Origin of the sequence: Ottowia oryzae (assembly GCF_003008535.1) — a bacterium.
GTDB classification, from domain to species: Bacteria; Pseudomonadota; Gammaproteobacteria; order Burkholderiales; family Burkholderiaceae_C; genus Ottowia; species Ottowia oryzae.
The window spans coordinates 2069512-2183645 of sequence record NZ_CP027666.1 but is presented as its reverse complement, the minus strand read 5'-3'; the positions used below and the strand labels follow the sequence as shown (position 1 = coordinate 2183645).

At 66.7% G+C, this 114134-nt stretch carries 101 protein-coding genes and 1 riboswitch; of the genes, 40 read left to right on the top strand and 61 right to left on the bottom strand.

All coding sequences use genetic code 11. The features are described from left to right. Positions 1 to 153: 153 nt before the first annotated feature. Complete coding sequence (locus C6570_RS10130; protein WP_106703093.1) at positions 154 to 921, top strand: SDR family NAD(P)-dependent oxidoreductase; 768 nt, start codon at positions 154 to 156, stop codon at positions 919 to 921. Positions 922 to 1281: 360 nt separating this feature from the next. Here C6570_RS10130 and ppk2 read toward each other — a convergent pair whose 3' ends face one another. Further along, positions 1282 to 2187: a polyphosphate kinase 2 gene (gene ppk2 / locus C6570_RS10125; RefSeq protein ID WP_245896156.1), complete on the bottom strand. Its 906-nt coding sequence runs from the start codon at positions 2185 to 2187 to the stop codon at positions 1282 to 1284. 167 nt (positions 2188 to 2354) lie between these two features. Between ppk2 and bktB the strand changes: the two genes are divergently transcribed. From bktB to C6570_RS10075, 11 genes are all read left to right on the top strand, one after another. Next, on the top strand, positions 2355 to 3539 hold the full coding sequence (gene bktB, locus C6570_RS10120; RefSeq protein WP_106703092.1) for a beta-ketothiolase BktB: 1185 nt from the start codon (positions 2355 to 2357) through the stop codon (positions 3537 to 3539). 501 nt (positions 3540 to 4040) lie between these two features. Then, the gene (locus tag C6570_RS10110) at positions 4041 to 4229 is read left to right on the top strand and encodes a DUF1010 domain-containing protein (protein WP_106703090.1); all 189 of its coding nucleotides are present in this window, start codon (positions 4041 to 4043) and stop codon (positions 4227 to 4229) included. An 18-nt stretch (positions 4230 to 4247) separates the two neighbouring features. Then, positions 4248 to 4493 (top strand): DUF1010 domain-containing protein, encoded by a 246-nt coding sequence (locus C6570_RS10105; protein ID WP_106701887.1) that lies wholly within the window; start codon positions 4248 to 4250, stop codon positions 4491 to 4493. 16 nt (positions 4494 to 4509) lie between these two features. Next, complete coding sequence (locus C6570_RS10100) at positions 4510 to 4755, top strand: DUF1010 domain-containing protein (RefSeq protein WP_106703089.1); 246 nt, start codon at positions 4510 to 4512, stop codon at positions 4753 to 4755. Positions 4756 to 5442: 687 nt separating this feature from the next. Continuing rightward, entirely contained in the window at positions 5443 to 5730 is a 288-nt protein-coding gene (locus C6570_RS17990) for a hypothetical protein (protein ID WP_123812194.1), read from the top strand. A gap of 81 nt (positions 5731 to 5811) precedes the next feature. Beyond that, positions 5812 to 6045 (top strand): DUF1010 domain-containing protein, encoded by a 234-nt coding sequence (locus C6570_RS18585; protein WP_425437863.1) that lies wholly within the window; start codon positions 5812 to 5814, stop codon positions 6043 to 6045. A 553-nt stretch (positions 6046 to 6598) separates the two neighbouring features. After that, a complete protein-coding gene (locus C6570_RS10095) occupies positions 6599 to 6844 on the top strand; it encodes a DUF1010 domain-containing protein (RefSeq protein ID WP_106703088.1) in 246 nt (81 codons plus the stop codon). Positions 6845 to 7328: 484 nt separating this feature from the next. Further along, the gene (locus C6570_RS10090) at positions 7329 to 8120 is read left to right on the top strand and encodes a hypothetical protein (protein WP_106703087.1); all 792 of its coding nucleotides are present in this window, start codon (positions 7329 to 7331) and stop codon (positions 8118 to 8120) included. Positions 8121 to 8418: 298 nt separating this feature from the next. Next, entirely contained in the window at positions 8419 to 8652 is a 234-nt protein-coding gene (locus tag C6570_RS18580) for a DUF3224 domain-containing protein (RefSeq protein WP_106703086.1), read from the top strand. A gap of 199 nt (positions 8653 to 8851) precedes the next feature. Further along, the gene (locus tag C6570_RS10080) at positions 8852 to 9814 is read left to right on the top strand and encodes a Bug family tripartite tricarboxylate transporter substrate binding protein (protein WP_106703085.1); all 963 of its coding nucleotides are present in this window, start codon (positions 8852 to 8854) and stop codon (positions 9812 to 9814) included. A gap of 230 nt (positions 9815 to 10044) precedes the next feature. Next, positions 10045 to 11310, top strand: coding sequence for a phospholipase D-like domain-containing protein (locus C6570_RS10075; RefSeq protein ID WP_106703084.1), 1266 nt, complete (start codon positions 10045 to 10047; stop codon positions 11308 to 11310). 39 nt (positions 11311 to 11349) lie between these two features. Here C6570_RS10075 and C6570_RS10070 read toward each other — a convergent pair whose 3' ends face one another. The 5 genes from C6570_RS10070 to C6570_RS10050 all read right to left on the bottom strand — a co-directional run bounded on the left by C6570_RS10070 (position 11350) and on the right by C6570_RS10050 (position 17822). Continuing rightward, a complete protein-coding gene (locus tag C6570_RS10070) occupies positions 11350 to 12210 on the bottom strand; it encodes an isocitrate lyase/PEP mutase family protein (RefSeq protein ID WP_106703083.1) in 861 nt (286 codons plus the stop codon). 82 nt (positions 12211 to 12292) lie between these two features. Further along, positions 12293 to 13492 carry a 2-methylaconitate cis-trans isomerase PrpF gene (gene prpF, locus C6570_RS10065; RefSeq protein WP_106703082.1) on the bottom strand — a complete coding sequence of 400 codons (1200 nt, stop codon included), beginning with the start codon at positions 13490 to 13492 and terminating at the stop codon, positions 12293 to 12295. Positions 13493 to 13515: 23 nt separating this feature from the next. Further along, positions 13516 to 16167 (bottom strand): Fe/S-dependent 2-methylisocitrate dehydratase AcnD, encoded by a 2652-nt coding sequence (acnD, locus tag C6570_RS10060; RefSeq protein WP_106703081.1) that lies wholly within the window; start codon positions 16165 to 16167, stop codon positions 13516 to 13518. Positions 16168 to 16263: 96 nt separating this feature from the next. Next, positions 16264 to 17427 (bottom strand): bifunctional 2-methylcitrate synthase/citrate synthase, encoded by a 1164-nt coding sequence (gene prpC, locus C6570_RS10055; protein ID WP_106703080.1) that lies wholly within the window; start codon positions 17425 to 17427, stop codon positions 16264 to 16266. After that, the gene (locus C6570_RS10050) at positions 17424 to 17822 is read right to left on the bottom strand and encodes an acyl-CoA thioesterase (RefSeq protein WP_106703079.1); all 399 of its coding nucleotides are present in this window, start codon (positions 17820 to 17822) and stop codon (positions 17424 to 17426) included. The genes prpC and C6570_RS10050 overlap by 4 nt, the downstream gene beginning before the upstream one ends. Before the next feature lie 126 nt (positions 17823 to 17948). Between C6570_RS10050 and C6570_RS10045 the strand changes: the two genes are divergently transcribed. Further along, entirely contained in the window at positions 17949 to 19370 is a 1422-nt protein-coding gene (locus C6570_RS10045) for a short-chain fatty acyl-CoA regulator family protein (protein ID WP_106703078.1), read from the top strand. An 85-nt stretch (positions 19371 to 19455) separates the two neighbouring features. On the opposite strand, the gene C6570_RS10040 is transcribed toward C6570_RS10045, so the two are convergent. After that, positions 19456 to 20352 (bottom strand): LysR family transcriptional regulator, encoded by an 897-nt coding sequence (locus C6570_RS10040; protein ID WP_106703077.1) that lies wholly within the window; start codon positions 20350 to 20352, stop codon positions 19456 to 19458. Between the two features lie 99 nt (positions 20353 to 20451). Here C6570_RS10040 and metE point away from each other — a divergent pair, with 99 nt between their 5' ends. Continuing rightward, entirely contained in the window at positions 20452 to 22761 is a 2310-nt protein-coding gene (metE, locus tag C6570_RS10035) for a 5-methyltetrahydropteroyltriglutamate--homocysteine S-methyltransferase (RefSeq protein ID WP_106703076.1), read from the top strand. Between the two features lie 253 nt (positions 22762 to 23014). Here the strand turns inward: metE and mmsB are convergent, their stop codons facing one another. The 5 genes from mmsB to C6570_RS10010 all read right to left on the bottom strand — a co-directional run bounded on the left by mmsB (position 23015) and on the right by C6570_RS10010 (position 28327). Continuing rightward, positions 23015 to 23902, bottom strand: a complete 888-nt coding sequence (gene mmsB, locus C6570_RS10030) for a 3-hydroxyisobutyrate dehydrogenase (protein ID WP_106703075.1) — start codon at positions 23900 to 23902, stop codon at positions 23015 to 23017. A gap of 67 nt (positions 23903 to 23969) precedes the next feature. Continuing rightward, positions 23970 to 25088 carry an enoyl-CoA hydratase/isomerase family protein gene (locus tag C6570_RS10025; RefSeq protein ID WP_106703074.1) on the bottom strand — a complete coding sequence of 373 codons (1119 nt, stop codon included), beginning with the start codon at positions 25086 to 25088 and terminating at the stop codon, positions 23970 to 23972. A 120-nt stretch (positions 25089 to 25208) separates the two neighbouring features. Further along, positions 25209 to 26363, bottom strand: coding sequence for an acyl-CoA dehydrogenase family protein (locus C6570_RS10020; RefSeq protein ID WP_106703073.1), 1155 nt, complete (start codon positions 26361 to 26363; stop codon positions 25209 to 25211). Between the two features lie 48 nt (positions 26364 to 26411). Then, positions 26412 to 26807, bottom strand: coding sequence for a lysozyme inhibitor LprI family protein (locus C6570_RS10015; RefSeq protein ID WP_106703072.1), 396 nt, complete (start codon positions 26805 to 26807; stop codon positions 26412 to 26414). Further along, the gene (locus C6570_RS10010) at positions 26804 to 28327 is read right to left on the bottom strand and encodes a CoA-acylating methylmalonate-semialdehyde dehydrogenase (protein WP_106703071.1); all 1524 of its coding nucleotides are present in this window, start codon (positions 28325 to 28327) and stop codon (positions 26804 to 26806) included. The genes C6570_RS10015 and C6570_RS10010 overlap by 4 nt, the downstream gene beginning before the upstream one ends. A gap of 193 nt (positions 28328 to 28520) precedes the next feature. On the opposite strand from C6570_RS10010, the gene C6570_RS10005 reads away from it, so the two are divergent. Further along, a complete protein-coding gene (locus C6570_RS10005) occupies positions 28521 to 29435 on the top strand; it encodes a LysR family transcriptional regulator (RefSeq protein ID WP_106703070.1) in 915 nt (304 codons plus the stop codon). Between the two features lie 110 nt (positions 29436 to 29545). On the opposite strand, the gene C6570_RS10000 is transcribed toward C6570_RS10005, so the two are convergent. The 3 genes from C6570_RS10000 to C6570_RS09990 are packed head-to-tail and all read right to left on the bottom strand — an operon-like array spanning position 29546 to position 32503. Then, positions 29546 to 30184 carry an aspartate/glutamate racemase family protein gene (locus tag C6570_RS10000; protein WP_106703069.1) on the bottom strand — a complete coding sequence of 213 codons (639 nt, stop codon included), beginning with the start codon at positions 30182 to 30184 and terminating at the stop codon, positions 29546 to 29548. Between the two features lie 22 nt (positions 30185 to 30206). Beyond that, on the bottom strand, positions 30207 to 31121 hold the full coding sequence (locus C6570_RS09995; RefSeq protein WP_106703068.1) for a transporter substrate-binding domain-containing protein: 915 nt from the start codon (positions 31119 to 31121) through the stop codon (positions 30207 to 30209). Between the two features lie 47 nt (positions 31122 to 31168). Continuing rightward, positions 31169 to 32503 carry an aspartate aminotransferase family protein gene (locus C6570_RS09990; protein WP_106703067.1) on the bottom strand — a complete coding sequence of 445 codons (1335 nt, stop codon included), beginning with the start codon at positions 32501 to 32503 and terminating at the stop codon, positions 31169 to 31171. 144 nt (positions 32504 to 32647) lie between these two features. On the opposite strand from C6570_RS09990, the gene C6570_RS09985 reads away from it, so the two are divergent. Then, positions 32648 to 33514 carry a MurR/RpiR family transcriptional regulator gene (locus C6570_RS09985; RefSeq protein WP_106703066.1) on the top strand — a complete coding sequence of 289 codons (867 nt, stop codon included), beginning with the start codon at positions 32648 to 32650 and terminating at the stop codon, positions 33512 to 33514. Between the two features lie 366 nt (positions 33515 to 33880). Here C6570_RS09985 and C6570_RS09980 read toward each other — a convergent pair whose 3' ends face one another. The 14 genes from C6570_RS09980 to scpA form a co-directional block, all read right to left on the bottom strand. Then, the gene (locus tag C6570_RS09980) at positions 33881 to 34270 is read right to left on the bottom strand and encodes a hypothetical protein (RefSeq protein WP_123812243.1); all 390 of its coding nucleotides are present in this window, start codon (positions 34268 to 34270) and stop codon (positions 33881 to 33883) included. Between the two features lie 74 nt (positions 34271 to 34344). Continuing rightward, complete coding sequence (locus tag C6570_RS09975; protein ID WP_106703064.1) at positions 34345 to 35739, bottom strand: hypothetical protein; 1395 nt, start codon at positions 35737 to 35739, stop codon at positions 34345 to 34347. 623 nt (positions 35740 to 36362) lie between these two features. Further along, positions 36363 to 37217 carry a hypothetical protein gene (locus C6570_RS09965; protein WP_106703063.1) on the bottom strand — a complete coding sequence of 285 codons (855 nt, stop codon included), beginning with the start codon at positions 37215 to 37217 and terminating at the stop codon, positions 36363 to 36365. Positions 37218 to 37242: 25 nt separating this feature from the next. After that, positions 37243 to 37725 (bottom strand): VOC family protein, encoded by a 483-nt coding sequence (locus C6570_RS09960; protein WP_106703062.1) that lies wholly within the window; start codon positions 37723 to 37725, stop codon positions 37243 to 37245. Between the two features lie 86 nt (positions 37726 to 37811). Next, positions 37812 to 38441, bottom strand: a complete 630-nt coding sequence (gene pncA / locus C6570_RS09955; RefSeq protein ID WP_106704632.1) for a bifunctional nicotinamidase/pyrazinamidase — start codon at positions 38439 to 38441, stop codon at positions 37812 to 37814. A 90-nt stretch (positions 38442 to 38531) separates the two neighbouring features. Beyond that, positions 38532 to 39758: a serine hydrolase domain-containing protein gene (locus C6570_RS09950; protein WP_106703061.1), complete on the bottom strand. Its 1227-nt coding sequence runs from the start codon at positions 39756 to 39758 to the stop codon at positions 38532 to 38534. Between the two features lie 149 nt (positions 39759 to 39907). After that, positions 39908 to 40213 carry a DUF167 domain-containing protein gene (locus C6570_RS09945; protein ID WP_106703060.1) on the bottom strand — a complete coding sequence of 102 codons (306 nt, stop codon included), beginning with the start codon at positions 40211 to 40213 and terminating at the stop codon, positions 39908 to 39910. Then, positions 40210 to 40710, bottom strand: a complete 501-nt coding sequence (locus C6570_RS09940) for a rod shape-determining protein (protein ID WP_106703059.1) — start codon at positions 40708 to 40710, stop codon at positions 40210 to 40212. Before C6570_RS09940 ends, C6570_RS09945 begins: the two co-directional genes overlap by 4 nt. A 41-nt stretch (positions 40711 to 40751) precedes the next feature. Beyond that, positions 40752 to 42812, bottom strand: a complete 2061-nt coding sequence (gene accC, locus C6570_RS09935) for an acetyl-CoA carboxylase biotin carboxylase subunit (protein ID WP_106703058.1) — start codon at positions 42810 to 42812, stop codon at positions 40752 to 40754. Between the two features lie 19 nt (positions 42813 to 42831). Then, complete coding sequence (locus C6570_RS09930) at positions 42832 to 43224, bottom strand: VOC family protein (protein WP_106703057.1); 393 nt, start codon at positions 43222 to 43224, stop codon at positions 42832 to 42834. Positions 43225 to 43228: 4 nt separating this feature from the next. Continuing rightward, positions 43229 to 44761, bottom strand: coding sequence for an acyl-CoA carboxylase subunit beta (locus C6570_RS09925; RefSeq protein ID WP_106703056.1), 1533 nt, complete (start codon positions 44759 to 44761; stop codon positions 43229 to 43231). A 31-nt stretch (positions 44762 to 44792) separates the two neighbouring features. Next, positions 44793 to 45623: a BUD32 family EKC/KEOPS complex subunit gene (locus C6570_RS09920; RefSeq protein WP_106703055.1), complete on the bottom strand. Its 831-nt coding sequence runs from the start codon at positions 45621 to 45623 to the stop codon at positions 44793 to 44795. Next, positions 45620 to 46714, bottom strand: a complete 1095-nt coding sequence (gene meaB / locus C6570_RS09915) for a methylmalonyl Co-A mutase-associated GTPase MeaB (RefSeq protein WP_106703054.1) — start codon at positions 46712 to 46714, stop codon at positions 45620 to 45622. The genes C6570_RS09920 and meaB overlap by 4 nt, the downstream gene beginning before the upstream one ends. Positions 46715 to 46847: 133 nt before the next feature. Next, positions 46848 to 49019: a methylmalonyl-CoA mutase gene (gene scpA / locus C6570_RS09910; protein ID WP_106703053.1), complete on the bottom strand. Its 2172-nt coding sequence runs from the start codon at positions 49017 to 49019 to the stop codon at positions 46848 to 46850. A 323-nt stretch (positions 49020 to 49342) separates the two neighbouring features. Between scpA and C6570_RS09905 the strand changes: the two genes are divergently transcribed. Next, a complete protein-coding gene (locus C6570_RS09905; RefSeq protein WP_106703052.1) occupies positions 49343 to 49993 on the top strand; it encodes a GntR family transcriptional regulator in 651 nt (216 codons plus the stop codon). A 242-nt stretch (positions 49994 to 50235) separates the two neighbouring features. Here C6570_RS09905 and C6570_RS18410 read toward each other — a convergent pair whose 3' ends face one another. Next, positions 50236 to 50538 (bottom strand): hemerythrin domain-containing protein, encoded by a 303-nt coding sequence (locus tag C6570_RS18410; RefSeq protein WP_245896525.1) that lies wholly within the window; start codon positions 50536 to 50538, stop codon positions 50236 to 50238. Next, complete coding sequence (locus C6570_RS18405) at positions 50442 to 50744, bottom strand: hemerythrin domain-containing protein (protein ID WP_245896155.1); 303 nt, start codon at positions 50742 to 50744, stop codon at positions 50442 to 50444. Before C6570_RS18405 ends, C6570_RS18410 begins: the two co-directional genes overlap by 97 nt. Before the next feature lie 200 nt (positions 50745 to 50944). Here C6570_RS18405 and C6570_RS09895 point away from each other — a divergent pair, with 200 nt between their 5' ends. Both C6570_RS09895 and C6570_RS09890 read left to right on the top strand, forming a co-directional pair. Beyond that, positions 50945 to 51826: a M23 family metallopeptidase gene (locus C6570_RS09895; protein WP_106703051.1), complete on the top strand. Its 882-nt coding sequence runs from the start codon at positions 50945 to 50947 to the stop codon at positions 51824 to 51826. A 100-nt stretch (positions 51827 to 51926) separates the two neighbouring features. After that, positions 51927 to 53006, top strand: a complete 1080-nt coding sequence (locus C6570_RS09890; protein ID WP_106703050.1) for a formylglycine-generating enzyme family protein — start codon at positions 51927 to 51929, stop codon at positions 53004 to 53006. Positions 53007 to 53102: 96 nt separating this feature from the next. Here C6570_RS09890 and C6570_RS09885 read toward each other — a convergent pair whose 3' ends face one another. The 4 genes from C6570_RS09885 to C6570_RS09870 all read right to left on the bottom strand — a co-directional run bounded on the left by C6570_RS09885 (position 53103) and on the right by C6570_RS09870 (position 58303). Next, positions 53103 to 53768 carry an alpha/beta hydrolase gene (locus tag C6570_RS09885; RefSeq protein WP_106703049.1) on the bottom strand — a complete coding sequence of 222 codons (666 nt, stop codon included), beginning with the start codon at positions 53766 to 53768 and terminating at the stop codon, positions 53103 to 53105. 221 nt (positions 53769 to 53989) lie between these two features. Then, positions 53990 to 56614, bottom strand: a complete 2625-nt coding sequence (locus tag C6570_RS09880; RefSeq protein WP_164675522.1) for a DUF1631 family protein — start codon at positions 56612 to 56614, stop codon at positions 53990 to 53992. A 180-nt stretch (positions 56615 to 56794) separates the two neighbouring features. Continuing rightward, positions 56795 to 57214 carry a carboxymuconolactone decarboxylase family protein gene (locus tag C6570_RS09875; RefSeq protein ID WP_106703047.1) on the bottom strand — a complete coding sequence of 140 codons (420 nt, stop codon included), beginning with the start codon at positions 57212 to 57214 and terminating at the stop codon, positions 56795 to 56797. 126 nt (positions 57215 to 57340) lie between these two features. Continuing rightward, positions 57341 to 58303, bottom strand: coding sequence for a M14 family metallopeptidase (locus C6570_RS09870; protein WP_106703046.1), 963 nt, complete (start codon positions 58301 to 58303; stop codon positions 57341 to 57343). A 148-nt stretch (positions 58304 to 58451) separates the two neighbouring features. Between C6570_RS09870 and C6570_RS09865 the strand changes: the two genes are divergently transcribed. The 6 genes from C6570_RS09865 to C6570_RS09840 all read left to right on the top strand — a co-directional run bounded on the left by C6570_RS09865 (position 58452) and on the right by C6570_RS09840 (position 64404). Further along, complete coding sequence (locus C6570_RS09865; RefSeq protein WP_106704631.1) at positions 58452 to 59069, top strand: flavin reductase family protein; 618 nt, start codon at positions 58452 to 58454, stop codon at positions 59067 to 59069. Between the two features lie 104 nt (positions 59070 to 59173). Continuing rightward, a complete protein-coding gene (locus C6570_RS09860) occupies positions 59174 to 60199 on the top strand; it encodes an LLM class flavin-dependent oxidoreductase (protein ID WP_106703045.1) in 1026 nt (341 codons plus the stop codon). 223 nt (positions 60200 to 60422) lie between these two features. Further along, entirely contained in the window at positions 60423 to 61043 is a 621-nt protein-coding gene (locus C6570_RS09855) for a DUF938 domain-containing protein (RefSeq protein WP_106703044.1), read from the top strand. 154 nt (positions 61044 to 61197) lie between these two features. Beyond that, positions 61198 to 61818, top strand: a complete 621-nt coding sequence (gene gmk, locus C6570_RS09850; RefSeq protein ID WP_106703043.1) for a guanylate kinase — start codon at positions 61198 to 61200, stop codon at positions 61816 to 61818. 25 nt (positions 61819 to 61843) lie between these two features. Then, positions 61844 to 62044 carry a DNA-directed RNA polymerase subunit omega gene (rpoZ, locus tag C6570_RS09845; RefSeq protein ID WP_106703042.1) on the top strand — a complete coding sequence of 67 codons (201 nt, stop codon included), beginning with the start codon at positions 61844 to 61846 and terminating at the stop codon, positions 62042 to 62044. 128 nt (positions 62045 to 62172) lie between these two features. After that, positions 62173 to 64404: a RelA/SpoT family protein gene (locus tag C6570_RS09840; protein WP_106703041.1), complete on the top strand. Its 2232-nt coding sequence runs from the start codon at positions 62173 to 62175 to the stop codon at positions 64402 to 64404. A 130-nt stretch (positions 64405 to 64534) separates the two neighbouring features. On the opposite strand, the gene greB is transcribed toward C6570_RS09840, so the two are convergent. Next, positions 64535 to 65101, bottom strand: coding sequence for a transcription elongation factor GreB (gene greB, locus C6570_RS09835; protein WP_106703040.1), 567 nt, complete (start codon positions 65099 to 65101; stop codon positions 64535 to 64537). Between the two features lie 179 nt (positions 65102 to 65280). Here greB and C6570_RS09830 point away from each other — a divergent pair, with 179 nt between their 5' ends. The 9 genes from C6570_RS09830 (at position 65281) to C6570_RS09790 (ending at position 81764) form a co-directional block, all read left to right on the top strand. Further along, a complete protein-coding gene (locus C6570_RS09830; protein WP_106703039.1) occupies positions 65281 to 67548 on the top strand; it encodes an FUSC family protein in 2268 nt (755 codons plus the stop codon). Between the two features lie 98 nt (positions 67549 to 67646). Next, positions 67647 to 67886: a hypothetical protein gene (locus C6570_RS09825; protein ID WP_106703038.1), complete on the top strand. Its 240-nt coding sequence runs from the start codon at positions 67647 to 67649 to the stop codon at positions 67884 to 67886. Positions 67887 to 68102: 216 nt separating this feature from the next. Beyond that, positions 68103 to 70688 carry a DNA mismatch repair protein MutS gene (gene mutS, locus C6570_RS09820; protein WP_106704630.1) on the top strand — a complete coding sequence of 862 codons (2586 nt, stop codon included), beginning with the start codon at positions 68103 to 68105 and terminating at the stop codon, positions 70686 to 70688. Between the two features lie 17 nt (positions 70689 to 70705). Continuing rightward, positions 70706 to 71533 (top strand): proteasome-type protease, encoded by an 828-nt coding sequence (locus C6570_RS09815; protein WP_106703037.1) that lies wholly within the window; start codon positions 70706 to 70708, stop codon positions 71531 to 71533. 598 nt (positions 71534 to 72131) lie between these two features. Continuing rightward, positions 72132 to 73307, top strand: a complete 1176-nt coding sequence (locus tag C6570_RS09810; protein ID WP_245896154.1) for an efflux RND transporter periplasmic adaptor subunit — start codon at positions 72132 to 72134, stop codon at positions 73305 to 73307. Positions 73308 to 73326: 19 nt separating this feature from the next. After that, positions 73327 to 76485 carry an efflux RND transporter permease subunit gene (locus C6570_RS09805; protein ID WP_106703036.1) on the top strand — a complete coding sequence of 1053 codons (3159 nt, stop codon included), beginning with the start codon at positions 73327 to 73329 and terminating at the stop codon, positions 76483 to 76485. Continuing rightward, a complete protein-coding gene (locus C6570_RS09800) occupies positions 76482 to 77948 on the top strand; it encodes an efflux transporter outer membrane subunit (protein WP_106703035.1) in 1467 nt (488 codons plus the stop codon). Before C6570_RS09805 ends, C6570_RS09800 begins: the two co-directional genes overlap by 4 nt. 270 nt (positions 77949 to 78218) lie before the next feature. Next, positions 78219 to 79040 (top strand): alpha/beta fold hydrolase, encoded by an 822-nt coding sequence (locus C6570_RS09795; protein WP_106704628.1) that lies wholly within the window; start codon positions 78219 to 78221, stop codon positions 79038 to 79040. Between the two features lie 165 nt (positions 79041 to 79205). After that, complete coding sequence (locus C6570_RS09790; RefSeq protein WP_106703034.1) at positions 79206 to 81764, top strand: hypothetical protein; 2559 nt, start codon at positions 79206 to 79208, stop codon at positions 81762 to 81764. On the opposite strand, the gene C6570_RS09785 is transcribed toward C6570_RS09790, so the two are convergent. The 5 genes from C6570_RS09785 to cobT all read right to left on the bottom strand — a co-directional run bounded on the left by C6570_RS09785 (position 81761) and on the right by cobT (position 85877). Then, positions 81761 to 82381, bottom strand: a complete 621-nt coding sequence (locus C6570_RS09785) for an alpha-ketoglutarate-dependent dioxygenase AlkB (protein WP_106703033.1) — start codon at positions 82379 to 82381, stop codon at positions 81761 to 81763. The genes C6570_RS09790 and C6570_RS09785 overlap by 4 nt on opposite strands. Before the next feature lie 219 nt (positions 82382 to 82600). Then, positions 82601 to 83317: an ABC transporter ATP-binding protein gene (locus C6570_RS09780; protein ID WP_106703032.1), complete on the bottom strand. Its 717-nt coding sequence runs from the start codon at positions 83315 to 83317 to the stop codon at positions 82601 to 82603. A gap of 50 nt (positions 83318 to 83367) precedes the next feature. Beyond that, on the bottom strand, positions 83368 to 83922 hold the full coding sequence (locus tag C6570_RS09775; RefSeq protein WP_106703031.1) for a histidine phosphatase family protein: 555 nt from the start codon (positions 83920 to 83922) through the stop codon (positions 83368 to 83370). Beyond that, positions 83919 to 84725: an adenosylcobinamide-GDP ribazoletransferase gene (locus C6570_RS09770; protein ID WP_106704627.1), complete on the bottom strand. Its 807-nt coding sequence runs from the start codon at positions 84723 to 84725 to the stop codon at positions 83919 to 83921. The genes C6570_RS09775 and C6570_RS09770 overlap by 4 nt, the downstream gene beginning before the upstream one ends. 93 nt (positions 84726 to 84818) lie before the next feature. Beyond that, positions 84819 to 85877, bottom strand: a complete 1059-nt coding sequence (cobT, locus tag C6570_RS09765; protein ID WP_106703030.1) for a nicotinate-nucleotide--dimethylbenzimidazole phosphoribosyltransferase — start codon at positions 85875 to 85877, stop codon at positions 84819 to 84821. 350 nt (positions 85878 to 86227) lie between these two features. Between cobT and C6570_RS09760 the strand changes: the two genes are divergently transcribed. After that, on the top strand, positions 86228 to 86986 hold the full coding sequence (locus tag C6570_RS09760) for a class I SAM-dependent methyltransferase (RefSeq protein ID WP_106703029.1): 759 nt from the start codon (positions 86228 to 86230) through the stop codon (positions 86984 to 86986). Positions 86987 to 87034: 48 nt separating this feature from the next. Here C6570_RS09760 and C6570_RS09755 read toward each other — a convergent pair whose 3' ends face one another. Both C6570_RS09755 and C6570_RS09750 read right to left on the bottom strand, forming a co-directional pair. Next, positions 87035 to 88867, bottom strand: coding sequence for a cobyric acid synthase (locus C6570_RS09755; protein WP_123812242.1), 1833 nt, complete (start codon positions 88865 to 88867; stop codon positions 87035 to 87037). A 130-nt stretch (positions 88868 to 88997) separates the two neighbouring features. Continuing rightward, positions 88998 to 89246 (bottom strand): hypothetical protein, encoded by a 249-nt coding sequence (locus tag C6570_RS09750; protein WP_106703028.1) that lies wholly within the window; start codon positions 89244 to 89246, stop codon positions 88998 to 89000. 152 nt (positions 89247 to 89398) lie between these two features. Between C6570_RS09750 and C6570_RS09745 the strand changes: the two genes are divergently transcribed. Beyond that, positions 89399 to 90421 (top strand): IPTL-CTERM sorting domain-containing protein, encoded by a 1023-nt coding sequence (locus C6570_RS09745; protein ID WP_106703027.1) that lies wholly within the window; start codon positions 89399 to 89401, stop codon positions 90419 to 90421. A 251-nt stretch (positions 90422 to 90672) separates the two neighbouring features. Here the strand turns inward: C6570_RS09745 and C6570_RS09740 are convergent, their stop codons facing one another. From C6570_RS09740 to C6570_RS09665, 16 genes are all read right to left on the bottom strand, one after another. Continuing rightward, positions 90673 to 91092 carry a DUF3037 domain-containing protein gene (locus tag C6570_RS09740; RefSeq protein ID WP_106703026.1) on the bottom strand — a complete coding sequence of 140 codons (420 nt, stop codon included), beginning with the start codon at positions 91090 to 91092 and terminating at the stop codon, positions 90673 to 90675. Beyond that, on the bottom strand, positions 91079 to 91864 hold the full coding sequence (locus C6570_RS09735) for a HipA family kinase (protein WP_106704625.1): 786 nt from the start codon (positions 91862 to 91864) through the stop codon (positions 91079 to 91081). The genes C6570_RS09740 and C6570_RS09735 overlap by 14 nt, the downstream gene beginning before the upstream one ends. 29 nt (positions 91865 to 91893) lie before the next feature. Next, a complete protein-coding gene (locus C6570_RS09730; RefSeq protein ID WP_245896152.1) occupies positions 91894 to 92976 on the bottom strand; it encodes an aminotransferase class I/II-fold pyridoxal phosphate-dependent enzyme in 1083 nt (360 codons plus the stop codon). A gap of 118 nt (positions 92977 to 93094) precedes the next feature. After that, on the bottom strand, positions 93095 to 95533 hold the full coding sequence (locus C6570_RS09725) for a tetratricopeptide repeat protein (RefSeq protein WP_106703025.1): 2439 nt from the start codon (positions 95531 to 95533) through the stop codon (positions 93095 to 93097). Positions 95534 to 95679: 146 nt separating this feature from the next. Continuing rightward, positions 95680 to 96666, bottom strand: coding sequence for an adenosylcobinamide-phosphate synthase CbiB (gene cbiB, locus C6570_RS09720; RefSeq protein WP_425437860.1), 987 nt, complete (start codon positions 96664 to 96666; stop codon positions 95680 to 95682). Positions 96667 to 96841: 175 nt separating this feature from the next. Next, positions 96842 to 97243 carry a hypothetical protein gene (locus C6570_RS09715; protein ID WP_106703024.1) on the bottom strand — a complete coding sequence of 134 codons (402 nt, stop codon included), beginning with the start codon at positions 97241 to 97243 and terminating at the stop codon, positions 96842 to 96844. Positions 97244 to 97301: 58 nt separating this feature from the next. Beyond that, entirely contained in the window at positions 97302 to 100421 is a 3120-nt protein-coding gene (locus C6570_RS09710; RefSeq protein ID WP_106703023.1) for a LysM peptidoglycan-binding domain-containing protein, read from the bottom strand. Positions 100422 to 100819: 398 nt separating this feature from the next. After that, a complete protein-coding gene (bioB, locus tag C6570_RS09705) occupies positions 100820 to 101845 on the bottom strand; it encodes a biotin synthase BioB (RefSeq protein WP_425437925.1) in 1026 nt (341 codons plus the stop codon). A gap of 47 nt (positions 101846 to 101892) precedes the next feature. Then, positions 101893 to 102411, bottom strand: a complete 519-nt coding sequence (locus C6570_RS09700; protein ID WP_106703021.1) for a methylated-DNA--[protein]-cysteine S-methyltransferase — start codon at positions 102409 to 102411, stop codon at positions 101893 to 101895. Positions 102412 to 102458: 47 nt separating this feature from the next. Continuing rightward, entirely contained in the window at positions 102459 to 103028 is a 570-nt protein-coding gene (gene cobO / locus C6570_RS09695; RefSeq protein WP_106703020.1) for a cob(I)yrinic acid a,c-diamide adenosyltransferase, read from the bottom strand. 11 nt (positions 103029 to 103039) lie between these two features. Continuing rightward, complete coding sequence (locus C6570_RS09690) at positions 103040 to 103219, bottom strand: hypothetical protein (RefSeq protein ID WP_106703019.1); 180 nt, start codon at positions 103217 to 103219, stop codon at positions 103040 to 103042. A 45-nt stretch (positions 103220 to 103264) separates the two neighbouring features. Then, a complete protein-coding gene (locus tag C6570_RS09685; protein WP_106703018.1) occupies positions 103265 to 104074 on the bottom strand; it encodes an ABC transporter ATP-binding protein in 810 nt (269 codons plus the stop codon). After that, a complete protein-coding gene (locus C6570_RS09680; protein WP_211297583.1) occupies positions 104071 to 105117 on the bottom strand; it encodes a FecCD family ABC transporter permease in 1047 nt (348 codons plus the stop codon). Before C6570_RS09680 ends, C6570_RS09685 begins: the two co-directional genes overlap by 4 nt. Positions 105118 to 105198: 81 nt before the next feature. Further along, the gene (locus C6570_RS09675) at positions 105199 to 106080 is read right to left on the bottom strand and encodes an ABC transporter substrate-binding protein (protein ID WP_106703016.1); all 882 of its coding nucleotides are present in this window, start codon (positions 106078 to 106080) and stop codon (positions 105199 to 105201) included. Continuing rightward, the gene (locus tag C6570_RS09670; RefSeq protein WP_106703015.1) at positions 106077 to 106736 is read right to left on the bottom strand and encodes a bifunctional adenosylcobinamide kinase/adenosylcobinamide-phosphate guanylyltransferase; all 660 of its coding nucleotides are present in this window, start codon (positions 106734 to 106736) and stop codon (positions 106077 to 106079) included. Before C6570_RS09670 ends, C6570_RS09675 begins: the two co-directional genes overlap by 4 nt. 53 nt (positions 106737 to 106789) lie before the next feature. Next, complete coding sequence (locus tag C6570_RS09665) at positions 106790 to 108643, bottom strand: TonB-dependent receptor domain-containing protein (protein WP_106703014.1); 1854 nt, start codon at positions 108641 to 108643, stop codon at positions 106790 to 106792. Between the two features lie 88 nt (positions 108644 to 108731). Next, a riboswitch (cobalamin riboswitch) is annotated at positions 108732 to 109007 on the bottom strand. Positions 109008 to 109079: 72 nt separating this feature from the next. Here C6570_RS09665 and C6570_RS09660 point away from each other — a divergent pair. The 3 genes from C6570_RS09660 to C6570_RS09650 all read left to right on the top strand — a co-directional run bounded on the left by C6570_RS09660 (position 109080) and on the right by C6570_RS09650 (position 110940). After that, positions 109080 to 109352, top strand: coding sequence for a restriction endonuclease subunit S domain-containing protein (locus C6570_RS09660; protein WP_245896151.1), 273 nt, complete (start codon positions 109080 to 109082; stop codon positions 109350 to 109352). Further along, entirely contained in the window at positions 109349 to 109693 is a 345-nt protein-coding gene (locus tag C6570_RS09655; protein WP_106703013.1) for a cell division protein ZapA, read from the top strand. Before C6570_RS09660 ends, C6570_RS09655 begins: the two co-directional genes overlap by 4 nt. 425 nt (positions 109694 to 110118) lie before the next feature. Further along, entirely contained in the window at positions 110119 to 110940 is an 822-nt protein-coding gene (locus tag C6570_RS09650) for a sulfite exporter TauE/SafE family protein (RefSeq protein WP_106703012.1), read from the top strand. Positions 110941 to 111007: 67 nt separating this feature from the next. Here the strand turns inward: C6570_RS09650 and C6570_RS09645 are convergent, their stop codons facing one another. Both C6570_RS09645 and hemN read right to left on the bottom strand, forming a co-directional pair. Next, positions 111008 to 111709 (bottom strand): sulfite exporter TauE/SafE family protein, encoded by a 702-nt coding sequence (locus C6570_RS09645; protein ID WP_106703011.1) that lies wholly within the window; start codon positions 111707 to 111709, stop codon positions 111008 to 111010. Then, entirely contained in the window at positions 111709 to 113091 is a 1383-nt protein-coding gene (gene hemN / locus C6570_RS09640; RefSeq protein ID WP_106703010.1) for an oxygen-independent coproporphyrinogen III oxidase, read from the bottom strand. The genes C6570_RS09645 and hemN overlap by 1 nt, the downstream gene beginning before the upstream one ends. Positions 113092 to 113305: 214 nt before the next feature. Here hemN and fnr point away from each other — a divergent pair, with 214 nt between their 5' ends. Next, the gene (gene fnr, locus C6570_RS09635; protein WP_106703009.1) at positions 113306 to 114025 is read left to right on the top strand and encodes a fumarate/nitrate reduction transcriptional regulator Fnr; all 720 of its coding nucleotides are present in this window, start codon (positions 113306 to 113308) and stop codon (positions 114023 to 114025) included. The last annotated feature ends 109 nt before the right edge of the window (positions 114026 to 114134 follow it).

The following is a 114134-nucleotide window of genomic DNA, read 5'->3' as shown; positions in this document are numbered from 1 at the left end:
TGCGCGCCAGGTGCATCCGAGGCAAGAAAGAGGCTGGTGACGGCCTGAGCACCCTCAAAACGACCCAAGCCGCCGCGTGCGGCTTGGGTCGTTTTGAAGCTTCGGACTCTGTTGGACATGCTGCATCACGCGAATTTGGTAGATTGCCCGACCATGACGAGCGCAAAAGAGCACATCTACATCCTGACCGGCGCATCGCGCGGCATGGGCCTGGCCATGGCGCGCCAATTGCTTGCCCCCGGCAACGTCGTTCTGACGCTGTCGCGCCGCGTGAACGGCGATCTGGCACCACTCGCGGCCAGCGCGGGCGCCGCACTCACGCAGTGGTCCACCGACCTGACCGACGGCACTGCCGCCGCCACGCACCTGCGCGGCTGGCTGGGCGACATCTCGCCAAACCGGTTCGCAACGGCCACGCTGATCAACAACGCGGGCGCCATTCCGCCCATCGTGCCGCTGCGCGACAGCCGCCTGGCGGATCTGGGCAACGCCCTGCGCGTGGGACTGGAAGCGCCCATATTGCTGGCCTCCGCATTCCTGAACGCCACGCGGTACTGGCCTGCGCAGCGCAAGGTGCTCAACATTTCTTCCGGCCTGGGCCGCAAGGCGATGGCCTCGCAGTCCGCCTATTGCGCGGCCAAGGCAGGGATGGACCATTTCACACGCTGTCTGGCACTGGACGAGGCGCAGCTGCCGAACGGCGCGAAGGTGTGCTCTCTGGCGCCCGGCGTGATCGACACCGACATGCAGGTGCACCTGCGCGGCGCCGACGCGGCGGCTTTCCCCGACAGGGCGAGCTTCGAGCAGCTCAAGCAAAGCGGGCAACTCACCTCGCCCGAAGAGGCCGCCCGCCGCGTGCTGGCCTATCTGGCGCGCGCCGACTTCGCCAGCGAGCCTGTGGCGGACGTGCGGCAGGCGTAAGCATCGGCGTCCGCGGCCCTTTCTCAGCCCGCGCGCCTCGGTTCAGGGCACGCGTGCAGACTTGGCATCTGCTATTGAATAAATAGCTACCCGCGCTCTATCCATGGGCGCTGAAGGCACTTTTAATTCAAAAACTGCGCCGCTCGACTGCGGCCGAAGGATCCAGGCCGCCGGGCACCTGACGCGCCCTGCGGTCAACGCTCATCCGCTCTCATACCCCATTGCGTTCAATCCGTCAGAAACCGTTCGCACTGAGCTTGTCGAAGTGCATGCACCGCGCAGGGCTTCGACCCTTCGACAAGCTCAGGACAGGCCAGGCTCAGCCCGAACGGTTCTTATATTTTTGAGGGCGGATTCTTATCAGTACAGCTGCGGCACGATCATGCTTTGCGGCACCGGGTGGCGCACGTAATCTTCGTGCCGCTCGCGCGCGGGCAGTACCACTTCGGGCCGCGGTGTCTCGTGGTAGGGCAACTGCGACAGCAGGTGGCTGATGCAGTTCAGGCGCGCGGCTTTCTTGTCGTCGGCCGGCACCACCCACCAAGGCGCTTCCGCGATGTTGGTGCGGTGCAGCATGTCTTCCTTGGCGCCGGTGTAATCCTCCCAGCGCCGGCGGCTTTCCAGGTCCATGGGGCTGAGCTTCCACTGCTTGAGCGGGTCGTGAATGCGGCCCAGAAAGCGCAGGTGCTGCTCTTCGTCCGAGATCGAGAACCAGTACTTGATCAGCACGATGCCCGACCGCACCAGCATCTTCTCAAACTCGGGCACGCTGCGGAAGAACTCTTCCAGCTCATCGTCGGTGCAAAAGCCCATGACGCGCTCAACGCCCGCGCGGTTGTACCAGCTGCGGTCGAACAGCACCATCTCGCCGCCCGCAGGCAGGTGCGGCACGTAGCGCTGAAAGTACCACTGCGTTTTTTCGCGGTCGTTGGGCGCGGGCAGCGCCACCACGCGAGCCACGCGCGGGTTAAGCCGCTGGGTGATGCGCTTGATCACGCCGCCCTTGCCGGCCGCGTCGCGCCCTTCAAACAGGATGACCACCTTGCGTTTGGTGGTGGCCACCCAGTCCTGCAGCTTGACCAGCTCGCCCTGCAGGCGAAACAGTTCGCGAAAGTAGTGCTGGCGGGCGTTCTTGTAATCGTCGCCATCCGTCAGCACCCCGGCCAGCTGGTCGATGTTGCGGTCTTCCAGCTCCATCTCCAGCTCTTCATCGAAGCCATCCAGCAGATCGCCCCGCAGGCGGCGGATCAGTTCATCGTCACTCACTTGAGGCCTTTCAGCGCATCTTGTCCAGCGCGCGAGCGTAAGACGGATTTATGACCACATCGTGACAGTCACATGGGCGGCTGATCCCAGGCGCCACCCGGCCGAGTCGGTGCATACTGGTTGCGTTGAATTTTCACCTTTACCCACCCCAACGAGGAGATAGCAAAATGGCCCGTGAAGTCGTCGTCGTCAGCGGAGTGCGCACCGCCATCGGAACCTATGGCGGCAGCCTGAAAGACATTGCCCCCGTCGATCTGGGCGCCATCGTCGTCAAGGAAGCCCTGGCTCGCGCGCAGGTGGAAGGCAATGAAGTCGGCCAGGTCGTCTTCGGCCACGTCGTCAACACCGAGCCGCGCGACATGTACCTGTCGCGCGTGGCCGCCATCAACGGTGGTTGCGCCAAGGAAACGCCCGCGTTCAACGTCAACCGCCTGTGCGGCTCGGGCCTGCAGGCCATCGTCAGCGCCAGCCAGGGCATTCTGCTGGGCGACTACGACGTGGCCATCGGCGGCGGGTGCGAGGTCATGAGCCGCGCGCCCTACGCCAACCTCACCAACCGCTGGGGCGCCCGCATGGGCGACACCAAGCTGGTCGACATGATGGTCGGCGCCCTGCACGACCCCTTCCACACCATCCACATGGGTGTGACAGCCGAAAACGTGGCCAAGGAATACACCATCACCCGCGAAGACCAGGACGCGCTGGCGCTGGAAAGCCACCGCCGCGCCGAACAGGCCTGGGCCGAAGACCGCTTCAAGGGCCAGATCGTGCCCGTCATGCTGAAAAGCAGGAAAGGCGAAGTCGCGTTCGAGAAAGACGAGCACTTCCGCCCCGGCGCCAAGCTGGAAGACTTCCAGAAGATGAAGCCCGTCTTCGTGAAGGAAAACGGCACCGTCACCGCCGCCAACGCCTCGGGCATCAACGACGCCGCCGCCGCCGTGGTGCTGATGGAAGCCGCCGCCGCCCAGGCGCGCGGCGCCAAGCCCATGGCCCGCCTGGTCGGCTACGCGCTGGCGGGCGTCGAGCCCAAGATCATGGGCATCGGCCCCATCCCGGCATCGAAAGCCGTGCTGGCCAAGACCGGCCTGAAGCTGGACCAGATGGACGTGATCGAAGCCAACGAAGCCTTCGCCGCCCAAGCCTGCGCCGTCACCAAAGGCCTGGGCGCCGACCCGGCCAAGGTCAACCCCAACGGCTCGGGCATTTCGCTCGGCCACCCCATCGGCGCCACGGGCGGCGTTATTACTGTCAAGGCGATCTACGAATTGCACCGCACCGGCGGCAAATATGCACTGGTCACCATGTGCATTGGGGGTGGCCAGGGCATTGCGGCAATTTTTGAGCGGATGTAAGTCGCCGTAGGACCCCATCACCCCCGCCGTCCATCCGTCGTTTTTAGGTTTGCCTAAATGACTGATCGACTGGGTTGTGTGGGGGTTTTGGCGGCCAAACGTGCTTATCCGACCGACGGCCCCACTCTGGCCGTCGTCTAATTCTAGTTAGCCCGCTCCAAAATCCATTTATGCAGGCCCGCATTTATTCCAGCGTTTTGCCCATCGCAAAGGTTCGGCCTTTGGGGTTTGGCCGTTGCGCCGGGCTTCGCCTGCAATCACTGCGCGGGTTTCAAGCCCTTTTTGGCCTCTAGCGCCCGTCCCGCGTGCGCTAGCAGCTCTTTCTTTGGTAGCGTTTCGCGGGTGCGCAGCGCTTTTTCAAACCCCGTCGGGTCTAACCCGGCGGTCAAGCCGATCCGCCTTCGGCGGCCGGCTTACCTCGTTCGTTAGTCCCCTCATTTACTTCATGCAGGCCGCTATTTATCCCAGCGCTTCGCATTCCTCAAAGGCTTTTGAAGCCTTTTGGCCTCCAGCGCTTGTGCAGCGAGCGCCACCAGCTATCATTCTTGCAGCGCTGCGCCGCTTCCGTGGCACAGCGCTTTTTCGCGGGCTGCGCCCTTCTCCAAGTCCAAGCGCTCCCTTCTGGCCTTCGGGTCTAACTCTGCGCTCAAGCCGACCCGCCTGCGGCGGTCGGCTTATCTGGGCCGTTAGTCCCATCACCCCCTCTTTATGCGCGCAGCCACTTGTTCCAGCGCTTGGCCCTGCTCCAAAGGCTTTCAAGCCCCTTTGGCCTCCAGCGCCTTTGTAGCAAGCGCCACCAGCTATCATTCTTGCAGCGCTGCGCCGCTTCCCTGGCCCAGCGCTTTCTCGTGGGCTGCGCCCTTGTCCAAGTCCGGGCGCTTCCTTTTGGCCTTCGGGTCTAACTCTGCGCTCAAGCGGACCCGCATTCTGCGGGCCGCTTACCTTGGCCGTTAGTCCCATCACCCGCTCTATGCGCGAAGCCACTTATTTCAGCGCTCGGCCCTGTTCCAAAGGCTTCCAAGCCTTTTTGGCCTCCAGCGCTTGTGCAGCAAGCGCCACCAGCTATCATTCTTGCAGTACTGCGCCGCTTTCGTGGCCCAGCGCTTTTTCGTGGGCTGCGCCCTTGTCCAAGTCCGGGCGCTTCCTTTTGGCCTTCGGGTCTAACTTTGCGGTCAAGCGGACCCGCATTCTGCGGGCCGCTTACCTTGGCCGTTAGGCAGCAAGAATGCAGCGTCTCACGAAGATCGAGGACACATTCCTGGTCACAGGCCGAGGGTTGGTCGTAGTGCCCGGGCCGTTAAGGTCCGAAGTAGCGGGTGGTGCAGACATTCCGGTTGAACTGCGGCTTCCCGATGGAGCAGTGCTTAACGCACGAGCTTCCCTTCAGCACTTCCACCAGTCACCGCCGCCGCCACCCCATATCGCAAGGCAATGGGGCTGCATCCTCTCCGGTGTCACGAAGGAGCAAGTCCCTATTGGCACCGAAGTATGGAGGCACGATGCTGCCTAACCAGTCCCTCGAGCCGACTCGCGTCGGCAAGCCGCCGCTCGCGGCTCAGCTTCAACGTTAGGCGCCTATGGACCAACGGCTCGTTACCCATCTCGAAGCGTCTTTCGCCTTGCGCGAACTACCGGAAGCGGAGGTTCGTGATACGGTGCTCATGGGGCTTACTTGGCCCACTGAATATTGGGCAGGTCTGGCCATTGGCTGGCTAGAGCAAGGCGCACCGCTCGACGCAGAGCTGGCTGCGGCGCTAGAAGCCATTACTTCGAAGCCGTTCTCGCAAGGTGTGAGGCATCGAGCGCGTGCCCTTGCACGTCAATGGCAACGCACGCAGTCGGTGCCTACCCCCTCCTTCAAGCGGACGCCTGACAGCGCCGCTTAAGTCAAACGTTAGAACTCATGACTCGTCCTGGCCTTGATCGAAACGGAGTGGTTGTTGAAATTGGCGATAAGGTTCGTCTGTTTGACATTCGTCCTTCGATCCTCAAACGCCTCACAGGATCCGAGCATGTAGATGTTTCATCAATGCTTGAAACAGAAGTGACAGTTTTCGATGTGTATGAAGACGGCCAAGTTTGGGTTTGCTTATATTTTCCGCGTGGAAGTGGCGAGACTGAAGTGCACGCCATCGCAGTGGATAGTCATGCTATCGAACGTGTTGGTGGTGAACACGTCGGTTTCGTCTAACCCTGCGCTCAAGCGGACTGGTCTTCGGCCAGCCGCTTAGCTTTATCGTTAGTCCGCTCAGTTCTGGCATATTTAAACCCTATGCCTATTCCAGCCACATTCAGCCTCTCCAGCGTTGTGCCGCTCGGTGTGGCACGGCTCGCGGGGCTTCGCCATTTCGGGGCAGTTTTGGCCGCCAGCGCAGGTACCACCTGCGCACGCAGCTCTCTTCTTGGTAGCATTGTGCGCTTGCAAAGCCTGCTTGTTTCAGCTGCTGGGTCTAACCCGGCGGTCAAGCGGACTTGCCTACGGCAAGCCGCTTACCTCGTCCGTTAGGTGCCACAAGATCTATGCGCTACTTTCTTTCTGCTATCTGGGCTTGTCTGGCGGTTGGTTGGCTGTCCGGCATTTCACTCATCGCGCGGTTGATTGGCGGGTACAAATACATTGAGCACATGGGCCAAACTCGCACCGTCCTCATGCTCTCGCTCATGGCTGCTGGTTGCCTCGTAGCTGCAGTTGTTCTTGCAGTTTGGCGTCGGCTGCCTGCGCTATTGTCTTGGTGCGTGGGCGCTGTTGCGGGCGTGCATTTATTCAACGCGTTAGGCATGCTCATTCTCTTTAACACGAATGGGCATGCTCCTCCCCTTGTCATGCTGCCCTTTCGGCTTGTGTCGCTTGCAGTTCCTACTACCACCCTGTTTGCCGGCGTGCCCCCGGGAAATGCGTCTCTTCTGATTCTTCCCGTCGTCACGTTGCTTGTCTTGCGCATTTCGGTAGCGACAGGGAGAGTTAGTCCAACGGCAGCGAGTGCCACCTAACCTGCCGCTCAAGCGGACTTGCCTACGGCAAGCCGCTTAGCTTGGCCGTTAGTCCCCTCATTTACTTTATGCAGGCCGCTATTTATTCCAGCGCTTCGCATTTCTCTAAGGTTTTCCAAGCCTTTTTGGCCTCTAGCGCTTGCCAGCCCAGCGCTACCAGCTATCATCCTTGCAGCGCTGCGCCGCTTCCGTGGCGCAGCGCTTTTTTGTGGGCCGCGCCCTTCTTCATGGTTGGGCGCTCCCTTCTGGCCTTCGGGTCTAACTCTGCGGTCAAGCGGACCCGCATTCTGCGGGCCGCTTACCTTGGCCATTAGGCAAGAGGTCACGCAATGGGCACGACCGGACATGCGACAGGAATGGCAGGCGAGTTCCATGCAATAGAAATATTGCATCGTTTGGGACATCAGCCTGCCCTCACGCCAGGAAACGCTAAGACAATCGATATTTTGTCCAAGGCTCCGCCAGGAAAAATATAAGAAATATCAGTGAAGGCCATTCGTGCCGGCGGCAAGTGGAGCATGGGGAATGAAAACCATGCTACGCACAACAATCTGGTGTTCATGTTATTTTGGCACAGGACTTTCAATGACATAAGCACGAACCCAGAAACATGGATTATTCCTGCAACGGAAGCAGAAAATCAAGCACCCTTGGCATGGGCAATTTTGTTTATATCGCTACAAAGAGCATATACACTTACTGGATCCATATAGAAATGCGCGGAAGTATGTTGCCTAACATTTCGTCGCAGCCGACCGTCTACGGCGGCGGCTGAACTCAAGCCTTAGCCTTCACACTATGCACATCGATTGGAAAAAGCGGCTTTACAACTACGTTCCGGACATTGCGCCTGAAGTTCCGTCGCTTGGTGCCATTGCAATCCGGGTGCTGGTGAGCATTACCACTGGAATGTGGCTAACCTTCCTCCCGACATACTTTTTCATTATCTACATGCTGCATGAGAAGTTCTTTTCGTATGACTTCTTCTCTGATGGTGTTTTTGGCTTAAAGACTTTCCTAGTTGTGCTTCTTGTGCTGCTGTTGGTTACAGCGTTCTATCTATGGGGTTTTCTCCTCCTAGGCAAGAAGGCTTGCATTGCGTACACGAAGCCCGACCGGAAGGACTACAACATGTACAGATGGCTGACTTACCTTATGCTGGCCCTTTCTGTTTTTATGCATGCGATTTTCTATGCATTTGGCAGCGAGACTAATCACGAGATACGTGTACTTTCGTTTAGTCTTATCGGTTTTATTCTCGTATGGGCTATCACTTCATTTCTTGGTGCCAATCTCATCAAGAAAGTTATCAACTGGGTGCCTTCTGTCGCATTTATTGTGCTTAGCGCCACAATTCCCGCACTTAATGCGGACATCACGGCCGACCTAGTACGAATTGGCCTTATCAACTTCAATGTGGGCGGTGGAGTTCATGCAAAAGTCTTCAGCACCGACAACCCCGACAAGATAATTTATGAAGGAAAGCTACTATTGCTTACACCTAATAATGCATATTTCCGCGAAGGAAAAAAAAGTTACAAAATCATCAAGCAGAGTGAAAACATTACCGTTTCAATCGGCAAAGGCTAACCCTGCGGTGCACGGGACGCTGTGAGATAAAGCGTCGCGCAGCGTCCCTGACCTTGAACGTTGGGCCGCAAAGGAACCGTGTTGGAATGGCTAGCGCCGTGGAATCCCGCCGAAGCAGTTGGCGAGCGCCTGACCCATCAACCCGGAGAACTACAAGCAAGATCAACGGCTTGCGGGTTGTCCAGAGCGGACTACAAACGGTCATTGCGCTGCCTATTCTGCTGACAGCAAACCCTGATGAAAGACGCGCGCCGGGGGCTCTGAACCGCCCCGGCTTTCGCGGAGGCCGGGGCGGTTCATGTCGCTCGACAAGCGGTTCGAGGGTGATCTTGTCGCCTTCGGCAAAGGTGAAATGCTCACGGCCCTCACACCCATCAAGGGCTCAGCGGGCTATGTGGCTATCGAGTGGGTCACCGAGACCCTCCAGGCCACAAAAGGAGCGTCGTCTTTCTGTCCTGCTCCCTGGTGGGGTAGACCGTGCGCCGGCAGCCCTCTTTCTGGTAGCAGCGTGCGCTGCCTGCCATCGCATTGAACGCGAGTGACACGCGGCCTTAGCATGTGCGCTGAGCGGCAGGTCTACTTCTATATTTTTGATAGCTGCCAGCGCTGGTGGCGCCTGCGCCAACTGCCCATTGAATGCTCAGTTCACCTACAGGGTTAGCCCCCGCAGGGCAGTGCCACCTGGGCGCTACCATTGGCGTTTTGCATTCCATTCCCGGAGATCGTTTCGCATGCTGCGCAAGTTCGCCTCTGTGCTGGCCATCGGCCTGCTCGCCACCGCCGCCCAGGCGCAAAGCTACCCTGACAAGCCCATCCGCATGGTCATCCCCTTCCCGCCCGGCGGGGGCACGGACATCCTGGGCCGCCTGGTGGCGCAGAAGCTGACCGAGGCGAACAAATGGACCGTGGTGCCCGACAACCGCGCCGGTGCGGGCGGCACGCTGGGCATCACCGAAGCCGCCCGCGCCAAACCCGATGGCTACGACATGGTGATGGGCCAGAAGGACAACCTGGTCGTCGGCCCCTGGCTGTACAAGAACCTGCCGTGGAACCCCACCAAAGACTTCGTGGCCGTGGCGCACGTGGCCTGGGCGCCGGTGATCATCGCCACCAGCGCCAACAGCAAGTACAAGACCCTGGCCGACGTGGTGGCCGCCGCAAAGGCCGCACCCGACACGATCACCTACGGCTCACCCGGCAACGGCACCACCATCCACCTGGCGGGCGACCAGTTCGAGAAGGCCGCGGGCATCAAGCTGCGGCACGTGCCGTACAAGGGCTCTAACCCGGCGCTGCTGGATGCGCTGGCCGGCAACGTGGATTTGCTGGTGTCTTCGGTGCCTTCGGCCATGGCGCAGGTCAAGTCGGGCAAGCTGCGGCCGCTGGCCGTGACGTCTGCCAAGCGCAGCAGCACGCTGCCCGATGTGCCCACGGTGGCCGAAAGCGGCTACAAAGGCTTTGACGTCAGCACCTGGTACGGCCTGCTGATGCCCGCGGGCACGCCCCAGGCGCAGGTGCGCACGATGAACGCCGCCGTCAACAAGCTGCTGGCCACGCCCGAGATGCAAAAAGCCATTCACGACCAGGGCGCCGAGCCGCAGGCCATGACGGCCGAAGCCTTCGGCAAGCAGGTCAACAGCGACTACCACCAATGGGGAAAAATCGTGCGCGACGCGGGCGTGAAGATCGAGTGATCGCCGCCAGCACTTAGCGGCAGCGGCGGGGGCACATTCACCCGCCGCCGCGGCCGCACCGCGATCAGCCCGGCCCTTGCCGGGCTTTTTTGTGGGGCCGCCGAAGGCGCGGGCGTCGGCCGTCGGGATCAGAACCGCGCGCCACCGCAATGGCGGCGAAACCGTCCTACGCCATCGGCAAAGCGGGCGCACTAACCTGCTCACACCTTGTCACACACAGCCCTTTCGCCATGGTTCTGACCATTGTCACCACCGCCGCCGTCACCCTGATCACGGTGGCTGTGGCGATGAATTTCGCCACGCCTGAGAAGAAGCTGGAACGCAAGATCGAGCATCGCTATGCCGTGGCCGACCCGCAGTTTCGCCGTGAGATGGGCGTGATGCTGGGCCCCGCCATCCTCGGCGGCAACCGCGTGCGCGACCTGCAAAACGGCAAAGAGATTTTCCCGGCCATGCTGGCCGCGATCCGGGCGGCGCAGAAAACCATCACGTTCGAGACCTACATCTACTGGTCGGGCGAGATTGGCGAAAAGATGAGCGAGGCGCTGGCCGAGCGCGCGCGGGCGGGCGTCAAGGTCTCGGTCATGCTGGACTGGATGGGCAGCCTGAAGATGGACGACCAACTGGTGCAGCGCATGAAGGATGCCGGCGTGCGCGTGCACCGCTACCGCCCGCTGCACTGGTACAACATCGCGCGCATGAACAACCGCACGCACCGCAAGCTGCTGATCGTGGACGGCGCCGTGGCCTTCACGGGCGGTGTGGGCATTGCCGACCAATGGGACGGCCACGCCGAAGACCCCGAGCACTGGCGCGACATGCACTTCGAGCTGACAGGCCCGGCGGTGGCGCAGTTTCAGGCGGCCTTCAATGACAACTGGATCAAGGCCACGGGCGAAGTGCTGCACGGGCCCGATTACTTCCCGCCGCTGCAGCGCGCCGGCGACGCCGACGCGCATCTGTTCATCGCCTCACCTGCGGGCGGCAGCGAAAGCATGCACCTGATGGTGTTGATGGCGGTGGCCGCCGCCGAGCACACGATCGACCTGGAGGCTGCCTACTTCGTGCCGGACGAGCTGGTCATCAAGGCGCTGCTGGCGGCGCGCCAGCGCGGTGTGCGCATCCGCATCATCGTGCCGGGCGAGCACATCGATTCCGAAGCGGTTCGTTTGGCCTCCAAGGCCGAATGGGGGCCGCTGCTGCAAGCGGGCGTGGCCATCCACGAATACACGCCGACGATGATGCACAACAAGCTGCTGATCGTCGACAGCGAGATGGTCTCGGTGGGTTCCACCAACTTCGACGTGCGATCCTTTCGGCTGAACGACGAAGCCAGCCTGAACGTGTACGACCGCGAACTCGCCGCCAGAATGACGCGCGAGTTTGAAAAAGACCTGGCCCAGACCCGCGCCTACACCTACGAAGCCTGGGCCGCGCGCCCGCTGCGCGAAAAGCTGCTGGAGCGCTTCGTGCTGCCCATCAAGTCGCAGCTTTGATGGCGGCGGCGGGCATTCAGCGCCCCGCCGTTGGCCGACTCAGGTGTAGCGCTTTTCCAGCGCGTCCCACTCGGGCTTGCCCACCAGGCGCTGGCGCTCGGCAAAGGGCGTGACCAGGCCGCTGGCCTCTTGCACTTCCTTCTCATCGCGCAGCACCGTCAAGGCCTTTTGCATGCCCATCACCGCGCCTTGCAGCGCGGCGTTGGCGTATAGCACGATGCCGTAGCCCAGCTCGCCCAGCTGCTGGGCGTTGAAGATCGGCGTGCGCCCGCCGATCACCATGTTCATCAGCTGCGGCTGCGGCAGCCGCTGGGGCAGCGCGCGCACTTCTTCGGCCTGCGTCACCGCTTCGACGAACAGGATGTCGGCGCCCGCCTCGGCGAACTTCTGGGCGCGCTCCACCGCCGCCTCGAAGCCCAGCGTGGCGGCCGCGTCGGTGCGGGCCATGATCATCAGGTCTGCGTCGCGGCGTGCATCCACGGCGGCCTTGATCTTGTTGACCGCCTCTTCGGTGCTGATCACTTCCTTGCCGCTGAAGTGGCCGCAGCGCTTGGGCGCCACCTGGTCTTCCAGCTGGATGCAGTCGGCGCCCGCGCGTTCCAGCGTGCGCACGGTGTGGATCACGTTCAGCGCGTTGCCAAAGCCCGTGTCGGCATCCACCAGCAACGGCACGTTCACCGCGTCGCGGATGCGGGCGGTGTGGTCGGCGATTTCGGCCAGGCCCATGAAGCCTTGGTCGGGCATGCCGAACCACATGTTGGTGACGCCCGCGCCGGTGACGTAGATGGCCTCAAACCCCAGGTCTTCGATGACCTTGGCGGACAGCGCGTTGAACGCGCCGGGCACGATCACGCCGCGGCGCGCTTGCACCAGTTCTTTCAGCTTCTTGCGAGGGGACATGGCTTTGCAACCTATCTTTATCAAGTCAATCAGTCTCTGGCGCTGGTGAAACAAGCGCCAGCAGCTATCAAATACGCAGCAATCAGGCAGACGCCGTATCCAGCGGCACATGCACCCAGCCGCTCATCAGCACGCGGGCGCTGCGACTCATCAGCGCCTTGGTCACGGCCCATTGGCCGTTGACCTGCGAGGCTTCGGCGCCTACGCGCAAGGTGCCGCTGGGGTGGCCAAAGCGCACCGCGCTGCGTTGCCCGCCGCCGGCCGCCAGGTTGACCAGCGTGCCGGGAATGGCCGCCGCCGTGCCGATGGCCACCGCGGCCGTGCCCATCATGGCGTGGTGCAGCTGGCCCATGGACAACGCACGCACCAGCAGGTCGATGTCGGCCGCCTGCACGGGCTTGCCGCTGGACGCCATGTAGTTGGCCGGTGGCGCGACGAAGGCGATCTTGGGCGTGTGCTGGCGCTTGGCGGCCTCGGCCACGTCGTGGATCAAGCCCATCTTCACGGCGCCCCAGGCGCGGATGGTTTCAAAGCGCGCCAGCGCAGCCGGGTCGCCGTTGATGGCGGGCTGCAATTCGGTGCCGGCGTAGCCGAGGTCGGCGGCGTTCAAGAAGATGGTGGGAATGCCCGCGTTGATCAGCGTGGCCTGGAAGCTGCCCACGCCGGGCACTTCAAGCTGATCGACCAAGTGACCGGTGGGGAACATCGCGACACCGCCCTCGCCTTCGCCTTCATCGGCGGGGTCGATGAATTCCAGCGCCACCTCGGCGGCCGGGAAGGTGACGCCGTCCAGCTCGAAATCGCCCGTTTCCTGCACCTGCCCGTTGGTGATGGGCACGTGCGCGACGATGGTCTTGCCAATATTGGCCTGCCAGATGCGCACGGTGCAGGTGCCGTTGGCGGGCACCTTGGCCGCGTCGATCAGGCCGTTGGCGATGGCGAACGGCCCCACGGCCGCCGACAGGTTGCCGCAGTTGCCCGACCAGTCCACAAAGTCGCGGTCGATGGCGACCTGGCCAAACAGGTAGTCCACGTCGTGGTCGGCCCGCGTGCTGGGGCTAACGATCACCGCCTTGCTGGTGGACGAGGTGGCCGCGCCCATGCCGTCGATCTGCTTGCCGTACGGGTCCGGGCTGCCGATCACGCGCTGCAGCAGCCTGTCGCGCGCCGCACCGGGCTGTTGCGCGGCGGCGGGCAAATCCGCCAGGCGGAAGAAAACGCCCTTGCTGGTGCCGCCACGCATGTAGGTGGCGGGTATCTTGGTCTGCGGTGCTTTGCTCATATTGTGATAGCTGCCAGCGCTGGTCAGACGCGCGCCAGCGCCGGATTTTGATCAGAACTCTGCGCAAGGAAATCCTGCGCGAAGCGTTGCAACACGCCCCCGGCCTCGTACACCTGCACTTCTTCGGCGGTGTCCAGCCGGCAGAGCACGGGCACGCGCTCGGTCTGGCCGCTGCGGCGGTGGATAAGCAGTTGCAGCGTGGCGCGCGGCGTGCGTTCGCCTTCCACATCGTAGGTTTCGGTGCCGTCCAGGCCGAGCGTCAGGCGCGTGGTGCCGGGCAAGAACTCCAGCGGCAGCACGCCCATGCCGATCAGGTTGGTGCGGTGAATGCGCTCAAAGCCCTCGGCCACCACGGTCTCCACGCCCGCCAGGCGCACGCCCTTGGCGGCCCAGTCGCGGCTCGACCCCTGGCCGTAGTCGGCCCCGGCGATGATGATCAGCGGCTGGCGGCGATTCAGGTACGCCTCAATGGCCTCCCACATGCGCACCACCTTGCCCTCGGGCTCGATGCGCGCGAGCGATCCCTTCTTCACCTGCCCATCGACCACGGCCATTTCATTGACCAGTTGCGGGTTGGCGAAGGTGGCGCGCATCGCGGTCAGGTGGTCGCCGCGGTGCGTGGCGTAGGAGTTGAAGTCCTCCTCCGGCAATCCCATCTTGTGCAGGTACTCGCCCGCGGCGCTGTCCAGCAGGATGGCGTTGGACGGCGACAGGTGGTCGGTGGTGATGTTGTCGGGCAGCAGGGCCAGCGGGCGCATGCCCTTGAGCGTGCGCGGAAAGGCCGCCAGCGCGCCCACGCCTTCCGTGTCCCAGTACGGCGGGCGGCGGATGTAGGTGGATTGCGGGCGCCAGTCGTACTGCGGGGCGGCGCGCTCGCCATCGTCCACGCGCAGCGCGAACATCGGCTCGTAGACCTTGCGGAACTGCTCAGGCTTGACCGCCTGGGCGACGATGGCGTCGATCTCCTCGTCGCTGGGCCAGATGTCTTTGAGGCGAACGGGCTTGCCATCCACCACCGCCAGCACGTCGTTCTCTATATCGAAGCGCACCGTGCCCGCAATGGCGTACGCCACTACGAGCGGCGGGCTGGCCAAAAATGCCTGCTTGGCATACGGGTGGATGCGCCCGTCGAAGTTGCGGTTGCCCGACAGCACGGCCGTTGCGTACAGGTCGCGGTCGATGATCTCTTGCTGGATCTTGGGGTCGAGCGCGCCGCTCATGCCGTTGCAGGTGGTGCAGGCAAAGGCGACGATGCCGAAGCCCAGCTTTTCCAGGTCGGCCAGCAGGTTCGCTTCTTTCAAATACAGCTCCACGGCTTTCGAGCCGGGCGCCAGTGAGCTTTTCACCCACGGCTTGCGCACCAGGCCCAGGCGATTGGCGTTGCGCGCCAGCAGCGCGGCGGCGATCACGTTGCGCGGGTTGCTGGTGTTGGTGCAGCTGGTGATGGCGGCAATGATCACCGCGCCATCGGGCATCAGCCCCTCGGCCTCTTCGGCGCGCGCCGCCTGCAGCTTGGCTGCGTCGGCAATGCCGCGTTCCGCCAGCGCCGTGGTGGGCAGGCGCCGGTGCGGGTTGCTGGGCCCCGCCATGTTACGCACCACGCTGGACAAATCGAAGCTCAGCACGCGTTCGTATTCCGCGGTCTTCAGCGTGTCGGCCCACAGGCCCGCGGCCTTGGCGTAGGTCTCGACCAGCTTGACCTGCTCGGGGCTGCGGTCGGTCAGGCGCAGGTAGTCCAGCGTCTGCTGGTCGATGTAGAACAGCGCGGCGGTGGCGCCGTACTCGGGGCACATGTTCGAGATGGTGGCGCGGTCGCCAATCGACAGGCTGTCGGCGCCCTCGCCGAAGAATTCGACGTACGCGCCCACCACTTTTTCCTTGCGCAGGAACTCGGTCAGCGCCAGCGCCATGTCGGTGGCAGTGATGCCGCTTTGGCGCTTGCCGGTGAGCTTCACGCCGACGATGTCCGGCAGGCGCATCCACGAGGCGCGGCCCAGCATCACGTTCTCGGCCTCCAGCCCGCCCACGCCCACGGCGATCACGCCCAGCGCATCGACGTGCGGCGTGTGGCTGTCGGTGCCCACGCAGGTGTCGGGGAAGGCCACGCCGTCCTTGACGTAGACCACGGGCGACATTTTCTCCAGGTTGATCTGGTGCATGATGCCGTTGCCCGCCGGGATCACGTCCACGTTGGCGAAGGCCTTCTTCGTCCACTCGATGAAGTGAAAGCGGTCTTCGTTGCGGCGGTCCTCGATGGCGCGGTTCTTGGCGAAGGCATCGGGGTCGAAGCCGCCGCACTCCACCGCCAGAGAATGGTCCACGATGAGCTGCACCGGCACCACCGGGTTCACAGCGGCCGGATCGCCCCCCTCTTTCGCAATCGCGTCGCGCAAGCCCGCCAGATCGACCAGCGCCGTCTGGCCCAGGATGTCGTGGCACACCACGCGCACCGGGAACCACGGGAAGTCCTGGTCGCGCCGCCGCTCGATCAGCTGCGTCAGGTAGCCGGTCAGCTGCGCGGGATCGGCGCGGCGCACCAGGTTTTCGGCGTGCACGCGGGCGGTGTACGGCAGCGTGTCCCAGGCACCGGGGCGCAGGGCGTTGACCGCCGCCCGGGCGTCAAAATAATCCAGCTGCGTGCCGGGCAGTGCTTGGCGGTAAGCCGCGTTGGTCATCGTGATACTCTTTTTTTGATAGCTGGTGGCGCAGGTGCAACGGGCGCCAGCGGCCGATTTCTCTTGAAACCGGCTCTGGCGCCGCAGGCAGCGGGTTCAGCGCTGGGCGATGGGCACGAAGGCCTGGTCCTCGGGGCCGGTGTAGTTGGCACTGGGGCGAATGATCTTGTTGTCGATGCGCTGCTCGATCACGTGCGCCGCCCAGCCGCTGGTGCGGGCGATGACGAACAGCGGCGTGAACATGGCCGTGGGCACGCCCATCATGTGGTAGCTGACGGCGCTGAACCAGTCCAGGTTGGGGAACATCTTCTTGGCCTCCCACATCACGCTCTCCAGCCGCTCGGCGATGTCGTACATCTTGGTGCTACCGGCGTCGTCGGACAGGCGCTTGGCCACGCCCTTGATGACCACGTTGCGCGGGTCGCTGATGGTGTAGACGGGGTGGCCAAAGCCGATCACCACTTCCTTGCGCTCCACGCGGGCGCGGATGTCGGCCTCGGCCTCGTCCGGGTTGTCGTAGCGCTTCTGGATTTCAAACGCCACCTCGTTCGCGCCACCGTGCTTGGGCCCGCGCAGCGCGCCAATGGCGCCGGCGATACTGGAATACATGTCGCTGCCCGTGCCGGCGATCACGCGGGCGGTGAAGGTGCTGGCGTTGAATTCATGCTCGGCGTACAGGTTGAGCGAGGTGTGCATGGCGCGCACCCACTCGGCCGGCGGCTTTTCGCCGTGCAGCAGGTGCAGGAAGTGCCCGCCGATGGAATCGTCGTCGGTTTCCACCTCGACGCGGCGGCCCGAATTGCTGAAGTGGTACCAGTACAGCAGCATGCTGCCCAGGCTGGCCATCAGGCGGTCGGCAATGTCGCGCGCGCCGGGCAGGTTGTGGTCGTCTTTTTCGGGCAGCGCGCAGCCCAGGGCCGACACGCCGGTGCGCATCACGTCCATCGGGTGGCTGGCGGCGGGCAGTTGCTCCAGCGCGGCTTTCACGCTGCCGGGCAGGCCGCGCAGGGCTTTCAGCTTGGTTTTGTAGGCTTTCAGTTCGGACTGCGTGGGCAGCTTGCCGTGCACCAGCAGGTGGGCGATTTCTTCAAATTCGCAGACCTCGGCCATGTCGAGGATGTCGTAGCCACGGTAGTGCAAATCGTTGCCGGTGCGGCCCACGGTGCACAGGGCGGTGTTGCCGGCGGTGACGCCCGACAGCGCCACGGATTTCTTGGCTTTGGGGGCGGCGGCCTGGGTTTCTGCGGTGGCGGTGGTCATGGGCGGGTCTCCTGGTTCTGAACGGTGGGGCTGATGGGAACGGGGCGCCCGTGGCGGCCAACGGCCACCATGTCGAACACCCCTTTGAACACTTCGTCGCTGGGCACGCCGGGCGCGTCGGCCAGTCCGTTGACGCACACCGTCATGGAGCTGCGCCCCACGCGGCTGACCCACGCGCGCAGCGTGAGCCGGTGCCCCACGGGGATCGGCGCGATGAAATCGATGCGGCTGACGCCCGCCATCACCACCTCGCACTGCGCGCGGCTGCGCGCGGCCAGAAAGGCGGCCTTGGCCATCAGCTGCAGGCCTTCGCCGGCGAACAGCGTGCCGTGGTGGTTGGCCATCGCGGGCAGCACGAGTTCGTGCGTTTCGGCGGTTCCGATAGGGCTTGTCATGCTTCGCAATTTACGCAAAATAGGCGTTGCACAGAAGGACTGAAAGGGCGAATCCTTGCGAACGTCGAGCATCGAATTTGCAAATTTTGCGAATTTCACAAACCCCGGCCGCCGCGCCGCACGCGCATGAAAAAGGTCTTCATGGGCGTCAAGCTGCGGCGCCTGCGCGCCGAGCGCGGCCTGTCGCAGATCGCGCTGGCGCAGGCGCTGGGCCTGTCGCCCAGCTACCTGAACCAGCTGGAGCAGAACCAGCGGCCGCTGACGGTGTCGGTGCTGCTGAAGATCAGCCGCGCGCTGGGCGTGGACGTGCAGCACTTTTCCGAGGACGAAGAAGCGCGCCTGGTGGCGGCCATGCAGGAAGCGCTGGCCGACGCGCCCGAGCCCGTCACCCTGCCCGAGCTGAAGGAAACCGCCACGCAGATGCCGGCGCTGGCGCGCGCCCTGGTGCAGCTGCACCGCCGCCACGCCGACACGCTGGCGCGGCTGGAAGCCATGGCGCTGAAGCTGGGCGACGACCGCGCCGATCTGCCCGCCCCCACGCTGATGCCGTTCGAGGCGGTGCGCGACTTCTTCTTTTCGCACCAGAACTATTTCGACGCGCTGGACCGCGCCGCCGAAGGCTGGGCCGCCCAGGCGCGCGCGGGCGCCGGCCTGCTGCCGTGGCTGACCGAGCGGCTGCGCAGCGCCCACGGCGTGGGCGTGCGCCACAGCGCGGGCAGCCACGACGGCAAGCGCAGCTTTGACACCGCCACGCGCACGCTGACGCTGTCGGGCGAGCTGGACGAAGGCCAGCAGGCCTTTCAGCTGGCCACGCAACTGGCGCTGCTGGAGATGGGGCAAGCCATCGACGCGCTGATCAACGTGCCGCCCTTTGACACCGACGCGCCTTCGCGCCACCTGGCGCGCATCGGCCTGGCCAACTACGTGGCGGGCGCGCTGGTGCTGCCCTACGGCGAATTCCTGCAGGCGGCCGAGCAGTGGCGCTACGACATCGAGCTGCTGGCCCAGCGCTTTGGCGTGGGCTATGAGACCGTGTGCCACCGCCTGTCCACGCTGCAGCGCCCGGGCGCGCCCGGCGTGCCCTTCTTCTTTGTGCGGGTGGACCGCGCGGGCAACATCAGCAAGCGGCAGTCGGCCACGCACTTTCACTTCTCGCGCGTGGGCGGCACCTGCCCGCTGTGGAACGTGTACGAGGCGTTTTCGCAGCCCGGCCGCATCGTGCCGCAGATGGCGCGCATGCCCGATGGGCGCACCTACCTGTGGGTGGCGCGCACCGTATCGCAGCGGCGCCCGGGCTACGGCGCGCCGGGCAAGACTTTTTCAGTGGGCCTGGGGTGCGATCTGCGGCACGCGCCGCGCCTGGTGTATTCCAAGGGGCTGGACCTGCGCGACACCGAGGCGGCCACGCCCATCGGCATGGGCTGCAAGGTGTGTGAACGCACCGACTGCCGCCAGCGTGCCTTTCCCTTCATCGGCCGCGCGCTGGCGGTGGATGAGAACCAGAGCCGCTTCGTGCCCTATGCGTTTGCCGACCCGGCCAAGGTGTGATGTGCGCCAGCGCACCCACACGCCACGGTTCATAACCAAATCGGCCGCCAGCGCAGGTGGCACCTGCGCTGGCAGCTATGCTTTTTCAAGCAACCGCGTGGCTGGATGCGCGCGCCAGTTCGATGAAAGCGCGCAGGTAATCCACCTCAAGCTCGCCCTCGCGCGCGCCCAGGTGAATCTGCTTGGCAATGCCGTGCGCGCCCAGGCGCACGGGCACCACGTCGATGCGCGCCGCGTATTCCTGCACCAGCCAGCGCGGCAGCGCCGCGACGCCCCGGCCGCTGGCCACCATCTGCAGCATGATGTCGGTGGTCTCAATCGTCTTGTGGCGCCGCGGCGAGATGCCCGCGGGGGTTAGGAACTGGTTGAACACATCCAGCCGGTCTACCTCCACCGGGTAGGTGATCAGCACTTCGTTCAGCAGGTCGCGCGGCTTCACGTAAGCGCGCGTGGCCAGCGGGTGGCGCGCGTTCACGACCAGCACCTGCTCGTAGTCGAACACCGGCTCAAAGTGCAGGCCCGGGCGGCGCAGCGGGTCGGGCGTGACCAGCAGGTCGATCTCGTAGCCGATCAGCGCGCCAATGCCGCCAAACTGGAACTTCTGCTTCACGTCCACGTCCACGTCGGGCCACGCGCTCAGGTACGGCGCCACCACCTTCAGCAGCCACTGGTAGCAGGGGTGGCATTCCATGCCGATACGCAGCGTGCCGCGCGCACCTTGGGCGAACTGGGCAATGCGCTCTTCGGCCAGCGCGAACTGCGGCAGCACCCGGTTGGCCACCGACAGCAGGTACTGCCCCGCCTGCGTCAGCCGCAGGCTTCGCCCCTCGCGCAGCCAGATCGGCGTGCCCAGCTGATCCTCGAGCTTGCGCATGGAATGGCTGAGCGCCGACTGCGTCAGGCACAGCACATCGGCGGCGGCAGTCAATGAGCCGCGGCGGTCTACTTCCTGCACGATGGCCAAGTGGCTGCGCTCGATCATGAATGAACCATTTTCATGAATTGCTGAGAATTGACCATTTTACTTCACGCATTGAGCTACCTACGATGACCGTTTTCGCCAACCAATGGATCTGCTGTCATGGTCACCACCCACAACCTAGGCTACCCGCGCATCGGCGCGCGCCGTGAACTGAAATTCGCCCTCGAGTCGTACTGGAAGGACCAGAGCACCCGCGACGAGCTGCTGCGCACCGGCGAGACCCTGCGCGCGCGCCACTGGGCCGACCAGTCCGCGCTGGACTGGGTGCCGGTGGGCGACTTTTCGTTCTATGACCAGGTGCTGGACACCAGCTTTGCCCTGGGCAACCTGCCCGAGCGCGTGCAGGGCTTTCACGGCGACGCGCTGGACAACTACTTCCGCGTGGCGCGCGGGCGCACCGCCCCCTCCGGCGAAGCGGCCTGCGGCTGCGGCGCGCACGGTGTGGCCGCGGGCGAGATGACCAAGTGGTTCGACACCAACTACCACTACATCGTCCCCGAATTCACGGCCGACACCCAGTTCAAGCTGGACGCATCGCGCCTGCTGGCGCAGCTGGCCCAGGCCAAGTCGCTCGGCGTGAAGGCCAAGCCGGTGGTGATCGGCCCGGTGACCTACCTGGCACTGGGCAAGGCCAAGGACGATTCCGACAAGCTGGCCCTGCTCGATCGCCTGTTGCCCGTGTACGCCCAGCTGCTGGACGCGCTGGCCGATGCGGGCGCCGAATGGGTGCAGATCGACGAGCCGATTCTGGTGACCGAGCTGGATGAGCACTGGCGCCACGCCTTCAACCTGGCTTACCACCAGCTCAAGGCCTGCCGCGTGAAGCTGCTGCTGGCCACCTACTTCGGCCAGTTGCAGGACAACGCCTACCTGGCGGCCAACCTGCCCGTGGCCGGCGTGCATGTGGACGCCATCAACGGCCGCGACGACGTGCTGCCGCTGATCAACCTGCTGCCTGAGCACAAGGTGCTGTCGCTGGGCGTCATCAACGGCCGCAACATCTGGAAGACCGACCTGAACGCCGTGCTGGACTGGGTGGAGCCGCTGGCCGCGCGACTGGGCAAGCGCCTGTGGCTGGCGCCGTCGTGCTCGCTGCTGCATGTGCCGGTCGATCTGGCCAGCGAGGAGCGCCTGGACGCGCAAGTGCGGTCCTGGCTGGCCTTTGCCCGTCAGAAGCTCGATGAGCTGCACCTGCTGGCGCGCGCCATCAACGAAGGCCGCGCCGCCGTGACCGCCGAGCTGGCCGCCAACCAGGCCGCGCTGACGGCGCGCGCCCAATCGCCCCGCGTGAACAACCCCGTGGTGAAGGCCGCCGTTGCCAAGATCAGCAGCCACCTGGGCCAGCGCGAAAGTGCCTACGGCCAGCGCGCGCCCAAGCAGGCGGCGCAGCTGCGCCTGCCGCGTTATCCCACCACCACCATCGGCTCTTTCCCGCAGACCATGGAAATCCGCCACGCCCGCAGCGAATACAAGGCCGGCCGGCTGGACGACGCGGGCTACCAGAGCGCGATGCGCGCCGAGATCGAGCGCAGCGTGCGCGAGCAAGAGCAGCTGGGCCTGGACGTGCTGGTGCACGGCGAGGCCGAGCGCAACGACATGGTCGAGTACTTTGGCGAACAGCTTCAGGGCTACGCTTTCAGCCAGTTCGGCTGGGTGCAGTCGTACGGGTCGCGCTGCGTAAAGCCGCCGATCCTGTTTGGCGACATCAGCCGCCCGAAGGCGATGACGGTGGAGTGGATTCGCTACGCCCAGTCGCTGACCGACAAGCCCATGAAAGGCATGTTGACCGGGCCGGTGACCATCCTGAACTGGTCTTTCGTGCGCGACGACCAGCCGCGGCGCGTGTCTTGCCTGCAGCTGGCGCTGGCCATCCGCGAGGAAGTGCTGGATCTGGAAAAAGCCGGCGTGCGCGTCATCCAGATCGACGAGGCCGCGCTGCGCGAAGGCCTGCCGCTGCGCCGCTCGCAATGGCAGGACTACCTGGACTGGGCGGTGGAGAGCTTTCGCATCACCGCCAACGGTGTGCGCGATGAGACGCAGATCCACACGCACATGTGCTACTCGGAGTTCAACGACATCATCGCGTCCATCGCGGCGATGGACGCGGACGTGATCACCATCGAAACCAGCCGCTCGGACATGGAGCTGCTCGACGCGTTCGACCACTTCAAGTACCCGAACGAGATCGGCCCCGGCGTGTACGACATCCATTCGCCCAACATCCCCACGCAGGAGCACATCGTGCAGCTGATGCAGAAAGCCGCCGAGCGCATCCCGGCCGAGCGGCTGTGGGTGAACCCGGATTGCGGCCTGAAAACCCGCCAGTGGTCGGAAGTGATTCCGGCGCTGGAGCACATGGTGGCGGCGGCCAAGGCGCTGCGCGAGCAGGAGGAGGCGGTCAGCGCCTGATCGGCGGGTCGCCCGATTGCCGCACCCGGCGGCGGGCAGCGGCAGCGTGCACCTGACGCCGCCCTGCCTCGGCTTGTCCGGATGCCCCGGCGATCAGCCGGTGGCGTGCGCAGAAGCGGCGGCATGGCGATCCGGTGGGCAACCGGATTTCAAGTCAAACAAGGCTCTGGCGCCCGCTGCACCAGCGCCAGCAGCTATGAATAAAGAAGCGTCAGCACTTCCGAAGTGCTGGCGCTTTGCGCGTTTCAGGGGCTCAGGCGGGCTTGGTCATCAACTGCACCACGCTGGAGAAATCCTGCCCGCCGCGCCCCGCCTGCTTGTTCATCGCGTACAGGTTGCGGGCCAGCTCGCCCAGCGGCACCGTGGCGCCCACGCCAATGGCGGCTTCTACCGCCAGGCCCATGTCTTTGAGCATCAGGTCGTTGCCAAAGCCGCCGCTGTAGCCGCGCGACGCGGGCGCGTTCTCCAGCACGCCCGGCCAGGGGTTGCACACCTCGGTGGCCCAGCTGCGGCCGGTGCTCACGGCCATCATCTGCGACAGGGTTTTTGCATCCAGCCCGTGTGCGGCGCCCAGCGCCAGGGCCTCGCCCGTCACGGCCATGATCACGCCCAGCGCCATGTTGTTGCACAGCTTGGCCACTTGCCCGGCGCCCGCGTCGCCCATGTGGAAGATGTTCTTGCCCATGGCCTGCAACACCGGGCGCGCACGCTCCAGCGCCTCGGCGGGGCCGCCCACGATGAACGTCAGCGTGCCCGCGGTGGCGCCGGCCACGCCGCCCGAGACGGGCGCGTCGATCATCTGCAGGCCTTGGCTGGTGGCGGCCGCCGCTACCTTTTGCGCCGATGCCGGGGCGATGGTGCTGCAGTCGATCAGCAACGCGCCGGGCTGGATGAGCTTGATCAGCCCCTCGTCGCCCAGGTAGAGCGACTCAACGTGCTTGCTGGCGGGCAGCATCGAAATGACCACTTCGGCGCCCTGCACCGCCTCACGCGCGGAAGCCGCCACGTCCACGCCTTCCGCGCGCACCTTGGCGATGGCGTCGGCGCTGAGGTCAAACGCCTGCACGGTATAGCCGGCGCGCTTCAGGTTGATGGCCATCGGGCCGCCCATGTTGCCCAGGCCAATGAATGCAACTTTCATGTCTGTCTCCTTTGGAATGCGTGAAGTGTTCTGGCGTGCGGTGCGGCGATGCGCTGTTCAGCGCAAGTCAGCGCAGCGGCACCAGCTCGGGCGCCATTTCGCCGCGCGGGCGCAGGTGGTCGGCCACGAAGGCCGGGGTGATGTCTTCCAGCGTGGCGGGTTGCCACTGCGGGTTGCGGTCTTTGTCGACCAGCACGGCGCGAATGCCTTCGGCGAAGTCGTGGTGCGCGCAAAAACCCAGCGAAGCCCAGTACTCCAGGCGAAACACCTCGGCCAGCGACATGCGCGGCACGCGCTGCCACAGCGCCCAGGTCAGCGCGATGGAGCTGGGCGCGCCCTTGTTGAAGGCCTTGGCCGCGCCTTGCAGCCACGCGTCTTCGGTTTTCAGCGTGCGCAAGCGCTGGGCGATGTCCAGCAGGTCGTCGCCGGCCATCAGCGCTTCGATGGTGTCGTAGTGTTCGCGCAGCTTCGACGCGGGGCGCTCGGCACCCTCGCCCGCTTGCGCCAGGATGCGCGACAGCGCGGCGCGGTCGGCGTCGGCATCGCCCGTCCACCCGTGCGCGGCGATGGCGTCCAGCACCTGCGCCTTGCGCGCATGCGGCACCAGCACGTCGGCCCAGCCGGCAAAGATGGCGTCGCTGCCGTTCACCTGCGCCGCCGTCAGCGCCAGAAACAGCCCGGTGCGGCCAGGCGCGCGGCGCACGAACCAGCTGCCGCCCACGTCGGGGTACAGGCCGATGTTGATCTCGGGCATGGCCACGCGGCTGCCTTCGGTCACCACGCGGTGCGAGGCGCCCACCATCAGGCCCACGCCGCCGCCCATCACGATGCCGTGGCCCCAGCACAGGAAGGGCTTGGGGAAGTTGTGGATCAAATCGTCCAGCTCGTACTCTTCGCCAAAGAAGCGCTCGGCGTATTCGTTGCGCTGATCGCGGCGATCCAGCAGCGTCTGGTACAGCTGGCGCAGATCGCCACCGGCGCAAAAAGCCTTTTCGCCCGCGGCCTGCAGCAGCACGCCCGCCACGCTGGGGTCTTGCGCCCAGTCGCGCAACTGGGGCGTCAGCAAACGCACCATGTCCACCGACAGCGAATTCAGCGAAGCGGGTGAGTTGAGCGTAGCCACGCCAAAGCGTTTGCCGTTGGCGGCGGGCAGGTAGTCAAACAGGACGACGGCTGAATCGTTCATGGGTTCAAAGGCACCGGTAATAAAAGGAAGGAGCAATGAAATACTACGATATTGATAGCTGTTCGCGCACATTACACAAGCGCTAGAGCCCTATTTCATTCAAAGAAATGCTGCAGGCAACTATCGAATGTCGGCATCCCCTTCGAGCAGCTTGCGCGAGACGATCACGCGCATGATTTCGTTGGTGCCCTCCAGGATCTGGTGCACGCGCGCGTCGCGCAGCAGGCGCTCCAGCGGGAATTCGCCCAGGTAGCCGTAGCCGCCATGCAGCTGCAGCGCCTCGTTCACGACGTTGAAGCCCGCATCGGTGGCAAAGCGCTTGGCCATGGCGCAATAGGTGCTGGCGTCGGGGTGGGCGTTGTCCAGCTTGCTGGCCGCCAGGCGCACCATCTGGCGCGCGGCGACGAGGTCGGTGGCCATGTCAGCCAGCTTGAACTGCAGCGCCTGAAAGCTGGCCAGCGGCTTGCCGAACTGCTGGCGTTCGTGCAGGTAGCGGCGCGCCGCATCCAGCGCGCCCTGCGCGGCGCCGACCGAACAGGTGGCGATGTTGATGCGCCCGCCGTCCAGCCCCTTCATGGCGATGCGAAAGCCTTCGCCTTCCTGGCCCAGCAGGTGGTCGGCGGGCACGCGCACGTTGTCGAAGCTGATGGTGCGCGTGGGCTGGCTGTTCCAGCCCATCTTGTGTTCCTTCTTGCCGTAGCTGATGCCCGGCGCATTGGCCGGCACGGCGAAGGCAGACACCCCGCTGGCGCCCGCGCCGCCCGTGCGCGCCATCAGCACCAACACGTCGGTAGAGCCGGCGCCCGAGATGAAGGCCTTGCCGCCGTTGATGACGTACTCGGCACCTTGCAGCTCAGCCCGCGTCTTGAGCGAACCCGCGTCCGAACCGGCACCGGGCTCGGTCAGGCAGTACGAAGCCAGCTTGCGCCCGCTGGTCAGCGCTTCGCCCCAGGTCTGCGCCACGGCATCGGTGGCCCAGGTACCCAGCATCCAGGTCGCCATGTTGTGGATGGTGATGAAGGCAGTGGTGGATGGGTCCACCGCGGCCATTTCCTCGAACACCAGCGCCGAATCCAGCCGGGGCAGGCCCAGCCCGCCAACGCGCTCGGGTGCGTACAGGCCGCAAAAGCCCAGCTCGCCCGCCTTGGCGATTGCCTCGCGCGGAAAGGTGGCCTCGCGGTCCCACTCGGCCGCGTGCGGCGCCAGCTCGCTCACCGCAAAAGCGCGCGCTGTATCGGCAAAGGCACGCTGATCTTCACTCAGCTCGAAATCCATCGGTGTCTCCTCACTCACTGCATCGGCCCCGGATGCCAGGGCCCAGACTCAGCCGGGCGGCGGCGCGCCGTGCTGCAGCCAGTACATCAGCCCCGAGCGCCGCCCCCGCGTGGCGGCCAGCAGGCATTCGTGGTACAGGCGCGGCCACTCGGGCCGCCCTTCGGCAGCGCGCTGCGCGGCCTTGCATTGCGCCACGCGGTTGCGCTGCCAAGCGGATTGGTCCTGGCGCAGGTCTGGCCGCTCGTGCGCCGACAGCGCCCGCATCACGTCGCCGTACAGAACCTGCAAGTCTGCATCAGCCTGCTGGTAATCGCGCACGGCACACGCGTTGGTTTCGTCCACCGTCCCGCCCGCACGGCACGCAGCGCCGGCCTGGGCCCAGGCTGCGGATGCCGCCGCGCTGCAGACGAGAACGGCCAGCGCGGCCTTGCGCGCAGCCCTCACTTCAGGCTGATGGTGGTGTTCACGCCGTGGCTGGTGGTGCTGTCGTCAAACCAGCGCGCCGTGACGGTCTTGGTCTGCGTGTAGAACATCACCACCTGCTTGCCGTAAGGGCCCAGATCGCCCAGCTTGGACGCGCGGCTGCCGGTGAACGAGAACAGCGGCACCGGCACCGGGATCGGCACGTTGATGCCCACCTGGCCCACGTCGATTTCTTCCTGGAACTTGCGCGCCGCCGCGCCCGATTGGGTAAAGATGGCCGTGCCGTTGCCATTGGGGTTGGCGTTGATCAGCTCGATGGCCTGGTCGATGTCGTCGGCACCGGCAATGCACAGCACGGGGCCAAAGATTTCCTGGTCGTACACGCTCATGCCCGGCTTCACGCCGCTGAAGATCGTCGGGCCGACGAAGTTGCCTTTCTCGTAGCCCTTCACGTCAGGCTTGCGGCCGTCCAGCTCCAGCTTGGCGCCTTCGGCCACGCCGCGGTCGATCAGGCCGGTGACGCGCTCCAGCGCGGCGCAGCTGACCAGCGGGCCCACGTCGGTGCCGGCCTCGGTGCCGCCGCTGACTTTCAGCGTCTTGGCTTTTTCGACCAGCTCAGGAATCCACTGGCGCGCTTCGCCCACCAGCACCGCCACCGACAAGGCCATGCAACGCTGGCCTGCCGCGCCGAAGGCCGCGCCGGCCAGCGCGTTCAGCGTCTGCTCTTTGTTGGCGTCGGGCATGACGATAGCGTGGTTCTTCGCGCCCATCATGCATTGCACGCGCTTGCCCGCCAGGCTGGCGCGGTTGTACACATGTGTGCCCACCTTGGTGGAGCCCACGAAGCTGATCGCCTTGATGTCGGCGTGGTCGCAAATGGCGTTCACCGCCGCTTCGCCACCGTGCACCACGTTCAGCACGCCGGGGGGCACGCCGGCCTGCAGCGCCAGTTCGCAAAGGCGCATGGTGACCATCGGGTCTTGCTCGGAAGGCTTCAGCACGAAGGTGTTGCCGGTGGCAATCGCCATCGGGAACATCCACAGCGGGATCATTGCTGGGAAGTTGAAGGGCGTGATGCCCGCGCACACGCCCAGCGGCTGCAGCAGCGTGTAGGTATCGACCCCGTTGGCCACGTTGTTGGCCAGCTCGCCCAACTGCAGCGTGCCGATGTTGGCCGCGTGCTCGACCACCTCCAGGCCGCGAAACACATCGCCCTCGGCATCGGGCAGCGTCTTGCCCTGCTCTGCCGTCAGCAGCGCAGCCAGCTCTTTCATGTTGTCGCGGATCAGCTGCTGCAGCTTCAGGAAGATGCGCGCGCGGGTGCCGATGGGCGTTTTCTTCCAGGTCTTGAAGGCTTCCTTGGCCGAAGCCACCGCTGCGTCGATTTCCTCCGCCGTGGCAAAGGGCACTCGCGCCAGCACTTGCTGTGTGGCGGGGTTCACCACGTCGCGCCATTGCGTGGTTTTGGATTCCACAAACTGGCCGTTGATCAGCAGTTTGACGGTGGGGGCCAGGGCGGCCACTTTGTCGGGGGCGTTCATGCTTGTCTCCTTGGAATGGGTTGTGTTGGCGCTGCGGCAAGAAAGCGGTTGGCGCCCGTGTTGCCAAGGCAAATTGATCGGCGCGCCAATGCTGCCATGGTAGTTGTGCGAAATTGATCAAGCAAGACACAATCATGCACCTTGGCTTTGCGTATTTGCACAGCCTTCAGAGGCAAACCGCTACAGGGGCACGATGGACTGGGACAACCTGCGCTACTTTCTGGAACTGGCCCGCACCGGCACGCTGGCCGCCGCCGCGCGACGCACCGGGGTGGAACACACCACCGTGGCGCGCCGCATTCAAGCGCTGGAAAAGCAGATGGGCGCGCCGCTGTTCGCGCGCGAGGCCGCCGGCCACCGCCTGACCGAGGCCGGCCGCCAGCTGCTGCCCGCCGTCGAAGCCATGGAAACCGCCGTGCTGGGCGTGGAACGCCATTCCCCCGCCAACGCCGCCAGCAGCGGCCCCACCGGCCTGGTGCGCGTGGGCGCCACCGAAGGCTTTGGCACGCTGATACTGGCGCCGCACCTGGCGCGGCTGACGCTGGCGCACCCCGGCCTGTCCGTCGACCTGCTGGCCGTGCCCCGCATGCTGCACCTCAGCCGGCGCGAGGCCGACATCGTGATTTCGCTGGAGCGCCCCAAGCGCGGCGCCGTCATCGTCACCAAACTGGCCGACTACACCCTGCGCCTGTACGGCCAGCGCGAATACCTGGCGCGCCGCCCGCTCATCACCAAGGCCGAAGATTTACGCCACCACGCCTTCATCAGCTACGTGGACGATCTGCTGTTCAGCAAAGAGCTGCAGTTCTTGGACCAGCTGCATCAGCCCGAACGCTTTGCCCTGCGCAGCACCAGCGTCACCGCGCAGTACGAAGCCGTGCGCGCCGGCGCCGGCCTGGCCGTGCTGCCCCCCTTCATGGCCGACCGCGACCCCATCCTGGCCCGCGTGTTGCCGAGCCAAGCCGAGTTCACCCGCACCTTCTGGATGAGCATGCCCGCCGAGGCGAAACACCTGGCCCGCGTGCAGGCGGTGTGGGGCTTGTTGAAAGAGGTGGGGCAGCGCGAGGCAGGGGTGTTGGTACCAGGTGCCGCGCGAAGCGCACGCTGATCAGGCGCGATCATCGGCTCAACGAAATCCATGCGGCGTTCAGCACTCAGCCGGTGGAAACCAACGCAAGCCGCTGCTTCAGCGGCACTAGGCCCCTGACGCCCGCAGGATCAACTGCGCCGCCGCAGCGCCTTCACGGCGCTGTCCACCGTGGTCAGCACCGGCAGGCCGCTGGCTGCTTCGCACGCGGCCCGGGCTCTGGCCATGCTGAACTGGGCCAGTGCCAGCCGCGTACAACCCCGCTCGCGCAGTGCTGCGGCCTGCTCGGCAATCAGCGCATCATGGCGCTGCGTGTCACCCGCGTTCAGGGCGTCGAGTGCGCCTTCGGCCAGCGCCAGTTCCAACAACGTGCCCTGCGGAAACTCGGCTGGCATCGAGGCCAGCGTGGGGGCAAAAGTGGCGATCAGGCCAAGCCGGCCCTGCCCCTGCGCCACCTCTTCGATCATCCCCTCGTTCGGCTTGAGCACCGGCAGGCCGGCGTGCCGGCGCGCCACCGCCTCAATGCACGGCCCGAAGGCCGAGCATGTAAACAGAATGCCCCGCGCGCCCGTATCGACCGCGTACTGCGCCAGCCGCTGGAACCGCTCATGCATCACCTCATCCAGCCCCCGCCCGCCGCGTGCCAGGTCGGCGGAAAGGCTGTCGTCCAGCAGATTCATCCGCACCGCCTCGGGCCAGTCCCGCTCAAAGGCTTCGTTGATGGGGGCTACCGAATGCGAAAGCGCGTGAATCAGGGCGAGGCGTGTCATGAGGCAACAGGTCGGCGTTCCGTCAAATGCCTTTGGACGAGGGATTGGCGAAAGCGTCCTTCGTTTCGGCGTTGAGCGGGTAGTTGATGTTGATGCCCTTGGGCGGAATGGGCGACATGAACCAACGCGTATAGAGCTTTTCCATCTCGCCCGACTTCATCATGCCCGTCACCACGCGGTCGACCAGCGCCTTGAAGGCCGGGTCGTCCTTGCGGAACATCAGCGACTGGTTTTCGGTGCGCAGGCTTTCACCCGTGATGATGTAGTCCTTAGGGTTGCGCGAGTTCGCAATCTGGCCGGCCAGCAGGATGTCGTCCAGAACGAAGGCCTGCGCGCGGCCACTTTCCACCAGCAAGAACGAATCGCTGTGATCCTTGCCTGCCAGGTTGGTCACGTCCAGGCCACGGCCGCGATCGGCCTCGCGCAGCAGACGGAACGAAGTCGTCCCGGCCGTGGTGGCCACCGTCTTGCCCTGCAGGTCCGCAATGCTCTTGATGCCCGAATCTGCCTTCACCAGCATGCGCACGTTGTAGCGGAAGATGTCCGGCGAAAACGCCACTTGCTTTTGCCTTTCCACCAGGTTGGTGGTGGAGCCGCACTCCAGATCGACCGTGCCGTTTTGCACCAGCGGAATGCGGTTGGCTGAGGTCACCGCCTGGTACTTGATCTCGATGGTCGGCATCTTCAGCTCGGTCTTCACCGCGTCGACGATGCGCTTGCAGATGTCGATGCTGTAGCCCACGGGCTTGAGGTTGCCGTCAAGGTACGAAAAGCCGAAGGACGACTCCCGGTAACCGAACGTGATGGCACCGGTTGACTTGATCTTGGCGAGCGTTTCGCTCTCCTGGGCCTGGGCACTGACCACGGGCAGCAGGGCCGCGAAAGCCAGGCCGAATGCAGTGGCACGGCGGGAAAACTGCAGACATAGCTGGGGCATTGAACGCTCCTTGGGGCGGGTTGAAAAAACGCGGGGAAAAAGTGCGATCAGGCCGCTGCAGCGCGGGTAACGCTGTCAATCGAATCAGCCAGTCGCTCGACGATCAACTGCAGCTCTTGCCTGCTGGCGATGTAGGGGGGCGCCAACAGCACGTGGTCGCCTTGCCGGCCATCCACCGTGCCGCCAAACGGGTAGCAAAGCAGCCCGCGTGCCATCGCATCTTTCTTGATCGTCGCGTTGACCTTGCGTGCAGGGTCGAATGGGGTCTTGGTGGCTCGGTCCGCCACCAGCTCAAGGCCCCAGAAGAAACCGCGGCCGCGGATGTCACCCACATGCGGGTGCCCACCCAGCGCGTCGGCCAGCATGGCGCCGAAGGCGATGCCGTCATCGCGAACCTTGGCCACCAGCCCGTCGCGCCGAATCACGTGCTGCACCGCCAGCGCCGCTGCGCAAGCCACCGGGTGCCCCAGGTAGGTGTGCCCGTGCTGAAAGAATCCGCTGCCCTTGGACATCGCCTCGACGATGCGGCCCTGGGCCAGCACGGCGCCAATCGGCTGGTAGCCGCCGCCCAGCCCCTTCGCCACCGTCATCAGGTCGGGCACCACGCCTTCTTGCTCACAAGCGTGCAGCGATCCAGTGCGGCCCATCCCACACATCACCTCATCCAGGATGAGCAGTACGCCGTACTTGTCGCACACGGCGCGTACTGCTTTGAAATAGCCCGGCACGGGCGTCAGCACCCCGGCGGTGGCGCCGCCCACGGTCTCGGCCACGAACGCGATGACGCGGTCTGCGCCTTGGGCGACGATGGCCGCTTCAAGTTCAGCGGCCAGACGCAGGCCGTACTGTTCGGCGGTTTCATCCGGGCGTTGCTCACGGTACGGATAGCACGGCGCAACGTGCGTGGCGGGCACCAGGATGGGCGCGAAGGGCTCACGCCGCCAGGCGTTGCCACCCACCGCCAGCGCCCCCAGCGTATTGCCGTGGTAGCTCTGGCGCCGCGCAATGAACTGCGTGCGCTGGGGCTGACCGATTTCCACGAAGTACTGGCGCGCCATCTTGAGCGCCGCCTCGACCGCCTCTGAACCACCGCTGACCAGATAGAGGTGGCTCATGCCCTCGGGCGCAGAGCCGATCAGCTCATCGGCCAGTTGTTCGGCCGGCTCGCTGGAAAAGAAGCTGGTGTGCGCATACGCCAGCTTGTCGATCTGCGCATGCATGGCGGCCATCACTTCGGGGTGCGCATGGCCTAGCGAAGACACCGCTGCCCCGCCCGACGCATCCAGGTATTCCCGCCCCTGCTCGTCACGGATGTACATGCCTTGCGCGCCCACGGCAATGGGTGGAGTCTGGCGAAGATGGCGGTGAAAGACGTGGGTCATAGCGTGTGAGGCGGGCTGCGAATTGGAACTAACGTTTCGATTGCATTATTCATTGGTACATTTGTTCCGTCAACCGTTTCGACGCACTCTGTCCGGTACATTTGTTCCAGAGACAACGCAGGCCTTTCGCAGGCAGACACAGCCATGGGTGCACAAGACCGGATCCGCGAGCGCTTCAACGACCTCAGCCCCGCCTTGCAACAGGTGGCCCGCTACGTGCTGGACCACCCCAACGAGGTGGTCACCGGCTCCATGCGCAACGTGGGTACACGCTCGCAAAGCACGCCCGCGACGCTGGTGCGCTTTGCGCACACCGTGGGTTTCGACGGCTGGCCGCAGCTGAAAGCTGCTTTCGCCGCCGACATGGGCCTGGACGCCGACACCTACGGCGAGCGCGCCAAACAGTTGGTCGGCCGCGCCAAAGACCAAAGCCTGGCGGGCGAGATGTTCGAGGTGCAACGCCGCAACCTGGAAGCCACCCACCGGCACAGCGAGCAGGCGCTGCCAACCGCCTGCGCTTTGATCGAAAAAGCCCCTGCCGTGCACGCTGCAGGCTTTCGCGCGTGCTTTCCCATCGCGTTTTCGTTTGTTTACGTGTACCGGCTTTTCCGCGCGAGCGTCCACCTGGTCGATGGCCAAGGCGGCTCGCTGGAGATGCAGCAGCGCGCATTCGCCAAGGGCGACGCGCTGGTGGTGGTCAGCTTTGCGCCCTACTCGCGCGAAGCGCTGCAGGTGACCGATGCGGCCAAAAAGGCCGGGTGCCGCATCGTCGCCATCACCGACAGCGTGGCTTCACCCATCTCACTGGTGGCCGACGAGACGTTGCTGTTCACCACCCACAGTCCGTCGTTCTTTCCGTCCATCGCGGCGGGCGTGGCCGTCACAGAGGCCTTGGTCGAGCTGCTGGCCAGCCGCGCGGGCAAGCCCGTCGTGCGGCGCATCGGTCAGGCAGAGGCGCAATTGCTGGAATCGGGCGCCTACCTGGCGCCACCGTTGCCGCGTCATCCGTGACGGAGGTGTGCGCCCCAAGCATTGCCGCGAAGCAAATACACGGGAAACGCGAGCGCGGGCGCCGGCTGGCGAGCGGAAGGCGGCAAGGCAGCGGTCTGCACCGCTTGCGATAGAAACCAGTCAAATCGGCCGCCAGCGCAAGCGCATCAAGCGCTGGCAGCTATCAAATACGTAGTTTCTTCCAACTTGGGGATTGCTGGGGTGGATGGCGGATCGGCGCACTGCCCCATTCAGCCCCCCCTGCCACGCCGTCACCATGCCGCTGGCGTCGGAAAAGCAGCCATCGCCGCGCTCTCGGATCACGTTCAGCCCGGTTGCCGGGCACAACCGTGCCGCCCATTCACCCCCAACCGCGCAGAACCCGCGTTACCGCTCGCGCGTGAACACCGATTCCAGCGGCCGGTACTTGCGCCCATCGGTCGCCGTATGCACGGCGTTGAAGGCCGCTATGGCGTAAAAGCGCTTGGGTGCCGACTTGGTTTCCCACACCATCTGGCGGATGGCGGGGTTGGCGCTGGCGAAGCCCTTGCTGCGCTGCCAGTCGCTGCCCAGCAGCGCATCCACCGACTTGGCGATGGCCTCGTCGGTGGTGGTGGCGTCGGCGGCCAGCGTCTCGCCATCAACACCGCCTTGCGCCCCTCTGGCCTTGAAGGTGTCGGCCAGCGCCGTCGTCGCCTGGTTCAACGGCAGCGTGCTTTCGTCGCGGTAGGCAAAGGCTTCAACGCCCGGAATGCGCAAGAGTCTCAGGTCTGTCATGGTTCGCGAAAGTGCCGCCTTGGGAAGCACGATCATGGCAGCCACGCTGGCGGTGACATCACGGCGTGTAATTTTCATTGGGCGCGCACCTTCGCTGCTTTGCTGTCAAACGTGGCCGTGGCCGGGCCTTGGTAGCGGTCGCCGTTGCCGTCCACCGGTACCGCCAGTTGCTCCAGCACGCGGGCGGTTTCGGTGCGGCTGCCATTGGCCTGGTTCACCACCTCGTCCACCACAAGGTTGGTCAGGCCCGTGGCGGAGCCGCCCGCGCGGCCCAGGCTGGCCGCGCCAATGGCCGCGCCCAGCACCGCCTTGACCAGGATGCCGGTCTCGGTAGCGTCCTTGTTCAAGGCATCCACGCCCGCACGCAATGCGCCCGCGTAGTAGCCCAAGGTCTCAGCGTTCTTGTAGTACGGCGTGCCGTTGGTGCCCGGCGCCTGCGCCTCAAAGAACTGAGCGGGCGCCTGGCCCGTACCCGCGCCTTGCAGCTGTGCCAGCTGGTCGCCCAGGGTCTTGGCGCCGCCCTCGGGGTCTTTGCGCAGCACCTCGGCCACGTAGGTGCTCAGGCGCAGGCCGTAGGCGTCGGCCTTGTTCAGCTGGTCGGTGATGCCGCGCGGGTCGGAATTCATCACCTTCGTCATTCGGTCGACCACGCCGGCGATCTTGTCGTCGGTGCCAATCGATGTCATGCCCAGGTGCACGCCCGCGTTTTCGCGCATGCCCGACACGGCTTGCGCTGCCGCCCCAAACACCTTGGCCTTCGCCTGGGCGTCGGCGCTGCCCGCCACCTTGTCCAGCAAGGCGTTGAGCTGATCGGCCTTGTAGGTGACGGAGATATGGCTCCCGCCCATGCTGGCGCTGGTGAATGTGGTTTCGTCCACGCCCGCTTTGGCCACGCTGTCCAACGCGCCCTGGGGCAGCCCTTTAATGGCCTGATCCAACGCCGCGCGGCCGCTGCCCGTAGACGTGTCAAAGCTGTTCAGCACCGTGAGGATCGCCTTGGCGTCCTTGTCGCTGCGCTCGGTCGACGCGCCGCCCAGGTAGGCCGACATGCCGTAGTCGTTGTCGGCCGTGCGCGAAGCCATTTGCTGGATGTAAGCCTGCTTCGCTTCGTTGCTGCCTTTGCTGGCCACCGATTCGGCGAGCAGCTGCGTGTCTTCGCGGCTGTCGAAGGCCGTGGCCAAACGCGCCAGGTCTTCGCCTTTGGCTCCGTCTGCCAGGGTGTTGAACAAGTCGCGCTTTTCATCGTTGGACAAGCCGTCGGCGCCAAAAATGCCGCTGGCGTTCACGTCATTGGCGATCTCATGCAGATCGTCGTTGGTGAACTTGCCCAATGCCTCGCCACGCTCGGTCGGCGTCAGGCCCTTCAAGTCTTGCACCGTCTGTTTCAGGTGGCTGTTGCGCGAGGTGCTCAAGAACCCATCGTCGCGCGTGCGCGACTGGATGGTTGAGACGGTTTCGGTGACTGACATGCCTACTCCTGAGCAATTACGACAGGCTGATTACAACCGTGTGAACCTTTTTCAGAAAGCTGGGAAGGCTACCTATGCGGTGGGGCGGCGCAGTCAGGAACATAGGTAGTTCTCCTAGTTCGGCCCATGTCGCGGGGCTCGGCCCGGTGGTTGCCGCCAGGGCTGCACTTTGGCAGCCGCGTCTTTGCAGACGTTGGTGCCGCTTTCACGGCCGACCGCGCCCCCATCCTGGCCCGCGTGCTGCCGGGCGAGGCCGAGTTCACCCGCACCTTCTGGATGAGCATGCCCGCCGAGGCGAAGCACCTGGCGCGGGTGCAGGCGACGTGGGGGTTGTTGAAGGAGGTGGGGCAGCGGAAGGCGGGGGTGTTGGTGCCGGGTGGGGAGCGGAACGCGGGATGACGGACAGAGCCATTGCGGGTGGCAAACATGGCCAATTTGTCCTTTGGGGTAGGCGTATGAAGCACCGGGATGTATCAAATACGCAGCAATTTAGAGTGTGCGAGGCACCCTATGACCGCATGCAGCACCCGCCCACCAAGGCTGCGCTAGACCCTCTTGATCCGCTAGTTGTACTGTTGTCCCCCAACTCGGATGGGATCGCCTCCAAGACGCGATGACAAAAACTAGAGTCTGTCTCCAACCTCCCATCCTTGCAGAGAAAGTTCGTAGACTTGGCCCTTATTGCCTCGTTGGACGACAAGTCTCAGTGATTCAAGCTCATTCAATGCAGCTTCCCATTTAGCGCCTTCTCGCGCCCCTTCTCCGCCAAATATCCTATCCCCAACTTGCAACTCAAGGCCTCCCAGATACGATATCTTCAGTATCAAGCCATCTTCTTTTGATGCTGCGGCCTTAAGCAACTCCTTTGCGTCCACCGATAAGCGATCCTCAGCTCTCGGTTCCGACACTGTCACTCCGGGGATACCAAATCCCCCTTGAGTCTTCGTCTGACTGACAAGTCCCCTTAAATAGTTATTCTGAATGAGACACTGCTGTAATTGCTTGGAGATTTTTTGCTCAAACTCCTGAGTATTTGCATAGAACTCAATAAGACCTCGAGTCTTGAGTACCCCCTGAAATTCTTTAACTTTGGCATATTGGACGGGATCAATGCTATCTGGCGCCGCTGGCTTAGAAGAAAAATAAATCATCGCCGGCTTATTGGCTTCTAAATGCCGCTCAATTTCCTCCACCGTTCCACTAAGAGCATCGCCTGTCGGTGTTCCCAATCGAGTCCAAAAAACTCCGATAAGCAAATCGCAATTACGGAGAATTCTCGAGTTTATGAAGTCCTGGGCTCGCCCACCGAGTTCCGGTGAAGAATGTGAATCCCAACCGACAGCCGCTAACATTGCTTGGGAATACTCGGAATTTACATCATTCCAGTCATGAATGACTCGCCGAACTATTTCCCTCTCTTCAGTTACATCGCTTGGCGAGGCGATCATGACCGGAATGACTGTTGCTTGATAAGCCATAGATTGCCTATGAAATAAATTGGTTTTAGGCCTGAATGGCCAATTTCCCAAACGCCTCCACCACCTCCCTCGGCGCCTGCACCAACTCAATCAACACCCTCTCCCCCGCAATCGGAAACTCGTCATTCGCCTTGGGGTGCAGAAACGTAATGTCATAACCCGCCGCGCCCTTGCGGATGCCGCCGGGGGCGAAGCGCACGCCTTTTGACGTGAGCCACTCCACGGCCTTGGGCAGGTCGTCGATCCACAGGCCGATGTGGTTCAGCGGGGTGGTGTGCACGGCGGGTTTCTTGTCGGGGTCGATGGGTTGCATCAAGTCCACCTCTACCTTGAAGGGGCCGGTGCCGATGGCGCAGATGTCTTCGTCGACGTTTTCGCGCTCGCTTTGGAAGGTGCCGGTTTTCTGTAGGCCCAGCATGTCGACCCACAGGGTTTGCAGCTTGAGTTTGTCGGGGCCGCCGATGGCGATTTGCTGGATGCCGAGCACTTTGAAGGGGCGGGTGGTCATGGGTGTCTTCCTTGGTCGGGTTGGCTTGATACTATGTTTTTAGTAGCTGCTGGCGCTGGTGCAGCCTGCGCCAGAGGGTGATTTGGTTAGTGAACGTCTGCCGACTGGATGCGCTGCACACCGGCAGCTGCCATGTCGGCCCAGGCCTTGGCCAGGCTGCCGTTCAGGTCGATGGCGCGGCAGGCGTCTTCGACCACGGCCACTTCAAAGCCAGCGGCGCGGGCGTCCAGCGCGCTCCAGGCCACGCAGTAGTCGGTGGCCAGGCCGCACAGCACCAGCTGGGTGATGCCGCGCGCCTGCAGGTAGGCGGCCAGGCCGGTGGTGGTGGCGCGGTCGGCCTCCATGAAGGCGGAATAGCTGTCCACCTCGCGGTGAAAGCCTTTGCGCAGGATGAGCTGCGCCTGCGGCACGCGCAGCTCATCGTGCAGGGCGGCGTCGCGCGTGCCTTGCACGCAGTGCGTGGGCCACAGCACCTGCGGGCCATAGGGCAGCGGGATGGTTTCAAACGGCTGGCGCCCGGGGTGGTTGGAGGCGAACGAGATGTGGTCGGCCGGGTGCCAGTCCTGCGTGAGGACCGCGTTGGCAAAGCGCGGGGCGATGCGGTTGATGACGGGCACGATGGCGTCGCCGCCCGCCACCGGCAGGCCGCCGCCGGGCATGAAGCCGTATTGGGCGTCGATGACGATGAGGGCGCGTTGGGCTGCAGAGGTGGTCATCAGGCGATTTTGCGTTGCGTTGGGTTGCGTTCGGTTGAATTCGGTTGAATTCGGTTGCATTGGCTGGGCGGCGCGGCGGAGCCAGCGCGGTCAAGCCCCTGGCAGGCGGGCCAGCGCGGGCAGCACCTGCCGCCGGATCAGCGCCAGGGCCTGGCCGCGCGCGGCGCTTTCGGGCGTGCGGCGCGAAGTGGTGGCCACCACGCACTGGCGCGCGGGGTCTACATAAATCCACTGACCGCCGTAGCCGCTGGCCAGGGCGGCGGGGCGGCCGCTGCTGCGGCGTGGCTGATCGGCAGAAATCCACCACAGGTAGCCGTAGGGCGAAAACACGGGGCCGCCGCCTGCGTTTTGGCGCTGGGTGGCGCTGGCCACGTAGTCGGCGGGTACCAGCGCCCGGCCCTGCCACACGCCACCGGCCAGCACCAGTTGGCCCAGGCGCGCCATGGCGCGGGTGCTGATCGACAGGCCCAGCGCGCCCAGCGCATGCCCTTGCGCGCCCTGGCGCCAGTTGAAGTGGGTGATGCCCAGCGGTTGCAACAGCCGCGTGCGCGCGTAGCTGGCCAGCGGCTGACCCACGGCGCGGGCCAGGGCCAGCGCCAGCAGGTTGGCGGCGCCGTTGTCGTAGGCAAAGCGCGCGCCGGGGTCGGCAATAAAGGGGCGGCGTGCCAGCCAGCGCAGGTCGTCGTCGCGGTCGCGGCGGGTGGTTTCTTCGCCCGGCCAGCCGGCCGTCATGGTCAGCAGGTGGGCGAAGCGCAGATCCTGCAAGCGGGTGTTGTCGCCGCCCTGGCGCAGCAAGTCGGGCAGGCGCAGTGCGACCAGCTCATTCGGGCCGCGCACCAGGCCATCGGCCATGGCGCAGCCGAACAGCAAGGCCAGCACGCTTTTGGTGACCGACTGCACGTCTTGCAGGCTGTCTGCCGTGACGCCGGGGCGGTAAAACTCGAACGCCAGTGCGCCCCGGTGCAGCACGGCTACGCTTTGCACGTCGGGCGACTGCGCGCTGATTAGCGTGGGCAAGCTGGCGAAGGCGCGGTCGTACGCAGCGCGCTGCGCGGGGGCGATGGCGGGGCCTTCCAAGCTGAGAGGCTGCGTGGTGCGGCTGGCAGAGGTGGCTGGCGTGGTGCCACTGGCGGATTCGGCTGTCGTGGTGGCTGCGCCCTTGGGCGACCACTGCGCAACTTGATGCGCGGCGCGTTGCGGCAGGGCTGCCACTTCACCCTGCCCCGCTGTGCCCACCATGCCCGCCCAAAGCATGGATGGCGAAGCGGCTGCGCCCAGCGCGGCGGCGCCCAGCAGCCATTGGCGGCGTGCGGTCAAGCCGGTTAGGTGCGCCGCCTGCGCCGCCTGCGCCGCAGAATATTCAATACCAAAACTGCCTCTAGCGCCCGCTGCACCTGCGCTGGCAGCTATCAAATTGGTAGTCTCCGGCATGGCTTTGGGCGAGAGGGTGCGTGCGGCAAGCCAGCTCAATGCCCGCCGTCGCCCGCCGCCATCCACTGCGCCACCAGCGCCTGCGCGGCGGCCAGCGCGGCCTCGTCACTGAACTGCACGCCCAGCAGTTTCTGCCGCCCGCTGGCGCCGTGCAGCAGTTCGACCTGCGCCTTGGGCACGCCAAACGCCTTGGCCGCCCAGGCGATCAGCGCGGCGTTGGCCTTGCCGTCGACCGGCGGCGCGCCCAGGCGCACGCGCAGCGCGCCGCCGTGCTCGCCCGCCGCCTCGGTGCGCTTGGCGCCGGGGGTGGCGTGGATGGGCAGTTTGAGCAAAGCGGTCATGCCAACACCTGGCCTGCGGCGGGGTATTGGCGCGCCAGCACCTGCTCGTCGGTCAACAGCGGGCCTTGCCATACCGTGACACGGTGGGCGCCCGCGCCACGGGCCATTTCGTGCAGTGCGCGGATTTCGACCTGCGTCAGGCCGCCCACCGGCTCGCCCACGGGGTGCATGAGCACGCGAGGTGACAGCGCCAGCCAGCGCCCGCGCAACACGGTCTGGATGGCGGCCTTGAGCAGTTGCTCACCCGCGGTGTAGTCGGCCACGAGCGTGCGCGGGTGCGCGAAAGGCCGCACCAAATCCACCGGTTGCTGCGCGCCCGCCGCTGCCAGCACCGCCTGGTCACCCACCGCGACGATGCGGCGGGGCGCCGCGCGTGTCACTGCCAGCGCCGCGGCTTGATCGAACATGCGGCCCGCGCGCGCATCGCGCACCACCAGCCGTTCGGGCGACAGCCGCACGTACAGGCGGGTGCCACCCAGCAGCGAGAACCAGTCCATGGGCGTTCGTGGGGTGGGTGAGCACCAGGTGGGCGGCGGCCTTACTCGAACTCCACAATCGCCTGATCCACCGCCAGGCTGTCGCCCTTGGCAGCGCGCACTTCCTTGACCACGCCGTCGGCGCTGGCGAACAGCACGTTTTCCATCTTCATGGCTTCGATCACGGCCACGCGCTCTCCGGCCTTGACCTCTTGCCCCGGCTCAACGGCCACCTGCACCAGCAGGCCGGGCATGGGCGAGAGCACGAACTTGCTCATGTCGGGCGGCGCCTTGTAGGGCATCAGCTTGTACAGCTCGGCCGTACGCGGGTGCATCACCATCACGTCGATGCGGGTGCCGTTGTGGGTCACGCGGATGGCCAGCGGGTTCTTGCCCGCGCCGCGCACCATCTGCGCGGTGAAGGGCTGGCCGTTGACGGTGCCGGTCACGCGCGCATCGCCCAGGGCGTGCGACATCAGCAGCTCATACGTGCGCGCGCCCTTCGCTGTTTCTATGGTGATGCGGGTGGGTTCGCCCGGTGCGGTTTCGCCCACGTGGGCGGCCGCGTAGCTGTGTGCGCCCTCTTCGCCCAGCACGCAGGCCACGTAGTCGCGCCGGGGCAGGCGCTTGTAGCCTTCCCAAAACTGGCCTTGCAGGCCGCTGGCGCGGTTGCGGTAGAACATGTGCAGGTTGACGGCCAGCGCCTGCAAGAAGGCCGGGTCGTCGTGGGGCACGTCTTCGGCGCGGAAGCCGTGGGCGTAGTGCTCGGCGATGAAGCCGGTGTTGAAATCACCACTGACGAACTTGGGGTGCGCGAGCAGCGCCGCCTGGAACGGGATGTTGCTTTGCACGCCCTGGATGACGAAGCCGTTCAGCGCCTCGCGCATGCGGGCAATGGCGTCGTTACGGTCTTTGCCGTGCACGATGAGCTTGGCGATCATCGAGTCGTAGAACATCGGGATTTCGCCGCCGTCCACAACGCCCGTATCCACGCGCACGCCCACGTCGGTGGTGGCCTGGCCCTGGAACAGGTTTTGCGCGGGCGGCTCGAACCGCACCAGGCGCCCGGTGCTGGGCAGGAAGTTGCGGAACGGGTCTTCGGCGTTGATGCGGCATTCGATGGCCCAGCCTTCGCGCTTCACATCCTTTTGCTCGAATGACAGCTTTTCACCAGCGGCCACGCGGATCATCTGCTCCACCAGGTCCAGCCCGGTGATCAGCTCGGTCACCGGGTGTTCCACCTGCAGGCGGGTGTTCATCTCCAGGAAGTAGAAATCCTGGTCTTTGCCGACCACGAACTCCACCGTGCCCGCGCTTTGGTACTTCACCGCCTTGGCCAGCGCCACGGCCTGTTCGCCCATGGCCTTGCGCGTGGCGTCGCTGATGAAGGGCGACGGCGCCTCTTCAATCACCTTCTGGTGGCGGCGCTGGATGGAGCATTCGCGCTCGTTCAGGTAGATCACGTTGCCGTGGCTGTCGCCCAGCACCTGGATCTCGATGTGGCGCGGCTGCTCGACGAATTTCTCGATGAAGATGCGGTCGTCGCCGAAGCTGTTGCGCGCCTCGTTCTGGCAGGCGGTAAAGCCTTCCAGCGCCTCTTTGTCGTTGAAGGCCACGCGCAGGCCCTTGCCGCCGCCGCCCGCGCTGGCCTTGATCATCACCGGGTAGCCAATGCCCTTGGCGATATCCACGGCGGCCTCGGCAGAGGCGATCGGGTCGTTGTAGCCCGGAATGGTGTTGACCTTGGCTTCATTCGCCAGCTTTTTGGAGGCGATCTTGTCGCCCATGGCGGCAATCGAATGCGCCTTCGGGCCGATGAAGGCAATGCCTTCGTCCTCGCAGCGCTTGGCAAAGGCCTCGTTCTCGCTCAGAAAACCATAGCCGGGGTGAATCGCCTGGGCGCCAGTCTGCTTGGCGGCTTCGATGATCTTGTCGGCCAGCAGGTACGACTCGCGCGAAGGCGGCGGGCCCAGGCGCACGGCCTCGTCGGCCAGCTGCACGTGGCGCGCGTCCTTGTCGGCGTCGGAATACACCGCCACGGTGGCAATGCCCATTTTCTTGGCGGTGGCGATCACGCGGCAGGCGATTTCGCCGCGGTTGGCAATCAGAATCTTTGTAAACATGATCTTTCTTTCTCTGTACTCAGGCCGCCATGGGGCTGCAGAGTTCAATCAGGTTGCCATCGGGGGTGAGCAAATAGGCCACGGTCTGTCCCCAAGGCGTTTGGGCAGCGGGCTTGAGCAAGGTGGCGCCAGCAGCTACGGCGCGGTCTGCGGCGGCGGCCACATCGTCAGCGACGAGCGCCATCTCCTGGCCCTGGGGCAAGGCTGACGCATCGGCCGGGGCATAGCCTGCGGGCAGGTTCTCGCGCCCCAACGCATGGGACGCAAACGCGATGGTGGTTTCGCCGGTCGCCAGCTCGGCGTAGTCGCCCGTGGGCACCTGCAAGCGCACGTCGAACCCGAACGCTTTCTGCCAAAAGGCCACCGTCTTGGCCACGTCGGCCACGTAGGTGATGAAGTAACCGAACTTCATGGCCTTACAGCGGAATGTTGCCGTGCTTGCGCCACGGGTTTTCCAGCTTCTTGTCTTTCAACATGGCCAGGCTGCGGCAGATGCGCTTGCGCGTTTCGTGGGGCAGGATCACGTCGTCGATGAAGCCGCGCGCGCCAGCCACGAACGGGTTGGCGAAGCGGGCCTTGTATTCGGCTTCGCGCGCGGCCAGCTTTTCGGGGTCTTTCTTTTCTTCGCGGAAGATGATTTCCACCGCGCCCTTGGCGCCCATCACCGCGATTTCAGCGTTGGGCCAGGCCAGGTTGACGTCGCCGCGCAGGTGCTTGGAGGCCATCACGTCGTAGGCGCCGCCGTAGGCCTTGCGGGTGATGACGGTGATCTTGGGCACGGTGCATTCAGCGTAGGCGTACAGCAGTTTGGCGCCGTGCTTGATGATGCCGCCGTACTCTTGGCTGGTGCCGGGCATGAAGCCGGGCACGTCGACGAAGGTGACCACGGGGATGTTGAAGGCGTCGCAAAAGCGCACGAAGCGCGCCGCCTTGATGCTGCTCTTGATGTCCAGGCAACCGGCCAGCACCAGCGGCTGGTTGGCAACGATGCCGACCACGTTGCCGTCCATGCGGGCCATGCCGATGACGATGTTGGCGGCGTAGTCGGGCTGCAGCTCAAAGAACTCGCCGTCGTCCACCACCTTGGTGATGGCTTCCTTGATGTCGTAGGGCTGGTTGGGGTTGTCGGGCACCAGCGTGTCCAGGCTCATGTCGGCGCGGCTGGCTGGGTCCAGCGTGGGGCGCGTGGGGGCCTTTTCGCGGTTGCTGGCCGGGATGTAGTTGAAAAACCGCCGCAGCATCAGCAGCGCTTCGACGTCATTGTCAAAGGCCAGGTCGGCCACGCCGCTCTTGGTGTTGTGGGTCAGCGCGCCACCCAGCTCTTCGGCCGTGACGGTTTCGTGCGTCACGGTCTTCACCACTTCGGGGCCGGTGACGAACATGTAGCTGGTGTCCTTCACCATGAAGATGAAGTCGGTCATGGCAGGCGAATACACGGCGCCGCCCGCGCACGGGCCCATGATCATGCTGATCTGCGGGATAACGCCGCTGGCCATCACGTTGCGCTGGAACACCTCGGCGTAGCCGCCCAGGCTGGCCACGCCCTCCTGGATGCGCGCGCCGCCTGAGTCGTTCAGGCCGATCACCGGCGCACACACTTTCATGGCCTGGTCCATCAGCTTGCAGATTTTCTCGGCATGCGCTTCGGACAGGGCGCCACCGAACACGGTGAAATCCTGGCTGAACACGAACACCAGACGCCCGTTGATGGTGCCGTAGCCAATCACCACGCCATCGCCCGGGATGTGCGTCTGGTCCATGCCAAAGTCAGCACAGCGGTGCTCGACGAACATGTCCCACTCTTCAAAGCTGCCCGCGTCCAGCAACACTTCGATGCGTTCGCGCGCGGTCAGCTTGCCCTTGCCGTGCTGCGCGTCGATGCGCTTTTGCCCACCGCCCAGGCGGGCTGCGGCGCGCTTGCCTTCCAATTGCTCAAGAATCTGTTTCATGGCCTTGTGCTTCGCTTTCTCAAAAATCTGTTCAGGAAATGGGGTGTGAGGCGCCCGCCGCGCCCTGGCGCAACGTGAACCGGTGGGCGGCCGCCGCAGCGGCCTGCAGCGCGACGGTGTCGCGGCCATAGCGCCGCTGGCGCGGCAGGTGGCGCAGCCAGCCCAGGCGCCGGGCTGCATCGGCAAACTGCTGGCGCACGGGCGCGGCCTCGTGCAGCAGCCATTCGTCCAGCTGCGCGTCGATCTGCGCGGTGGACAGCGGCAGCGTCCACACGGTGCTTTGCAGGTAGGCCAGCCAGTCGCGCACCTGCGCTTCGGGCAGGCTCATCACGTCCAGCGGGTCGTCTTCGAAGTCGATGGCACCGGCCAGGGCGGGCGGGTTGGCCGAGGTGTCCACGATCAGGTTGCGCGCAAAGCCCTGGCTGAGGTACTGGCCACGGCCATGCAGGCGCACCAGCGCATCCCCGGCTTCGCGCCACAGGCGCACGGCGTGCGGGTGGCCGCCTTGCAGCAGCGTGCCCAGGTGCTCGGCGCCCAGCCACTGCATCACGAAATGATCGGGCGCGACATGCAGCACGCGCGGTACCGGGGCGCCCGCGCCGTGCAAGGCTTGCAGCCGCGCCACCTCGGTCTGTTGCGCCTTGGCGCCACCGTGCATGGGCACGGCCTGCAGCAGCGGCGCACCGATGAGGCGTGCGGCGGCGTTGAGCGCGCGGTACAGCGTGCTGGCACGCGCTGGGCGCTGGCCTTTCACCAGCACCTTGCCGGCGGCGGTGTCCATCACCTCGACGCGGTGGGCGCGCCAGCCTGGCGACTGCGCAATGCGGGCCAGATCGGCGGGTGACAGCGCGGCAACGCTCATGCGCCTTGCCCCAGATCGGCCAGGCCCGCCAGCGTGAGCAGGCGGCGCGCGGCCGTCGACGGCGGCAGTTGGCCGCGCTCTACCGCGGCCGTGGTTTCGGCCAAGGCCTGGCGCACGCCGCTGTGCTGGCGAAACGCCTGTTTCAGCCCCGCGTCGATGCGATCCCACATCCACGCCAGCGACTGTTGCTGGCGCCGCGCGGCCAGGCGCCCGTTGGCCGTTTGCAGATCGCGAAAGCGCGTGACGGCGGACCAGAAAGTGTCCAGCCCCTGGCCCTTGAGCCCGCTGATCTGGATCACCTCGGGCTGCCAGAACGTGGGTGCCTGCTGGCCCGCAGCGTTCGGTTCCTGCGAGCCGGCGCCGTGCCCGTGGCTGGCACCGAGGGCGTGCGCGCTGCGCTGCGGGTTGCCGTGCATGCCCAGCAGGCGCAGGGCCGATTGAATTTGAGCGCGCGCGCGCGTGGCGGCGGCAGGGTCGATGTCGGCCTTGTTGATGACCACCAGGTCGGCCAGCTCCATCACGCCCTTCTTGATCGCCTGCAGGTCGTCGCCCGCGTGGGGCAGTTGCAGCAGCACGAACATGTCGGTCATGCCGGCCACGGCGGTTTCGCTCTGGCCCACGCCCACGGTTTCAACCAGCACCACGTCGTAACCGGCGGCCTCGCACACCACCATGGCTTCGCGCGTTTTTTCGGCCACGCCGCCCAGGGTGCCGCTGCTGGGGCTGGGGCGGATGTAGGCGCTGTAGTGCAGTGACAGGCGTTCCATGCGCGTCTTGTCGCCCAGGATCGAGCCGCCCGAGACGGTGGACGATGGGTCGACCGCCAGCACCGCCACGCGCAGGCCCTGCTCGATCAGGTACAGGCCCAGTGCCTCGATGAAGGTGCTTTTGCCCACGCCCGGCACGCCGCTTATCCCTAAGCGCAGCGCCTGGCCGGTGTGCGGCAGCAGCGCGGTCAGCAGCTCGTCGCCCTGGGCGCGATGGTCGGGCCGGGTCGACTCCAGCAGCGTGATGGCCTTGGCCATGGCGCGCCGTTGCTGCGCCAGGGAAACCGGCGCGGTGATCTGCGCCACGCGTTCAGTCAGGCCCATGCTTGCCCATTCCGCTGGCAGCCACGGGGCTTTAGAGCCGCGCGCGCGCAGCCACGCCTGGCGGGCGATGGGCCTAGGCCGCATCCGCCCAGCGCGCAAAACCGAACCGTGGCGCCCAAGTTGCTCACCGCGATCAGGCCGATGCCTCGATGCCCTGGGCCTTCTTGATCTGCTCCAGCACATCCTTCGCGCTGGCCGGAATCGGCGTGCCCGGGCCATAGATACCCTTCACGCCCGCCTCGTACAAAAAGTCGTAGTCCTGGCGCGGAATGACGCCGCCGACGAAGACGATGATGTCGTCGCCGCCCTGCTCGCGCAGCGCCTGGATGATGGCCGGCACCAGCGTCTTGTGGCCGGCGGCCAGGGTGCTGACGCCCACGGCGTGCACGTCGTTCTCGATCGCCTGGCGCGCGCATTCCTCGGGCGTCTGGAACAGGCTGCCGATGTCCACGTCGAAGCCCAGGTCGGCAAACGCGGTGGCCACCACCTTGGCGCCGCGGTCGTGCCCGTCCTGGCCCAGCTTGGCGATCATCACGCGCGGGCGGCGCCCCTCGTCCTCGGCAAACTGGGCGATTTCGCCCTTCAGCTTGTCCCAGCCTTCGGCGCTGTCGTAGGCGGCGGCGTAAACGCCAGTCACCTTCTGCGTATCGGCGCGGTGGCGCCCAAAGGCTTTTTCCATGGCATCGCTCACTTCGCCCACCGTGGCGCGGGCGCGGATGGCGTCGACAGCGGCGGCCAACAGGTTGCCCGGCGCCCCTTCTGCTATTTTTGTGATAGCTGTCAACGCTTGCTGCACCTGCGCTGAGTCGCGTTTTTGCTTGATATCGTTCAGGCGCGCGATCTGGGCGTCGCGCACCTTCACGTTGTCTACCTCCAGGATCTCCACCGGGTCTTCGTTCTTCAACTTGTACTTGTTGACGCCGACGATCACGTCCTTGCCCGAATCGATGCGCGCCTGCTTCTCGGCCGCCGCGGCTTCGATCTTGAGCTTGGCCCAGCCGCTGTCCACGGCCTGGGTCATGCCGCCCATGGCTTCGACTTCTTCGATGATCGTCCAGGCGGCGTCGGCCATGTCCTGCGTCAGCTTTTCCATCATGTAGCTGCCGGCCCACGGGTCCACCACGTTGGTGATGTGCGTCTCTTCCTGAATGATCAGCTGCGTGTTGCGCGCAATGCGGGCGCTGAATTCGGTGGGCAGTGCGATGGCTTCGTCCAGCGCGTTGGTGTGCAGGCTTTGCGTGCCGCCAAAGACGGCCGCCATGGCCTCGATGGTGGTGCGCACCACGTTGTTGTACGGGTCTTGCTCGGTCAGGCTCCAGCCGCTGGTCTGGCTGTGCGTGCGCAGCATCAGGCTCTTGGGGTTCTTGGGCTCGAACTCTTTCATGATGCGGCACCACAGCAGGCGCGCGGCGCGCATCTTGGCGATTTCCAGATAGAAGTTCATGCCGATCGCCCAGAAGAACGACAGGCGGCCGGCGAAGGCGTCCACGTCCATGCCCTTGGCCAGCGCGGTCTTCACGTATTCCTTGCCGTCGGCCAGGGTGAAGGCCATCTCCAGCGCCTGGTTGGCACCCGCTTCCTGCATGTGATAGCCGCTGATGCTGATCGAGTTGAACTTGGGCATGTGCTGCGCCGTGTACTCGATGATGTCGCCGATGATGCGCATCGACGGCTCGGGCGGGTAGATGTAGGTGTTGCGGACCATGAACTCCTTGAGGATGTCGTTCTGGATGGTCCCGGCCAGCTGCGCCTGCGGCACGCCCTGCTCTTCGGCCGCCACGATGTAGCCCGCCAGAATGGGCAGCACGGCGCCGTTCATGGTCATCGACACGCTGACCTTGTCCAGCGGAATGCCGTCGAACAGGATCTTCATGTCCTCCACGCTGTCGATGGCCACGCCGGCCTTGCCCACGTCGCCCGTCACGCGCGGGTGGTCGCTGTCGTAGCCGCGGTGCGTGGCCAGGTCGAACGCCACGCTGACGCCCTGCCCGCCTGCCGCCAGCGCCTTGCGGTAGAAGGCGTTGGATTCCTCGGCGGTGGAAAAGCCCGCGTATTGGCGAATCGTCCACGGACGCACGGCGTACATGGTGGCCTGCGGGCCGCGGATGTAGGGCTCAAAGCCTGGCAGCGTGTTGGCGTAAGGCAGGTCTTGCGTGTCGGCCGCGGTGTACAGCGGCTTGACCGTGATGCCGTCGGGCGTCACCCAGTTGAGCGCGTTCACATCGCCGCCGGGCGCCGACTTCTGCGCGGCTTTGTCCCAATCGGCCAGGGTGGCGGGCCGGAAAGAAGGGTGCTCTTGGCTCATGGTGTTCGGTCTTTCTGACAATGCTGCGGAACAAGGCCCATCGGCGCCGCCAGCCTGCGGTGCACCCATTGTGCGCCGCCTGCTTCTTACGGGGCGTGACAGCGGCGCCATGCCCCGATGCCTGCGCGGCCACCGCATTCACCGCCCGCACCGTATCGGGTGGGCGCATGGAGGACGTAGCAGCCCTGCGCACGACACCGCTCGGCGTGGCACCTCGGACAACGGGTCGGCCGGAATCGACAAAGCCTTGAAATCTCTGCCGTAATTATTAATTCAAAATCACGCTTGAGACTTACAATCGCGCAAATATTTCAGCCGAACGCATGGATACCGCCGCCCCGCTTGCGCCCCGCCCCCTCTATGAAGAGGTGGCCGAGCGCCTGCGCCAGCGCATCTACAGCCGCGAGCTGGCGCCCGGCGATTGGGTGGACGAACTCAAGATCGCCGAGCAGCTGGGCATCAGCCGCACGCCGCTGCGCGAGGCGCTCAAGGTGCTGGCCGCCGAAGGCCTGGTCACGATGAAGCTGCGCCGCGGCGCCTACGTGACCGAGGTTTCAGAGCGCGACCTGGCCGACGTCTACCACCTGCTGGCCTTGCTGGAAAGCGATGCCGTGGCGGTGGTGGCAGAGCGTGCGTCGCCCGATCAAGTCGCCGCGCTGCAGGCGCTGCACACCGAGCTGGAGGCGGCCGCCCGCCCTGGCCAGGTGAACCGCGAGCGGTTCTTTGCCATCAACGAACGGTTTCACATGCAGGTGCTGGCGATCGCCGACAACCGTTGGCGCGACCAGGTGGTGGCGGATTTGCGCAAGGTGATGAAGCTGCACCGCCACAACTCGCTGCTCAAGCAGGGGCGCATCGACGAATCTCTGGCGGAACACCGCGCCGTGATGGCCGCCATCGCCGCGCGCGACCCGCAGGCCGCCAGGGCGCAGATGCAGGCGCATTTCGACAACGGGCTGGAAGCGGCGGCCTGAGCGGCGCTGCCCGGCGTTGTGACAACGCCGATACTCCTGAATAGATAGCTGCTGGCGCTGGCTGCGCGGGCGCTAGCGGTCTATTTCTCTGATATGGATGGCCCCGCGAACCCAGTGCTGTAACCCACTGCTGGAACGTGCGGCGCGATGGCGCGTCATCCCACGGCGCCTTAAAAGAAAGCTGGCCCGCACGGCACTGCGCTGGCCGGCGGGGTGCTGAACAAGCGCGATCGACGGCGCGGTTACAGCCCCAGCAAACGCGCCAGCCAGCCCTTGCGGCGCCCGCGCTCTTCACGCAGCTGCGCGATCACTTCGGCCTTGAGCTTGTCGCGCTCGGCGATGCCGTTGTTGGCCGACATGCGCTGGTAGGCCTTCACCGAATCGATGTAGCCATCGTCTTCGTTGCGGATGTGGTTGAACAGCCAGCGCGACAGCATGCCGTGCAGCTCTACGGCCACGTCCTCGCCCGCCTCAAAGCGGGTTTGCATCTCGGCCACCTTGCGGGTGAACAGCTCGTGCACCTTCTTGTGCGGGCCCGAGAACATGTAGCGTTCTCGATCAGCGCCTCTTCGAAGGCAAAGTGCGACATGGTGTAGTCCACCATTTCGGCGATCACGTCGGACAGGCCCTGGCGGTCGTGGGATTCGCGCAGGTCGCGCAGCTTGTTGATGTAATCCACGATGCGACGGTGCTGCGTGTCGATCTCTGCGATGCCGGTGTCCAGTTCGGGCACCCAGTGCAGATACTCCATTGGAAACCTCTGTAGTCAAAAGTTATCAGCGTCGTGCGAGTATCGTGGGCCATGGCCAAGCCGGTCTTGAGCGAAGTCAAAGATGTAAGTAAAGCGCACATTGCGTGTTCATGCGCTTCCACTACCATCTCACGGCGCTGAAGTTACTACACTATTGGTAGCTGCCAGCGCTTGTCTGACCAGCGCCAACCTCGATTTTCATGCCCCATCTTTCTGACCCCAACACGCAAGCCATGCGCCGGCTGCTGACCCTGGGCCCTGCCCTGGCCGCCGCGCTTTCTGCCGCCCTGCCGCGCCAGGCGTGGGCGCAATCGGGCGTGGCGTGGCCGCGCGATTCGGCCGTGCCGGGCGGTGTGGCGCACGTGCCGCTGGGCCCCGCTGGCCAGCGCCCGCAGGCCTTCGCCGACGCGGCGCCGCTGCTGGTGCTGGGCGACCCATCGGGCTGGACGGCGCTGGTGGGCATTCCGCTGTCGGCCGAGCCCGGCACGGCGCGCATCCGCGTGCGCAGCGAAGGCAGTGAGGGCGGCGAGCGCGAAATGGCCTACACCGTGCGCGCCAAGCGCTATACCGAGCAACACCTGAAAGTGTCGCCGCGCACGGTGGATCTGTCGCCCGAAGACCTGGCGCGCCATGAGCGCGAACGCGCCCACCAACAGGCTGTCATCGCCACCTTCAGCGCGCCCCCGTCGGTGCCGCTGCAAATGCGCCAGCCGACGCCGGGGCGCCGGTCCAGCTCGTTCGGGCTGCGGCGCTTCTTCAACGGCCAGCCGCGCAGCCCCCACAGCGGCATGGACATCGCCGCCGCCACAGGCACGCCGGTGATCGCGCCCATGCCCTCCACGGTGCTGGACACCGGCAACTACTTTTTCAACGGCAACACGGTCTGGCTGGACCACGGCGGCGGCCTGCTGTCGATGATGTGCCACCTGAGCCGCATCGACGTGAAGGTGGGCGACCGCCTGGCGCCGGGCGAGCGCGTAGGCGCCGTGGGCGCCACCGGCCGCGTGACCGGCCCGCACCTGCACTGGACGGTGAGCCTGAACCGCGCCTCGGTAGACCCAGCCTTGTTCCTCGACGCATAAAGCCCCAGCGTGGCGCCGCCGCCGCACCGGCGCGGCCCGCCCCATCGCCCAACGCGCGAACGCGTTGACACCCCGCCCCACCCCTGACAGCATCGCCGCCATGCACACCGCCCACCGCCGCCCCACCGCCCGATCTTCGCGCCACGCTGCCTGGGCAGCCGGGGTCGCGCTGGCATGCGCCGCCGTGCTGGGCGGCTGCACCACTGCGCCGCCACCCACCAAGCCAGCGGCCCATGCCGCCCCCGCCAGCGCGGCGGACAGCCTGGGCATCGCCTTCGTGCGCGTGCCCGCGGGCGAATTTCTGATGGGCAGCGACGAATCGCCCGCCACCCTGGCCAAAGCCTTCCCGCACGCCGACGCCAAGCGCCTGGTCGACTTCAAGGACGAAGCGCCCGTGCACCGCGTGCGGTTGACGCACGACATCTGGATGGGCGCCACCGAGGTGACCGTGGGCCAGTTTCGCGAATTTCTGCGCCTGTCGGGCTACGTACCCGAATCGGTGCGCGACGGCACCGGCGCCTACGGCTTCAACCCCGACTACAGCCCGCCCAACAACCAGCGCGCCGACCTGTTCGACGGGCGCGACCCGCGCTATTCGTGGGACAACCCCGGCTTTCCGCAAACCGACCGTCACCCGGTGGTCAACGTCACCTGGAACGACGCCGTGGCCATGGCGCGCTGGCTGAGCGAGCGCGAAGGTGTGGTCTACCGCCTGCCGACCGAGGCCGAGTGGGAATACGCCGCCCGCGCGGGCAGCCGCACGCGCTTTCCCGCCGGCGACGACCCATCGGTGCTTTTGACCACCGCCAATACGTTCGACAGCGAAACCGCCCTGCGCTGGCCGCGCTGGCGCGAGCAGGCGGGCGCGGGCAGCGACGGCTTTGCCTTCACGGCGCCGGTCGGCAGCTTCAAGCCCAACGCCTTCGGCCTGTACGACATGATCGGCAATGCCTGGGAATGGTGCTCGGACTGGTACGACGAGAACTACTACGCGCAGTCGCCCGCCGAAGACCCGAAGGGCCCGGCCGAAGGCACCGTGCGGGTGCGGCGCGGCGGGTCTTGGCACAGCTGGCCGCTGTACGCGCGCAGCGCCTTCCGCAACTGGAACACGCCCTCCACCCGCTATGTGCTGGTGGGCTTTCGCCTGGTGCGTGAAGCGGCGGTGGCGCCGCGCCCCTGACCCAGCGCCCATGGGCGCGGGCGCGCGGCCTCAAGCAAGACGAGCAGCGCGCGCCGCGCGGCCCGCATCAACCAAGCAGGCCCGCGTGGCCTGCCCTCAGCCCGCCAGCACTTGCAGCAGCCAGCGCTGCAGATCGGCCACCTCTTCCATGCAGACCGAGTGGCCCATGGGGTAGCTGTGCCATTGCACCGCGTAGCCCAGAGATTGCAGCGCATCGCGCGTTGCCTCGGCCCGTGGCAGCACCACCACTTCATCCTGCGTGCCGTGCCCCAACCAGATCGGCACATCGGCATTGGCCGCGCTGCGCTCGTCGGCCAAGGTTTTGGCCAGCGGCAAATAACCTGACATGCCGGCGATGCCCGCCAGCCGCTGGGGGTAACGCAGCCCCGTCAACAAGGCCATCGCACAGCCTTGCGAGAAACCCGCAAGCACCGTGCGGGCAGCAGGCACGCCGCGCGCCTGCTCGCGCGCCAGCAAACGGTCGACCAGCGCCTGCGACCGGCGCAGGCCCGCTTCATCCTCGTTGCTGCGGTCTACCCGGATGTCGTACCACGCGGGCATGCTGTAGCCCCCGTTGATCGTGATCGGCATGGCCGGAGCGTGGGGAAACACCCAGCGCACGGGGCCGACGGAGCGCAGGTCGATCTCCTGCGCAAACGGCTCGAAGTCGTGCCCGCTGGCGCCCAGGCCATGCAGCACGATGACGCTGGCGCGCGCATCGGGCCCGGTTTCAATCTCGATGGTTTCAGGCAACTCGTTCATGGCGGCATGTTAGCGCTTGGCACGCCGGCGAACACACCATGGGTGTTTTGGCCTTCCAGCGCTTGCAGGATCAGCGCTGGCAGCTCGCATTTTAATAGCGATCGGCATCATGCCACGCAGCGTGCCACCCGCTGGCCGCGCCCACATGGCAAGCCGCCAATTCAGCGGGAGCCGAGCGAGGCAGCTCCGAAGCCAGCCGCTGCCACCGCAGCGGGCCGCATTCAATCGGTGGTGAGGGGCTCGTCCTGCTGCGACGGCTTGGCGTCGGACAGGTTGCGCAGCGCTTTGTCGACCACGGCCGCGGCGTCGACCGGGCGCAGATGGCGTGCGCGAATGAGCTTTTCGCAGGTGCGCCGCGTCATGCTGTGCGGGCGGCCGCCCCGGCTGACGAACATGAAGAGCGAGCCGTTCTCGCTGCTCCAGACCAGCTGGGCGCGGCGCCATTGGTCGCGCACGCGCAGATCCACCCAGTCGCCCGTGCGCAGCCGCTCCAGCATCGAGCGCTGGTGGGCCAGCTCGGCTTCTTCGTCGTAGTGCGCGGCTGGTGCGTGCCCGCCTTTCAGCGCACGCAGGGCCTCGTCGAGCGAAGGCACGCCGGCCGCCGTGGCCTCGCTGTCGTTCATTCCCGGCATCAGCGTGGCGCCAGGGTCCACCCCGTCCAGCGCCATGATGGTCGTCATGCCGAAGCCCTCGGCCGGCGTCAGCGGCGCGGGGGCCGTGCGGTGCGCGGCGTCTGCCTCGTCCTCGAAGCCCGCGGCCACCAGTTCGTGGCGGCCCAGCCAAGGCTGGTCGGCCGCGCGAGGCGTGGGCCGCTCCAGCGGCGCCTGTTCGCTATCGGCCTCCAGCGGCAGCATGAACGAATCGGTTTCGAGGCGTGCCAAGCCGGTGGCCTCGGCGTCTTGCGCGCTGCGCATTCGGCGCAGGCGCAACACCGGGTCGTGGTAGCGCATCAGGGCGGCAAAGAAGGCCTCGGTTTCCTGCGGCTCCTTGCCCAGCATGGCCAGGCCGCGGCGCAGCGTCTGCAGCACACCCGGAATCACCTCGAACAGGCGCCGTGGCTCCTTGAGCACCGCATTGCGCTTGACGCTCCACAGCAGATCGGTGACCACGGCCAGGTACCCGCCCGGATCCAGCTGGCCGCGCTTGTCGGTCAGCTGCGCGTGGGCGATGACGAGTGACCAATCCTTGAAGAGGAAGTCGGACACCACCGCAGGCACGCGATCCAGGTCCGAGCGCAGGCTGAAATCCCAGGCGATCTTGTCGGCCAGGGCCTGCCGCTCTTCCGCAAAGTGCATGGAGCGCAGACCAGCGTCCTTGCCCTCTTTTTCGCCCTGATCTTCTTCCTGCCAGCGCGCCTCGAGCTGCTGCAGGCGCTGGGCGAAGGCGGCCGGCTCGGCGTCTTCCTGGTCGTTGAGCTCGCGCACCGCCTCGCGCACCGGCGCCATGAACTGCTCGAACTCGTCGGCGTATTCGTCGTTGTACTTGAAGCTGCGCTGCGCCACGCCTTCCATCAGGCGGCGCGCGGGATGGTGGTCGTCCCCGAAAAAGCGCGGGTCCTTCATGGCCAGGCGCAGCAGGGCCGGCTCCATGGCGACGAAGGCTTCTCGCACGGGCGCCATCACGCGCTCATCGCCCGCCACCTGGCTGACCAGGGTGCGCACCGCGTCCAGGCCCAGGGCCTGACTGATCTTGGTCGCCTGGGCCTTCAGCTCCATCAATGTGCGCGTGCGCGCTTCCGCTGTCGCGGCTTCGCCCCATTGCTGCGGCTGCAGAGGGGTGCTGACATCCACCGCCCGCGCTGGGCGATCCACGACGGCCAGCGCCTGGTCGCGCAGGCGGCGGCGCGCCAGTTCGCCGCTGTCAAAGACGGGGGCCTGAGTGCTGGCGCGAATCGCTACCGCCAGCTGGGCCGTGGCTTCTTCGTAATAGGCAGGCGGCAGCGGCTCGTCGTTTTCGGCAATCCATTGCGCGCGGTACAGAAAATCGCGGATCAGCCCCTGCGGCACCATCGGCTTGGCCTGGGCCAGGTCCGACATGCTGGGAAACAGCCCCCGGCGCTCACGCACCAGGTCGGCGTCGTCGGGCATGCTGTCGTCGGTCGGACCTTGGCCGCCAGCACCACCGGGGCCGCCGCCCGTGCCGTTGCCACCGCCACCGCCGTCAGCGGCCTTGGGTGGCGCGATGAGGACTTCGGTGAGCTTGAGCCGGTAGCGGGCTTCCTCCACGCCCTGCGCTTCGAGCAGCGAGACGATGGATTCATACAGCCGGCGCATTTCCTCGGCGAATGGCCGGGCCAATGCGCGCAGCCAATGGCCGCGCACTTGCGCCGTTTCGTTGAAGGATTCGAGCAGGTCGATCAGTGCACCGCAAAGAATGTCCGGGCGCAGCGGGTTCAAATCTGCCCTGACCACGGGCAGCCCCATGGCCGAACTCATCAGCGAATCCAGGCGGGCGAGCACTTGGTCGACGATCGGCATGGCCGTCTGCTGAAGGCGCGACGCCTCCACGAACCGGGCAACCTCGGCGTCTTCCAGCAGCGAAAAGGAAGACTCGTCGCCAAACACCCGGGCGATCCGGTCGGCGCGCGCAGCGTCGGTATCCGACTCGGCCGTGCGGGCGTTGTGCAACGCTGTGCCGATGGCGTCATCCAGCTTGGCGGCGTAGCCCGTGCGGATCGCCGCGCGGTGCTTGTTCAACGCCATGGAGGCATCGCTCAACTCGAATCGCGTGGCAATCGACTTGGTTTTGCGCTCTGCTTCCTGCAGGTAGCCACCCGCCGCGACCATGCAGCGCTCGATCATGGAGGCGGACAGGAACACGGCCTCCTGGCGGCTTCGCTTGATCAATGGGCTATTGGTGCTGACGGCTTGCATGTTCTAAAAAATGTACCGCACGCCCGCTGGGCTGGCATGACGCCGGCGGCGGATGTCTCGATTCGTAACTCTAAACGCAGTTGTCGGGATGCCACGTCCCGACAAAGCCAAATATGAGGCCCATTTAATGCTGGATCGCGAAATAGTGCAGGATCAAGGACGAAGGGTATCCGGCGATATATCGAAGACCGGATCTACCGGCACCTGCAGCGCGGTGGCCAGGTGGTTGGTTTTGCCCGCCAGTCCGATCACGGCCAGCAGATCGGCGTGCTGCGCCTCGGTCATGCCCTTGGCGCGTGCGGCGGCGGTGTGCGAATGCACGCAGTAGCTGCAGCCGTTGGCTACCGAAACAGCGATATAGATCAGCTCCTTGGTGAGCGGGTCCAGCGCAGACGGCGCGACCATGGTGCGCTTGGCCTCGGCCCAGGTGGATTCGAGCAGCGCAGGGTCGAAAGCCAGATGGCGCCAGAAGGCGTTGATGAAGTCTGAACCGCGGGTGCGGCGGATGTCGTCGAACACCGCCTGCACGCGGCTGCTCTGGGTTTCGTCGGTGGTGGCGGGTGTGGTGGCCATGGGGAAATCCTTGGGTTGCTAGGGTCAGCGTGCGGGCGGGCGTGGCTGGCAGGTCGACGGAACTATATTTTTCATAGCGTCCAGCGCAAGCCGCATGAGCGCCAGAGCCCGATTTGATCTAAATCTTCAATCGCTGATCGGCCGCGTCAGGTACACCGCCTCGCGCCCGACAATGGGCACGCGCGCAGGCATCAGCACGGTGCAGCGGTCGCAGGGCGCGCGGATCTCGCCCGCGTCACCATCGGTGGCGATCAGCTCGCCTTCGTCAAAGGTCTCGAAACCGCGCAGCGGGCGCACGAACTGGAAGGCCGGCGTGTGCACCATGCAGGTCTGCAGCAGGGCAAACCGCCTTTGCGCTGCGGCTGGCTGGGCGGGCTCGGCGCGGTCGATCAGGCCAAAGTGCGCCAAAAAGTCCTGCGCCGTGGCGGTGGCCACCTCAGCCGAAGCGCGCAGGAAGTGCTGGCCGCATTCCACCACCAGCGCCACCCCGGCATGGCTGTCGGCCACGCCGTGGCGCCCATGCTGGATCAGCGGCGTGCCGCTGCCCAGCCCGCTGGGCATGACCAGGTGCGTGGTGACGCGCCCCTGCGCGCCCATCGCCAGCGCGGCCTGGCCGTTGCGGGCAAAGTCGGGGTACACCCAGAAGGGTACCACGTCCTGGCTGGTGGAATGGATGTCGAGGATGTGGTCGGCCACCGCCACCACCGGCCGCAGCGCACGGGCGCGGCGCAGCTCGGGGCTGTCTTGCGGGCCGTCTAGCCATTCGTCCGACCAGATGCGGTTCAGGTTGTGCACCAGCTGGCGGTTGGCGAAAGGGTCGTCCGCGCGAAACGCCTCGTACGCCTCGACATGGGCAAAGCTGATGGTCAGCGTGCCGATGAGCGGCCGCACGCCGCTGTCGAGCAAGTGCGTGGCGGCCACCATGCCGCAGATTTCGTTGCCGTGCGTCAGCGCATTGATGAGCACGTGCGGCCCGGGGCGGCCCGAATCGAAGCGGTGCACGTAGTCGATACCGGTGTTGCCCTTGCGGTAGGCCGACAGGTCGCGGGGCAGCACTTCCAAAAGCGGGGCGGGCGTGGGCTGGGTCATCTGGGGACGAATAAGTGCAGGTTAGAAGCCAATGCCGCATCTTATCGACGCAGTGGCTGGCCGCACGCCGGAAGTGAAAGACGCCCACAACGGCCAAAGCCCGCGCCCAGCGCGCCGATGGCGGTGCGGCTAAGCTGGCGCCATGCCCATGTCACGACCTGCCACTGTCCACCCTGTCGAGCTTGCCCAGGCGTACCGCCTGATCAACACGGGCGCATCGGTTTTCATCACCTCCGCCCACGGCGCCCAGCGCGACGTGATGGCCTGCGCCTGGAACATGGCGCTGGACTTTTCCCCAGCCAAACTCGCCGTGTGCATCGACAAGCACACCTTCACCCGCCAGTTGGTCGATTCCAGCGGCGAATTCGCCCTGTGCGTGCCCCGCGCGGCGCAGGCCGACTTGCTGACCACCGTCGGCTCGACCAGCGCGCGCGACACCGCGCGGCACGACAAGTTCAGCGCCTACGGCATCGACTATTTCGCCGGCACGCACGTGGCCGCGCCGCTGGTGGCCGACTGCATCGGCTGGCTGGAATGCAAGGTGATCGCCACGCCCGCCGTGCAAGAAGCGCACGACCTTTTCATCGCCGAAGCCGTGGCCGCGTGGGCCGATGAGCGCGCCTTCGCCCACGGCAAATACCTGCCGCTGGGCGACACGCCGCCCACTTGGCGCACGCTGCACCACTTGGGCGCGGGCAACTTCCTGGTGCCGGGCGAGCAGCTCAAGGCCAAGACGCTGGCCAGCCTGGTGCCGCAACCCGCCTGAGGCGCGGCGCCGGCTCTGCCAGAACCGCTCTGCGCCCTTCGCCTACCCGCCTGCGTGCCACCTGACGACACGCGCAGCCATCCCATTCGTTCCAGAATCAAGCCATGAGCAAACCCCTTCGCGACATCGCCTTCTCCATGCTGGATCTCGTGCCCGTGCGCGAGGGCCGCAGCGTGGCCGACGCCTTGGCCGTTTCGCTGCAGACCGCGCAGCACGCCGAGCGGCTGGGCTTCACCCGCTATTGGCTGGCCGAGCACCACAACATGGCCTCGATCGCCTCGTCGGCCACGGCGGTGCTGATCGGCCACGTGGCCGGTGGCACCCAGCGCATCCGCGTCGGCTCTGGCGGCGTGATGCTGCCCAACCACCCGCCTCTGGTGGTGGCCGAGGCCTTCGGCACGCTGGCCGAGCTGTACCCGGGCCGCATCGACTTGGGCCTGGGCCGTGCGCCAGGCACCGACCCGATGACCATGCGCGCCCTGCGCCGCGACCGCGTGGAAACCGTGGACGACTTCCCGCGTGAAGTCAGCGAGCTGCAGCACCTGCTGGGCGACGTGCAGCCCGGCCAGAAGCTGATCGCCAACCCCGGCGCGGGCACGCACGTGCCCATCTGGCTGCTGGGCTCCAGCCTGTTTTCGGCGCAACTGGCGGCCGAGCGCGGCCTGCCCTACGCGTTTGCGTCGCACTTTGCGCCCGCCATGCTGCTGCAGGCCATCGACATGTACCGGCGACACTTCAAGCCGTCGCCCACGCTGGCCAAGCCCTACGTGATGATTGGCGTGCCGCTGATCGCCGCACCCACCGACGACGAAGCGCAGTACCTGGCCAGCAGCATCTTCCAGCGCGTGCTGGGCATCCTGCGCGGCACGCGCGGCGTGCTGATGCCGCCGCAGCCCGACTTCCTGCAGCAGCTGAACGCGCAGGAAAAGGCCGCCATCGCCGACTTCCTCGCCTGCGCGGTGATCGGCTCGCCCGCCACCGTGCGCCGAGGCTTGCAGGCGCTGGCCCATCAGACTGGCTGCGACGAAATGATGTTCACCTGCGACGTGTACGACCCGGCGCTGCGGCTGCGCTCGCTGGACATCGCGGCGCAGGTGCGGCAAGACAGCGCTGCTGCAGGCGCGGGCTGATCGGCGGGCTCGCAAGCCGCACGAAGAATGGCGCAGCCGCTTCGCACCGCCATGGCATGGCGAGCCGCTCGCGTACGGTATTGAGCAGCGGCGGCTTGCACGGCGCAACGCACTTCGCTGACGCTTAGGCCACTGCCTTCGACAACAGAATTACTACACTATTGATAGCTGCCAGCGCTTGCCCCTAGTGCGCCAGCAGCCTATTTGATTGATATTCTTCCATATGGACCTGCCCTACAGCCCCGCCGCCGACCGCAATCGCGACCCCATCCTCGCGGCGCTGCGCCCGCTGCTGGCCGAGCACGGGCGCGCGCTGGAGATCGCCAGCGGCACGGGCCAGCACATCGCCCACTTTGCAGCCGAGCTGCCCGGCTGGCACTGGCAGCCCACCGACCTGGGCGATGCGCTGTTCGGCGCCATCGCAGAGCGCACCCAACACCTGCCCAACGTGGCCGCCCCGCGTCGGCTGGATGTGCTGAGCGATGCCTGGCCCAGCGACGGGCCGCCGTTTTCGCCAAGCGGCCAGGCGCTGTTCGACCTGGTGTTTTGCGCCAACATGCTGCACATCGCGCCCTGGGCCTGCACCCCCGCGCTGATGCGCGGCGCCGCCCGGCACCTGGCGCCCGGCGGCTGGCTGGTCACCTACGGGCCCTACCTTGAAGCGGACGTGCCCACGGCGCCGTCCAACCTCGCTTTTGACGCCGACCTGCGCGCGCGACAGCCCGATTGGGGACTGCGCCAGCGCGAAGACGTGAACCGTGAGGCGCGCGCGGCGGGCCTGGCACCCGTGCACCGCGTGGCGCTGCCCGCCAACAACCTGCTGCTGGCCTTTCGCCGCGACTGAAGCTTGGCCAGGCGCCCGCCCACGGCGCCAGCTTGACCGGTAGGCCGACGGCAACCGCCCCGGCGCACGCCGCCCTGGTTGGGGTCGGTGGTGCCCCGCTAAAATAGGCGTCGCTCTTTACTATCCTTCCTGTAGCAGCCAGCGCTTGTCAGACATGGACTATCCCGGAAATCTCTTTGTGGTGGCGGCGCCCAGCGGCACCGGCAAATCCAGCCTGGTCAAGGCGTTGATGGAAGTGGACGCGGGGGTCAAGCCCTCGGTGTCGCACACCACGCGCGCGCCGCGCGGGCAGGAAAAGGATGGGCGCGAATACTTCTTCATCGACAACGCGGCGTTTGACGGCATGATTGCGCGCGGCGATTTTCTGGAATGGGCGCTGGTGCACGGCAACCGCTACGGCACCTCGCGCCGCGCCATCGAAGAACGCATCGGCAGCGGCGGCGACGTGGTGCTGGAGATCGACTGGCAGGGCGCGCTGCAGATCAAGCGCCTTTTCCCCGATGCGATCCTCGTCTTCGTGCTGCCGCCCAGTCTGGACGAGTTGCGCGCGCGCCTGATTCGCCGCGGCGAAGACGCGCCGGATGTGATCGAGCTGCGTCTGCGCAACGCCAGCGACGAGCTGGAACAGGCCGAAAACTTCGACTTCGTTATAATCAACGAGATATTTGAACGCGCGCTTTTCGACCTGAAAGCCATCGTGCACGCCCAGCGCCTGAAATACATCGCCCAGCGCCGCGCACGGCCCGAAACGTTCCAAGCCCTCAACATTCACTGACAGCCTCGCCCGCTGCCCTATTGCCATGGCCCGCATCACCGTCGAAGACTGCCTCGAACAAATCCCCAACCGCTTTCAGCTGGTTCTGGCCGCAACGTACCGCGCCCGCATGCTGAGCCAGGGCCATACGCCCAAGATCGAAGCGCGCAACAAGCCGGCCGTGACCGCGCTGCGCGAAATCGCCGCAGGCAAGGTTGGCCTGGAAATGCTGAAAAAAGTCTCCTGAGCCGCTGTCGGCCACACGCAGCGATTCAGGCCGTCCAAGGTCTTAATCCTGCAACAAAGGGCGCCTATAAGGCGCCCTTTTTCGTGCGCGCGCGCAACATGTAAGCGATCAGGTTAAATTCGGGGGCTATGAGCACAGTGCTGCCCCCACTGGACCAACCTTTGGCCGCCGCGAATGCGGCCGCCGCCAGCTTTGCCGCGCTCGAAAGCAAGCTGGATTACCTGGCGCCAGACGATGTCGAGTTGGTGCGCCGCGCCTACCGTTTTGCCGACCAGGCCCATCTGGGCCAGATGCGCCACAGCGGCGAGCCCTACATCACCCACCCCATCGCCGTGGCGGCGCAGTGCGCCGAATGGAAGCTGGACGCCCACGCCCTGATGGCCGCCCTGCTGCACGACGCCATGGAAGACTGCGGCGTGACCAAGGCCGACCTGATCGAGCAGTTCGGCCCATCGGTGGCCGATCTGGTGGACGGGCTGACCAAGCTGGACAAGCTGCAGTTCAGCACGCGCGAAGAAGGCCAGGCCGAATCGTTTCGCAAGATGCTGCTGGCGATGGCGCGCGACGTGCGCGTCATCCTCATCAAGCTGGCCGACCGCACCCACAACATGCGCACCATGGGCGACATGCCGCGCAGCAAGTGGGGGCGCATCAGTGCCGAAACGCAAGAGATCTACGCGCCCATCGCCCACAGGCTGGGCTTGAACCAGACCTACCGCGAGTTGCAGGACCTGGCCTTCCGCCACATGAAACCGTGGCGCTACAGTGTGTTGTCGAAGGCGGTCACCAAGGCGCGCCAGCGCCGCCGCGACCTGATCCAGAAAGTGCAGCAGGAGGTGCAGGGCGCGCTGAGCCAGGCAGGCCTGAGCGCGCGCATCGTCGGGCGCGAGAAAACGCTGCATTCCATCTACACCAAGATGGACGACAAGCACCTTTCTTTCGCGCAGGTCAATGATTTGTACGGCGTGCGCGTCATCGTGCCGCACGTGGTGGATTGCTACACCGCCATGGGCCTGCTGCACCAGCTCTACAAGCCAGTGCCCGGCCGCTTCAAGGACTACATTGCCATGCCCAAGGTCAATGGCTACCAGTCCTTGCACACCACGCTGGTCGGCCCGGCCAGCGTGAACGTCGAATTCCAGATCCGCACCGAGGCGATGGACTTGGTGGCCGAGGCCGGTGTGGCCGCGCACTGGCTCTACAAAGTCAACCAGGAAGAGCCCAGCGACGAGCTGGGCACGCAGTGGTTGCAGTCGCTGCTGGACATCCAGAACGAAACGCGCGATGCGACCGAGTTCTGGGACCACATCAAGGTCGATCTGGTGCCCGATGCGGTCTATGTCTTCACGCCCAAGGGGCAGATCATGGCGCTGCCGCAAGGCGCCACCGTGGTCGATTTCGCCTACGCCATTCACAGCAATGTGGGTGACCACGCCGTGGGCGCCAAGGTCAATGGCGAGCAGGTGCCGCTGCGCAGCGAGCTGGCCAACGGCGACGTGATCGAGATCGTCACCGCGCCCGTCTCCACGCCCAACCCGGCCTGGCTGGGCTTCGTGCGTACCGGGCGCGCGCGTTCGCGCATCCGCAGCCACTTGAAAAGCCTGGCGCAGGACGAATCGCGCGACCTGGGCGAGAAGCTGTTGGCGCAAGCCCTGCGCGCCGAGGGCATGGGCCAGCTGCCGGGGCACGAAAAGACCGAAAAGCCCTTGTGGGACAAGCTGTTGCGCTTCACAGGCAACCGCTCGCACGACGAGATGATGACCGACATCGGCCTGGGCAAGCGCAGCGCCAACATGGTCGCCAAGCGCCTCGTCACCCTGTTGGCGGCTGAGGGCGTGAAGCCCGACGCGCTGATGCTGACGCGCGAACGCTTCACCGCGCACGAGAGCCTGTCGCAAGGCGCCGTGATTCTGGACGGTGCCGAGAACATGTCGGTGAAGTACGCCACCTGCTGCCGCCCCGTGCCGGGCGACGGCGTGCTGGGCTACCTGGGCCGCGGCGAAGGCCTGGTGGTACACACCGACGAATGCGCGGTGGCGCGCCGCCTGCAGCACAAGGACGCCGAGCGCTTCATCACCGTGGCATGGGCCGACGAGCCCGTGCGCCTGTTCGAGGCGGGCATCGTCGTCACCGTGGTCAACGGCAAGGGCGTGCTGGCGCGCGTGGCCGCCGCCTTGGTCAGCGCCGAGGCGGACATCGTGCACCTGGGCATGACGGACGAAAGCGCCCAAGAGGCGCTGGATCTGCGCTTCGTCATCACCGTGCGCGATGTGACGCACCTGGACACGGTGCTGCGGCACCTCAAGCGCACGCAGTCTGTGTTGCGCGCCGCGCGCATCATGCCGGCGGGCAGCGCCTGAAGCAGCCTCCGGGCGTGACCGTCGGTGCGCACCGCTTTGCCCCAAGTTTTGAATTAATTCGGCCGCCAGCGCAGGCGGCACCAGCGCCGGCAGCTACCCAATCTATAGCAAATTCACTGATTGAGCGGCGTCAGGCATCGGCCTGCGGCAGTGGGTATTCCACCGCCAGCACCTCGATCTCGCGCGTACCCGCCGGCGTGGGCAGCTGCAGCGTGTCGCCCAGTTTGGCGCGCAGCAAGGTGCGGGCAATGGGGCTGATCCAGCTCACCTCGCCTTGCGCACTCTCGGCCTCGTCGATACCTTTGATCGTCACCGTGCGCTCTTCGCCCTCGTCGCCGGCATAGGTCACCGTGGCGCCGAAGAAGACTTGATCGCCCCCATGGTGCACGCTGGGGTCGGTCACCTCGGCGATCTCCAGGCGCTTGGTCAGAAAGCGGATGCGCCGGTCGATTTCACGCAGGCGTTTCTTGCCGTACAGATAGTCGCCGTTTTCACTGCGGTCGCCGTTCTTGGCGGCCCAGTGCACCGCTTCGACCACCTTGGGCCGCTCGTCGTCGATCAGCGTCAGCAACTCGCCGCGCAGGCGCGCGTAACCCGCTGGCGTGATGTAGTTCTTGCCCCCGGCGGGCAGTGGCGGCAGCGCGACGTCGTCGTCCTCTTCCTCGCCGTCGCGCTCGCGGGTGAATGCCTTGTTCATGCGGTCGATGATAGTTGGCGCGTGGGACAATGCCCGGCCCCAGCGCGCCCACCGCAGGCCGCGCTGGCCCGCCCTTCCCTTCTCGCCGTTTTTCCCGTGCCGATCCTGTCTTTCGCCGCTTTTTGCCACGCGCGTCCTTCTTCGACACTTTGCAGCCGCTCTGCTCACAAGGTGGCCGGATGAGCGCGCCTACGTTGCTTGAGCGCCTGGCGGGCTGGTGGGGCCAGCGACGCAAGAGCACGCTTCGCGTTGTGCTGAGCGACTACGTGCTCAACGGCGCCTCCAGCGCGCTGGGCATGTTTCTGGTCGCCACCATCGTCTACGCCTTTCTGGGGCATGAGGCGGCCGCCGTGGCCAACGTGGGCGTGATCGCCACGCTGGCTCCCGATCTGGTGGCCCCGCGCCGGGGCAAGCTGGCGCAGATGGTCGTCTGCCCACTGATCGGCGTGCCGCTGTTTGCCGTCGTGCTGGCGCTGGATGGCCAGTCGCTGGCGCTGGGGCTCTTCCTCGTGCCGGCCACGTTCTTCGTCTTTCTGGCGATGGCCTGGGGCAAGCGCGGCGCGCCGATCGCCATTGGCGTGATGCTGGCGGTGGTGTTTGCCATGTCGCTGCCGCCGCCCGAGGGCTCGCACCAGGTGCTGCTGCGCACCTTCTACTGCGCCCTGGGTTCGGCCCTGTACGTGGTGTATTCGCTGATCGCCAACGCGGTGCTGAACGGCCGCTACCGCACCCAGATGACGGCCGACCTGCTGCTGGCCGTCGCCGCCTTGCTGCAGGCCCACGCGCGGCGCGTGGCGCCCAGCGAAGACGGCGCCTCGCAGGCGGCTGATCTGGACCCCGATTCCCCCACCGGCCTGGGCGAGCTGCTCAAGCGCCAATCCGCCCTGGCCGACCAGCTGCAAGCCACGCGCGATGTGGTTCTTGAAACGCCCAACACCCCGCGGCGCCAGCAACTGGCCGGCATGCTGGTGGTGGTGCTGGAGATGCGCGACCACCTCGTGGCCAGCGAGCTGGATCTCGGCCGGGTCCGTCAAGCCGCGGGTCACGGCCGTGCGTTGCAGGAAATTGCCGATATTTATCGGCAGATGGCAGACGATGTTACCAGTCTGGCCGACGACCTGCTGCTGCGCCGGCGCCCGCCCGTCGCTACCGACCACCGTGAGCAGTTGCTGAGCCTGCGCCTGCCGTCCGGCGACAGCGATCAAGACGTGGACCCCGCCGTGGCCGAGCGAGACGCCCTGCTGCGCGGCGTGAGCTTTCGCATGGAGCACCAGAACAACGCCGTGCGGCAGCTCAGCCTGCTGGCGCGCGGCGAGGCGCCGCCGGACCTATCGGTGGTGCGCAACAGCTGGCGGCTGTTCGTCAGCCCCACCGATTGGTCGCTGCAACCCTTTCTGGCCGTCTGGCATTGGCGCCAACCCGCCTTGCGCCACGCCGTGCGTGCCGGGCTGGCGGTGGGCACGGGCTACCTGGTGGCCGAGCTGCTGCCGTGGGGCTCTCACCCGTACTGGATATTGCTGACGATCGTCGTCGTGCTGCGCGGCAGCCTGGCGCAGACACTGGAACGCCGCAACCAGCGTGTGGCCGGCACGCTGATCGGCAGTCTGCTGGCCACTGGGCTGCTGGCCACGCACCCGCCCGCGCTGGTGCTGCTGGCGGCGGTCACCGTGTCCCAAGGCTTTGCGCACGCCTTTGCGCTGCGGCGCTACGTGATCACCGCCATCGCGGCTTCGGTGCTGGGCCTTGTACAGGCGCACATGCTGCACGTAGGCGGCAGCACCACGTTCGCCTTTTTCGAGCGCGTGGCCGATACGCTGCTCGGCTCGGGCATTGCGTGGGCGTTTGCGTACATCCTGCCCTCGTGGGAAAGGGGCCAGATCTCCGGGCTGGTGCGGCGCGTGCTGAAGGCGATGGACCGCCACGCCCGTGAATCGTTGACGGCCGTGCAGATGCAGTCGATCGACACCGAATCCGAGCTGACCTGGCGCCTGGCCCGGCGCGAGGTGTACGACGCGCTGTCGGCCCTCGTGCAGGCCAGCGCCCGTGCCCTGGCCGAACCCCGCGCCGTGCAACCGCCGGTCGCCCTGCTTGAGCAGCTGCAAGGCCACAGCTACCAATTGCTGGGGCAGCTGAGCGCCATCAAGTCGCTGCTGCTGCTGCGCCGCGACCGCATGCAGATGGACTTGATCGAGCAGCCTCTGGCCACCGCCGCCGCGCGCATCGAACACGCGTTGACGCTGCACGCAGTCAACCCTGCCGGCGCCGGGGGCACATCAGCGGTCGATCTGGATGCATCCCTGCCCGCCGTGCCCGAAACCCTGCCCGATCCGCACCAGCAAGACGCCACGCCCTGGCTGCTGCGCCGCCTTGCCCTGTCAGAAGCGCTGGCCCTGCGTGTGCAAACCGACTCGCAGCGCGTGCTGACCGAGCTGAACACCAAGACCTGAGGCGCCTGCGCCGCCTCGAAACCGCTTGGCGTGGTGTGGTGGCATTCAAGCACTTCTAGAATGTTGGGTTTGCCTTGACATCAAGAGGAGCAGCCATCATGTCAGACCAAGCCGTCCTACCCGTCGTCCGCTGGGGTACCAGCGTTGCCCCCGAGCACCACGTTGGCCTGCTGCGCCTGGCGATCCTTACGGTTCAGGGCCAGACCGAGGACGAAGCCAAGGAAACGCCCATCTTCAGTTTTTCGCCAGCACAGCTGCGTGAGCTGGCCGCCACCTTTGTCCAGCTTGCCGAACGCCTGGAGCCCACCGCGCCCTACACCTTCGAGGTCACCGGCTGACACTTGAGTGGGGAATAGGCCCCGGGCTCAGGGGCGTTGCCTGGCTGCTTCGACCTCGATGCAGCGGCAGCGCCCCCCACAGGCCCACGAAGGCGGGCCATCTCGCACGGCCATCCCGGCTCCACGCCCAAAATGCCCAGCAAAATCAAAGAGATAGCGGACAGCACCGCGGCTGACAAAGCCGTGACGAGCGGCGTCGAGGCAGCCCACACGCCGATGATGCAGCAGTACCTGCGTCTGAAGGCGGACTTCCCCGACACGCTGCTCTTCTACCGCATGGGCGATTTCTACGAGATGTTCTATGCCGACGCCGAGCGCGCCGCCGGCCTGCTGGACATCACGCTGACCACGCGCGGGCAATCGGCCGGCCAGCCCATACCGATGGCAGGGGTGCCCTTTCATTCGGTCGATGGCTACCTGGCCCGGCTGATCAAGCTGGGCGAATCCGTTGCCATTTGCGAGCAAGTGGGCGACGTGGCCACCAGCAAGGGGCCGGTGGAGCGCAAGGTGGTGCGCGTGGTGACCCCCGGCACGCTGACCGACAGCGAACTGCTGTCCGACAAAAGCGAATCGCTGCTGCTGGCCGTTTATCCGGGTGCCCGCCAGCGCATCGGCCTGGCGTGGCTGGCGGTCACGCAGGGGCAGGTGCACCTGGCCGAATGCGCCGCCGACGAACTGCCGAGCTGGCTGGAACGCATCGGCGCCAGCGAGGTGCTGGTGCCGGTGGAAGCGGGCGACGCCTTTGCGCGACGGGTGGGCGCGGTGCGCGGGGCCGGGCGTGCAAGCACTCTTACGCACCGGCCGGGCTTTCAGTTTGATGCGGCGCTGGGCCGCCGCAAGCTTTTGGAGCAGCTGCAAACCGCCAGCCTGGCCGCCTGGAACGCCGAAGACGCCCCCCTGGCCCACGCCGCGGCCGCCGCGCTGCTGGCGTACGCGGAACACACGCAGGGCCGCGCCCTGCCCCACGTGCGCGGCCTGCAGGTAGAGCGCGCAGGCGAGCTGATCGAGCTGCCCGTGGCCACCCGCCGCAATCTGGAGCTGACGCAAACCCTGCGCGGTGAAGAAGCGCCCACGCTGTTCTCGCTGCTGGACACCTGCATGACGGGCATGGGCAGCAGGCTGCTGAAGACCTGGCTGCTGGAGCCGCGCCGCGACCGCGCGCAAGCCACCGACCGCCTGGGCGCGATCGCGGCCCTGCGCGAAGGCGGCCTGGCCACGCGCGTGCGTGCACAGCTCAAGGGCACGAGCGATGTGGAGCGCATCACCGCGCGCCTGGCGCTGGCCCAGGTGCGCCCGCGCGAGCTGGTCGCGCTGCGCCAGACGCTACAAAAACAAGAGCTGCCGGCGCTCATCCAGAGAGCGCCAGACGCCTATTTGACTCAGATCTGCACCGAGCTGGCCCCGCCCGTTGACGCCGCCGCCCTTTTGCAGGCCGCGCTGCTGGAAGAGCCCGCCGCGATGGTGCGCGACGGCGGTGTGATCGCCCCGGGGCTGGACGCCGAACTGGACGAGCTGCGCGCCATTGCTGAGAACTGCGACGCTTTCCTGGTCGAGCTGGAGGCGCGCGAACGTGCCCGCACCGGCATCGCCAACCTGCGCGTGCAGTTCAACCGCGTGCACGGCTTCTACATCGAAGTCACGCAAGGTCAGGCCGCCAAGGTGCCGGACGACTACCGCCGCCGCCAGACGCTGAAGAACGCCGAGCGCTTCATCACGCCCGAGCTGAAGGCCTTTGAAGACAAGGCGCTGTCGGCGCAAGAGCGCGCGCTGGCCCGCGAAAAGTGGCTGTACGAGCAGCTGCTGGCCCAACTGCAGCCACACGTGCCGGCACTGACGCGCTTTGGCCGCGCGCTGGCCAGCCTGGACACGCTGGCGGCGCTGGCCGAACGGTCTCTGACGCTGGAATGGCACGCCCCCGAATTCGTGCGCGAACCGTGCATCGACATCCGCGGCGGGCGCCACCCGGTCGTGGAGGCGCGCCTGCAAGAGACCATGGGCGCGCCCTTCATCCCGAACGACACGGCGCTGGGCCCCAAGGCGCGCATGCAAATCATCACCGGCCCCAACATGGGCGGCAAAAGCACGTACATGCGGCAGGTGGCACTGATCGCGCTGCTGGCCAGCGTGGGCAGCTACGTGCCGGCCGCCAGTTGCCGCCTGGGCCCGCTTGACGCGATCCACACCCGCATCGGCGCAGCGGACGACCTGGCCAACGCGCAGTCCACCTTCATGCTGGAGATGACCGAGGCGGCGCAGATCCTGCACAGCGCCACCAGCCAGTCGCTGGTGCTGATGGACGAAATCGGCCGCGGCACCAGCACCTTCGACGGCCTGGCGCTGGCCAGCGGCATCGCCGCGTACCTGCACGACCGCACCCAGGCGTTCACCCTGTTCGCCACGCATTATTTCGAGCTGACCGAGTTTCCGGCCACGCACCACGCGGCTTTCAACGTCCATGTGAGCGCCGCCGACACCGCCGAGCGAGGCGGGCACGACATTGTTTTCCTGCACGAGTTGCAACCCGGCCCGGCCAGCCGCAGCTACGGCATTCAGGTGGCCAAGCTGGCCGGCGTGCCCGCGGCCGTGGTCAACCACGCGCGCCACGCCCTGGCCCGGCTGGAGGCGGGCGCCCAGCAAGCGCAGCGACAAGTCGATCTTTTCACGCCCCCGCCCGCCGAGGACACGGCGCGCGAGCCCAGCGCCGTAGAATCAGCCTTGACCGGGATCGACCCCGACGCCCTCACCCCGCGCGACGCGCTGGATACCCTGTACCGCTTGAAAAAGCTCGCCAGCGCGGGCTGAATCACCACTTTTTCCCCATGACCTATTGCTGCGCCATCAAGATCAACGCTGGCATGGTGTTTCTGTCCGATTCCCGCACCAATGCTGGGGTGGATTCGATCAGCACCTTCCGCAAGATGCTGGTGTACGAGCGCCCGGGCGACCGCTTCATGGTGATGCTGTCGGCCGGCAACCTCTCCATCACCCAATCGGTGCGCGAGATTCTGCAGGACGAATCGGTCGAGCACCTGGAGACAGGCGCACCCGTCACGATCTGGAACGCGCGCAGCATGTTCGACGCCGCGCGCGTGCTGGGCAGCGCCGTGCGGCGCGTGGAAGAGCGCGACGGCCCCGCGCTGCGCCAGGCCGGCCTGGATTTCAACGTGTCGCTTATCTTCGGCGGCCAGATCGCCGGCGAAGGCATGCGCCTGTTTCTGGTGTACTCGGCCGGCAATTTCATCGAAGCCACCGCTGAAACGCCGTATTTCCAGATCGGTGAATCCAAGTACGGCAAGCCGGTGCTGGACCGAGTCATCACCACCACCACCCCGCTGGACGAAGCGGCCAAGTGCGCGCTGGTGTCGATGGATTCGACCATCAAGTCCAACCTGTCCGTCGGCCTGCCGCTGGACCTGGTGGTCTACCAGGCCGGCGCGCTGCAGTCCGACCGCGTCATCTGTATCGACCACGACAACCCGTATTTCCAAATGCTGCACAACAGCTGGGGCGAACGGCTGCGACAGGTGTTCGACAGCATCGAAGACCCGCAATGGAATGGCGGCAAAACGGAAGTGCCGCTGCGAGTGGAATCGAAGCGCAACCCCGCATTGCGCAAGATCGGCTCGCCGGCCGAGCGCTTGATCTAACGACCAAGCATAAAAACGGGCGCCAGCGCCCGTCCCAGCAGCGCTGGCAGCTATTTATTCAATAGCACACCCCCCTGTCAAGCGCTGACAGTAGACGGCTCCTTGGCCATGCTAACCGCCCTGGGGTGATTGGGGCACTGCTGAACCTGAGGCAGGGACGAGCCCGAACCCGCGTCACGCCAAGGTAAACCTGAGGTAAACCTGGGTTTTGTCGCAACTTGGCACGGCACTTGCGCTACCCTTTCTGGTTGCGCCGAGGCCGTGCGCCGCGCCGCCGCACTGAGCGCGGACTGGGCCGCGCCGCTTGGCTCTTATCCGTCGGACCTTTGATTGACAGCGGGCAGCCAGCGCCGCCTGCGTGGCGGCTTCGCTGTTCGACAATACCGGTTACATCTGCATGCCTGTCACGCCCATGCCGCCCCGCTCTTTCTGCGCGAATCTTCACCGCTGCCCGACACACACCGCTCTTGCTGCTCTGCCATACCGCTCGCGCTGGTCGTCGCTGGCGGCGGGCGCCGTTCTGGCCGCGCTCGCCATCGGGGTTGCAGGCTGCGGCGATCGGAACAAGCCCGCCGCGGCGGCGCCACCGCCGCCTGAGGTGGGTGTCATCACGCTGTCCTTGCGCAGCCAGTCGCTCAGCTCCGAGCTGCCGGGCCGCACAGCTGCGTTCATGAGTGCCGAGGTGCGACCCCAAGTCAACGGCATCGTGCTCAAACGGCTGTTCACCGAGGGCAGCCAGGTGCGCGCCGGGCAGGTGCTCTACCAGATTGACCCGAGCACCTACCGCGCCGCGCTGGCTTCGGCGCGCGCCACGCTGAGCAAGGCGCAGGCGGCGGCGCGCACGGCCCGGGTCAACGCCGAACGCAATGCCGAACTGGTGAAGATCGACGCCGTCAGCCGCCAGGTGGCGCAGGAAAGCGAGGCGCAGGCACTGCAGGCCCAGTCGGACGTGGCGGCGGCGCAGGCGGCAGTGCAGGCCGCGCAGATCAACCTGAACTTCACCGACGTGAAGGCGCCCATTTCGGGCCGCGTGAACCTGTCGTCAGTAACGCCTGGCGCGCTGGTCACCGCCAACCAGGCCGGCGTGTTGACCACCATCGTTCAGCTGGACCCGATGTACGTGGACTTCACGCAGTCCACGGCCGAGCTGCTGGGCCTGCGCCGCGACATCGAGGCGGGCCGCTACCAGGGTGTATCTGAGCAGACGCTGCCCGTGAAGCTGGTGCTGGAAGACGGCACGCCCTACCCGCACCAGGGCAAACTGGCCTTCTCGGGCCTCATCGTCAACCCCGGCACCGGCGGCGTGACGCTGCGTGCCGCCGTGCCCAACCCGCAAGGCCTGTTGATGCCGGGCATGTACGTGCGCGCCGAGTTGCCGGTGGGCGTGCAGCCGCAGGCGCTGCTGATTCCGCAGAAATCGGTGGTGCGCGACCCTTCGGGGCGGGCCAACGTGTGGGTGGTGGGCGAAGGCGACAAGCTGGAGCGCCGCCCCGTTGCCTTGGGCCAGGCCATCGGCAACCAATGGCTGGTGGACAACGGCCTGAAGGCGGGCGAACGCATCGTGGTGGACGGCTTTCAGCGTGTGCGCCCCGGTATCCAGATCAAGCCGGTACCGGGCAGCGCGGGGAACGGGCCCACGCCCGCACCCACGGGCGCAGCCTCTGCGCCAGGTGCCGCTGCCGTTCCGGCCCAGGGCACATTGAACGCAGTGCCCGCGCCTGCTGCAGCGGCTTCGCAGGCCTTGGTGGCGCAAAGCCGCCCTTCCGCGAACTGAGCGCCGCGAGGTTTCAGCCATGGCGCAGTTCTTCATCAACCGGCCCATCTTTGCGTGGGTGCTGGCCATTGTCATCATGCTGGCCGGCGCGCTGGCGGTGCTCACCTTGCCGGTCGAGCAATTCCCCAACATCGCCCCACCCCGCGTGACCATTGGCGCCGACTACGTGGGCGCCTCGGCCGAAACGGTGGACAACTCGGTCACGCAGGTGATCGAGCAGCAGCTCAAGGGCATCGACAACCTGCTGTACATCAACGCCACCAGCAACCAGTCGGGCCAGTCGCGTACCACGCTGACGTTTGCGCCGGGCACCAACATCGACGTGGCGCAGGTTCAGGTGCAGAACAAGCTGCAGCAGGCCATGAGCCGCTTGCCCAACGAAGTAACCAGCCGTGGCGTGTTCGTCACCAAGGGCGGGCAGGACTTCCTCATGGTGGTGTCGTTCAGCTCGCCCGACCCCAGCGTCAGCCATGTGGATGTGGGCGACTACCTGCGCAGCAACCTGGTCGACGTGCTGGGCCGCATCGACGGCGTGGGCGACGTGCAGGTGTTCGGCACCGGTTACGCCATGCGCGTCTGGCTGGACCCGCGCCAGCTGGAGAAATACGCGCTGATGCCCGGTGACGTAGCCAACGCCATCCAGGCCCAAAACGCACAGGTGTCGGCCGGCCAGCTGGGTGCATTGCCCAGTGTGCAGGGCCAGCAGATCAACACCGCCATCACCGCGCGCACCAAGCTCAAAACGGTAGAGCAGTTTGAAAACGTGTTCCTCAAGGTGGCGCAGGATGGTGCGGCCATCACCATCAAGGATGTCGGGCGGGTCGAGCTGGGCCCGGAAGACCTCACAGTGCTGTCCCGGCTGGACGGCAAGCCCGGCGCGGGCATCGGCATCGTGCTGGCGGACAGCGCCAACGCCATGGACGTGGCCGAGCGCATCAACGCGCGGCTGACCGAGATGGAGCCGCTGTTCCCCTACGGCCTCAAGCCCGTGGTGGTGATGGACTCCACGCCCTTCGTCAAGACCTCCATCGAGGAGGTGGTGAAGGCCTTGATCGAGGCGATGGTGCTGGTCGTTCTGGTGATGTTCCTGTTCATGCAGAACCTGCGCGCCACGCTGATTCCGGCCATCGCGGTACCGGTTGTTCTGCTGGGCACCTTCGGCGTGCTGGCAATCGCCGGCTACTCCATCAACACGCTGACCATGTTCGGGCTGGTGCTGGCCATCGGCCTGTTGGTGGACGACGCCATCGTGGTGGTGGAAAACGTCGAACGGGTGATGCACACCGAGCATCTGTCGCCGAAAGAGGCCACGCGCAAGTCGATGCGCGAGATCACACCCGCGCTGGTGGGCATCACGATGACGCTGTCGGCGGTGTTCATTCCGATGGCGTTCTTCGGCGGCTCCACCGGCATCATCTACCGGCAGTTCTCGATCACCATCGTGACGGCCATGGTGCTGTCGGTGCTGGTGGCGCTGACGCTGACGCCGGCCCTGTGCGCGTCCTTGCTGCGCCCGCCCAGAGAACCGGGCGAGCAGCGCAAAGGCTTGCTGGGCCTGAGCGACCGCTTTTTCGACCGCTTCAACCGCGGCTTCGACCGCACCACCCACGGCACCGTGACGTGGGCGGGCCGCTTCATGCGGCGCGCGGGCCGAATGATGCTGGTGTACCTGCTGATTGGCGCCGGGATCGCCTGGATGTTCCACCGCTTGCCCACCAGCTTCGTGCCGGAAGAGGATCAGGGCTCGCTCTCCGTCATCATCAACCTGCCTGCCGGCGCCACGGCCGAGCGCACCAATGCTGTCGCCAACGAAGTCACCGAGTACTTCCGCGGCATGCCGGAAGTCGTAGGCATCAACACCGTGACCGGCCTGGGTGGCAGCCAGTCCACCGCCCGCGCCTTCGTGCGGCTGAGCGACTGGGGCCTGCGCACGCGGCCCGAACAAAGCGCCAGCGCGATGGCGCAGAAGGCGACGCGCGATCTGCGCAAGATCCGCGACGCCAGCGTCATCGTCACACTGCCGCCAGTGATCCGCAGCCTGGGCTCCAGCGCCGGGTTTCTGATGGAACTGAAAGACATGAACCAGTTGGGCCACGACGCGCTGATGGCCGCCAAGCAAACCTTGCTGACCCAGGCCGGCGCAGACCCGCGCCTGACACGGGTGCGCGCCGTCAACTCGGATGACACCGCTCAACTTTCTGTAGCAGTAGACGACCGCAAGGCGGGCGCCCAGGGCCTGACCACCGCCGACGTGAACCGCACCTTGTCGATCGCCATGGGCGGCAGCTACATCAACGACTTCGTGCACAACGGGCGCGTCAAGCGCGTCTACGTGCAGGGGGACACGCCCTACCGCATGCTGCCGCAAGACGTCCACGACTGGAGCGTGCGCAACAACGCGGGGCAGATGGTGCGTTTCGACACGTTTTCTGAAAGCAGCTGGGGCTATGGCTCGCCCCTGCTGCGCCGATACAACGCCAGCCCGGCGATCGAGGTAGAGGGCGAGGCCGTGCCCGGCGTGAGCACGGGCGAGGCAATGCGCGTGATGGAAGGCATCGCCGCCAAGCTGCCCACTGGCATCGGCTACGAATGGTCGGGCGCTTCGTTCCAGGAAAAGCAGGCCGGTGCGCAGGCGCCTGTGCTGTACGCCATCTCGGTGCTGTTCGTTTTTCTGTGTCTGGCCGCCTTGTATGAAAGCTGGACCGTGCCGCTGGCGGTGATTCTGGGGGTGCCGCTGGGTGTGCTGGGCGCGCTGGTGTTCACCAGCGTGCGGGGCCTGGACAACGACGTGTACTTCCAGGTCGGCCTGCTGACCACCGTCGGGTTGGCTTCGAAAAATGCCATCCTGATCGTCGAATTCGCCACGCAGCTGCAACAGCAGGGCAAGACCTTGTGGGACGCCACGCTGGAAGCGGTGCGCCTGCGGCTGCGGCCCATAGTGATGACATCGCTGGCATTCGGCGTCGGTGTGCTGCCGCTGGCGCTGGCCACCGGCGCTGGATCGGCGGGACGGCACTCCATCGGCACGGCCGTGCTCGGCGGCACGGTTTTCTCCACGGTCCTGGGGCTTTTCTTCGTGCCGGTGTTCTTCCTTCTGATTCGCAGTTGGTTCAAGGACCGCGTGCAGCGAGATGCAGCGAAACCCAACGCCACACCGGCAACGGAGGCCGGCGTATGAGCGCGCACCGACAATCCCTGAGCCCGCGGCTGCTGGGCGCGCTGAGCACCACCTGTGTATGGGTGCTTGCCGGCTGCAACCTGGCGCCGCAGTATTCCGCGCCGCCCTTGAGCGTGCCCACCGAGATCGTTCCGGCGAATGCGGCGTCTGCCCGCGACCACGCCGCCAATCCGGCCGCCCCCGCGGCCGTGCCCGCTCCGCCTCTTGCAGACTGGGTGACGGACGACCGCCTGCTGCGTTTGCTGCAGCAGGCGCTGGACCAAAACCGCAACCTGCAGCAGGCGGTGCTGAACGTGGAACGCGCCCGCGCGCTGTACGGCATCACGCAAGCCAATCAGCTGCCGACGATTGCGCTGTCTTCGCAGGCTTCGCGTACGCGCGTGGCGGCCGACCTCAGCAACTCGGGCCAGAGCGTCATTCAGAACCAGTTCAGCGTGCAACTGGGCTTGACCGCGTTCGAGCTCGATTTCTGGGGCCGTGTGCGCAACCTGAGCGAAGCAGCCTTGCAGCAGTACCTGGGGCAAACCAACGCGCAAGAGAGCGTTCGTTTAACGCTGGTGGGCGATGTGGCGCAGGCTTGGCTCAACCTGGCCGCCGACCAGCAGCGCTTGCGCCTGGCGCAGGACACGCTGGCCTCGCGCGAAAAGGCCTTCACACTGACCCAACGCATGCATGAGTTGGGCGCCACTTCAGGCCTGGTGCTCGCCCAGAATCAGACCACGGTTGACGCCGCGCGCCTGGACTTGGCCGCTTACCAAAGCCAGGTGGCGAAAGACCGCCACGCGCTGGAACTGCTGGCAGGCGGCCCCGTGGCCGACGTGCTTTTGCCCACCGCCGCCGATGGGCTGGACAAGCCGATCGCCGTGCTGATCGAAGCGCCCGGCGCCCTGCCCTCCACGGTGCTGCTGCGCCGCCCCGACGTCCGTGCGGCAGAGCACCAGTTGCAGGCGATGAACGCCAACATCGGTGTGGCACGCGCCAATTTCTTCCCGCGCATCAACCTCACTGCCGCCATCGGCACTGGCAGCCGGGCGCTGTCTGCCTTGTTCGAAGGCGGCAATGGCACTTGGAACGTCGGCCCCGCCATTGCCCTGCCCATCTTCGATGGCGGTGCCAACCGGGCCAACCTGCGCGTTGCTCAGGTCGACCGCGACCTGGCCGTCAACGGCTACGACCGCGCGGTGCAGGCCGCCTTTCGTGAAGTGGCGGACGCGCTGGCCGAGCGCCTGACCTGGCAACAGCGCCTCACCGCGGCCACGGCGCTGGTCGATGCGAATCAAAAGGCACTGGATTTGTCCAATGCGCGCTTCAAGGCGGGCACCGACAACTACCTCAGCGTGCTGGATGCGCAGCGCAGCCTGTACCTGGCGCAGCAGCAACTGATCAGCCTGCGCCTGGCCGAACAGGTCAACCGCGTGGCGCTGTACAAGGCACTGGGTGGCGACGCGCCGGCCACGCCATGAGCGTGGTCTGCCCGCCGCACCGGTGCGGCGAGCGGACGCATACCAAGCCGTGGACAGCTCGACGCTCGCACGGCCCGGCGCGCTCCGGCATTCGGCTGCCGTGCGTTGCTGTCTGTCGGCTCAGCCCCGGCGGGCTTTCCTTCCAGCACGACCTTGCCGCCCTCCACCGTCGCAGCCCTTGGCTGACGAATCGCCCGCGATAGGCTCAAGGTATCCTGAACCCCGCAGCGCGCGCCCTCTTGCCCGTGCGGCCATCTGCACCCCATGCCCATGAACCACATCGTCTTCTCGCACGGAAACAGCTTTCCGGCCAGCACCTACCGCGTCATGCTGGACAGCCTGCGCGCACGCGGCTGGGGAGTCAGCGCCATCGAGATGTACGGTCACGACCCGCGCCATCCGGTGACCGACGGCTGGCCGCACCTGGTTCAGCAACTGGCGGAATTCGCCGCGCAGCAAAAGGCCGCGCGGGGCGGGCAGGCGCCGTGCCTGGTAGGCCACTCGTTGGGAGGCATTCTGAGCCTGATGTGCGCCGCCCAGCACCCTGAGCTGGCTCAAGCCGTGGTGCTGCTGGATTCGCCCGTCGTCAGTGGCTGGCGTGCACGTGGCCTGGGACTGGCCAAGCGCGCCCCGCGCTTGATGCAGCGCTTTTCGCCCAGCCAGGTCAGCCGCCGGCGCCGCAACGAATGGGAAGACCGTGCGGCTGTGTTCGACTACTTTCGCGCCAAGAGGGTTTTTGCCGAATGGGACGAACAGGTGCTCCACGACTATGTGGACCACGGCACGCTGGACGCCGAAGGCACTTGGCGCCTGGCGTTCGACCCGCAGGTGGAATCGCGCATCTACGACACCTTGCCCCATCACATCGAAACCCTGCTGCGCCGCCATCCGCTGAAATGCCCGCTGACCTTCATTGGCGGGCTGCAGTCGGCCGAGTTGCGGCAGGTGGGTGGTGTGGAGGGCACGCGCCGCATTGCCAAGGGGCGCGTGATGATGATCGACGGCACGCATTTGTTTCCAATGGAAAAGCCGCTGGCCACGGCCGCAGCCATTGAAGCCAGCCTGCGCGCACTGCCGGGCACGCAAATCTGAGCGCACCGCACCCATCTGCGCTGCGCCTCCCCGTTTTCGGTGCACCCCACCGTGCGTGTTGCACCAACGGCGTGCGGCACCGGTGTGCGAGCGGCTTGGCCCCGCGCAGACATAGGTAACGCTACCAGCTTTCACCTCCGGGGGAGTTTGCCTAAGCTGGCGCACATGACCTCCGTTACCTCTCCTTCCCCACAGATCGCCCCAGCGGCGCCGGTCAACCACGAGCAGGAAGCCCCTCGCCAAGACGCGCCTGATAAGCCAAGCCCTGCGCAGACCGAGGCAGCCACCCGCAAGCCCGATGAGTGGCTTGAAGAGCTGCCGGAGGTGGAGCCCAAGATCGCACTCGCCGTTCGCGGCGGGCCGCGCCACGTCGAGCCGAACTTGCAGGTCAAGCCAGCTGGCTTCGACGTGACCGACTATCTGCGCCTCGGCCCATCGGGCATTCGCGAGAAGACCGGCGTGCCCGAATTCGGCGATTCGCTGAGCAGCCGGCAAGTGGACAAGCAGAAGGCCAAACAAGAAGGCATCGACTACCAGGACGGTGACACGGTGGGCACCATTGCAGCCCAGCAGTTCGGCAAGGTGATTGAAGCGGAGGTGAAGGACGGCCGACTGGCCGCCGATTCCGACGAGGCCAAGGCCAAGAAGCTGATGGACGCACAGGCTGCGCTGGACAGTGGCTACGACCTGTATGGCTACGCCGAAACGATCAACACGGGCAGCGGCACCTACCGCGAAACGTCCGACAAGCCCACCAAGCTGACCGGCCAAGACGTCAATGAAATCGTCGACAAGGACGCGGTGGCCGACCAGCTTTCGAAGCTGATGGCCAAGCCCGACATTGCCGAGCGCTACCGCCGCGAGATGGCGTTTGCGGCTGAGAAGCTGCTGCCAGATTCGGACATCAACGGCATCCGCGACAAGGTCGACAACGCCTTGTTCAACAAGGACGGCAGCGCCAACACCCGCTTCGAAGAAAACGTGATTGCACAGACCGAGAAGGCCAACCAGGGCAGCCCTGACCGAGAGCAACTCGCCAGCATCGATGCAGAGGTTTCCAACTACTTCGATGCGCTGCGGGTACTGCGCCCTGACGACTACGCGCAGCGCAGGCAAGCCTTCAACCAGAACCTGTCCACCTACCAGCTCAACAAGAACATCGCCAACCCCTCGGGCGCGCCGCAGGACGTGCAGGCCATGGCGCTGCGCGACACCATTTCTATCGTGAAGGGTGGCATCAACGGCGCGCTGGGGACGATGGACAAGTCAGACAAGCTCTACGACAACTATAAAAAGTTGGGCGACCAATTGGGGGCTTTGAGCACGACCCCAATGACCGACGACGACAGAAAAGCGATCCGCCAGGCCATTTCTGACGCGGCGGAATCCCGCGATGTGAACAAGATCGATGAGTTGACCGAAAAAGCTCTGAAGAATGTGAGTGGCGACCGAGAAAAGACGGCCGGCACGGTCAAAAAGATGTTGCACGGTGCCTCGTCTACTGGAACGCTGGGCGCGATCTCGGGAATGATGGGTTTCCTGAGCGGCGCGATGCAGATCAAGAACGCCGGCTGGAGCGAAATGACCTCGGATCAGCGCGTGGCCGCAGCGCGCGACCTGGTGGGCGGACTCAGCATGGGTACCGACTTCGCGCGCTTTGGCTCCAACATCATCGAGCAGGTGAGCAAGGTGGCCGGCGAAGGCGGCGTGCCCAAGGTCAAGGCCACCGAGTGGCTCGGCCTGATGGACGACAACTTCTCGGACATCTGGGGCAAGTCCAGCAGCAAGGGCGCTGCGCAGAAAGTCAACGCCGCGATCGCCGACAGGGTGAATGCCGGCGCGGCGGAGCTGGAAACCCTCGGCCCCGACGGCCAGCGTCTGAACGGCGCCGAACTCGACAACTACAACGCTGCGGCCCAGCAGGTTGGCGAGGCCATGGGTGCACGCGGCAAGCCCAACAGCGCCGTGGCCGCGGGGCGTTCCTTCCTGCGCTTTACCTTCGGCGCGGGGCTGGATGCCGCAGGCGGCGTGATGGACATCGTGACCGGCGTGGCCGCGCTCAAGCGCGCCAACACGGCGCTGGAAAAGGCGGGCGCGGGCATTCAGATTGCCGGCGGTTCTGCCACGGCAGGCATGGCCGTCACGTCCACGCTGAACATGCTGGCGCCGAAGGCGGCCACGCTGGCCGGCAACTACGCCGCGAACACGGCCAGCCAGGTCATTCGCGGCCTGGCTGTCGGCTCACGCGTGTTGGGCCCTGCGCTGGGCGTGGTGGGCGCTGCCGCAGGCTTTGCGGGCATGTTGATTGCCGAAGCGATCAACCACGCGAAAAAGCAGAAGCTCACCGATTCACAGGGGCAATTCTTCAAGGATCTGGCGGGCATGAACGCCACCCAGTCCGACTGGGGCGACAAGCTCGAATACGCGCGCTATGCCTCGTACATGTACGGCGGGCGCGACTCGGCCAGCGACGAGTCCATCTACGCCTATCAGGCCGATGAGTGGAAGCATTTCCAGGAAACCGAGAGCAAGCGAGGCAGCGCCTTAGCCCGGCTGGCGCCGTATCTGCACCGCGATGGCGATCCGGAGTCGAAAAACCTCTGGGAAAAGCATTTGGCCGGCAACACCACGCGCAATGGCCCGCGTGGAACCTGGGTTCAAACAGACGACTGGCGACCCTGGGGCTCTACCGACATGACGGCCGGCGCACCGGCCCGCCGCTAGCGGCCAACCACGGCAAGGCGCACTCTAAAAGCGATGCTGATGCGCGGGCCCACCGGCTCGGACGACTTCGGTATGCCGTGCAGGTGCGTGCGCTGGCTGGCGTGGCTCATCACCAGCACGCTGCCGGGCGGCAGGCCGATGCGCAGGCCGCGCCGGGGCGTGGTGCGGCCAATGCCGGGGCGTGGCTGGATCAGCATGTCGCGCGCGGCGCCCAGCGACAGGATGGCGATGGGCTGCCCCGCCGCCAAATCGCCCACACGGTCGCCATGCATGGCCACGCTGTCTTGCCCGTCGCGGTACAGATTGAAGCCGGCGCGCGTGTAGCCGGCGGGCGCCACCGCCTTCACCGCCGCCAACGCCTCGTCCAGCAATGCCGGGCGGCTGGGGTCGTCCAAAGCCACGCTCGCCATCAGGCGCGGCACGGCGACGATGCGGTCGTACATCGGGCGCTCTTCACTGCGCCAGGGCAGCAGCGGGCGCAGGCCCTCGTACCAGCGCTGTGCCTGCGCCGGCGTGGCCGCGCCGGGGTGGTAGACGATGCCGCCTTCTGCATCCTCCAGCAGCTGAACCGGCTCGGGCGGGAACAATTCGCCCAGCGCTGATGACTGTGTTTGCATACAGCCATCTTAGTGCCGTGCGAGGCGGCGCACAAGCACCCAGGGCCGCGTCAGGCGGTCATATAGAGATGCCGCTGCGCGACTCGATCTGCTACGGTAATGAAAGCACTCGGCGCAGGCAAGTCGGGCGCCAAACGGCGAATCCTTATAGAAATCTGCCCATCAACGTCTGTACGGCGCGGCTATGCAGACACGGCGGCGCAGCGCCCGGGCGCGTCGTCAGCCGGGTAGATCAACCATGCTCTGCCAGCGCACGCCGGGCAGCGCCTCGTAATGCGCCACCAGCACGATGCGCTGCGGGGCGTGGGCCACGGCGTTCAGCGCGTCTGCAAGGTAGTTGACCGAAGGCTTGTCCAGACCCGCCACGGGTTCGTCGATCAGCGTCAGCGGCGCGCCGCTGGCCAGGGCGGCGGCCATGAACAGCTTGCGCTGCGTGCCGGTGGACAGGGCCAGCAGCGGTTTGCCCAGGTGCGGCGCCAGGGTCCAGCCCTGTAGGTACTGCTGCAAGGCGGAGTCGCTCCATTGCGGCCAACGGGCGGGGAGCGTGGCCAGCCACTGCGCGGGCGTTTGCGTGGGTGGCAGGCCAGGTTCGCGCGGATTCATCCAGAACACCTGCTCGATGTAAGCGGCACCCGGCGCGACGGAGCCAGTGGAAGTGACGGGCACCACGGCGCTGGGCGCGGTGTCGGACGGGATGTAGGGCGCGCTGGCGGGCGCCCCATCTTCCTCGGCCGACCACTGCAAGGCGATGCGCCCACTCGCCGCGCTGCGCTGGCCGGCCAGCAACTGCAGCAGGCTGGTCTTGCCGCTGCCGTCGCCACCGCGCACCAGGCCCAGCCCAGGCGCCCAGTGGTGAGACCAGCCGACCCACAGCGGGCGGCCGGGGTAGCCAAAGTGCAATTGATCGACGTGCAGGTGCGGTGAGGTGTCGGGCATGGTGGCTAGGCGGTGGGGGCCGCCGCAGTGTAGATGCGCGCGGCGCGGGCTCAGCCCAGATCCAGCTGAATTACCTGGCCGAAGCCCAGCACCTCGCGCGGCCAGTCGGCGGCCGTCGCGGGCAAGCGAACACCGCGCGACCACAGCAGGGCCGCGCGCATCACGCCCGCGTGGGTGACCCACAGCGTGTCGCCGCCCGACTGGCGGGCCTCGTCCCACGCGGCGCCCACGCGCGCCATCACCTCGGCCACGCTTTCACCGTGACCGCCCGGCCGCCCGTGGGCAAAGTCGGCCGTCCAGGCGTCGAAGGCGGCGCGCGGCACGGCGTCCCACGGCTGGGCTTCCCACGCGCCGAAGTCCATCTCGCGCAGGCGCGGGTCGGTAATCAGGGTCAAATCAGGCCGCAGCGCACACAGCGCCAACGCCAGCCGCTCGCATCTTTGTAGCGGCGAGCTGCGCAGCCGCACCCCCTGCGGCAGCGACTGCGCCAGGGTCTGGGCCGCCTCAAGAGTGGCGTCGGCGTCGGCGGGCAGATCGGTGGCGCCGTAGCACATGCCCGGTGGGGCGATCACCGGGGCGTGGCGCACCAGCCAGAGCGCCGTCATGCGGGCCACACCAGCACGGCGCCCAGCAGCATCGCCACCTCGCACGCCTGTTGCGTGGCGCCCAGCGTGTCGCCGGTAAAGCCTTGCAGCCGCCGCGCCAGCAGGCGCTTCATGCCCAGCAGGGCCAGCGCCCACGGCAAGGCGCCTGCTACGGTATTGAAAGCACCCAGCGCAAGCACCATCAGCGCCAGCGCCGGTATGGACCACACAAGCCCCACCAGCACACCGCCGCGCGGCACCGCATCGGCCAGCGGTTTGGATTTGCTGCCATCCGCATCGCCCACGTACGGCAGCGCACGCATCAGCAGCAGCGGCGCGAAGCGCGACAGCACGTGCCCAGCCACCAGCACGGCCGCAGCCACGGCGGCGCCGCGCTCTTGCGCCAGCAGGGCGAGCAGCGCCAGTTTCAACGCCAGCACCAGCACCAGGGCGGCTGCGCCGTAGGTGCCGATGCGCGAATCCTTCATGATGGCCAGCGCGCGCTCGCGCGTCACCGCGCCGCCCAGGCCGTCTGCGGTGTCGGCCATGCCATCCTCATGGAAAGCGCCGGTCAGCCACACGGTGGCCAGCGTGCTGAAGGCCGCCGACACCAAGGCGCCCAGCGCGCCGCCGGGCAGCACCCGCAGCGCGCCCCACAGCACCAGCGCACCCACGGCGCCCACCACCCAACCCACGCCCGGAAAGTGCCCCGCGCTGGCGCGCAGCATGGCCGGGCTGTAGCCCACCCATTGCGCCAGTCCGCCGGTGACGGGGATGCGGGTAAAGAACTGCAGCGCCAGCAGGAAATGGCGCACGCCTTGCACGGGGTTCATGACACAGGTTTAGAGCCAAACAAGGTTCTAGCGCCCATCCATCCAGCGCCGGTAGCTACGGTTTTCATAGTGTCTGAGTGCCCGTCACGCACGGTCAGACACGCCTGCCGATTCAAAGCTGGCCATCTCGTTCAGGATGGCGCAGGCCGACACCAGCAGGGGCCACGCCAGCGCGGCGCCACTGCCCTCGCCCACGCGCAGGCCCATGTCCAGCAGCGGGCCGATGCCTTGCTGCGCCGGGGCACCCGCGCCCAGCATCGCCAGCAGACGCGCATGGCCGCGCTCGTCCGACTGGTGTGCGAACACGCAGCGCTGCAGCACCGGCGGCGCCAGCCGGCTGGCCACCAGCACCGCCGCGCTGGCGATGAAGCCGTCCACCACAATCACCCGCCGCTCGCTGGCCGCTTGCAGGATGGCGCCGACCATGGTGGCGATCTCCAAGCCGCCCAGCGCCGCCAGCGCGGCCAGGGGCGCCGTGGCCTCGGCGTTGGCGGCCAGCGCCTCGCGCAGCACGGCGGTCTTGCGCGCCACACCTTGCGTATCCAGGCCGGTGCCGGCGCCGGTGACTTCGGCCACGTCCACGCCACCCAGGCGCGCTGTCAGCAGCGTGGCGGCGCTGGTGTTGCCAATGCCCATCTCGCCCAGCAGCAGCGCATTGCCCGGCAAGCCCTGGACCAGCGCCACGCCGTTGGCCAGCGCCTGGTCGCACTGCGCGGCTGTCATCGCCGGGCCTGCGCTGGCGTCTTGCGTGCCCGCCGCTACTTTGCGAATCAGCAGCCCGGGCGCGGGGGCGAAGTCGTGCCGCACGCCGCAATCGACCACCGTTTGCGCGATGCCGTGCTGGCGCGCCAGCACGCTCACCGCAGCGCCGCCGGCCAGAAAATTGCCCACCATCTGCCAGGTCACGTCGCTCGGGTACGCAGACACCCCGCGCGCCACGATGCCGTGGTCGGCCGCAAACACCACCAGCTGCGGCGCGTGCAGGCGCGGCTCGGTCGTGCCCAGGATGGCGCCCAGGCGCTGCGCCAGCGCGGCCAGCCGGCCCAGCGCGCCGTGCGGCACGGTCTTGCGGGCGATCTTGTCGGCCAATGCGGCCGCCAGATCGGGGTTGTTCAAATCAGGGACGGGAGGAATCTGAAACACGGGTTTTGCCAAGGCTTGCGAAAAACCCCGCCATCATGCCCGCGCGGGCGGGGCACCGCGCCAAATTGCGCCAGTGGCGGTTGGCACAGCGGCCTGCCACCACGGCAGCGTCACGCCGACGATGCCCAGGCCCGCCAGCCAGGCGAAGCGGCGGAAGACGGCGGCACGCCAAGTGGCACGACGGGGATTCGTTCTGATTTTTTCGGTGCTCATTACCCTTCGTCTCATGCGCCTTGGGCCATCGCACGCGCGTCGCCGCCCTCAGGCCACCCACACGCCGAAACAGGCGCATGATGGCGGCCGGCCGTTGCCGCCCCTGGCGCGGCCGCATCTTCAGGAGATTCGCCGCCATGGTCCACACCGCCGCCCAGACCGGCTTCACGAAAGAGGCCGACGCCTACGTGCGCGGCCGCCCCGATTACCCGCCCGAGCTGGACGGATGGCTGGTAGACGCGCTGCGCCTTGGCCCCGGCGCCACCGTGGCAGACGTGGGCGCGGGCACGGGCAAGTTCACGCCCAAGCTGCTGGCCACCGGCGCCAACGTGATCGCCGTGGAGCCGGTGGACGCCATGCGCGCGCGCATCCCCGCGCACGAACGGTTGAGCGTGCAAGCCGGTACGGCCGAAGCCACCGGCCTGCCCAGCGCATCGCTGGACGCACTGGTGTGCGCGCAGGCCTTCCACTGGTTTGCCAGCCACGCATCGCTGGACGAATTTGCGCGCGTGATGAAGCCCGGCGCGCGCTTGGGGCTGGTGTGGAACGTGCGCGATGAATCCATGGACTGGGTGGCCGCCATCACGCGCGTGATCGAGCCGTATGAGGGCGACGCGCCGCGCTATTGGAAGCAAACCTGGCGCCAAAGCTTTCCGCACCCCGCCTTCACGCCGCTGGAGGAAACCACCTTCACCCACGCGCACGTTGGCCCGCCTGAGCAGGTGATCATCGCCCGCACGCTGTCGACCAGCTTCATCGCCGCGCTGCCCGAGCCCGAACGTGAGCACGTGCGTGAGCAACTGATGCAGCTGATCGCCACGCACCCCGCGCTGCGCGGCCAAGCCACGGTGAGCTACCCGTATGTGACGCATGCGTTCATGGCGGCGCGCCGCTGAGCGAACACGCACCCTGCCCCGCCCCCCGCTAACGCGCCGCACGGTGCGTTAGCGGATCAAGCCCGCCAGCGCGCCCGGCGCGAAAGCCGCCTCCAGCGCGCCCGCCAGCCCCTCGAACACATCGTCCAGCGACGGGGCGGCGGCGCCAAACAAGGCGTGCAGCACGCCCGCATCCTCAAACAGGCCGTGCACGTAGCAGCCCAGCACGTTGCCAGCGGGGTTCTGCCAGGCCAGCTGCGGCACCACTTCGCGCGCCACGTCGCCCTTGGCGGCCATCGCCGGGTGCTGGGCCGTCTGGCCGCTGTGGATTTCGTAGCCGGTGAAGGCCACGCCCGCCAAGCGCGCCCAGGCGCCCTGCACATCCCCTGCAAAACGCGCGCTGCTGCGGCGCACGGTCTTTTGCGGGGCGAACGCGGTTACCAGCGGCAGCAGCCCCAGGCCGGGGCCGCTGGCGGGCGTACCAGCGGATTCAACCCCGTCCATGTCGATCAGGGCTTCACCCAGCATCTGCAGCCCGCCGCAGATCCCCAGCACGCGGCCACCGTGCGCCGCGTGGTCGGCAATGGCCGCGTCCAGCCCTTGCGCGCGCAGCCACGCCAGGTCGGCCAGCGTGGCCTTGCTGCCGGGCAGGATGACGGTGTCGGCGCCGGCCAGTTGGGCGGGCGTGCGCGCCCAGCTCACGCGCAGGCCGGGCACATTCTTGAGCGGCTGAAATTCGTCCAGGTTGCTGAGGCGCGGGTAGGCCACGATGGCGATGTGCCTTGGCGTACCGCCATGTGATTCGCTATGCTTTACATAGCTGCTGGCGCTGGCTGCACCAGCGCCAGAGGCCGATTTGTCTTGAAACCCCACGGTGGCTACGTCATCAAACACGCCGTCTTCTTCAGGCAGGCCGTGGCCAAAGCGCATGGGCACCACGGCCAGCGTGGGCACGCCCGTCAACTGCTGCAGCTGCTGCGGCGCGGGCGCCAGCAGGCTGGCGTCGCCACGGAACTTGTTGAGCACGAAACCGGCGATGCGCGTGCGATCAGCCTCGGGCAGCAGCGCCCAGGTGCCGTACAGGTGGGCGAACGCGCCGCCGCGGTCGATGTCGGCCACCAGCAGGCAGCGCGCGTCGGCGTGGCGCGCCACGCGCAGGTTGACGACGTCGCTGGCCATCAGGTTGATCTCGGCGGGCGAGCCGGCGCCCTCGATCACCACCACGTCGTTCTCGGCGCGCAGGGCGTCCAGCGCCGCAGCAATTTGCGGCCACACGCGTTCGCTGCGGCCGCGCCAGGGCAGCGCGCTCAGCTCGGCGTTGGCTTGGCCCATCAGCACCACCTGGCTGCGCGTGTCGGCCTCGGGCTTGAGCAGCAGCGGGTTCATGCGCACATCGGGCACGGCGCGCGCGGCCAGCGCCTGAAAGTACTGCGCGCTGCCGATTTCGCCCCACGCCATCCCGGCATCGGACGCCACCCGCTTCGCCGCCGGGCCGCCCCAAGGCGAAGCAGCCCCCTCGGGGGGCAGCGCAACAGGCGAAGCCGTAGAGCGTGGGGGCCCCAACTCTGCCGCCGGGCCGCCCCAAGGCGAAGCAGCCCCCTCGGGGGGCAGCGCAACAGGCGAAGCCGTGGAGCGTGGGGGCCCCAACTCTGCCGCCGGGCCGACCGAAGGCGAAGCAGCCCCGTCGAGGGGCAGCGCACCCTGCGCAGCAGGCAGCGCGGGGGCCACGACTCTCGCGTTGTTGCTCATGTTCTGCGCCTTGAAGGGCGCCACTTTCAAGCCCTGGTTGGCGTAGTGGCGGCACAGCGCGGTGGTGATCCAGCTTTTACCGGCGCCGCTGCTGGTGCCCAGCACCATCACGCAGCGCGCGAGCGGCTTGGCGGGCGACACAGCGTCAAGCATGGCGCACCCCGCAGCATCTTTGGCCGGTGACAGCATGTCGCAGAGGCAGCGGGCAAGGCGTGAAGTTCATGGCGGGTGATTGTCCACAGCGAATGGCCGCCACCTGAGTGAGAGCGCGCAAAGTCAGTCATCACGCGCCGGTGGCCGCGCGCCGCGCTGCTTCGAGCCGATCGCGGATCGCCTCGCACTGCGCGCGCGGCATGCGGGGGTCGAACGCGCTGACCTCCGAGCCGCCACCCACCAGCCACAGCCGCACGCGGCAGCCACGCGTCCACGTCCCGCGCCCGCCACCGCCGCCCGCCACGACCTTGCTGACACGGCGCCACGGCAGGCGCTCCTGCTCGATCCACGGCCGCTCAAACTCCAGCCCTACCAGCATGGGTATGCAAACCGGTAATCGCCAATTTCCTACAATGGCCCGCGCGCTGTGCCGGCCAACGGGTCGCTGTCGCACCGCGCCATGGCGGCCGCCCATCCGGTCTTGGACGTCCGTCGCAAAAAACACCATCCAAGAAGCAAGGGAGTTGGAGCATGTCCGTGTCTTACCGTATCGCCAGCGTGGTCACGCTGGGCTTGGCGGCTTGCCTGGGCTCGGCCCATGCGCAAACCAACCTGATCGTCAACGGCAGCTTTGAATCGCCTGTCCCAACCGGCTGGCAGGGTGCCGATCCTGGGCCTATCGGAAGTCCATGGACCAACGCCGTGGCGCTGACGGCCTGGACAGCCAACGATGTGAGCCTGCACGGCTGGCCTGCTGCCAGCACCCGCGCGCAGGATGGCAACCAGGTGATTGACCTGAATGGCAGCAACCCAGGTTGGATCGAGCAGACCGTCACGCTGGTGCCCGGTCACCGTTATCAGCTGGACTGGTACGACTCGCGCCACTACGGCATGGCCAGCAACGTCACCACGACCTACAACGTGCTGATCAACGGCGCGCCGACGGGGTCCAGCGTACCCACGGGCATCGGCACCGCGGACGCCTTGCCCGCCAACTGGTGGAACGCGCAAACGATGCAGTTCGTGGCCTCGGCGGCGTCCACCGCCGTTCGCTTTGCCGCCACCGCGCCGGGCGGCCCGGTGGGCGCTTTCATTGACAACGTGCGGCTGATCGACATCACGCCCACCGTCTCGATCGCCTGCTCCGCCGCATCGCTGACCGATTCCGCTGGGCAAGTATCGGCGTGCACGGTGACCAGTTCCACCGCTGCCCCGGCCGGCGGCCTGTCGGTCAACCTGACGCTGCCAGCATCTGGCTCACGCTACACCGTCAGCTGCGCCAGCCCGGTGGTCATTGCCGCCGGTGCCACCAGTTCGACCACGCCCTGCACCGTGACCGCTGTGGCCAACACCGACGTGGGCGATGGCAGCGTGACCGCCACCCTCACAGTGGCAGCTGGCAACGGCTACATCCCCAGCACAACCAACGGTACGGCCACTGTCACAATCACCGACGACGACGTCGTGGCGGTGCCTGCGCTGGGCGGCTGGGCGCTGCTGGCGCTTTCGGGCCTGCTGGGCGTGTTTGGCCTGCACCGCCGCGCCTCACACTGACGCGCTGCGACCCTGGTTGGCAAGCTGTGCGGGCCGGGTTCGTTGGCCTGCAACAGCAGAAGATCGAAACGCTGGCAGCGGTTCAGGACCATGGCTTTCGAGTCGAATCGACCGCCAGCGCTTGCCCCAACTGCGCAGGCAGCTACACAATCAATAGCAAATCGGTAGCGCCTTGTGGTCAGCCCATACGGATGGCCGCACCGCACCGTGCGCAAAGAAACCAGCCATGCGGCATGAGAGGGCCTGTGGCCTCAAACCGTCGGCGGCCGGGGCGCGGCCGGGCGCCGCACCATGCGCGTCATGATGGTTTGCAGCGCGGTGCCCGCTTCTGCGCCGGTGCACAGCCCCGTGTGAACGGGTGAAGTCTGGATGATGCTGCTGCGCCGCGCGGTCAGCCAGTGAAAGCGCGCGCGGTAGGGCAATTGGGCGATGGGGCCGCCCTCGGGCAGCCCTGCGCAGATCGCGACGATGGCGCGCAGATGGCGGCGCACGGTGTCCAGATCGGCGTGCGCGTCCAGCGCCAGCAGCCGCGCCTCGTCCAGCTCAATGGCCGCTTCCAGAAAGCCGGCGCGCTGGCACGAGAGGATGACGCCGACGTTGATGAATTCCTCGCGCTCGGCGCGCGGCACCACGCGCACGATGGCGTAGTCGTAAACGTCAGCCGCGTGCATCGATCGCCCCTTTCAACCAACGCGCACGGTCGGCCAGGCGCGCCTGGAAATAGCGCAGGTAGGCGGTGCGGTGCGCTGCCGGATCGGCCAGTGCGGCATCCTGCCGATCCGCGGCGGCCAGGTTCAGAAACTCGTCCGGAACGCCGTTCAGAATGCCTTGCAGCACCTCGCCGGACAGGCGCGGCGCCAAGGCGGCGTCGGCCTCGGCGAGCTGGCTGGCGCGCGGCAACAGCACATGTTCGGCGATGGGCGCGAAGGGTTTGCCGGGGTCGGCCACGGTGCCGTTCCAGGCGTGGTGAAAGGTCAGGCTGGCGCCATGGTCGATCAACCACGGCTGGCGGTGCCACATCAGCAGGTTGGTGTTGCGCGCGGTGCGGTCCACGTTGCTGACCAGCGTGTCGAACCACACCAGGCGCGAGGCGAAGTCGTCCGTCACCTGATCCGCCGAGGGGTCGAAGTTGACGGCGGCGGGCAGGTAATCCAGCCCCACGTTGATGCCCGCGCTGGCGCGGATCAGGTCCTGGATTTCAGGGTCGGGCTCGGTCTGTGCCAGCGCCGGATCCAGACCGGCCAGCACCACTTCAGGCACCGGCAGCCCGACGGCGCGGGCGATGCCGCCAGAGATGATCTCGGCCATGAGGGCCCGCACGCCCTGGCCCGCGCCGCGAAACTTCAGGACGTACAGGCCCTGGTCGTCGGCCTCGACCACGGCCGGCAGCGAGCCGCCTTCACGCAGCGGGGTGACGTAGCGCCGCACACGCACGGTGCGCAGGGGTGGCGATGCAGAATTCATGCGGCATGTTAGCCGGGCCGCGCCGAAGTGGCGGCCAGCCAGGCCGCCCGCAGCGCCTGCTGCGATGCGGGCGGCAGCACGCCCAGGCGCACATGGCCCGGTAGTCCGAAGGAAGCGCAGTCGCGCAGCTTGACCCCCTGCGCCCTCAGGCGCTCAAGTACTGGAGCCGTATGGCTTTCAGGCAGCGGCAGCCGCGCGACAAAGAAATTGGCTACGCTGCGAGGTACGAGATGCCAGCCCAGCCCGGTGCACAGCGCCACCTGCTCGGACTTCCAGGCGCGCAGCGTCGCCAGGGAATTGGCCAGCCAGGCTTGGGCGCCCTCTTCCACCCAGGCATTGAGCATGGCCACACCATCTGCGCCCAGCGGCCAGGAAGGTGCCCGCGCCTCAGCAGCGGCGGCCTGGGCACCGTCGGGCGCAACAGCGTAGGCGGCGCGCACGCCGGTGAGGCCCAGCGCCTTGTTGGGCGTCCATAGCTGCCATACATCGAGAGGAACCGTCGGCGACTGGCCCACGAGACGCAGCGGGGCGTAGGCGCAGTCCAGCACGCGCACGTCGCCGGGCTTGGCGCTGTCGCCCGACCAATGCGCCAAAGCATCGTCTGCGACGCCCAGGGGGCTGGATGGCTCGCACGCCCAGAGCAATGCGGGTGCGCCGGTACTCCGGCCCGCGCCCTCGCACGTCAAACCCCACACCGACGCGGCGCGCGCGTAGTCGCCATAGGCGTGCGGCGGCATGGTCGCGCACCGCAGGCCCGCGCGGTGCGCCAGCGCGCTGATGCGGTGGATGAATTCGCTGGCGCTGGCCGCGATCACGACGCGCTCGGGCGCCACGCCGTGAAAGCCCGCAAGCTGCCTGCGCAGCGCGGCGTAGCTCGGATCAGGGTAGCGCGCGAAATCGGCTTGCTGCACAGCCGCCAGCGCATCAGGGCACGGCCCGCAGGCGTTGGCGTTGGTGGAAAAGTCGTGTGCAGGCACGCCCAGTGCATCCGGCCCGCCGTGGGTGGTTTCAAGCAGGTGGCCGCCAAACTGACCTGCCGCGTCGGCCAGCGCTGGCGCCTGATCGGCGGCCTTGAAGGGTTCAATTTTCATAGCACTCAGCGCTGGATGCACCTGCGGTAGCGGTCGATTTGACCCACAAATACACCCGCCGCACACCCGTGCCCGATGAAGGCATCGTGGGCCTCAGCGCCAGCGGGTCTCGCCATCGTCAACTCGTTGCAACGACGCCCCCAGGGTTCGCTGTGCCTGCGTCCTGCACGTCGAATGCGACGGGCGGCAAACCGGCGTAGTGCCGGTCGGCCATGGTGATGAACGCGGATTCCAGATTTCGGGCAAAACGCTTGCCGTCGAACAGCGACGAGGTCTGCCGCTGGGCGGCAAGCCTGGCGCGCAGCGCTGCCAGACGCTCGGGCGAACGGGCCAGGTCGATCGCGGTGGCTTCGTAGTCGTCCAGATGGGTGGTGACCAATTCATCCAGCGACAGCGCCCGCAGCAGGCTGGCCGCCACACGGCCCTGGAACGCGTTGCCCAAGCAGGTCAGCAGAGGCACGCCCGCCCACAACGCATCGCTGGCGGTGGTGTGGGCGTTGCAAGGCAGCGTGTCGAGGAACAGGTCGGCATGGCGCAGGCGCGACAAATGTTGGTCCGCCGGCAAGTTCGGTGCAAAGACCAGCCGCTGCGGGTCCACCCCTGCTGCGGCCGCGTGCCCGCGCAGCTTGTCCGCGCCCTCGGGCGTGCCCTGGTACAGCCACAACACGCTGCCTGGGACGGCCTGCAGGATGCGCATCCAGCGGGCAAAAACCTCGGGAAGGATTTTGTAGGTGTTGTTGAAGCACACGTAGACGAAAGCCGATTCGGGCAGCCCAAGCTCACCGCGCGTAAAAACATCTTCGGCGATGCGGCGCTGGCTGTCGTTGCACTGGTAGCTGTGCGGCATGCGCACCACTTTTTCGGAGAAGTGCGCCTCGTGCTCGGGCGGAATCACCGTGGGGTCGGCAATGATGTAGTCCATGCAGGCGCTGCCCAGTGTGCCGGGGTAGCCCAGGTAACTGACCTGCACGGGCGCGCAGCCCTCTGCAAACAACTGCTGGCGGCCGTGTTGCGTGTAGCCCTTCAGGTCGATGGCGATGTCCAGCTGCAGTTGCCGCGCCTGCGCAGCAATGCGGTCGATGCTCCAATCCTTCACGTACAGGAATTGATCGAAGCAGGGCGCGATGCGATCGGTCATCGCGTCGCGCTCAGTCGGCCCGAAGGAAAAGCCGTAGACCTCGAAGCGCTCATGATCGTGCGCGGCCAGCATCTCGGCCATGAGCATGCAGGTGGCGTGGTTGTGAAAGTCGGCCGAGAAGTAGCCGATGCGCAGCTTCTTGCCGCGCGTTGGTGCAACGCTGCGCTGGCCCGCGGTATCGCACTCGGTGCCACGCGCATAGGCCCGAGCGACCGAATGCATGAGGGCGGCATCATCGGCAATCGGCAGAAGGAAGAAGGGTACGTAAACCCCCTCGCCTTCGCGCACATTGCCCAGCAGCTGCGCTATCGGACGCTCGATGTCTTGCCAATCCGCGATCATCAGCTTGGCATACACGCTTTGCGACAAGGCGGCAGGTGTTTCAATGGAGCAAAGCGCAAGGGACTCTATCGCTGCAGCGTAGGACTTGGCCTGAATCAACGCATCAGCCTTCAGCAAAAGTACCTTGTCCTCATTCCCTCGCACCCGAAGAAACCGGTCGAAGTTGAGCGCCGCGGTAGCGTAATCGCCCAGTGAGGCCAACACGACCCCTGCGGCAACCCAAAGCGGCGGGTAGTCCGCATCCAACGCCCTGGCTTGCCGGATGGCCGCTTCTGCCTTGTCCATCCGGCCCGCCAGGCACAAAGCCGTGGACAATCTGGTTAGGCGATCGACACTGACTTCAATCGCACAGGCACGGCTACACGCTTCGACTGCGTCTGCGTAGCGCCTTAGCTCCACCAGAACGTGACCCCGGTTGGCGTGCGCTTGCGCATCGTTGGGCGCCGTGGCCAGGACGCGGTCGACCAGTTCAAGCGCATCGTCATAGCGCTCGCGTGCGATCAGCAGTTTGACCTTCTGCGATTGCGCATCGGGGTGGTTGGGCGCGAGCGACAGGACATGGTCAAAACACCGCTCGGCCTCTGCCGCCTGGCCCAATTCGTTGTGCGCAATCCCTTTGTTGACCCACAGCTCGGCGCTTTGAACGCCGGCCGCCAACAGCGCGTCGACCTCACGCAGGGCATCGGCTGCCCGCGACGCACGCACCAGCATGCCCACCCTGGCGCCGCGGGCAGGCACGGAGGTGGGCTCCAACGCCAGCGCGCGCTCGACAGCCTCCAAGGCCGCTGCGTGCTTGTCCAGCTGCGACAGCGCCATCGCCAGGTTGATGAGGGTCGGCACATGGCGCGGATTGGCCCGCGCAGCCTTGCTCAGCATCGTTTCCGCCAGGCGCATGTCGCGGGCCTGCAGCGCCAGCGTACCCAGCAGATACAGCGCCTGGGCGTGTGCGGGCTGGCGCGCCAGCACCTGCTCATACAAAGCACGCGCTTGGCCGAGCTGGCCCTGTTGATGCAGGGCGAATGCCTGATGCAGCCACGCATCGACGCTACCAGGCGTTAGAACGGAAGACTTTCTCATGGGTGATCGCGCGCCAGGGCCGCGACGGGTTCAAGCAAAGAAAGGGCTATTGTGCCCAGCCGGCGGGGCGCGGAAGGGCATCGCTGCCCCCCTGCTCGAGTGACTGGCTCAGCAAAATCCAGGTGCGGCCCTGCCGCCTGGCGGCTTCAGATCAGCGCGCAGAGCATGGCCGCGCAAGTAGCCAAGGTACCCACCAGCACCACGCGCGAGCCGATCGCGCAGGTGCGCAGCGGGTCGCTGGCTTCGGGCGCTCGCGCGCCAGCGTTCAGCGTGTAGACGTCCGGCTTGCGCAATTGCACGCCCAGCGCCAGCGCCATGGCGGCCATCGGCCAGCCGCTGTTGGGCGACGGCGTGCGCGCTGCTTCGCTGCGCAGGCGCGCGCCCCCGCGCAGGCCGCCCACCAGCCAGATCAACGCGGCCGTGATGCGCGCAGGTATCCACGCCAACACATCGTCGGCGCGCGCCGCCCACTTGCCTGCGTACGCCCAAACGCGCCCGCCGCGCTCGCCCGGATAGCCCCACATCGCGTCTGCGGTGTTGGCAAAGCGAAACAGCGCCGCGCCGGGCAGGCCCAGCAGCGCAAACCAGAACAGCGGCGCCACCACCGAATCGTTCAGGTTCTCGGCCAGGCTCTCGATGGCGCTTTCGCGCACCTGGGTGGGCGACAGCGCCGCCGTATCGCGGCTGACCAGGCGCGAGAGCTGGGCGCGGCCCGCGGGCAGAGAATCGGCCAAGGCACGCTCAACGCCCAGCACCTCGTCGTGCAGCATTGCCCACGACAACAGCGGCTTGAGAAAGAGGCCCAGCGCCAGGGCGGCCAGCCACTCAGGCTCAGTCAGCACCCAAGCCTGAAAAAGCCAGGTTACTACAACAATGATAGCTGCCGCCGCACACCAGGCCAGCGCTGCAGCCCAAAACACCTGTGAATCGGACCGCACCTGAGGCGCCCCCACGCGGGGCGCCAAGCGCTCGCCCGCCCACGCCAGGTAGCGCCCCATCCATACCACCGGGTGCCAGCGCAGGCCGGGCTCGCCCAGCAAACGGTCTACCGCGATCGCCAGCGCCGGGGCGCAAGCCAGCAGCACCGCCTGGGCGGAATCGCCTGGCATCCCGCCGCCCCAGCTCAACGCCATGGCTGGGCGGCGAGATTAGGCAAGCGGAGGTGGATGGGGGCAAGCACGGGCATGGGCGGATTGTCTCTTAGCGCCTGCGCAGTGCTGGCTGCGGCCTCAGCGATGCCTCACCAAGGCGGTCGCGATGCCCGCGCGCCTTACCGTCGGGCCACACGGGCGCTGGCCCACGCGCACCCTAAGCTCGTGGGCCGTTGGCAGACGCGGCCGCCCGGGCGCGCTGAACAAGTTGCTCGTCAGTGCGGCCCTTGCGACCCAGCGGAATGCCAAACAATAAACCTGCCAGCGCGACCAAGCCGGACAAAACCAGCAGCGCGACCGCCCAGTCCACCGACATCCACCGGAAAGCCAGTGCCACCGCCGCGCACACGCACAGGAAGATGAAGGGCGCCGTCCAGGCCATGACGGAAAAACTCTGCACCTGCACCTGCTGCCCGCACGCTTGGCAGGCCACGGGCTGGTCCCAACCCGCCATGGTCAGCCGCCATTTGCGCCCAGCCGACATGGCCTGCAAGCCGCAATGCGGGCAGCGAAGCCGAAACGCATTGGCCAACAAGGTGGCCGGTCCGCCGGCGGTCATGGGCACTGCGCCGCGTCAGCAAGCGCCTCGGCGGCTGGCATCGGGGTGGCGATCTGACTCATCCAACCATTGTTCCACGGCCAAGGCGCGGGGCGGCTTTCAGGGCGCCAGCGTCGGGATCTGCAGCACCGCAAGCTGTGCTTCCAGTTGCGCGATGGACTTCGGCCCCCGGTCCCCAAAGCGCGTGAACCATGGGCGGCTGGCAATGTCCGGCACTTCCAATCGGTCGCTGTCTGCGGTCAGCGGGAGGCGGGAAGGATCGCCATCGAAATCGTCCGCCGTGTGGTGCAGGTTGTTGCGCAGTGCAGCCAGTTGGTCTGCCGACATGCCGTTGATCCAGTTGACCAGCTTCTGCTGTTGCTGTGGGTCTTCCAGCTTCATGCCCTTGAGCTGCGCGTAGCGGCTGAGCAGTGGCACCACGCTGTAGCCTTCCCCGCTCTGGTCGGTCAGTGCGCGGGCACCTTGCTCGGTCAGGCCGGCGTGCTGCAGAAAGCGCATGGAGGTGCCGCCGTCGCTGTCTGGCTCGTGTTTGCGCGACTCTTTCACCCCGCCCCAGATCGCCAGCCCGGCAGCCGAGATGCCCACCAAAGCCAGGCCCGCCCAACCGACCGGCCCGGTGAACAGCGCGGCCATCACACCCCCGGCGGCGCCTGCGCCGTAGAGCCCCGCGCTGGTGTAGTCGCCGCTCTGCGCGGACTCGGCGGCAGACCACAGATCGAACACGGCCATGCCCGCGCCCAGCAGGCGGCCCACCAGCGAGGACCCCGCCTTGCCCAGCACCGAAGCCTCGTCCAGCTTGCCCATGCCCACGGCCAGCTCCAGGCCCTTTTGCGTCATGCCAAGGCCGTCGCCCGTCAGCTTGCCAGCTTTTCAGCGACGGGTCGTTCACCACAGCGGTGGCAGACGCCATCATGCCCACGCCGCCAAGCAACATGCCAACTCCGCGCAGCACCTGCCCCGAGACGGTGCTCTTGTCGAACGCCTTCAGGCCTCGCTTCGAATCTGCCGGGTCAAACCCCAACCGGCCTTCGACTTGGTCTCCGATGGCTTCCAGCTCGGTATTGAGCGTGCGCATCTTGCGCGCGATATCGTCGGCGCTGTCGCCGGCGCTGGGCATCGACTTGGTCAGGGCATCTGTGGCCTGGTCCATCTCCTTGGTCGACACACCCAAAAGTTGCGCGAGGTTCGAGTTGCGCAGCTTGCTGACGGCGTCGCGCGTCTTTTGCACGCTGGCCGGGTCGTTCGGGTTGAAGGTCTCCAGTTCGCTCAGCACATTGCGCTTCACGAACTGCGTGGTCAGGTCTGTCAACAGCTTGCGGCCGGTGTCCAGCAGTTTGGCCGAGCCCTTCACCGTGGGGTCGGCAAAGAAGGCCAGTAGGCGATCGCCCTGCACGCCTTTGAGCAGCTCGGGGTTTTTCTCCCACGCCGTGTTGAGGGCCAGGCTGCTGGCCGGGTCGTTCAGTGCGGCGGTCAGCGCTTCTTCTCGCCCCGGCGTACCCGCGGGCAACTGCTGCAAGGCCAACAGTTGCTTTTGCAATGTCTCGCCCTGCGCCGCCAGCGTGTTCTGGAACTCCTTGCCCTTGGCGTCCCAGTCTGGGCCTTTTTCCTTCGTGTAGTCGGCAATCGCTTGCTGCAATTGCTCCGGCGTCATCGCGCCGCCGTGGTTCTGCACCAGCCAGCCCAGCTCATCGACGTGCGCGCTGTATGCCTTGGCCGTATCGGCGATCTGGGCGCAGTACCCGGCCGCGCCGTCGTAAGCCTCTTGCAGCACGGTGGCCGCATCCACCTTGGCGTGTTTAGCCAGCGCCACCGCATACGCGGGGCTGCCGCCGCCCGACACATGCAGGCGAATCGCATCGCGGGTATACAGCCCCAGCTGGGCGACCTTGTCCAGGTTGGCCTGGCCTGCGGGCGTGTCGGCGCCGCGGTCCAGCACCTTGAGCAGGTTGGCCATGCCTGCCTGCCCCAAGGGCTGGCCGCTGACTTCGGCGCGGTAGTCGTTGACGTACTTCTCAAGCGTTGGAATGGCTTCGCCGGTCAGCTGGGCAGCCAGCGCCGGGTCCACCCCCTGGGTCAGCTGCTCCAGCCGCTCCATCGTCACGGCGCCGGGCGCCTGCTGGCCTGCGGCGTTGAATTCCTCTCGCGCCTTTTCGTCGGCTTGGCTTGCGCTGCCACCAGCCAGCGGCTCGGTGGCCCACGCCGCCGCGTCCTGGAAGAACTTCTTGCCGCCTTCGCCGTTCAGCACGGCATCGCGCACTTCTGGCGGCGCGCCCTTGAGGCGCTGATTCAGCTCGGCCACCTGCTTGGGCACATCGCCTGCACCGCGCGCCTGCTGGATCAAGGTCTGCGCCTGGCCGGCGGGGCTGGCGCGAAAGCGGTCGCCCGCGAGGCTGGTCAAGGCGCCCTCAAGGCGCTGCGTGGCCAGCGGGTCGGACTGGTAGCGCTCCTTGATCTGCTGGCCAGCCCTTTGATAGTCGTCCTCGGTCGGCTTGGTGCCACTCGGCAGCGCGCCTTTCACGCGTTCGTCCAACTCGCCCTGCACCGCCGTCTTGAGCTTGTCGGTGGCGTGCTGAACACCCTGGTACACCTCGGTGCGCACGCCGCCGTTTGTGCCGGAGGGCAATGCGTCGTAGGCCTTTTGCGCGCGCTCAAGCTCGGCCGCCGCGTCGTCGGTGCCTTGCACCTTCTGCTCCAGCGGCGTCGCGGGCCGTTCGGCAGGCACCCATAGTTGCTGCCCCACGCGGATGCGATCGGGGTTGGGAATGCGGTGGCGGTTGGCGCCGGCGATGTCCTGCACATTGACGCCCGGGTGCTCGCGCGCCAGCTCGGCCAGCGTCTGACCCGGCTCGACCACGTCGGGCGTCGGCTCGCGCCCATAGTCGGCGCCCAGCGGCACGTTGATCTTCTGGCCAATCTCCAGCTGGTCCGGCCCGCTGAGCTGCGGATTCGCCGCCTGCAGCAGGGGCACCGTGGTCTGGTAGCGGCGCGAAACCTCAGTCAGCGTTTCGCCTTGTTCCACCTCGTGCACGACGTACCGCTCTGGCGGCGGGACTTCCGTCTTGCCCTGGTGCAGATCAGGTTGCCGCACGGCTGGGTCCACGTCCTTGCGCGGTGGCGGGGGCGGCGATGGTGGCGCAGGGGTTTGCTTGACAGGAACTTGCGTGACGGTCGGGCCCATGGCGGCTTCCCAGGTTAAGACACGTACTGCGCCAGCTGCGCGGTGCGCCTCGTCCGTCGCACTGGCAAGGCAGCGGCGGATGTCGAGGCTTTCAGTCTAGGAAGAACGGCCGTGGTTCGTAAGCTGGTGCCGTTCCCATTGGGATCGTTACCAGCCTATTCGTCATCACACTGTCATGAACCGGTGGAGCGCATTGCGCACTCGACCGGAGATGCTGCGAGTTGCTTCACTATCCATAGCACCCAGCGCCCGTTCAGCAAGCGCCAGAGGCATAAATCATGGGGAAATCCGCCGACTGCGCCCCGGCGCCAGGCAAGCTGGCGCGCCCTATCCCCTCACTGCCCGAACGGGCGCTGCTGCGCGCCAGCGGAATGCCCCGCGCCGCAGGCGCCCGCTCATCAAACGCCCATGCCCGGAACACCCGCGCGGCTGCTCATGCCCAGGCGGTCAAACAGCGCGCGGTCGGCGGCCACGTCGGGGTTGCCGGTGACCAACAGCTTGTCACCGTAAAAGACCGAGTTGGCGCCCGCCAGGAACGCCAGCGCCTGCACTGCGTCGCCCTGCTGCTGGCGGCCGGCCGACAGGCGAACGCGGGCGGTGGGCATGGTGATGCGGGCGGCAGCAATCACGCGCACCCATTCAAAGGGATCCAGATCGGGCTGCTGGGCCAGCGGCGTGCCCTCCACCTTGACGAGGTGGTTGATGGGCACGCTTTCGGGGTATTCCGGCAGGTTGGCCAGCTGGGCGATCAGCCCTGCGCGGTGGCGGCGGCTTTCGCCCATGCCGACGATGCCGCCCGAGCACACCTTGACCCCCGCGCCGCGCACGCGCTCCAGCGTGTCCAGCCGGTCTTGGTAGTCGCGCGTGCTGATCACCTCGCCGTAGAAATCCGGTGCGCAGTCGAGGTTGTGGTTGTAGTAGTCCAGCCCCGCGTCGCGCAGGCGCTCTACCTGGCCGTCGGCCAGCATGCCCAGGGTGACGCAGGCTTCCAGGCCCACGTCTTTCACCGTGCGCACCAGCTCGGCCACGGCGTCGATGTCGCGGTCTTTCGGTGCGCGCCAGGCGGCGCCCATGCAAAAGCGCGTGGCGCCCGCATGGCGCGCCGCCTCGGCCGCGGCGCGCACTTCACCGCTGGCCATCAGCTTCTCAGCCTTCACGCCGGTGTCGTAATGCACCGATTGCGGGCAGTAGCCGCAGTCTTCCGGGCAGCCGCCGGTCTTGACCGACAGCAGCGTGGCCAATTCCACCTCGTTGGGGTCGAAGTGCTGGCGATGCACCTGCTGCGCCTGCCACATCAAGTCGTTGAAGGGCAGGTTGAGCAGCGCCTCGATCGCATCCACGCTCCAGCGCTCGGCGCCCGCCGCCGCAGGCGCGGCTGAAGGCGCTACGGGGCGGCGCGGATGAAGGGTGATGGGGTGCTCCAGCGAGTCGGCGGTGGAAATCATGGGTAGATGCTCCTAGAGAAAAGCGTTCAGATCAGAGGGCGCTCGCCGCTTTCCAGCGACAGCAGCCATTGCTTGCGCGGCAGTCCGCCGCCGTAGCCCGTCAGTGTGCCGTTGCTGCCGATCACGCGGTGGCAAGGCACGATGACCGACACCTTGTTCTGCCCATTGGCGGCCGCCACCGCCCGCGTGGCCGTGGGCTGGCCGATGCGCTGCGCCTGCTGGCCGTAGCTGCAGGTGTGGCCGTAGGGAATGGCCAGCAGCGCCTGCCACACACGCAGCTGAAACGGCGTGCCAACCAGGTCCAGCGGCACGTCGAAGCGCTGGCGCTGGCCGGCGAAATACTCGGCCAGCTCGCGCCCCAGCTGCTCGGTCAACGCGTTGGCACCGGGGCGGGCAGGCGCCCCGCCGCGCGCGGCTTGCACCTGCGCCTGCTCGCGCGCCACGCCGCCCTGCCCCACGAATTCCAGCAGACACAAGCCGGCGGGCGAGGCAATGGCCAGCATTTCGCCCAAGGGGCTGGCGTAGCGGTGTTCAATCAAGGGCATGGCGGACTGGTTGGCAGGAATCGGGCCAGGGCGCCAGTGTGCCTGGGTCAGTCTTCGATGCCGCGCTGCGCGGGCACACCGGCCTTGAAGGCGTGCTTGATCAGCGTCATCTCGGTCACGGTGTCGGCCAGCTCGATCAATTCCGGCGGGCAGCGGCGGCCGGTCAGCACCACGTGCACGTCCTTCGGGCGCGTGCGCAAGGTGTTCAGCACGTCGTCCAGCGGCAGCCAGCCGTAGATCAGCGGGTAGGTGATTTCGTCCAGCGTCACCATGAAATGCTCGCCCGACAGAATGCTGGCCTTGGCCTTTTCCCAGCCGTCGCGCGCCAGCTGCGCGGAGTGGTCCAGGTCTTTGCTCTTCCAGCTGAAGCCATCGCCCAAGCCTTCGATGGGAATGCCCAGCTGCTCGAACATGCGGTGTTCACCAAAGCGCGCGCTGGGCACCTTCATGAATTGGTAGATCTTCACCGACTTGCCGCGCCCGTGCGCGCGCAGGGCCAGCCCGAAGGCGGCGGTGCTCTTGCCCTTGCCATCGCCGGTGTGCACGATGACGAGGCCGCGCCGCTCGCCCTCGGGCTTGGGTGTGGTGCGTTCAGTGGGGGCGTTTTCGATCTGCATGGGTGTGTGCCTCAGTCGGGTTGAAAGACCCAATGGCCGGTGGAAAAGTCATACGACCAGGTGTCAAAGCCGCTCCAGGCGCTGCGGTAGAACAGGTGCGGCTGGTCGTTGGAATACAGGTAGTGCGGCGCCGCCAAACCGCGCGGCCGGGCTTGCCCCGCCACCGCTTGGTCCGCGGATTCAGTCGGCATAGCCAACGGCCTCTGCAGCCGGATGAGGGTGCGGCGTCATGACAGTCAGCGTGCCCGGGCGGGCGGCCGCGGCGTCGCCTCGGGCAGCGCGACCCATTGGTCGCCCACCTGGTGCACGCTGACGCGCTCGTCAAACGCCGCCTGCAGCGCGCGGTGGGTGTCTGCGCTGGCGCAGGCGCCGTGGTGCGCGATGGCGCCGTCTTTCACGATCAGCAAGTCGTCGGCCTGCAGGGCCATGCCCAGCTCATGCAGCACGCTGACCACGGTGCCGCCCGCAGCCACGTGGGCGCGCACCACGCCCAGCCAGTCGGCCTGGTGGGGCGGATCGAGGTGCGCCAGGGGTTCGTCCATCAGCCAGATGGGCGCCTGCACGGCCAGCAGGCGCGCCAGCAGCACGCGCTGGCGTTCGCCGCCCGACAAGGCGCCCAGGCGCCGATCGCGCAAGGGCCAGACCTGCGTGGCCTCCAGCGCGGCGCGGGTGGCGGCGTGGTCGGCGGCGGAAGGCGGCGCCAGCCAGGCGCGGTGCGGCAGCCGCCCCAGCAGCGCCACGTCGTAGGCGCGCAGGTCTTCGGCACCGGCCTCGGTCTGGCCCAGCCAGGCCAGCTGGCGGGCACGTTCGCGCGCCGGCCATTGCCCCAGCGGCCACCCGGCCAGCGTGACGGGCCCCTGCGTGTGCAGCAGGCCGGCCAACACGCGAAGCAAGGTGGATTTGCCCGCGCCGTTGGGCCCGACGATGGCCGTCCAGCGGCCCGCGGGCAGCACCAGCGCCAAGGGCCCCAATACGGGGTGATTTCCGATGCTGGTGCCCGCTGATTGAGCGCCAACAGCTATGTTTTTCGCAGCAGGCAAGGTCATGATTGCCCCGCGCGCGTGCGGCGGTACATCAGCCACAGCAGGTAGGTGCCGCCCAGCACGGCGGTCAGCACGCCCACCGGCAGCTCTTGCGGAGCGATGACCACGCGCGCAATGATGTCGGCCACCGACAGCAGCAAGCCACCGGCCAGCGCCGACAGCAGCAGCAGCGGCCCGTGTGTAACGCGCACCAGGCTGCGCACCAGGTGCGGCGCCGCCAGGCCGACGAAGCCGATCAGCCCCGCCTGCGCCACCGCCGCCCCGGTGCCCAGGGCCAGCACGGCCACCAGCACGGCGCGCAGCGGCGCCAGCGGCAGGCCCAGGCTTTGCGCGGTGGCTTCGCCCAGGCTCAGGCCGTCCAGCACGCGGGCCGATGCAGCGGCCACCAGCAGCAGGGGCACCAGCACCAGCGCCAGCAAGGCGCAGGCGTTCCAGCCCAGCAAGCTGGTGTTGCCCAGCACAAAGCCCAGCATGCTGCTGAGCACGTCCGGCACCGCCAGGGTGACCAGGTCTTTCACCGCCCCCAGCACATAGCCCACCACCACGCCCGCCAGCAGCAGGCGCAGCGTTTGCTGCACGCCTTGCGCCAGCAGCAGCGTGAGCAGCACGCCGCCCAGCGCGCCCAGGAAAGCCGCGCCGGTCATGCCCATCTTGAGCAGCCAGCTGGCCGATGACACCGGCGCGCCCATCAGCGCCAACAGCAGCGCCACGCCCAGCACCGCGCCCGAGGCGCTGCCCAGCAGAAACGGATCGGCCAGCGGGTTGCGGAACACGCCCTGCGCCACCGCGCCCGACAGGCCCAGCAGCGCGCCCGTCAGCCAGGCGCCCAAGGTGCGCGGCAGGCGGATGTCCATCACGATCTGCCACGCCACCGGGTCTTGCGCGGCGCGCCACAGCGCATCCAGCCCGGTGCTGCCCACGCTGGCGCCCAGCGCGATGGCCAGTGCCGACAGCACCACCAGCGCCGGCCCCAGCCAGCGGCGGCGCAGCCGCTGCGCGTGGCCTTCGGCAGCGGCTTGGTTGGGGCGGCCAGGCACGGCGCTCATGGGGTCAGTTGGCATGGGGCGCAAGCGGGCCCAACGAAGATCGGGCGACCTGTCCGTTCACAAACGCGCACGCAAAGACGCTCAACGCGCCCCCTCGCGCGGGCCACGCAAGCCCTTTTCCACCGCGCAGCGGGCCATCAGGCGGGCGGCCTCGGCCATGCGCGGGCCGGGGCGCACCAATATGTCCACCTCGTCGGGCGAGAAGACGCACATGCGCTGCTCGCGCAAGGCGCGCAGCTGGTTCCAGCCCGGGCGGGCGACCAGCTCGCGCACGCTGCGGGCGCCCACCATGATCAGATCTGGGTCGGCGCGCACCACCAGTTCGGGGTTGATGCGCGGAAACGGCCCCAGCTCTGGCCCGATGATGTTGGCCAGGCCCAGCCGGGCCAGCATCTCGCCGATGAACGACTGCGGCCCCGCCGCGTGGGGGCCACCGGCGGCTTCAAAGTACACGCGCTGGCCGCGCAGGCTGGGCGGCACCGATTGCGCCGCCGCTTCGACGCCCGCGTCCAGGTTGCGCAGCACGCGCTCGGCTGTGTCCAGCTGCAGCGCCGTGGCCAGCCGCGTGGTGACCTGGCGCACCTGGGCGGAGGTGCGCGGCTCCATCTGCAGCACGCGCAGGCCCAGGCCGCGCAGCCGGTCCGCAGCGCGGCTGGACACTGAAATCAGCACCAGATCGGGCTTGAGGGCGACGACCGCCTCCACATTCGGGTCCAGCCCGCCGCCCACCTGCGGCAGCTTCTTGACCATGGCGGGCCAGTTGGAATAGCGGTCCACCCCCACCAGGCGCTCGCACGCGCCCAGCTCGCACAGCGTTTCGGTCAGCGAGGGCAGCAGCGACACCACGCGCAGCGGCGGGTGGTCGAAATGCACCGTCTTGCCGGTGTCGTCGGTCACCTCGTAGGCCCAGGCGGGTAGGCAGACCAGGCAAGCCATCAGGCAGGCGAACAGCCAGCGCTTCATGTCGATCCTTTCAAGCACAGCGGCAGGCCCGCCGCCATCAACGTCACGCGGTCGCAGGCGGCGGCCACGCCTTGGTTCAGCATGCCCAGCGCATCCACGAACTGGCGCACCTCGCGCCCCAGCGGAATCACGCCCAGCCCGATTTCGTTGCCGACCAGCACCACAGGCCCGGCGGCGCCCGCCAGCGCTTCAAAAAAGTGAGCTTGCTGCGCAGGCCAGTCGGGCGCTGGCGCCTTGTTTGGCTCAGCATCTTCGGCGGTGTACGGCATCAGCCAATGCGTCAGCCAGAGTGTGAGGCAATCGACCACCACCAGCGTATCGGCCTGCGACAGCGCCGCCAGCGCGGCGGCCAGGTCGCGCGAGGCGTGCGCGGTGCGCAAGGCGGGCACGCGCAGCGCGCGGTCTTGCTGGTGGCGAAGAATGCGCGCACGCATCTCGTCGTCGTGCGCCTCGGCCGTGGCGATCAGCACCGCCTGGTGCCCGGCGTCGGCCGCCAGCCAATCGGCGGCCAACTCTTCGGCGCGGCGCGATTTGCCGCTTTTCTGGCCACCCAGGATGAGTTCGCGGCGGGCGAAGCGGGCGGTGGCTGTCACGGCGCGCCCCCGTCGCACGCGCCCGGTGGCGCCCCCAGCGAAATCGCCCACTACAGGTTTCATAGCTGCTCGCGCAGTCTGAATGGGCGCCGGAGGGCGATTGGGCTCATCAACGATCAGAACCGGGGCGTCCAGCGCAGGCCCAGGTAGAAGGTGCGGCCGGCGGTGGCGTAGCCACGCGCGAGTTGGTAGTCGCGGTCACCGATGTTGTCGATGCGCGCCAGCAGCGTCCACTCGCGCGCCAGCGTGGCGGTGGCGTACAGGTTGACGGTGCCGTAGCCGGCCAGCTTGTTGGTGTTGGCCGCGTTGTCCCAGCGCTTGCCCACGGCCTGCCATTCGGCGCCCAGCGTCCAGTCGCCCACGCGGGTGTCGGCGTTCAGCTTGAGCAGTTGCTTGGCGCGGCGGCCCAGGGTCTTGCCGGTCTTGGCGTCTTTCGGGTCCTGCAGGTCCAGCGAGCCGCCCAGGTTCACGCCGCCGAACTTGTGCGCGCCAGAAATCGTCACGCCGCGCAGCTTGGCGCGGCCCGTGTTTTCATAGCAGCCAAACGATGACGAACATACGCCGGCGGACCCAAAGGTGATCAGGTTGCGCACCTTGTTCTGGTAGGCGACCACGCCAAAACGGCTGCCGCCTTGGGCCCATTGCAGGCCCAATTCCATATTGCGGGCTTTTTCGGGCTGCAGCGCGGGCTGGCCGTATTCGCTGAAGCGCTGGTACAGCGTGGGTACGCGGAAGGCGGTGCCCACCGCGGCCGTCACGCGCCAGCCAGGCGCGAAGCCGTAGCCGTAGGCCACGCCGCCGGTGCTCTGGCCGCCGAATTCGCTGTCGCGGTCGTGGCGCACATTGACCTGCAGCGTGTGCGCGCCTTGGGTGAAGCCGTAGCCCAGCGCGATCGCGTTCTGGTGGCGGCCCTGGTCGATGGGGCTGTTGGTGAGGTGGTCTTCACGGCGCTCCAGCGCGGCAGTCACCAGATGGGCGCCCGAGCGCCATTCGTTCTGGAACAGGTAGTTGCGCAGCGTGGTTTCGGTGCGGTAGGGGTCGGGCGTGGTTTCGTAGCGCTGGCGCGACTCGTTGACCGACAGGCGCGTGCTGTAGTTCTTGGTCCACTGCGCGGCCCAGGCGGCGCCGAGGGTGCCCAGGCGGTTGTCGCCCACGTCGTTCTGACCCGCTTTGAACCCGTCGTACTGCGCCTTCACGCGGCTGTAGGTGCCGCTGGCTTCCAGGCGGTGCGCGTCGTTCAGCTGCACGCCCACGCGGCCGGTGACGCCGCTGTCGCGGTAGCCGTCGCGGTCAGGGTTGGCAGCGGGGCGGCTGTTGAAGCCGGTGCTGCGCGCATGGCTGAAGCCCAGCGCGTAGTCCACCGCGCCGTTCTTGCCGCTGAAGCCGGCTTCGGCCTTGCGCGTGCCCTGGTTGCCCACGCCGACGCCCACATAAGGCGTGAACGGGCCTTCGCCCTTGCGCGTAAAGATCTGGATGACGCCCGCAATGGCGTCCGAGCCGTACACCGCCGCCGCAGCGCCGCGCACGATCTCGATGCGGTCCACCTGCGCCAGGTTGATCGATTCCCACGGCGCGCCGCCGGTGGATTGCGTGTCCACCCGCACGCCGTCGATGTACACGGCCGTAAAGCGCGTTTCGGCGCCGCGCATGTACAGGCTGGTGGTGGTGCCGGGGCCGCCGTTGCGCGACATCTCGATGCCCGCCTGGCGTTGCAGCAAGTCAGACACGTTGACGGCGCCGCTGCGTTCAACCTGCTCGCGGTCGATCAGCGTGACATCGGCCAACACATCGGTCAAGGGCTGCGCGACGCGGGTGGCCGTGACCACCGTGTCGGGCAGGCTGGGCGCGCTGGCTTGCGCGACGAGCACGGCGTCAGAGGGAACGGCAGAGGTCTGGGCCAACACGGGCAGCGCGCAGGACAAAGCCAGCGGCAAGGCTGCCAGCCGGAAACAGGGCAAACGGTGAATCATGGGATGGGCACGAGAAACACGCCCCTGCCAGCTTCCCCGCCGGCCTATGGGGCAAAACACGGGGCACTCCCCCGCGTTGCCGCAGGCGCGCACTCCCTCCTTGTTGGCCGGTATCCGGGCTGGCGAAGGTCACTTCCGGCACTCGCCTTCCCGGTGGCGCTGCGGATGGCAGCGCGCCAGTGGCTGTGTGAGGCAGAAGCCAGTGCGCCAGCTTCGTGAAAATGAAGCCAGCCACCGTTCGCTTACCGTTGCGGGGGCAGCGCAGGTTAGGCTTGGCGCGCGATGCGCTGGCGCCCTCCTGCTTCCCGTTGAACTGCGCGGGTGTGAACCACCGCACGCGAGCACCAACGAAAGCGATTGTAAGTGCAGCCCCGCCGCGGCCCGGCTATTCACCCGCCTACAATGGCCCCACCTGCCCCGAGCCGCATGCGCGCACATGACGACCCCGCCCCTGATAGAACAGATTGCCGAACGCGTTGAACGCCTGCTCGTACGTCACGAGGAGTTGCAGCGCACCAACGATTTGCTGGCCCAGCAAATCCAGGCGCTGACACAGGAGCGCGATAGCCTCAAATCCCGCCTGCACGCAGCGCGTGCGCGCGTCGATGCGCTGATCGACCGCCTGCCCACCGGGGCCGGCGCTGGCGTGGCCCGCACCCAAAACCCCCACGGCGGCAGCGACAGTCCAAGCGAAGGCGACGTGGCATGAAGCAGATCGAAGTGAAGATCATGGGCCAGGCCTACCTGCTGGGCGCGCCCGACGGTGGCGAGGCACGCCTGCAAGCCGCGGTGCAACGCGTGGATGCGGCCATGTGCAAGATCCGCGACGGCGGCAAGATCAAGGCACGCGACCGCATCGCCGTGCTGGCCGCGCTGAACATGGCGTATGAGCTGACCGACGCGCCCCCAGCCAACGACGCGTCCGCCGGCAGCGCCGCAGCCTCTGCCGAACCCCAACCGCCCGCGCTGAGCGTGGCCGAGCAAGCCACGCTGGGCGCCCTGCTCTCGCGCCTGGACAAGGCGTTAGGCGACGACGGCCGGTTGATCTGAAGAAGGCGGCGTGCGCAACACACCATCGAGGCTGACGTGCATCACAGCGCTGAGGCGCGAAACGCCAAGCCTGCGATGCCATTTCAGTGTGCAAAGCGCCTGCGAACCAGCGCCGATTCACTTAAAATAGCCCCTGTCTGCGGTGCACGCCGGGCTTTATATTTCCTTGAACCAATGCTCATTGAGCACGGGCTTGGAACATTGTCTGGCCAGCGTGATCATCTCGCGTCAGATGAACCCAAGGCCAGTACTGACCTCGCCCACCTGAACCCCCGGTTCAGGATGACGGCTCGGTGGCATTCGCAGACACCTTATTTCCTCCCGCCTCGTCCCCCGCACGGCTTTGCTAGGTTTTCAATAGCTGCTGCCGCTTGTCGCACCTGCGCTCCGGGCCGATTGGATGCTCAAACCCGCCGGACGCTGCCGTGCCATTCGAACCCCTGATCGTTGTTGAACTGGCGCTGCTGGGCCTGGGCGCGGGCTTTCTGGCCGGCTTGCTGGGCGTGGGCGGCGGCATGGTCATGGTGCCCTTCGTCTCGGCCATCCTGGCGGCGCGTGGGGTCAATGCGGGGCTGGCGGTCAAGATGGCGATCGCCACGTCGATGGCGACCATCATCTTCACCTCGATCAGCAGCGTGCGTGCGCACCACAAGAAAGGCGCGGTGCGCTGGGACATCGTCAAGGGCCTGGCGCCGGGCATCGTGCTGGGCGGCTTGGCGGCCAGCCTGGGGGTGTTTGCGGTGCTCAAGGGGTCGGCCCTGGCGCTGGTGTTTGCCGCGTTCGTCGGGTTTTCGGCCACGCAGATGTTTCTGGACAAGAAGCCCGCCCCCACCCGCGGCATTCCGGGCACGCCGGGGCTGCTGGGCGCCGGCGGGGTGATTGGCTTTCTGTCTGGCCTGGTGGGCGCGGGCGGCGGCTTCGTGAGCGTGCCTTTCATGACCTGGTGCAATGTGCCCATTCACAACGCGGTGGCCACCAGTGCGGCGCTGGGCTTTCCTATCGCCGTGGCCAACGTGATCGGCTACGTGATCGCCGGGCAAGGCGCGCTGGGCCTGCCGCCCTATTCCCTGGGCTACGTGTGGCTACCGGGCCTGGCGGTGATCGCCTGTTGCAGCGTGCTGATGGCACCGGTGGGCGCCAAGGCGGCGCACGCGCTGCCGGTGAAAAAGCTCAAGCGGGTGTTCGCGGCGATTCTGTACGCGCTGGCCGCCTACATGCTCTACAAGGGTGTGACCGCCATCGCGTGATCGGCCGCCCGCCCGACATCAAGCCAAATGCGCCTCCAGCGCCCGCCGCACTAGCGGCAGCAGCTACTTAAACTGTAGCAATTTGATGCGCGGGCGGCACCGCACACCAGGGCGCCTGGTTGTGCACCAGGCCCATCCACAAGCCCCATGCCGACGTGCCCGCCAGCGCCAGCCCGGCCAGACGCATCGCCCACGCATCTCGCCCGTTGACGCCAAAGCGCAGCAGCAGCCAGGGCCCCAGCCACAGCGTGACGCCCGAGCCCAAGGCAAACAGTGCCATCACCATGGCGCCGGCGGGCGCGGTGCCCGCCAAGGCGGCGACCATCACCGCCGAATACAACAAGCCGCAGGGCAGCAAGGCCCACGCCACGCCCATGCCCAGCGGCGCGGCCAGGCCCGCCCGCGCCATGACGCCGCGCACGCGCGCCCACACGCGGCGCGCCCCCTGATCCAGCCAGACGGGCTGGCGTGCGAGGATCAGCAGCATCAAGCCCAGCGCGATGGCGGCCACGTGCACCATGGTCCAAAGCGGGCGCAGCGCGGCCGATTGCACCGTCAGCCAGCCCAGGCCCTGCATGGTGGCCGCGGCGAACGCGCCCAGCGCCGAATAGCCGATCAAGCGCCCCAACTGAAACAACCCGATGGCCAGCGCACTGCGCGGCGCCGCGGCCTGCCCGATGCCGGCGCAGGCCGCGCCGCACATGGCGATGCAATGCGGGCCGCCCGCCAAACCCATGAGCAAGGCGGTGACAGCCAGAGAGCTTTGCATCAGATGATTTTAGAAAAGCGGGCTCGGGCCTGGTCGGCCTGCAGGTATTTGTCGAACACCATGGCCACGCCACGCACGAAGAACCAGCCCGTGTCGGTCACCTGGATGCCCGCATCGTTCAGGGTGACGAGGCCCTGCTCCTGCATCACCGCCAGGGCCACCAGTTCCTTGGCGAAATAGGTCTTGAAGTCGATCAGGTGCGCCAGTTCGATCGATTCGTACGACAGCGCGCCTTGGCACATCAGCGCCATGATCACCGCGCGGCGCAGCAGATCGTCGCGCGTGACAGCCAGACCGCGCACGATGGGCAGTTGGCCCTGGTCCAGCGCGTCTTCATACTCCTGCAGCGTCTTGGCGTTCTGGCTGTAACTGGCGCCCACGTTGCCGATGGCCGACACGCCCAGGCCGATCAGGTCGCAATCGGGCTGGGTGCTGTAGCCCTGAAAGTTGCGGTGCAGCCGCCCCTGGCGCTTGGCAACGGCCAGCGCGTCGTCGGGCAAGGCGAAATGGTCCATGCCGACGTAGACGTACCCCGCGTCTTTCAGCGCAGCCAGTGAACGCGCGAGCATCGTCACCTTGTTGGCGGCGCCGGGCAGGTCGGCGCTCAGGATGCGGCGCTGCGGCTTGAAGCGCTCCGGCAAGTGCGCGTAGGCGTACAAGGCCACGCGATCGGGGCGCAGCTGGGCCATCTGCGCCAGCGTGCGGTCGAACGATTCCGGCGTCTGGCGCGGCAGGCCGTAGATCAGATCGACGTTGATGGATTCGAAGCCGATGCGGCGCGCCTCTTCCACCAGGGCAAACACCTGCTCGGCGGGCTGCACGCGGTGCACGGCCTTTTGCACCTGCGGGTCAAAGTCCTGCACGCCAAAGCTGAGGCGGTTGAATCCCAGCTGCGCCAGGGCCTGCAGGCGCTCTGCGTTCACCGTGCGCGGGTCTACCTCGATGGAGTATTCGCCCCCAGGCACCAGCGAGAAATGGCGGCGCAGCACGCCCATCAGTTCGGCCAACTCGGCGTCGCTGAAGAACGTGGGCGTGCCGCCGCCCAGGTGCAGCTGGCTGACGGCCTGGCCTTCGCCCAGGTGGCGCGCATGCAGCTCGATCTCGCGCGACAGATAGCGCAGGTATGGCGCGCTGCGCTCGTGATGGCGCGTGATGATCTTGTTGCAGGCGCAGTAGTAGCACAGCGACTGGCAGAACGGGATGTGCACGTAAAGCGAGAGCGGCCGGGCCAGCGCGGCGGGGCCGTCACGGCGCTGCTCCAGCGCCTGAACGTACTGCTCGGCGGTGAACGCCTCGACGAATCGATCGGCCGTGGGATACGACGTGTAGCGGGGCCCCGGCACGTCAAACCGGGTCAGCAGATCGGTGGTGATAGCGGACATTGAGGGCGAATGGACGGCCGAATCGGCGATTGAAAGGAAAAGGCGGTGTTACAACCGCTACTTTGACCGACGCACGCCCTCGCGGCCTTGACGCGGATCAACACCGGCCAAGAGCGGCGCGCACGGATTTACCCTTTGTCCTCGTCGGGAGGGCAGCATCGATTAAAATACGTTACATGTCTTTAGCGCCTCCACGCGCGCCGACACCGGCCGCATGACCCCTCAAGCCATCAAAGTCGCCTGCTCCAACTGCAATCTTCGCGAGTTGTGCATGCCGATGGGCCTGTCCGACGGCGATCTGGGCAAGCTGGATGAATTGGTAACTCTGCGCCGCCGCATCAAGCGCGGCTCTGCCCTGTTTTCGAACGGCGACAAGTTCAGCGCGCTCTATGCCATCCGCGTCGGCTTCTTCAAGACCTGCGTGACCACCGAGGGTGGGCGCGACCAGGTCACAGGCTTTCAGATGGCCGGCGAAATCATGGGCCTGGACGGCATCGTGGGCGACCGCCACACGTGCGATGCGGTGGCGCTGGAAGACGCCGAGGTGTGCGTCATGCCTTACGACCGCATCGAAGATCTGTCGCGTGACGTGCCGGCCCTGCAGACGCATGTCCACCGGATCATGAGCCGCGAAATCGTCCGCCACCATGGCGTGATGCTTTTGCTGGGCAGCATGCGCGCGGAAGAGCGCCTGGCCGCCTTCCTGCTCAACCTGGTGCAGCGCCTGCAGGCGCGCGGGTTCTCATCCAGTGAGCTGGTGCTGCGCATGACGCGCGAAGAAATCGGCAGCTACCTGGGCCTGAAGCTCGAGACGGTGAGCCGCACCTTCTCGAAGTTCGCCGAGGAAGGCATCGTCGAAGTGAAGCAGCGCCACGTGCGCATTCTGAGCAGCGATGCGCTGCGCGCTATCGTCAACACGCCTTCCTGGGCCTGATTGGCCCTGGTCGTCAGCGTGGCGACGGCGGCGTGGGTTGCGGCCTGAATCCCCCAACGCCCGATTTCAAGCTTTATCAGGCTCCAGCGCCCGCCCAATCAGCGCGGGC

Bases quoted from the DNA above. Each gene is read 5' to 3' on its own strand.
- C6570_RS09995 (WP_106703068.1), bottom strand. From the start codon at position 31,121: ATGCCCCAGCTATGTCTGCAGTTTTCCCGCCGTGCCACTGCATTCGGC.
- C6570_RS10020 (WP_106703073.1), bottom strand. From the start codon at position 26,363: ATGGATTTCGAGCTGAGTGAAGATCAGCGTGCCTTTGCCGATACAGCG.
- C6570_RS09800 (WP_106703035.1), top strand. From the start codon at position 76,482: ATGAGCGCGCACCGACAATCCCTGAGCCCGCGGCTGCTGGGCGCGCTG.
- C6570_RS10005 (WP_106703070.1), top strand. From the start codon at position 28,521: ATGGACTGGGACAACCTGCGCTACTTTCTGGAACTGGCCCGCACCGGC.
- C6570_RS09815 (WP_106703037.1), top strand. From the start codon at position 70,706: ATGACCTATTGCTGCGCCATCAAGATCAACGCTGGCATGGTGTTTCTG.
- prpC (WP_106703080.1), bottom strand. From the start codon at position 17,427: ATGACCACCGCCACCGCAGAAACCCAGGCCGCCGCCCCCAAAGCCAAG.
- C6570_RS18410 (WP_245896525.1), bottom strand. From the start codon at position 50,538: ATGTTCTCGGGCCCGCACAAGAAGGTGCACGAGCTGTTCACCCGCAAG.
- C6570_RS10100 (WP_106703089.1), top strand. From the start codon at position 4,510: ATGCGCGAAGCCACTTATTTCAGCGCTCGGCCCTGTTCCAAAGGCTTC.
- bktB (WP_106703092.1), top strand. From the start codon at position 2,355: ATGGCCCGTGAAGTCGTCGTCGTCAGCGGAGTGCGCACCGCCATCGGA.
- C6570_RS09685 (WP_106703018.1), bottom strand. From the start codon at position 104,074: ATGACCTTGCCTGCTGCGAAAAACATAGCTGTTGGCGCTCAATCAGCG.
- C6570_RS09780 (WP_106703032.1), bottom strand. From the start codon at position 83,317: ATGCCCGACACCTCACCGCACCTGCACGTCGATCAATTGCACTTTGGC.
- C6570_RS18580 (WP_106703086.1), top strand. From the start codon at position 8,419: ATGTCGCTCGACAAGCGGTTCGAGGGTGATCTTGTCGCCTTCGGCAAA.
- C6570_RS10045 (WP_106703078.1), top strand. From the start codon at position 17,949: ATGAAAAAGGTCTTCATGGGCGTCAAGCTGCGGCGCCTGCGCGCCGAG.
- C6570_RS09920 (WP_106703055.1), bottom strand. From the start codon at position 45,623: ATGAGCGTTGCCGCGCTGTCACCCGCCGATCTGGCCCGCATTGCGCAG.
- C6570_RS09660 (WP_245896151.1), top strand. From the start codon at position 109,080: ATGACGACCCCGCCCCTGATAGAACAGATTGCCGAACGCGTTGAACGC.
- C6570_RS09655 (WP_106703013.1), top strand. From the start codon at position 109,349: ATGAAGCAGATCGAAGTGAAGATCATGGGCCAGGCCTACCTGCTGGGC.
- C6570_RS09855 (WP_106703044.1), top strand. From the start codon at position 60,423: ATGGACCTGCCCTACAGCCCCGCCGCCGACCGCAATCGCGACCCCATC.
- C6570_RS09755 (WP_123812242.1), bottom strand. From the start codon at position 88,867: ATGCTTGACGCTGTGTCGCCCGCCAAGCCGCTCGCGCGCTGCGTGATG.
- prpF (WP_106703082.1), bottom strand. From the start codon at position 13,492: ATGAGCAAAGCACCGCAGACCAAGATACCCGCCACCTACATGCGTGGC.
- C6570_RS09830 (WP_106703039.1), top strand. From the start codon at position 65,281: ATGAGCGCGCCTACGTTGCTTGAGCGCCTGGCGGGCTGGTGGGGCCAG.
- C6570_RS09860 (WP_106703045.1), top strand. From the start codon at position 59,174: ATGAGCAAACCCCTTCGCGACATCGCCTTCTCCATGCTGGATCTCGTG.
- C6570_RS10050 (WP_106703079.1), bottom strand. From the start codon at position 17,822: ATGACAAGCCCTATCGGAACCGCCGAAACGCACGAACTCGTGCTGCCC.
- C6570_RS10010 (WP_106703071.1), bottom strand. From the start codon at position 28,327: ATGAACGCCCCCGACAAAGTGGCCGCCCTGGCCCCCACCGTCAAACTG.
- C6570_RS09930 (WP_106703057.1), bottom strand. From the start codon at position 43,224: ATGAAGTTCGGTTACTTCATCACCTACGTGGCCGACGTGGCCAAGACG.
- C6570_RS09865 (WP_106704631.1), top strand. From the start codon at position 58,452: ATGTCACGACCTGCCACTGTCCACCCTGTCGAGCTTGCCCAGGCGTAC.
- meaB (WP_106703054.1), bottom strand. From the start codon at position 46,714: ATGGGCCTGACTGAACGCGTGGCGCAGATCACCGCGCCGGTTTCCCTG.
- C6570_RS18405 (WP_245896155.1), bottom strand. From the start codon at position 50,744: ATGGAGTATCTGCACTGGGTGCCCGAACTGGACACCGGCATCGCAGAG.
- metE (WP_106703076.1), top strand. From the start codon at position 20,452: ATGGTCACCACCCACAACCTAGGCTACCCGCGCATCGGCGCGCGCCGT.
- C6570_RS09875 (WP_106703047.1), bottom strand. From the start codon at position 57,214: ATGGCCACCACACCCGCCACCACCGACGAAACCCAGAGCAGCCGCGTG.
- cbiB (WP_425437860.1), bottom strand. From the start codon at position 96,666: ATGGCGTTGAGCTGGGGCGGCGGGATGCCAGGCGATTCCGCCCAGGCG.
- C6570_RS17990 (WP_123812194.1), top strand. From the start codon at position 5,443: ATGACTCGTCCTGGCCTTGATCGAAACGGAGTGGTTGTTGAAATTGGC.
- C6570_RS10105 (WP_106701887.1), top strand. From the start codon at position 4,248: ATGCGCGCAGCCACTTGTTCCAGCGCTTGGCCCTGCTCCAAAGGCTTT.
- C6570_RS10075 (WP_106703084.1), top strand. From the start codon at position 10,045: ATGGTTCTGACCATTGTCACCACCGCCGCCGTCACCCTGATCACGGTG.
- C6570_RS09775 (WP_106703031.1), bottom strand. From the start codon at position 83,922: ATGACGGCGCTCTGGCTGGTGCGCCACGCCCCGGTGATCGCCCCACCG.
- C6570_RS09885 (WP_106703049.1), bottom strand. From the start codon at position 53,768: ATGAACGAGTTGCCTGAAACCATCGAGATTGAAACCGGGCCCGATGCG.
- C6570_RS10025 (WP_106703074.1), bottom strand. From the start codon at position 25,088: ATGAACGATTCAGCCGTCGTCCTGTTTGACTACCTGCCCGCCGCCAAC.
- C6570_RS09740 (WP_106703026.1), bottom strand. From the start codon at position 91,092: ATGCACGCGGCTGACGTTTACGACTACGCCATCGTGCGCGTGGTGCCG.
- C6570_RS09990 (WP_106703067.1), bottom strand. From the start codon at position 32,503: ATGACCCACGTCTTTCACCGCCATCTTCGCCAGACTCCACCCATTGCC.
- C6570_RS09795 (WP_106704628.1), top strand. From the start codon at position 78,219: ATGAACCACATCGTCTTCTCGCACGGAAACAGCTTTCCGGCCAGCACC.
- C6570_RS09890 (WP_106703050.1), top strand. From the start codon at position 51,927: ATGCACACCGCCCACCGCCGCCCCACCGCCCGATCTTCGCGCCACGCT.
- scpA (WP_106703053.1), bottom strand. From the start codon at position 49,019: ATGAGCCAAGAGCACCCTTCTTTCCGGCCCGCCACCCTGGCCGATTGG.
- C6570_RS09790 (WP_106703034.1), top strand. From the start codon at position 79,206: ATGACCTCCGTTACCTCTCCTTCCCCACAGATCGCCCCAGCGGCGCCG.
- rpoZ (WP_106703042.1), top strand. From the start codon at position 61,844: ATGGCCCGCATCACCGTCGAAGACTGCCTCGAACAAATCCCCAACCGC.
- C6570_RS09715 (WP_106703024.1), bottom strand. From the start codon at position 97,243: ATGACCGCCGGCGGACCGGCCACCTTGTTGGCCAATGCGTTTCGGCTT.
- C6570_RS10130 (WP_106703093.1), top strand. From the start codon at position 154: ATGACGAGCGCAAAAGAGCACATCTACATCCTGACCGGCGCATCGCGC.
- C6570_RS09680 (WP_211297583.1), bottom strand. From the start codon at position 105,117: ATGAGCGCCGTGCCTGGCCGCCCCAACCAAGCCGCTGCCGAAGGCCAC.
- C6570_RS09895 (WP_106703051.1), top strand. From the start codon at position 50,945: ATGCCCCATCTTTCTGACCCCAACACGCAAGCCATGCGCCGGCTGCTG.
- C6570_RS18585 (WP_425437863.1), top strand. From the start codon at position 5,812: ATGCCTATTCCAGCCACATTCAGCCTCTCCAGCGTTGTGCCGCTCGGT.
- C6570_RS09690 (WP_106703019.1), bottom strand. From the start codon at position 103,219: ATGCCGACTGAATCCGCGGACCAAGCGGTGGCGGGGCAAGCCCGGCCG.
- hemN (WP_106703010.1), bottom strand. From the start codon at position 113,091: ATGTCCGCTATCACCACCGATCTGCTGACCCGGTTTGACGTGCCGGGG.
- C6570_RS10080 (WP_106703085.1), top strand. From the start codon at position 8,852: ATGCTGCGCAAGTTCGCCTCTGTGCTGGCCATCGGCCTGCTCGCCACC.
- acnD (WP_106703081.1), bottom strand. From the start codon at position 16,167: ATGACCAACGCGGCTTACCGCCAAGCACTGCCCGGCACGCAGCTGGAT.
- mutS (WP_106704630.1), top strand. From the start codon at position 68,103: ATGATGCAGCAGTACCTGCGTCTGAAGGCGGACTTCCCCGACACGCTG.
- C6570_RS09700 (WP_106703021.1), bottom strand. From the start codon at position 102,411: ATGCCCTTGATTGAACACCGCTACGCCAGCCCCTTGGGCGAAATGCTG.
- C6570_RS09805 (WP_106703036.1), top strand. From the start codon at position 73,327: ATGGCGCAGTTCTTCATCAACCGGCCCATCTTTGCGTGGGTGCTGGCC.
- C6570_RS10095 (WP_106703088.1), top strand. From the start codon at position 6,599: ATGCAGGCCGCTATTTATTCCAGCGCTTCGCATTTCTCTAAGGTTTTC.
- C6570_RS09675 (WP_106703016.1), bottom strand. From the start codon at position 106,080: ATGAAGCGCTGGCTGTTCGCCTGCCTGATGGCTTGCCTGGTCTGCCTA.
- gmk (WP_106703043.1), top strand. From the start codon at position 61,198: ATGGACTATCCCGGAAATCTCTTTGTGGTGGCGGCGCCCAGCGGCACC.
- cobO (WP_106703020.1), bottom strand. From the start codon at position 103,028: ATGCAGATCGAAAACGCCCCCACTGAACGCACCACACCCAAGCCCGAG.
- C6570_RS09925 (WP_106703056.1), bottom strand. From the start codon at position 44,761: ATGAAACAGATTCTTGAGCAATTGGAAGGCAAGCGCGCCGCAGCCCGC.
- C6570_RS10000 (WP_106703069.1), bottom strand. From the start codon at position 30,184: ATGACACGCCTCGCCCTGATTCACGCGCTTTCGCATTCGGTAGCCCCC.
- C6570_RS09975 (WP_106703064.1), bottom strand. From the start codon at position 35,739: ATGTCAGTCACCGAAACCGTCTCAACCATCCAGTCGCGCACGCGCGAC.
- C6570_RS09645 (WP_106703011.1), bottom strand. From the start codon at position 111,709: ATGCAAAGCTCTCTGGCTGTCACCGCCTTGCTCATGGGTTTGGCGGGC.
- C6570_RS09905 (WP_106703052.1), top strand. From the start codon at position 49,343: ATGGATACCGCCGCCCCGCTTGCGCCCCGCCCCCTCTATGAAGAGGTG.
- C6570_RS10090 (WP_106703087.1), top strand. From the start codon at position 7,329: ATGCACATCGATTGGAAAAAGCGGCTTTACAACTACGTTCCGGACATT.
- C6570_RS09985 (WP_106703066.1), top strand. From the start codon at position 32,648: ATGGGTGCACAAGACCGGATCCGCGAGCGCTTCAACGACCTCAGCCCC.
- greB (WP_106703040.1), bottom strand. From the start codon at position 65,101: ATGAACAAGGCATTCACCCGCGAGCGCGACGGCGAGGAAGAGGACGAC.
- accC (WP_106703058.1), bottom strand. From the start codon at position 42,812: ATGTTTACAAAGATTCTGATTGCCAACCGCGGCGAAATCGCCTGCCGC.
- C6570_RS09760 (WP_106703029.1), top strand. From the start codon at position 86,228: ATGGTCCACACCGCCGCCCAGACCGGCTTCACGAAAGAGGCCGACGCC.
- C6570_RS09750 (WP_106703028.1), bottom strand. From the start codon at position 89,246: ATGCTGGTAGGGCTGGAGTTTGAGCGGCCGTGGATCGAGCAGGAGCGC.
- C6570_RS09725 (WP_106703025.1), bottom strand. From the start codon at position 95,533: ATGAGAAAGTCTTCCGTTCTAACGCCTGGTAGCGTCGATGCGTGGCTG.
- C6570_RS09785 (WP_106703033.1), bottom strand. From the start codon at position 82,381: ATGCAAACACAGTCATCAGCGCTGGGCGAATTGTTCCCGCCCGAGCCG.
- C6570_RS09665 (WP_106703014.1), bottom strand. From the start codon at position 108,643: ATGATTCACCGTTTGCCCTGTTTCCGGCTGGCAGCCTTGCCGCTGGCT.
- C6570_RS09840 (WP_106703041.1), top strand. From the start codon at position 62,173: ATGAGCACAGTGCTGCCCCCACTGGACCAACCTTTGGCCGCCGCGAAT.
- mmsB (WP_106703075.1), bottom strand. From the start codon at position 23,902: ATGAAAGTTGCATTCATTGGCCTGGGCAACATGGGCGGCCCGATGGCC.
- C6570_RS09965 (WP_106703063.1), bottom strand. From the start codon at position 37,217: ATGGCTTATCAAGCAACAGTCATTCCGGTCATGATCGCCTCGCCAAGC.
- C6570_RS09670 (WP_106703015.1), bottom strand. From the start codon at position 106,736: ATGAAACCTGTAGTGGGCGATTTCGCTGGGGGCGCCACCGGGCGCGTG.
- pncA (WP_106704632.1), bottom strand. From the start codon at position 38,441: ATGACCACCTCTGCAGCCCAACGCGCCCTCATCGTCATCGACGCCCAA.
- C6570_RS09745 (WP_106703027.1), top strand. From the start codon at position 89,399: ATGTCCGTGTCTTACCGTATCGCCAGCGTGGTCACGCTGGGCTTGGCG.
- C6570_RS10070 (WP_106703083.1), bottom strand. From the start codon at position 12,210: ATGTCCCCTCGCAAGAAGCTGAAAGAACTGGTGCAAGCGCGCCGCGGC.
- C6570_RS09940 (WP_106703059.1), bottom strand. From the start codon at position 40,710: ATGGACTGGTTCTCGCTGCTGGGTGGCACCCGCCTGTACGTGCGGCTG.
- C6570_RS09825 (WP_106703038.1), top strand. From the start codon at position 67,647: ATGTCAGACCAAGCCGTCCTACCCGTCGTCCGCTGGGGTACCAGCGTT.
- C6570_RS09730 (WP_245896152.1), bottom strand. From the start codon at position 92,976: ATGAAAATTGAACCCTTCAAGGCCGCCGATCAGGCGCCAGCGCTGGCC.
- fnr (WP_106703009.1), top strand. From the start codon at position 113,306: ATGACCCCTCAAGCCATCAAAGTCGCCTGCTCCAACTGCAATCTTCGC.
- C6570_RS09870 (WP_106703046.1), bottom strand. From the start codon at position 58,303: ATGACCCAGCCCACGCCCGCCCCGCTTTTGGAAGTGCTGCCCCGCGAC.
- C6570_RS09710 (WP_106703023.1), bottom strand. From the start codon at position 100,421: ATGGGCCCGACCGTCACGCAAGTTCCTGTCAAGCAAACCCCTGCGCCA.
- C6570_RS09945 (WP_106703060.1), bottom strand. From the start codon at position 40,213: ATGACCGCTTTGCTCAAACTGCCCATCCACGCCACCCCCGGCGCCAAG.
- C6570_RS09980 (WP_123812243.1), bottom strand. From the start codon at position 34,270: ATGACAGACCTGAGACTCTTGCGCATTCCGGGCGTTGAAGCCTTTGCC.
- C6570_RS10040 (WP_106703077.1), bottom strand. From the start codon at position 20,352: ATGATCGAGCGCAGCCACTTGGCCATCGTGCAGGAAGTAGACCGCCGC.
- C6570_RS09960 (WP_106703062.1), bottom strand. From the start codon at position 37,725: ATGACCACCCGCCCCTTCAAAGTGCTCGGCATCCAGCAAATCGCCATC.